General features: G+C 68.4%; 99 protein-coding genes and 3 pseudogenes (1 of these 102 running past the window's edge). 56 read left to right on the top strand and 46 right to left on the bottom strand.

From position 1 onward, the window contains the following. The 12 genes from NVU01S_RS11785 to NVU01S_RS11730 all read right to left on the bottom strand — a co-directional run. Window positions 1-98, bottom strand: the 5' portion of a protein-coding gene (locus NVU01S_RS11785; RefSeq protein WP_373864193.1) for an alpha/beta hydrolase. The gene continues 922 nt to the left of window position 1, outside the view; the window shows 98 of its 1020 coding nt (coding positions 1-98); its start codon is at window positions 96-98; its stop codon lies beyond the left edge, outside the window. Between the two features lie 323 nt (window positions 99-421). Continuing rightward, entirely contained in the window at window positions 422-1483 is a 1062-nt protein-coding gene (locus NVU01S_RS11780) for an alpha/beta hydrolase (RefSeq protein WP_052281304.1), read from the bottom strand. A gap of 302 nt (window positions 1484-1785) precedes the next feature. Further along, a complete protein-coding gene (locus NVU01S_RS11775) occupies window positions 1786-2883 on the bottom strand; it encodes an alpha/beta hydrolase (protein ID WP_156161930.1) in 1098 nt (365 codons plus the stop codon). Window positions 2884-3121: 238 nt separating this feature from the next. Beyond that, window positions 3122-5080: an arabinofuranosyltransferase AftB family protein gene (locus NVU01S_RS11770; protein ID WP_082032401.1), complete on the bottom strand. Its 1959-nt coding sequence runs from the start codon at window positions 5078-5080 to the stop codon at window positions 3122-3124. A gap of 4 nt (window positions 5081-5084) precedes the next feature. Then, a complete protein-coding gene (locus NVU01S_RS11765) occupies window positions 5085-6011 on the bottom strand; it encodes a decaprenyl-phosphate phosphoribosyltransferase (RefSeq protein WP_014980967.1) in 927 nt (308 codons plus the stop codon). A gap of 79 nt (window positions 6012-6090) precedes the next feature. Further along, on the bottom strand, window positions 6091-6636 hold the full coding sequence (locus NVU01S_RS11760) for a phosphatase PAP2 family protein (protein ID WP_175068888.1): 546 nt from the start codon (window positions 6634-6636) through the stop codon (window positions 6091-6093). Between the two features lie 77 nt (window positions 6637-6713). Beyond that, window positions 6714-8654 (bottom strand): glycosyltransferase, encoded by a 1941-nt coding sequence (locus NVU01S_RS11755; protein ID WP_043680623.1) that lies wholly within the window; start codon window positions 8652-8654, stop codon window positions 6714-6716. Next, a complete protein-coding gene (gene glf / locus NVU01S_RS11750) occupies window positions 8651-9877 on the bottom strand; it encodes a UDP-galactopyranose mutase (protein WP_043680626.1) in 1227 nt (408 codons plus the stop codon). Before glf ends, NVU01S_RS11755 begins: the two co-directional genes overlap by 4 nt. Before the next feature lie 276 nt (window positions 9878-10153). Beyond that, a complete protein-coding gene (locus tag NVU01S_RS11745; protein WP_156161931.1) occupies window positions 10154-10759 on the bottom strand; it encodes a hypothetical protein in 606 nt (201 codons plus the stop codon). An 82-nt stretch (window positions 10760-10841) separates the two neighbouring features. After that, entirely contained in the window at window positions 10842-11414 is a 573-nt protein-coding gene (locus tag NVU01S_RS11740; protein ID WP_043680633.1) for a hypothetical protein, read from the bottom strand. Window positions 11415-11494: 80 nt separating this feature from the next. After that, window positions 11495-12250 carry a MerR family transcriptional regulator gene (locus NVU01S_RS11735; RefSeq protein ID WP_043680636.1) on the bottom strand — a complete coding sequence of 252 codons (756 nt, stop codon included), beginning with the start codon at window positions 12248-12250 and terminating at the stop codon, window positions 11495-11497. Window positions 12251-12332: 82 nt separating this feature from the next. Further along, window positions 12333-13262: an EamA family transporter gene (locus tag NVU01S_RS11730; protein WP_052281305.1), complete on the bottom strand. Its 930-nt coding sequence runs from the start codon at window positions 13260-13262 to the stop codon at window positions 12333-12335. A gap of 107 nt (window positions 13263-13369) precedes the next feature. Between NVU01S_RS11730 and NVU01S_RS11725 the strand changes: the two genes are divergently transcribed. Continuing rightward, window positions 13370-13870 carry a MarR family winged helix-turn-helix transcriptional regulator gene (locus tag NVU01S_RS11725; protein ID WP_043680639.1) on the top strand — a complete coding sequence of 167 codons (501 nt, stop codon included), beginning with the start codon at window positions 13370-13372 and terminating at the stop codon, window positions 13868-13870. Window positions 13871-13902: 32 nt separating this feature from the next. Here the strand turns inward: NVU01S_RS11725 and NVU01S_RS11720 are convergent, their stop codons facing one another. Continuing rightward, window positions 13903-15201 (bottom strand): SpoIID/LytB domain-containing protein, encoded by a 1299-nt coding sequence (locus NVU01S_RS11720; protein ID WP_244896307.1) that lies wholly within the window; start codon window positions 15199-15201, stop codon window positions 13903-13905. Window positions 15202-15526: 325 nt separating this feature from the next. Here NVU01S_RS11720 and NVU01S_RS45220 point away from each other — a divergent pair, with 325 nt between their 5' ends. Continuing rightward, complete coding sequence (locus NVU01S_RS45220) at window positions 15527-18184, top strand: N-acetylmuramoyl-L-alanine amidase (RefSeq protein WP_043679449.1); 2658 nt, start codon at window positions 15527-15529, stop codon at window positions 18182-18184. Window positions 18185-18217: 33 nt separating this feature from the next. On the opposite strand, the gene NVU01S_RS11710 is transcribed toward NVU01S_RS45220, so the two are convergent. The 3 genes from NVU01S_RS11710 to NVU01S_RS11700 all read right to left on the bottom strand — a co-directional run bounded on the left by NVU01S_RS11710 (window position 18218) and on the right by NVU01S_RS11700 (window position 21093). After that, entirely contained in the window at window positions 18218-19018 is an 801-nt protein-coding gene (locus NVU01S_RS11710) for a Cof-type HAD-IIB family hydrolase (RefSeq protein ID WP_041562323.1), read from the bottom strand. Window positions 19019-19230: 212 nt separating this feature from the next. Then, the gene (locus NVU01S_RS11705; protein ID WP_043679446.1) at window positions 19231-19908 is read right to left on the bottom strand and encodes a response regulator; all 678 of its coding nucleotides are present in this window, start codon (window positions 19906-19908) and stop codon (window positions 19231-19233) included. Continuing rightward, window positions 19909-21093, bottom strand: a complete 1185-nt coding sequence (locus NVU01S_RS11700) for a sensor histidine kinase (RefSeq protein ID WP_043679443.1) — start codon at window positions 21091-21093, stop codon at window positions 19909-19911. A 228-nt stretch (window positions 21094-21321) separates the two neighbouring features. Between NVU01S_RS11700 and NVU01S_RS11695 the strand changes: the two genes are divergently transcribed. Continuing rightward, complete coding sequence (locus NVU01S_RS11695; RefSeq protein ID WP_063776054.1) at window positions 21322-22821, top strand: alpha/beta hydrolase; 1500 nt, start codon at window positions 21322-21324, stop codon at window positions 22819-22821. On the opposite strand, the gene NVU01S_RS11690 is transcribed toward NVU01S_RS11695, so the two are convergent. Continuing rightward, entirely contained in the window at window positions 22818-23837 is a 1020-nt protein-coding gene (locus NVU01S_RS11690; RefSeq protein WP_052281234.1) for a hypothetical protein, read from the bottom strand. The genes NVU01S_RS11695 and NVU01S_RS11690 overlap by 4 nt on opposite strands. 157 nt (window positions 23838-23994) lie before the next feature. Here NVU01S_RS11690 and NVU01S_RS11685 point away from each other — a divergent pair, with 157 nt between their 5' ends. The 13 genes and pseudogenes from NVU01S_RS11685 (at window position 23995) to NVU01S_RS11630 (ending at window position 40643) form a co-directional block, all read left to right on the top strand. Then, the gene (locus tag NVU01S_RS11685) at window positions 23995-24972 is read left to right on the top strand and encodes an ABC transporter permease (RefSeq protein WP_043679440.1); all 978 of its coding nucleotides are present in this window, start codon (window positions 23995-23997) and stop codon (window positions 24970-24972) included. Next, entirely contained in the window at window positions 24969-25889 is a 921-nt protein-coding gene (locus NVU01S_RS11680; protein ID WP_043679437.1) for an ABC transporter permease, read from the top strand. The genes NVU01S_RS11685 and NVU01S_RS11680 overlap by 4 nt, the downstream gene beginning before the upstream one ends. Further along, complete coding sequence (locus NVU01S_RS11675) at window positions 25886-27733, top strand: ABC transporter ATP-binding protein (RefSeq protein WP_043679434.1); 1848 nt, start codon at window positions 25886-25888, stop codon at window positions 27731-27733. The genes NVU01S_RS11680 and NVU01S_RS11675 overlap by 4 nt, the downstream gene beginning before the upstream one ends. Window positions 27734-27746: 13 nt before the next feature. Then, window positions 27747-29435 carry an ABC transporter family substrate-binding protein gene (locus tag NVU01S_RS11670; protein WP_043679431.1) on the top strand — a complete coding sequence of 563 codons (1689 nt, stop codon included), beginning with the start codon at window positions 27747-27749 and terminating at the stop codon, window positions 29433-29435. Between the two features lie 65 nt (window positions 29436-29500). Further along, window positions 29501-31150 (top strand): ABC transporter family substrate-binding protein, encoded by a 1650-nt coding sequence (locus tag NVU01S_RS11665; RefSeq protein ID WP_052281233.1) that lies wholly within the window; start codon window positions 29501-29503, stop codon window positions 31148-31150. 37 nt (window positions 31151-31187) lie between these two features. Then, window positions 31188-32856, top strand: a pseudogene (locus tag NVU01S_RS11660) (ABC transporter family substrate-binding protein). Continuing rightward, window positions 32853-33509 carry a hypothetical protein gene (locus NVU01S_RS11655; RefSeq protein WP_052281232.1) on the top strand — a complete coding sequence of 219 codons (657 nt, stop codon included), beginning with the start codon at window positions 32853-32855 and terminating at the stop codon, window positions 33507-33509. Before NVU01S_RS11660 ends, NVU01S_RS11655 begins: the two are co-directional and overlap by 4 nt. 396 nt (window positions 33510-33905) lie before the next feature. Further along, window positions 33906-35132, top strand: a complete 1227-nt coding sequence (locus tag NVU01S_RS11650; RefSeq protein ID WP_043679428.1) for an MFS transporter — start codon at window positions 33906-33908, stop codon at window positions 35130-35132. A 210-nt stretch (window positions 35133-35342) separates the two neighbouring features. Continuing rightward, window positions 35343-35711, top strand: a pseudogene (locus tag NVU01S_RS11645) (FadR/GntR family transcriptional regulator); the annotation flags it as partial. Window positions 35712-36074: 363 nt separating this feature from the next. Then, window positions 36075-36395 (top strand): annotated as a pseudogene (locus NVU01S_RS43315) (FCD domain-containing protein); the annotation flags it as partial. A 24-nt stretch (window positions 36396-36419) separates the two neighbouring features. Beyond that, a complete protein-coding gene (locus NVU01S_RS11640; protein ID WP_244467488.1) occupies window positions 36420-37154 on the top strand; it encodes a sterol desaturase family protein in 735 nt (244 codons plus the stop codon). A 286-nt stretch (window positions 37155-37440) separates the two neighbouring features. Then, a complete protein-coding gene (locus tag NVU01S_RS11635; protein WP_043679425.1) occupies window positions 37441-38358 on the top strand; it encodes a DUF8832 domain-containing protein in 918 nt (305 codons plus the stop codon). A 41-nt stretch (window positions 38359-38399) separates the two neighbouring features. Next, a complete protein-coding gene (locus tag NVU01S_RS11630; protein WP_043679422.1) occupies window positions 38400-40643 on the top strand; it encodes a heavy metal translocating P-type ATPase in 2244 nt (747 codons plus the stop codon). A gap of 409 nt (window positions 40644-41052) precedes the next feature. On the opposite strand, the gene NVU01S_RS11625 is transcribed toward NVU01S_RS11630, so the two are convergent. Next, window positions 41053-41796: a lysophospholipid acyltransferase family protein gene (locus tag NVU01S_RS11625; protein ID WP_043679419.1), complete on the bottom strand. Its 744-nt coding sequence runs from the start codon at window positions 41794-41796 to the stop codon at window positions 41053-41055. 16 nt (window positions 41797-41812) lie between these two features. Then, entirely contained in the window at window positions 41813-42559 is a 747-nt protein-coding gene (locus NVU01S_RS11620; RefSeq protein ID WP_042262543.1) for a lysophospholipid acyltransferase family protein, read from the bottom strand. 222 nt (window positions 42560-42781) lie between these two features. Between NVU01S_RS11620 and NVU01S_RS11615 the strand changes: the two genes are divergently transcribed. The 4 genes from NVU01S_RS11615 (at window position 42782) to NVU01S_RS11600 (ending at window position 46887) form a co-directional block, all read left to right on the top strand. After that, complete coding sequence (locus NVU01S_RS11615; RefSeq protein ID WP_244467487.1) at window positions 42782-43576, top strand: hypothetical protein; 795 nt, start codon at window positions 42782-42784, stop codon at window positions 43574-43576. Between the two features lie 109 nt (window positions 43577-43685). Continuing rightward, entirely contained in the window at window positions 43686-45221 is a 1536-nt protein-coding gene (locus NVU01S_RS11610; protein WP_043679458.1) for a Rieske 2Fe-2S domain-containing protein, read from the top strand. 62 nt (window positions 45222-45283) lie between these two features. Then, window positions 45284-46123: an LLM class flavin-dependent oxidoreductase gene (locus NVU01S_RS11605; protein ID WP_043679413.1), complete on the top strand. Its 840-nt coding sequence runs from the start codon at window positions 45284-45286 to the stop codon at window positions 46121-46123. Then, window positions 46120-46887, top strand: a complete 768-nt coding sequence (locus NVU01S_RS11600) for a class I SAM-dependent methyltransferase (RefSeq protein ID WP_043679410.1) — start codon at window positions 46120-46122, stop codon at window positions 46885-46887. The genes NVU01S_RS11605 and NVU01S_RS11600 overlap by 4 nt, the downstream gene beginning before the upstream one ends. Before the next feature lie 208 nt (window positions 46888-47095). Here NVU01S_RS11600 and NVU01S_RS11595 read toward each other — a convergent pair whose 3' ends face one another. Then, entirely contained in the window at window positions 47096-48346 is a 1251-nt protein-coding gene (locus NVU01S_RS11595; RefSeq protein ID WP_043679407.1) for an oxygenase MpaB family protein, read from the bottom strand. A gap of 106 nt (window positions 48347-48452) precedes the next feature. Here NVU01S_RS11595 and NVU01S_RS11590 point away from each other — a divergent pair, with 106 nt between their 5' ends. After that, on the top strand, window positions 48453-49100 hold the full coding sequence (locus NVU01S_RS11590; RefSeq protein ID WP_043679404.1) for a TetR/AcrR family transcriptional regulator: 648 nt from the start codon (window positions 48453-48455) through the stop codon (window positions 49098-49100). 22 nt (window positions 49101-49122) lie between these two features. Here NVU01S_RS11590 and NVU01S_RS11585 read toward each other — a convergent pair whose 3' ends face one another. Then, the gene (locus tag NVU01S_RS11585) at window positions 49123-49617 is read right to left on the bottom strand and encodes a nitroreductase family deazaflavin-dependent oxidoreductase (RefSeq protein ID WP_043679401.1); all 495 of its coding nucleotides are present in this window, start codon (window positions 49615-49617) and stop codon (window positions 49123-49125) included. Window positions 49618-49706: 89 nt separating this feature from the next. Here NVU01S_RS11585 and NVU01S_RS11580 point away from each other — a divergent pair, with 89 nt between their 5' ends. After that, window positions 49707-50303: a TetR/AcrR family transcriptional regulator gene (locus tag NVU01S_RS11580; RefSeq protein ID WP_043679398.1), complete on the top strand. Its 597-nt coding sequence runs from the start codon at window positions 49707-49709 to the stop codon at window positions 50301-50303. Here the strand turns inward: NVU01S_RS11580 and NVU01S_RS11575 are convergent. From NVU01S_RS11575 to serS, 3 genes are all read right to left on the bottom strand, one after another. After that, on the bottom strand, window positions 50293-51552 hold the full coding sequence (locus tag NVU01S_RS11575; protein WP_043679395.1) for an MFS transporter: 1260 nt from the start codon (window positions 51550-51552) through the stop codon (window positions 50293-50295). The two genes, NVU01S_RS11580 and NVU01S_RS11575, sit on opposite strands and share 11 nt — an antisense overlap. A gap of 237 nt (window positions 51553-51789) precedes the next feature. Continuing rightward, a complete protein-coding gene (locus NVU01S_RS11570) occupies window positions 51790-53580 on the bottom strand; it encodes a putative bifunctional diguanylate cyclase/phosphodiesterase (protein ID WP_244467486.1) in 1791 nt (596 codons plus the stop codon). A gap of 247 nt (window positions 53581-53827) precedes the next feature. Next, the gene (gene serS, locus NVU01S_RS11565) at window positions 53828-55090 is read right to left on the bottom strand and encodes a serine--tRNA ligase (protein ID WP_043679455.1); all 1263 of its coding nucleotides are present in this window, start codon (window positions 55088-55090) and stop codon (window positions 53828-53830) included. A gap of 92 nt (window positions 55091-55182) precedes the next feature. Between serS and NVU01S_RS11560 the strand changes: the two genes are divergently transcribed. The 6 genes from NVU01S_RS11560 to NVU01S_RS11535 all read left to right on the top strand — a co-directional run bounded on the left by NVU01S_RS11560 (window position 55183) and on the right by NVU01S_RS11535 (window position 61048). Next, window positions 55183-56883, top strand: a complete 1701-nt coding sequence (locus NVU01S_RS11560; RefSeq protein ID WP_043679389.1) for an aldehyde dehydrogenase family protein — start codon at window positions 55183-55185, stop codon at window positions 56881-56883. A gap of 134 nt (window positions 56884-57017) precedes the next feature. Next, window positions 57018-58154: a septum formation family protein gene (locus tag NVU01S_RS11555; RefSeq protein ID WP_082032379.1), complete on the top strand. Its 1137-nt coding sequence runs from the start codon at window positions 57018-57020 to the stop codon at window positions 58152-58154. Between the two features lie 9 nt (window positions 58155-58163). Continuing rightward, on the top strand, window positions 58164-58514 hold the full coding sequence (locus NVU01S_RS11550) for a metallopeptidase family protein (RefSeq protein WP_029898780.1): 351 nt from the start codon (window positions 58164-58166) through the stop codon (window positions 58512-58514). Window positions 58515-58673: 159 nt separating this feature from the next. Then, the gene (locus tag NVU01S_RS11545; RefSeq protein ID WP_043679386.1) at window positions 58674-58994 is read left to right on the top strand and encodes a PE domain-containing protein; all 321 of its coding nucleotides are present in this window, start codon (window positions 58674-58676) and stop codon (window positions 58992-58994) included. A gap of 42 nt (window positions 58995-59036) precedes the next feature. Further along, window positions 59037-60221, top strand: a complete 1185-nt coding sequence (locus NVU01S_RS11540) for a PPE domain-containing protein (RefSeq protein WP_043679382.1) — start codon at window positions 59037-59039, stop codon at window positions 60219-60221. Then, the gene (locus tag NVU01S_RS11535; protein ID WP_052281231.1) at window positions 60218-61048 is read left to right on the top strand and encodes an ESX secretion-associated protein EspG; all 831 of its coding nucleotides are present in this window, start codon (window positions 60218-60220) and stop codon (window positions 61046-61048) included. The genes NVU01S_RS11540 and NVU01S_RS11535 overlap by 4 nt, the downstream gene beginning before the upstream one ends. Before the next feature lie 754 nt (window positions 61049-61802). On the opposite strand, the gene NVU01S_RS11530 is transcribed toward NVU01S_RS11535, so the two are convergent. The 3 genes from NVU01S_RS11530 to NVU01S_RS11520 form a co-directional block, all read right to left on the bottom strand. Next, complete coding sequence (locus tag NVU01S_RS11530; RefSeq protein ID WP_082032198.1) at window positions 61803-62498, bottom strand: histidine phosphatase family protein; 696 nt, start codon at window positions 62496-62498, stop codon at window positions 61803-61805. Next, window positions 62495-63409 (bottom strand): prephenate dehydratase, encoded by a 915-nt coding sequence (gene pheA, locus NVU01S_RS11525; RefSeq protein ID WP_029898736.1) that lies wholly within the window; start codon window positions 63407-63409, stop codon window positions 62495-62497. Before pheA ends, NVU01S_RS11530 begins: the two co-directional genes overlap by 4 nt. Before the next feature lie 75 nt (window positions 63410-63484). Further along, window positions 63485-63901, bottom strand: coding sequence for a hypothetical protein (locus NVU01S_RS11520; protein WP_043675616.1), 417 nt, complete (start codon window positions 63899-63901; stop codon window positions 63485-63487). A gap of 158 nt (window positions 63902-64059) precedes the next feature. Here NVU01S_RS11520 and NVU01S_RS11515 point away from each other — a divergent pair, with 158 nt between their 5' ends. Both NVU01S_RS11515 and NVU01S_RS11510 read left to right on the top strand, forming a co-directional pair. After that, window positions 64060-64827, top strand: coding sequence for a DUF2470 domain-containing protein (locus tag NVU01S_RS11515; RefSeq protein ID WP_014980918.1), 768 nt, complete (start codon window positions 64060-64062; stop codon window positions 64825-64827). A gap of 177 nt (window positions 64828-65004) precedes the next feature. After that, window positions 65005-65793, top strand: a complete 789-nt coding sequence (locus tag NVU01S_RS11510) for a CPBP family intramembrane glutamic endopeptidase (protein WP_043675613.1) — start codon at window positions 65005-65007, stop codon at window positions 65791-65793. Between the two features lie 45 nt (window positions 65794-65838). On the opposite strand, the gene NVU01S_RS11505 is transcribed toward NVU01S_RS11510, so the two are convergent. Together NVU01S_RS11505 and NVU01S_RS11500 are read right to left on the bottom strand one after the other, a co-directional pair. Then, window positions 65839-66993 (bottom strand): RNA polymerase sigma factor, encoded by a 1155-nt coding sequence (locus tag NVU01S_RS11505; protein WP_043675653.1) that lies wholly within the window; start codon window positions 66991-66993, stop codon window positions 65839-65841. Window positions 66994-66998: 5 nt separating this feature from the next. Beyond that, window positions 66999-67409, bottom strand: coding sequence for a YciI family protein (locus tag NVU01S_RS11500; RefSeq protein WP_043675610.1), 411 nt, complete (start codon window positions 67407-67409; stop codon window positions 66999-67001). 330 nt (window positions 67410-67739) lie between these two features. On the opposite strand from NVU01S_RS11500, the gene NVU01S_RS11495 reads away from it, so the two are divergent. From NVU01S_RS11495 to NVU01S_RS11485, 3 genes are all read left to right on the top strand, one after another. Continuing rightward, window positions 67740-69056 carry an LCP family protein gene (locus NVU01S_RS11495; protein ID WP_082032197.1) on the top strand — a complete coding sequence of 439 codons (1317 nt, stop codon included), beginning with the start codon at window positions 67740-67742 and terminating at the stop codon, window positions 69054-69056. Window positions 69057-69066: 10 nt separating this feature from the next. Continuing rightward, the gene (locus NVU01S_RS11490; protein ID WP_043675607.1) at window positions 69067-69609 is read left to right on the top strand and encodes a ferritin; all 543 of its coding nucleotides are present in this window, start codon (window positions 69067-69069) and stop codon (window positions 69607-69609) included. Window positions 69610-69680: 71 nt separating this feature from the next. Continuing rightward, window positions 69681-70229 (top strand): ferritin, encoded by a 549-nt coding sequence (locus tag NVU01S_RS11485; RefSeq protein WP_014980911.1) that lies wholly within the window; start codon window positions 69681-69683, stop codon window positions 70227-70229. Between the two features lie 256 nt (window positions 70230-70485). On the opposite strand, the gene NVU01S_RS11480 is transcribed toward NVU01S_RS11485, so the two are convergent. The 4 genes from NVU01S_RS11480 to NVU01S_RS11465 form a co-directional block, all read right to left on the bottom strand. Next, window positions 70486-71406: a DUF5926 family protein gene (locus NVU01S_RS11480; RefSeq protein WP_042262360.1), complete on the bottom strand. Its 921-nt coding sequence runs from the start codon at window positions 71404-71406 to the stop codon at window positions 70486-70488. A gap of 605 nt (window positions 71407-72011) precedes the next feature. Continuing rightward, on the bottom strand, window positions 72012-72779 hold the full coding sequence (locus NVU01S_RS11475; RefSeq protein WP_043675603.1) for a glycerophosphodiester phosphodiesterase: 768 nt from the start codon (window positions 72777-72779) through the stop codon (window positions 72012-72014). Then, window positions 72776-73786 (bottom strand): DUF4328 domain-containing protein, encoded by a 1011-nt coding sequence (locus NVU01S_RS11470; RefSeq protein WP_244896306.1) that lies wholly within the window; start codon window positions 73784-73786, stop codon window positions 72776-72778. The genes NVU01S_RS11475 and NVU01S_RS11470 overlap by 4 nt, the downstream gene beginning before the upstream one ends. A 65-nt stretch (window positions 73787-73851) precedes the next feature. Further along, complete coding sequence (locus NVU01S_RS11465; protein WP_043675597.1) at window positions 73852-74223, bottom strand: rhodanese-like domain-containing protein; 372 nt, start codon at window positions 74221-74223, stop codon at window positions 73852-73854. Window positions 74224-74741: 518 nt separating this feature from the next. Here NVU01S_RS11465 and NVU01S_RS11460 point away from each other — a divergent pair. After that, window positions 74742-75353, top strand: a complete 612-nt coding sequence (locus tag NVU01S_RS11460; RefSeq protein ID WP_043675594.1) for a hypothetical protein — start codon at window positions 74742-74744, stop codon at window positions 75351-75353. A gap of 62 nt (window positions 75354-75415) precedes the next feature. On the opposite strand, the gene msrA is transcribed toward NVU01S_RS11460, so the two are convergent. After that, window positions 75416-76096, bottom strand: coding sequence for a peptide-methionine (S)-S-oxide reductase MsrA (gene msrA / locus NVU01S_RS11455; RefSeq protein ID WP_043675591.1), 681 nt, complete (start codon window positions 76094-76096; stop codon window positions 75416-75418). 189 nt (window positions 76097-76285) lie between these two features. On the opposite strand from msrA, the gene NVU01S_RS11450 reads away from it, so the two are divergent. From NVU01S_RS11450 to NVU01S_RS11440, 3 genes are all read left to right on the top strand, one after another. Beyond that, entirely contained in the window at window positions 76286-76909 is a 624-nt protein-coding gene (locus NVU01S_RS11450; protein WP_014980904.1) for a superoxide dismutase, read from the top strand. A 443-nt stretch (window positions 76910-77352) separates the two neighbouring features. After that, complete coding sequence (locus NVU01S_RS11445) at window positions 77353-77880, top strand: hypothetical protein (RefSeq protein ID WP_043675648.1); 528 nt, start codon at window positions 77353-77355, stop codon at window positions 77878-77880. 294 nt (window positions 77881-78174) lie between these two features. Further along, entirely contained in the window at window positions 78175-78906 is a 732-nt protein-coding gene (locus NVU01S_RS11440; protein WP_043675646.1) for a TMEM165/GDT1 family protein, read from the top strand. A gap of 173 nt (window positions 78907-79079) precedes the next feature. Here the strand turns inward: NVU01S_RS11440 and NVU01S_RS11435 are convergent, their stop codons facing one another. After that, the gene (locus NVU01S_RS11435; RefSeq protein ID WP_043675588.1) at window positions 79080-79742 is read right to left on the bottom strand and encodes a TetR/AcrR family transcriptional regulator; all 663 of its coding nucleotides are present in this window, start codon (window positions 79740-79742) and stop codon (window positions 79080-79082) included. 23 nt (window positions 79743-79765) lie between these two features. Next, entirely contained in the window at window positions 79766-80644 is an 879-nt protein-coding gene (locus tag NVU01S_RS11430) for an SDR family NAD(P)-dependent oxidoreductase (RefSeq protein ID WP_014980900.1), read from the bottom strand. Between the two features lie 372 nt (window positions 80645-81016). Here NVU01S_RS11430 and NVU01S_RS11425 point away from each other — a divergent pair, with 372 nt between their 5' ends. Beyond that, window positions 81017-81583, top strand: coding sequence for a DUF4352 domain-containing protein (locus NVU01S_RS11425; protein ID WP_043675585.1), 567 nt, complete (start codon window positions 81017-81019; stop codon window positions 81581-81583). Between the two features lie 115 nt (window positions 81584-81698). Then, window positions 81699-82466, top strand: a complete 768-nt coding sequence (locus NVU01S_RS11420) for an SDR family NAD(P)-dependent oxidoreductase (RefSeq protein ID WP_014980899.1) — start codon at window positions 81699-81701, stop codon at window positions 82464-82466. 58 nt (window positions 82467-82524) lie between these two features. Here NVU01S_RS11420 and NVU01S_RS11415 read toward each other — a convergent pair whose 3' ends face one another. From NVU01S_RS11415 to NVU01S_RS11405, 3 genes are all read right to left on the bottom strand, one after another. Then, window positions 82525-83343, bottom strand: coding sequence for a class I SAM-dependent methyltransferase (locus NVU01S_RS11415; protein ID WP_043675582.1), 819 nt, complete (start codon window positions 83341-83343; stop codon window positions 82525-82527). A gap of 148 nt (window positions 83344-83491) precedes the next feature. After that, on the bottom strand, window positions 83492-85450 hold the full coding sequence (gene htpG, locus NVU01S_RS11410; protein ID WP_043675579.1) for a molecular chaperone HtpG: 1959 nt from the start codon (window positions 85448-85450) through the stop codon (window positions 83492-83494). After that, window positions 85447-87093: a TM0106 family RecB-like putative nuclease gene (locus tag NVU01S_RS11405; protein WP_052280925.1), complete on the bottom strand. Its 1647-nt coding sequence runs from the start codon at window positions 87091-87093 to the stop codon at window positions 85447-85449. Before NVU01S_RS11405 ends, htpG begins: the two co-directional genes overlap by 4 nt. A gap of 266 nt (window positions 87094-87359) precedes the next feature. On the opposite strand from NVU01S_RS11405, the gene NVU01S_RS11400 reads away from it, so the two are divergent. From NVU01S_RS11400 to rraA, 8 genes are all read left to right on the top strand, one after another. Continuing rightward, window positions 87360-88004 carry a DUF6474 family protein gene (locus NVU01S_RS11400; protein ID WP_043675576.1) on the top strand — a complete coding sequence of 215 codons (645 nt, stop codon included), beginning with the start codon at window positions 87360-87362 and terminating at the stop codon, window positions 88002-88004. A 12-nt stretch (window positions 88005-88016) separates the two neighbouring features. Then, window positions 88017-88541, top strand: coding sequence for a hypothetical protein (locus NVU01S_RS11395; RefSeq protein ID WP_052280923.1), 525 nt, complete (start codon window positions 88017-88019; stop codon window positions 88539-88541). Between the two features lie 38 nt (window positions 88542-88579). After that, window positions 88580-89233 (top strand): YcnI family copper-binding membrane protein, encoded by a 654-nt coding sequence (locus NVU01S_RS11390; RefSeq protein ID WP_043675574.1) that lies wholly within the window; start codon window positions 88580-88582, stop codon window positions 89231-89233. Then, window positions 89230-89772: a copper resistance CopC family protein gene (locus NVU01S_RS11385; RefSeq protein ID WP_175068886.1), complete on the top strand. Its 543-nt coding sequence runs from the start codon at window positions 89230-89232 to the stop codon at window positions 89770-89772. Before NVU01S_RS11390 ends, NVU01S_RS11385 begins: the two co-directional genes overlap by 4 nt. After that, complete coding sequence (locus NVU01S_RS11380; protein WP_052280922.1) at window positions 89769-90722, top strand: CopD family protein; 954 nt, start codon at window positions 89769-89771, stop codon at window positions 90720-90722. The genes NVU01S_RS11385 and NVU01S_RS11380 overlap by 4 nt, the downstream gene beginning before the upstream one ends. 49 nt (window positions 90723-90771) lie before the next feature. Continuing rightward, window positions 90772-91251: an SRPBCC family protein gene (locus NVU01S_RS11375; RefSeq protein WP_042262384.1), complete on the top strand. Its 480-nt coding sequence runs from the start codon at window positions 90772-90774 to the stop codon at window positions 91249-91251. Between the two features lie 69 nt (window positions 91252-91320). Beyond that, entirely contained in the window at window positions 91321-91686 is a 366-nt protein-coding gene (locus NVU01S_RS11370) for a DUF5313 family protein (RefSeq protein ID WP_041562316.1), read from the top strand. A gap of 54 nt (window positions 91687-91740) precedes the next feature. Next, window positions 91741-92229 carry a ribonuclease E activity regulator RraA gene (gene rraA, locus NVU01S_RS11365; RefSeq protein ID WP_014980888.1) on the top strand — a complete coding sequence of 163 codons (489 nt, stop codon included), beginning with the start codon at window positions 91741-91743 and terminating at the stop codon, window positions 92227-92229. Window positions 92230-92238: 9 nt separating this feature from the next. On the opposite strand, the gene NVU01S_RS11360 is transcribed toward rraA, so the two are convergent. After that, complete coding sequence (locus tag NVU01S_RS11360; RefSeq protein ID WP_014980887.1) at window positions 92239-92457, bottom strand: RNA-binding S4 domain-containing protein; 219 nt, start codon at window positions 92455-92457, stop codon at window positions 92239-92241. Between the two features lie 143 nt (window positions 92458-92600). On the opposite strand from NVU01S_RS11360, the gene lysX reads away from it, so the two are divergent. Next, window positions 92601-95921, top strand: coding sequence for a bifunctional lysylphosphatidylglycerol synthetase/lysine--tRNA ligase LysX (gene lysX, locus NVU01S_RS11355; protein ID WP_043675567.1), 3321 nt, complete (start codon window positions 92601-92603; stop codon window positions 95919-95921). A gap of 114 nt (window positions 95922-96035) precedes the next feature. Next, window positions 96036-96233 carry a hypothetical protein gene (locus NVU01S_RS11350; protein WP_043675563.1) on the top strand — a complete coding sequence of 66 codons (198 nt, stop codon included), beginning with the start codon at window positions 96036-96038 and terminating at the stop codon, window positions 96231-96233. Window positions 96234-96301: 68 nt separating this feature from the next. Here the strand turns inward: NVU01S_RS11350 and NVU01S_RS11345 are convergent, their stop codons facing one another. Beyond that, on the bottom strand, window positions 96302-96880 hold the full coding sequence (locus NVU01S_RS11345) for a Uma2 family endonuclease (protein ID WP_043675638.1): 579 nt from the start codon (window positions 96878-96880) through the stop codon (window positions 96302-96304). Between the two features lie 135 nt (window positions 96881-97015). Between NVU01S_RS11345 and NVU01S_RS11340 the strand changes: the two genes are divergently transcribed. Together NVU01S_RS11340 and NVU01S_RS11335 are read left to right on the top strand one after the other, a co-directional pair. After that, window positions 97016-97627 (top strand): histidine phosphatase family protein, encoded by a 612-nt coding sequence (locus NVU01S_RS11340; protein ID WP_043675562.1) that lies wholly within the window; start codon window positions 97016-97018, stop codon window positions 97625-97627. Window positions 97628-97743: 116 nt separating this feature from the next. Further along, window positions 97744-98094, top strand: coding sequence for a hypothetical protein (locus NVU01S_RS11335; RefSeq protein ID WP_156161734.1), 351 nt, complete (start codon window positions 97744-97746; stop codon window positions 98092-98094). A gap of 72 nt (window positions 98095-98166) precedes the next feature. On the opposite strand, the gene NVU01S_RS11330 is transcribed toward NVU01S_RS11335, so the two are convergent. The 4 genes from NVU01S_RS11330 to aroQ form a co-directional block, all read right to left on the bottom strand. Next, window positions 98167-99066: a cutinase family protein gene (locus NVU01S_RS11330; RefSeq protein ID WP_081869240.1), complete on the bottom strand. Its 900-nt coding sequence runs from the start codon at window positions 99064-99066 to the stop codon at window positions 98167-98169. Between the two features lie 594 nt (window positions 99067-99660). After that, a complete protein-coding gene (locus NVU01S_RS11325) occupies window positions 99661-101130 on the bottom strand; it encodes a glutamate synthase subunit beta (RefSeq protein ID WP_043675556.1) in 1470 nt (489 codons plus the stop codon). Between the two features lie 59 nt (window positions 101131-101189). Beyond that, on the bottom strand, window positions 101190-105839 hold the full coding sequence (gltB, locus tag NVU01S_RS11320) for a glutamate synthase large subunit (RefSeq protein WP_043675553.1): 4650 nt from the start codon (window positions 105837-105839) through the stop codon (window positions 101190-101192). Between the two features lie 968 nt (window positions 105840-106807). Then, window positions 106808-107428 carry a gamma subclass chorismate mutase AroQ gene (aroQ, locus tag NVU01S_RS11315; RefSeq protein WP_082032194.1) on the bottom strand — a complete coding sequence of 207 codons (621 nt, stop codon included), beginning with the start codon at window positions 107426-107428 and terminating at the stop codon, window positions 106808-106810. A gap of 233 nt (window positions 107429-107661) precedes the next feature. Here aroQ and NVU01S_RS11310 point away from each other — a divergent pair, with 233 nt between their 5' ends. Further along, window positions 107662-109380: a DUF4407 domain-containing protein gene (locus NVU01S_RS11310; protein WP_043675548.1), complete on the top strand. Its 1719-nt coding sequence runs from the start codon at window positions 107662-107664 to the stop codon at window positions 109378-109380. Between the two features lie 322 nt (window positions 109381-109702). Continuing rightward, window positions 109703-111253 (top strand): adenylate/guanylate cyclase domain-containing protein, encoded by a 1551-nt coding sequence (locus tag NVU01S_RS11305; protein ID WP_043675636.1) that lies wholly within the window; start codon window positions 109703-109705, stop codon window positions 111251-111253. Between the two features lie 97 nt (window positions 111254-111350). Here NVU01S_RS11305 and NVU01S_RS11300 read toward each other — a convergent pair whose 3' ends face one another. Continuing rightward, window positions 111351-112889, bottom strand: a complete 1539-nt coding sequence (locus NVU01S_RS11300; RefSeq protein WP_043675545.1) for an MFS transporter — start codon at window positions 112887-112889, stop codon at window positions 111351-111353. Between the two features lie 88 nt (window positions 112890-112977). On the opposite strand from NVU01S_RS11300, the gene NVU01S_RS11295 reads away from it, so the two are divergent. The 3 genes from NVU01S_RS11295 to NVU01S_RS11285 all read left to right on the top strand — a co-directional run. Next, window positions 112978-113523: a TetR/AcrR family transcriptional regulator gene (locus NVU01S_RS11295; RefSeq protein WP_043675542.1), complete on the top strand. Its 546-nt coding sequence runs from the start codon at window positions 112978-112980 to the stop codon at window positions 113521-113523. Window positions 113524-113553: 30 nt separating this feature from the next. Continuing rightward, window positions 113554-114426 carry a hypothetical protein gene (locus NVU01S_RS11290; protein WP_244467372.1) on the top strand — a complete coding sequence of 291 codons (873 nt, stop codon included), beginning with the start codon at window positions 113554-113556 and terminating at the stop codon, window positions 114424-114426. Beyond that, a partial coding sequence (locus NVU01S_RS11285) for a DUF4129 domain-containing protein (protein WP_063048101.1) occupies window positions 114423-115343 on the top strand: 921 nt, incomplete at its 3' end. The genes NVU01S_RS11290 and NVU01S_RS11285, both read left to right, overlap by 4 nt.

Raw genomic sequence — 115343 nt, 5'->3', positions numbered from 1 at the left:
AGCGCCACGGCGAGGCCGAGCAGCCCCCGCCGCAGCCAGCGCCGATCCGCTCGCGCAGCACGTCCGGCAACCATCCCGCGCACTCCACCTGCTCGCATCGATCCGACCTTTCACCGCGCGCTCGCCATTGACCGCAACTGTTGTGCACAGAGATCGACACTTCTGGACCGAAGACTTCCACCCGAAGCTCTCGATTTTATCGCTCTTCTATATGCAGTTATGTGTGGAATGCGGTTTCGAAAACGCGCCGCGATGCCAGATCGTGACAAAGCCAGATATTTGCCGACGAAGCGAAAGGACAACGGCCACACTGTTTGCTACGCGCAGCATTCTTTCGTCAGCGACCATTCAGACAACAAGTACGTAAACGACGGACCGCCCGGCGCTGCGTAGCGCCGGGCGGTCCGTCGGGTCGAGTGTGTCAGCCGATGTTGGCGGACATGTCCGGGATCATGCGATTGGCCTCGTCGATCCAGTTGTTCCACGCGTGGATACCGAACGCCGGGTAGGAGTAGACGGCATTGCCGCCACCCAGGGTGGCCATCCGGACCTCGAAGGCGCGCGTGTTTGCCAGTGCCAGCGCCTCCAGGCCCATACCGTTCAAGGTGTTGAAGCTCGGTCCGTCCTGCGCCGTGGGCAGGCCGCTCGCCGCCGCGATCCACAGCCTGGTGCCGTTGCGGACGAGGTTGGGCGCGAACACGAACGGGTCCATCCGCAGCCACTGCGGGCCCCACGGCGGTGCCATGGAGTCGACGTTGTAGCCGCCTGCGTCGAGCATCGCGATGCGGATCGCCTCGCGCATACCGGGCGCGGAGATGTTCAGGTAACCCGAGTACGAACCCGCGAAGCTGAACTGGTCCGGGTGGTACGCGGCCAGGGTGAGCGCGGCACTGCCGCCCATGGACAGCCCGAACACCCCGTTGCGGTTCGGGTTGAAGCCGAGCCGGTCGCGCAGCGCGTTGCGCAGGTCGCGGGTCAGGAAGGTCTCCCACTGGTACCGGTAGCTCTTACCGGGCCCCGCGGCCAGGATGTTCAGCGCGCCGGAGCCGGAGGACGAGCCGCTGCCGGCCGGGATGCCGAGCAGCTCGCTCGGCGCGTTCCAGTCGGCGTAGAAGCTGGACATGCCGCCGACCGGCATGACGACGTTGATGTTCCAGTCCGCCAGCTGCTGGGGAACGTTGGTCTCGATCTCCCAGCCGTTCAGGTTCTCCGGCGCCCGCATGCCGTCGAGCACGTAGGCGACCCGGTTGGTGTTGCCGTCACGGGCCGGGATGATGCGGGTCTTGATCGGGCCCATGCCCGAGTCGACCCAGAAGTCGAAGGCCGCGGGGTTGAACGCCGCCGACGCGGTGGCGCCGGTGCCGGCTGCCGCCAGGCCGAAGGGCACCAGCAGTGCCGTAGCTACCCCCAGTGCGGATCGCTTGACCCAGGCACCGGTCGCGCCCGGTTTTCCGGGGCCACGTCTCCAGCGGGCAAATCGCATCAACTCGACCTTTCGTTCAGGCAGCCGGGGTAGCAAATATCCGGCAATCTACACCGACCCCCGTATCGGACACCAAGAGCCCTCGTCCGAACAAATCGGACGAATCGACCTCAGCACATGTTCTCCGTGTATCAATCGGTACTGGATGCTTCTATGTTGCTGGAAAGTGACCCAAGCCACAACTTTCGCACCCGTACCCTTCTCATTCGTTACCAAACAAGCGTTGGACGACCGCCCTGCACAAAGAAACCGCCCGGTGCGGGTGCACCGGGCGGTTCGCGTCGAAGCGACCTATCGGAAGATCATCCGATATTGGCGGACATGTCCGGAATCATCCGGTAAACCTCATCGGCCCAGTAGGTCCAGTTGTGCACACCGACGGCCGGGAAGTCGTAGGTGGCGTTGTCGGCGCCCAGTGTGAGCATCCGGACCTGGAACGCACGGGTGTTGGCGAGCGCGAGCGCCTCGAGTCCCATCGCGTTGAGGGTGTTGAAGCTCAGCCCGTCGGCACCGCTGGGCAGGCCGCTGCCCGCGGAGATCCACAGCCGGGTGTTGTTGGCCTTCAACCGCGGCGCGAACACGAACGGATCCATCCGCAGCCACTGCGGGCCCCACGGCGGCGCCATCGCGTCGATGTTGAAGCCGCCCGCGTCCAGCATGGCCACCCGCAGCGCCTCGCGCATACCCGGCGCCGAGATGTTCAGGTAGCCGGAATACGAACCGGCGTAACGGAACTGGTCCGGGTGGTAGGCCGCCAGGGTGAGCGCGGCACTGCCGCCCATGGACAGCCCGAAGACCGCGTTGTTGTTCGGGTTGAAGCCGAGCCGGTCACGCAGCGCGTTGCGCAGGTTCTGGGTGAGGAAGGTCTCCCACTTGTAGGTGTTCGACTTGCCCATCCCCGCGGAACCGGAGAGCAGACCGGAGCCGGAGTTACCCGAACCCGAGTTGGCCGAACCGGTGGAGGAGGAACCCGCGCTGCCGAGGCCGAAGAAGTTGCTCGGCCCGTTCCAGTCGGCGTAGAAGCTCGACGGCCCGCCGACCGGCATGACGACGTTCATGTTCCATTTGGTCAGCTCGCGCACGACCTCGGTATCGACTTCCCAACCACTCAGGTCGGGGCGCGCCCGCATACCGTCGAGCGCGTAGACCACGCGCCCGGTGTTGCCGTCGGCGGCGCGGAAGACCCGGCTCTTGATCGGCCCCATCTCGGAGTCGACCCAGAAATCGAAGCCGTCCGGATTGAAGGCGGCCGACGCGGTTCCGGCGGGCCCTGCCACCGACACCCCGAGCGGGAGCAGAATCGCCATCGACACCAGCACCGAACGCTTCAGCCACGATCCGGCTCTTCGAGTATTCAGACGCCCGAACACGCCTCGCATCAGTTTCGACCTCTCGTTCATGCAACGGCATCGGCCGTGTCTCACGATGACCCGCCGATGCCCACAACAAGTTGACGTCATGACGGGCGTACTTTCGCAGCGTAGCGCTTCATCGTTGCGGGGGCGTTATCGAAACGAGACTAAGCGGTGGACGCCACGTTGTAGGGCCCCGCCAATGCGACCACTGGGCCCCCTGTGAAAGGTGGGCCCAGTGGGTACGCGCGGGGTGGCCGCAATGTGCCACCGTGGCGGAATTGCGTCAGCGCGGCGGCTGCGGCGGCCTGGGGAACGGATCGACCAGACCACAGCGCTCGATCTCGTACTTCGGCACGCGATCGATCCGGTACTCGGCGAAGCGCAGCGCGTTCTTCAGGTTGTGCCGGAAGCGCTCGAAGGTGAGCGGTTCCCGGGAGGAGATGAGCAGCGCCTGGGTGTCCGGGCAGGACATCGCGGTGCGCGCCTGGGTCACCCACTTCTCGTCCATGTACCAGGGCATCCACGGGTGCCGGTCGACCATGCCGGTGTCCACGACCACCCAGTCCGAATACAGGTTCTTGTCGTGCCCGATCCGGCCGTCGACGAGCCGTTCGGTATGCGCGGCAAGCGGATACGCCAGGCCCATCTGGTCGATGACGCGCACGTTCAGCGGCACGTTCATGCTGGTCATGCCCAGGTTCAGGAAGTAGACCGTGTGCCCGGCGCCGCCCGCGGGGATCGGCTGCGGCGGCGGCGCGATGTACCAGAACATGAACGACGGCGAGTTCAGCAGCAGGCCGCCGTTCGGGGTGTCGGCGATGCCGTTGACCATCGGCCGGATGCGCGGGTAGTCGAGGTAGTCCTCGGCCAGGATCGGGTGATCGTGCCCGGTGTTGAGCACGTAGTAGACCCGTTCGTCCACGATGCCGGACGAGCTGATCTTGGTGCCGGTCTTGATGGCCGTGGTGTTGGCCGCGAACAGTGCCCAGCCCGCGGTGCCGAGCAGCGCGAACAGCACCACGACGAAGGACCAGTCGGCCACGGTCGCCGCGCGCAGGCCGCCCTGCGGCAGCCGGACCGGCACCACCGCGACCGGCAGCAGCAGCAAGAACAACTGCGCCAACAGCATTCGGCCGTGCATGAAGTCACCGCCGACGCGCAGCGCGTACACGGTGAGGACGAATCCGCTGAACAGCACCAGGGTCACCACGGCGGCAGGCGAACGCAGCCACTCGCGCACCCGGCGCACGCTGCGGCGCTTCGGTTCGTCGGGAGTGGCGTGCCGCCCGGCGGGCGCGGCCGCGGGACGGGAGCGCGCCGCCACGACACCGGCGGCGAGCAGCACCAGCAGCGGCACCCACAGGTAGTACGGGCCGACCAGGTCCCAGAGGTAGGTGAAGCCCTGCCCCCACTTGGCGCCACCAGCATCCTTGGCCACCGCGGTGTTCGGGTAGGGCAGTCCGTAATAGCCCATCCGCCAGATCTGGTAACCCAGCGGCAGTACGCCCGCGGCGGCGATGATCAAGGCGCGCAACACGATCGGGCGCAGCTTCGACTCGGGCATCGGGGCGAAAAAGATCATCAGCAGCGCCAGGCCGCCGACCACGGCCATCTCGGGCCGGATCAGCGGCGCGAGTCCGGCGAGGAACACCAGGCCGAAGAGCCCGGGCAGGCGCACCCGCTCGGCCTGACTCCAGCGCACCAGTTGCCACCACAGCAGGCCGAGCCAGCAGATGACCAGGCAGCTCTCCAGGCCCGAGGTGACGTAGTCGCGCGCGGGCGGCACCGCGATGTAGACGAGCGCGCCCGCGGGCAGCAGCAGCCCCGACTTCGTACCGCCCCACAGACGGCCGGTGCCGAGCATGGCGAACACCATCGCCGCGAGCGAGAGCGTCAAAGCCACACCGAGCACGACGTATTCGAGCCTGGCCTGCGTGAGCCAGCTGAAGAACCAGACGATGTAGGTCCACGCGGTGCTGGTGTTGGTCTCGACCCGCTCGTCCATGTTGAAGACGGGGCCGTTGCCTGCCAGCAGATTGCGTACCGTGCGCAGCACGATGAGTCCGTCGTCGGCGATCCAGCGACGCTGCCAGCCGCCGACGGCGAAAAGGACGACGGTGAGCACGATCCCACCGACGAACGTGGCTCGGGATAGCCGGGCGAACCGCGACGCCGAGCGGGCCGGCTGCGCAGCCGGCCCGTCGTTCGCGTTCTCCGAACGCTGCACTCCCGCTACCAACATCTCGTCAGGTGAGATAGACAGCGACACCTACCGCTCCGATCAAGGCGATTGCGAGGAGCTGGAGGACGCGGTCCCCCAGCGCGATCTCTTCAGGTTCACCGGCCTGGCCACCATCGACGTCGACCGCGTAACGCAGAATTGCGATGGTAAACGGAATCATAGAGATTGCGTACCAATTGGTGTCTTTCAGGCTGTCCTGTTGGAAGGCCCACAGACCGTAGAACACCACGACGGCGGTCGCCGCGAGGGTCCAGACGAATCGCAGGTAGGTCGGCGTGTAGTACTCCAGCGACCGGCGGATCTTGGCACCCGTGGCCAACGCGATCTGCAGTTCGGCGTAGCGCTTACCGGCCGCCATGAACAGCGAGCCGAACGCCATGACCAGCAAGAACCATTGCGACAGATCGATATTCGCGGCCGCGCCGCCGGCGACCGCGCGCAGCAGGAAGCCCGAGGACACGATGCAGATGTCCAGCACCGCCTGGTGCTTGAGGCCGAAGCAGTAGGCCAGCTGGATGCCGATGTAGACCGCCATCACCACGGCGAGATGCCAAGAGGCGAGGAACGATCCGGCGATCGAGCCGACGAGCAGCACCAGCGACAGCGCGTAGGCGAGGTTGACCGGGACCACGCCGGCCGCGATCGGCCGGAACCGCTTGGTCGGATGCGCCCGGTCGGCTTCCACATCGAGCGCGTCGTTGACCAGGTAGATGCCCGAGGCCGCCATGCAGAACACCACGAACGCGATGCCGACATGCGCGAGCACATCGATCTCGTTCGCCGTACCCGCGGCCAGCGGGGCCGCGAGCACCAGGACGTTCTTGACCCACTGCCGCGGCCGGATCGCCTTGAACAGCCCACCGGCCAACGTCTTCGGCGGACCCTTGACGACCGCTTCCGCTAGGTCGGCTCCGGTTGGCTCTTCACTCATGACGCCACCTCGCTGACGCTCGGCTTCGTCATGCGCGACGCGCGCTGTGTCATGATTCGCTCGCTGCGCTCCCTCATGGTCACCTACCAGTGCTCTTTCTTGTGCGGTCATCGAGTCTCTTTTCGGCGGCAAGCACAACGGCGGCGGACGCGGCACCGAGTGCGGAACCGGCGAGCACATCGGAGGGATAGTGCACCCCGAGGACAACCCGGGAGAGCAGCATCGGCGGCACGAGCACCGCAGGCAAGGGTAGCCCGGTCAATCTGCCGAGCAACACGGCCGCCGCGGTGGTCGAGGTGGCATGCGAGGACGGGAAGCTCAGTTTGCTCGGCGTCGACACGTTGACCTGCACCGACGGATCGTTCGGCCGCGGGCGGCGGACCACCCGCTTGATCACGATCGAGGCCGCGTGCGCGCCGACGGCGCCTACCGCGACCCCGGCCCACTGCCTGCGCCGCGGCTTGTCCACGACCCAGCCCGCGGCCGCGATGCCGACCCAGCCGAGCGCGTGCTCACCGAAGTGCGACATCCCGCGCGCGGCCTTGATCACCTCGGGGGTGGCGATCGTGGCCTGCACCGCGTTGAGAATCTTCACCTCGGCCGGGACCTGCGGGCTCGACGGCACCGCAGAGACCGGTCCGCCGTGCCCGTTCGAACTCTGCAGCGGCTGACTCACCGCCGTGTTGTCGGCTGTACCCGAACTCAAGACTTCTCGCCCTTCGTCTGCGCACCGAGGCCGAAGGCGTTCTCCCAGGCCGCGGTGCTGGTCAGCTGCGGATGCGCGGCGCGGTAGCGCTGCTGCATCTCGGGGAAGCGCGCGGCCAGTTCCTTGCGCAGGCGCATCGCTTCTTTGAACAGGCCGAGGGCCTGGCGCGGGTCACGCTTGCGGTAGACCACGCCACGTCCGTCGGCGGTGGTGACGGTAACCCCGTCGACCTGCGACAGCAAGAACCACCGCGCGTCCAGTGTCGGGACGTTCAGCTGCGGGGTCTCGTGATGCTGGGCATGCGCCGGACGCAGGTTGTGCAGTACGCCCTTGGCCAGCCGGACCACCTTGGCGATCGGGTTGGCCGGTTCGGCGACCGCGCCCACCTCGAGGTGGCTGGCCAGCGGCAGCTCGGTGGACGAGGGCAGGATCACCGCGTCCGGGTACTGCTTGCGCAGCGCGTGCACCGCGCCGAGCGCGCTCGGCAGCAACTGGAACAGCCGCTCCGGCCCGGCGAGGAAATCGCGGATGGCCAGGTTCTGGATAGCCACCGTCGAATACTCCAGGCAGAGCAGGTGTTTCAGGGTCGCCTTGATCGTGTTGACCACCATCGCCTGGCCGTTGCCCGGCAGGTGCAGCGAGGCGACGACCAGGCGATTGCGCAGGTGGAAGTACGCCTGCCAGTCGATGGCGTCGTCCTTGTCGCTCCACGCCATATGCCAGACCGCGGCACCGGGCAGGGTGACCGTCGGGTAGCCGTGGTCGCGCGCGCGCAGACCGTATTCGACGTCGTCCCACTTCAGGAACAGCGGCAGCGGCTGCCCGATCTGCTCGGCGACCTGCCGCGGGATCACGCAGGTCCACCAGCCGTTGAAATCGACGTCGATGCGCCGATGCAGCAGCTTGGAGTTGTCGCGATCCTTGAGCGGGTACTTGGCGAAGTCGTGGTCGTATTCGACGTTGGGCGCCGAGGTCCACATGAAGATGCCGCGGTCCACCACCTCGCCCATGCTGTGCAGGTGCGAACGCTCCTGCAGGTTCAGCATCTGACCGCCGACCAGCATCGGCGACTTGGCGAACCGGGCGAAGGCCAGCGCGCGCAGGATCGAATCGGGCTCGATCTCGATGTCGTCGTCCATGTAGACGATGTACTCGGCGTCGGTGGTCTGCAGCGCCTCGTACATCACCCGGCTGTACCCGCCGGAGCCGCCGAGGTTCGGCTGGTCGCGGATCACCAGACGGTCCCCGAGCACGGCGGCCGCCTCGTCGAAACCGGGTTCGTCGACCACCTTGCGGTTGCCCTGGTCGGCCACGATCACCGCGGCGACCTGCTCGAGCACCAGCGGGTCGGAGCCGAGCGCGCCCAGCGTTTTCACCAGGTCCGTCGGCCGGTTGAAGGTCGGCATGCCGCACGCGATGGTGCCCGCGCCGGGCGCCTCGATCGGCGCGTACCAGCCGCCGGCCAGCAGGGTGACCGCGGTGTCGGAGGTGATGTCGAACCAGATCCAGCCGCCGTCCTCGAACGGACCGAGATCGGTCTCGAACTCCACGGACACCGATTCGGCACCGGGCGCGACCGCGAACTCCTTGCCCTGCACGTGGATTCGCGAGCCGTCCGCCTTCGAGCGGTACACGTCGACCCGGCCGTGCCCGGCCAGCTCCAGCCGCAGCACCACCGCGGACAGGACGCTCCAGCGCCGCCAGTAACTGGCGGGCAGCGCGTTGAAGTAGGTGCAGAACGACACCTCGGACTCCGCGCCGATGGACAGCGAGGTCCGGGTGGCGGCGTGCGCGCGCCGGGCGTTGGTCGCGGCTTCCTCGACGTACAGGGTGCGCACGTCCAGCGGCTCACCCGGCCGGGGCAGGATGATCCGTTGCAGCAGCGACTTCGCGCGGGTCTCGGTGGCCATATCGTCCAAAAGGGATTGGGAGGTCATTCTGCACTTTCAGCGGTCAGCGGGGCGCCGGTCTCCAGGTGCGGCCGCAGCACATTGTCGAACATGCTCAGCGCGCTACCGATCGCCATATGCATGTCCAGGTACTGGTAGGTGCCCAGGCGGCCGCCGAAAAGGACCTTCTCCGTTGCGGTTTCCTTCTTCGCGAGCGCGCGGTAGGCAGCCAGCTTGGCGCGGTCCTCCGGCGTGTTGATCGGGTAGTACGGCTCGTCGCCGGTCTGCGCGAAGCGGGAGAACTCGCGCATGATCACCGTCTTGTCGTTCGGGTAGTCGCGCTCCGGGTGGAAGTGGCGCGGCTCGATGATCCGGGTGAACGGCACGTCCGCGTCGTTGTAGTTCATCACCGAGGTGCCCTGGTAGTCACCGGTCTCGAGCACCTCGGTCTCGAAATCGATGGTGCGCCAGCCGAGTTCGCCCTCCTGGTAGTCGAAGTAGCGATCCAGCGGGCCGGTGTAGACGACCGGCGCGTCCGGGTTCGCCGCGCGCAGTTCCGCGCGCACCTCGAACCAATCGGTGTTCACCCGCACCTCGATGAGCTCCGAGGCGGCCATGTTCTCCAGCCACTTCGTGTAGCCCTCTTTGGGCAGGCCCTCATAGGTGTCGTTGAAGTAGCGGTTGTCGAAGGTGTAGCGCACCGGCAGCCGGGTGATGTTGCCCGCGGGCAGTTCCTTCGGGTCGGTCTGCCACTGCTTGGCGGTGTAGTCGCGGATGAACGCCTCGTACAGCGGGCGCCCGATCAGCGAGATCGCCTTCTCCTCCAGGTTCTGCGCGTCCTTGGTCTCGATCTCCGAGGACTGCTCGGCGATGAGCTTGCGCGCCTCCTCCGGCGTGAAGTAGCGGCCGAAGAACTGCGAGATCAGGCCCAGACCCATCGGGAACTGGAAAGCCTGGCCCTTGTGCATCGCGAAGACCCGGTGCTGGTAGCCGGTGAACTCGGTGAACTGGGTGACGTAGTCCCACACACGCTTGTTGGAGGTGTGGAACAGGTGCGCGCCGTACTTGTGGATTTCGATGCCGGTATCCGGATCCGGTTCCGAATAGGCATTACCGCCCATGTGGTAGCGACGGTCGAGCACTAGAACGCGTTTGCCGAGCACCGAGGCGGCGCGTTCGGCGACGGTCAGGCCGAAGAAGCCGGAGCCGACGACGATCAGGTCGTACTGTGCGGAGTTGGCGGAGGTACCCGGGGACGATGCGACGGTCACGGGAGCCCAGAGTATCCGAAGTCCGCGCGGGCTCCGGGTGGAGTCACGAGGAGCACGGAACCGGCCCCTGTCCCGGCCTGCTCGCATGTCCGCGCCATCCGAATTTCGCCCGGAATTCGCCGCTCGTGACGCCACCGGTAAGACGCCGCCGATTGACTGATCGATCGCCCGTTGCCGCGCACGTTTCGGCACGCCGCGCGGGTGTCGTTCGAATGACACGCGCGCGGGACGACAGAAGTAGCGCGGCGATCATGGATCGTCCGTACCCGTCCTCGATCAGGGGCGGATCGGCTGCGGGGGGTGCCCGCCTTGGGGATTCGGGTACGGAGGGGGCGCAGGGAAGGGTTGCGGGGCGAGGTGAGGAGTGGGGACCGGGGCGGTCGGCGGCGCGGCGAGCGCGAGGACCGTCGCGGTCAGGGCGACGGTCGCGCCGCAGACGAGCGCCAGGAAGGAGGTTTCCGCGTCGATGGCCAAGCCGCGCTCGTTGCCGTAGACCGCACAGACCAGGCCGCCGACGAAGGTCCAGGTACCCCCGATGAGCAGCATCGGGCGGCCGAGCGGTTTGCCGCCGAGGTACAACAGGCCGCCGAGCGCGAGGATCCCGGCCATGAACGCCGAAACGACCAGCAGGATTTCCAGCCCGAAATGGACGTCCGCGGTGAGTTTCCAGGCGTCGTAGGTCTTCAGGAACTCGCGGTCGCCGACTTTCGGTTCCTTGATCCTGTCTACCGTCCGCAACAGGTGGACGCCGAGGAGCGAACCGCCGCAGACACCCACACCACCGACGCACGCGGTCAGGCCGGCCAGCACCTCGGAAGGCGGACGCGGTGGCGGTGGCGGTGGCGGAAAGTGATTGCCGGGCCGGCCATGTGGATCGTTCATCGAACCCCCCTCGTGATACGCGGGAACCCTACCGGGAACAGGGCTGTCGATCGAGCCCTGGTTACGGGGGGCGCGGCACGGATCAGACGTCGAGAGTGGCGTAGCTCGTTCGCTCGGCGTGACGGCGGGCCGGGGTGAACTCGAGCCAGCGGGCGGTATAGCGGGACGAAGCCAGGATGAACACGGCGAGCGGGAAGACCGCGGAGGCGAGAGCCGCCAGCCAGTCGCGGTGCAGCAGCGCGGTCAAGCTGCCGATGAGCCCGCCGAACAAGCCGTTGACGGTTTCGAGCACCCGGCCTTCCTCCGGAATCCAATCGATGCCGTAGTCGGGCTGGTATCCGGTGAGCGAAACCACCAGGGCGGCAAGGGCTGTCACGGTCAGCACGCCCGAGGTGACGATCAGGAGATAACGACCCGTCTCGTTGCGGCGCAACAGCAGGACAGCGCCGTAGCCGAGGCCGACCGCGGCGAGCAACGCACCCACGATCGAGAATGCGGCGAGCGATTTGTCGATATGCGGTGGCTGATGACGCAGGGCGTTCAACACCGCCCGCTCGCCCCACAGTTCGAACAGGGCGGCACAGATCGCGAGCACCCCTGCGACGGTCGCGACCACGCCACCGGGTTCCGCGGTGCGCGGCTCGGCCTCTGCCATGTCTGGCCCCCTTTCGGTCGACCGCACCGAAAACGGCCGGCACGCATCATTACGCGCACCGGCCGTCGGTAGAGCTCGAGCTACAGCTGTGTCTCCGCGTAGACCCGCATGGCGTCACGGACGAACTCCGCCGTCCCCGCGCCGTGCACGTCGTAGTTCGCGCCGAAGCGCGGATCCGCGACATACATCTCGCCGAGTCCGATGAAGGCCTCCTTCACCACGGCCCGGCCCTGCCAGCCGTCGCCGATCCAGGCGCGGTGGCGGGCGGTGATCGCCTGGGCCTCGGGGCTGTCGGGGGTGAGCCCGGCAGCGTGTGCCCTGCCGTAATCCGCGGCGATGTCCTTGGCCGCCTGCATGTGCGCCTGCTTCTGCTCCGCAGTGAGCCCGCGCCACCATTTGTCACCGCTGTCGTAGGCCTCCCTACCCCAGCGTTCGATCACCTCGTCCTTGTACTGCGTGTGGTCGAAGCCGTCGAAAACCTCTGCTGCCATGAGTTGTTCACCTCTTTCCGTCTTGTGCAGCGTTGTTTGCACCGACTCGATCTGGCGCCGGATCCGATCCTGTTCCTGCCGGAGCAGTTCCAGGTGCGTGCGCAGTGCGGCACCGGTGTCCTGTTCGCCCGCAAGTACTTCGGCGATGACCGGCAGGCCCAAGCCGAGTTCACGCAGCAGCAGGATGCGTTGCAACCGCACCAGGGAGTCCTGGTCGTAGAAGCGATAACCGTTGGTGCCGATCCGGCTCGGCGGCAACAGCCCGAGCTGGCCGTAGTGGCGCAGCGTGCGGCTGGTGGTACCGGCCGCCTTGGCCAGATCCTGGATGGACCATTCGGTGTGCACGACCTTCTCCCTTCTTTCTCGTCGGTGTATCCAGCATGCAAGTTGACGTTACGTCAAGGTCAACCCTGTTTACTCGGCGCGTTCAGCGGGTCTCGACCAGCGCGGGGGCCGGAGCCGGGACGACCGCCGCGGGGCGTCCGGCGAGCTGGCCGTACACGGTCGCGGCCAGCGCGATGACCAGCCCCGCCACCTGCAGCGGGCCGAGCGCCTGACCCAACGCGATCCACCCGATCACCGCGGCCGACACCGGGCTCAGCAGCCCGAGGAAGGCGACCGAGGTGGCGGGCACCTTGGAGATGCCGCGCACCCAGAGCCAGTAGGCCACGGCGGTGCCGATCACGGCGAGGTACAGGTAGCCACCGATGGCACGCCCGTCGAGTGCGGGCGGCGCGCCCTCGATGAGCACGGCCAGCGGCAGGATGAACAGGCCACCGGCGGTCAGTTGCCAGCCGGTCAGCACCAGCGGGCCGACCCCCTCGGGCCGCCCCCAGCGCTGGGTGAACACGGTGCCCGCCGCCATGGACGCGGCTCCGGCCAGTCCGGCGATGACGCCGACGGTGTCCAGCTGCGCGTTGGCCTTCAAGACCACGAGCGCGACGCCGAAGACGCCGATCACACCGGCAATCACCTTGCGCCCGTTGGGCTTTTCCGCGAGCACTACGGTCGCGAAGGCGAGGGCGAACATCGGTGCGACCGCGCCGAGGACGCCGGCCACACCGCCGGGCAGCCGGTACGCAGCCAGGAACAGCAGCGGGAAGAACGCGCCGATATTGAGGATGCCGAGGGCGACGGCCCGGCCGATCCAGATGCCGCGGGGCAGCATTCGAGCGAAGGCGAGCAGCACCAGTCCGGCGGGCAGCGCCCGCATGAGCGCGGTGAACAGCGGGCGGTCCGGCGGCAGGAATTCGGTGGTGACGGCGTAGGTGGAACCCCAGACGATGGGGGTGAGGGCGGTCAGCGCCAGGGTGCCCGCGTACGAGGTGCCGGTGCGCGGGGTTGGGCTTATGGTCATGTCGTTCGCTCCTCATTGATAATCTCAACGTTGAAATATCTACTCGTACAGGTATCTCAACGTCAAGTTGTTTAACATTAAGATTCTTGAAGGTGAGAGGAGTCACTATGGCGGACGCGGTAGACCTGTTCACCCAGCACTGGAACCGGGAACGACCCGAGGTCGATGTCTCGCCGATGGCCGTGATCGGCCGGGTTCAGCGGCTGTCGCGGCTCTTCGAGCACGAGCTGAAGCGCTTCTTCGGCGGCTTCGACATGGAGTTCTGGGAGTTCGACGTACTCGCCACGCTGCGCCGCTCCGGCAGCGAAGAAGGACTCACCGCGGGCGCGCTGCTCAAGGTGGCGATGGTGACCTCGGGCGCGATCACCAATCGGATCGACCGCCTGGCCACCAAGGGCTGGGTGGAACGCATCCCGTGCCCGGAGGACCGCAGGGTGATCCGAGTCCGGCTCACCCCGGCGGGCCGCCGGACGATCGATGAGCTATTGCCCCAGCACATGGCGAACGAGCAGCGCATGCTCGCCGCGCTGGACGCGGACGCGCGCGAGCAACTCGCGGGACTGCTCCGCACGCTCACCGAGGCACTCGGCGACGGCGTCCCGGAGTGATGGCCGCGCAACAACACTCGCGGTAGCGCTGGTCAGCGACCCCCGTCCGCGGGGGTGGCCGGCAGCGGCAGACCCGGCGTCGGCCGCGGGGTCGGCGTCGATGCGGTGGTCGGCGCGGCGGTGCTGCCCGGCCAGGTCGCGGACGCCGTGGGCGGGATGCCGCCGGTCGGCGCGGATTCGTGCGCGACCGGATCCGGCACCAGCTGCAGCAGCGTGGTGAAGTCGACGACCTGCGCGCCGAGCGTCTCGGTCGAGATGATGACGCCGTTGGTGAACATGCGGTAGGTGCCCGCGTTCTCGGGCAGGACCATCTCCGGGCCGAGTGGTGTGCCCACCGCGCTCGCCGCACCGCCGATCCGCCGGTACTCGACATCGATCGCCGATTCCCCGACGGCCGTCTGCGTGCGTGGATCTATCGGCGGCGCAACCACATTCGGTGCGAGATCGGTCAGCGCGGGCCCGACCTCGAAGGTGTAGATGTCGGCGGGTTCGCCACCGCCGGGCGCGGAGGAGTACTCCGACCGCAGAATTCGCCCGTCCCGCACCATGACCGTGCCCGCCGTCGTGGCGATCGCGGCGGCCGCGCGCGGATCCTCTTTGTCCGTACCGGGATACACCTGGCAGTCGGTGGTGTCACAGCTCTGCGCGTACGGATAACGGTGCTCCGCAAGCACATACGAGCGCGCCGCGATCGCCTGCGCGCGCAGTGCCTCGTTCGCGCCCTTGTCCGCCCAGTTGGCCTGCACCTCGGCCGGGACGACCCCGAGCAGGTAGTCCTCCACATCGACCCGGTTGACCGTGCGCGCCGCCCCGTTCTCCTCCGCCAAACCGAGCGCACCTCGGTAGGCCGAGCCGCCGCACAGCGTGAGATGTTCGGCGGCAGGACGATTCGGGCCGGGATCGACGGGATGGATCCACGGATCCTCGGTCGCGGCCTGCCACAGCACTTCGCCATCACAGCCGACGGTCACCACGACGTTCGCACCGCCACCCGGCAGCAATGTGAGGTGCGCGGCCTGCCCCGGCTCGACGAGTTGCCCGGCGACGCGCAGACCGGCGCCCGAGAAGGCGTCGAGCGTGGAGTCGTCCTGGGCGGTGAGCCGGATGCCGACGGTGGTTGCCGCAATGGTGCCGAGCTTCGCGCCCGGGTAGTAGTAGTCGAGGATGCGTTCGGCCGTCCAGCCCTCCTGGGCGTTCGCCAGCGCGCCGAGCTGGCTCATGCCACGGCCGTGACCGGGCCCGGCCACCGTGCGATACGGCAACTCCCCCGGCGCGGACCAGAGCAGCAGCAGTGTGGCGGCAGCCGTGCCCGCCACCCCTGTCACGAGCACTCTGCGCAGGGTTATCGCAGGTGACAAGCCCGGTCGTCGCCGGACGAAGCCACCTCGCGGGCTACGCGCGAATTTCACCCGCGTTTGTGCTCCCCCCGTGCGCTGTGCCGTTTCGCGTCGCATCCGTTCACTCCCACGGTTTTCCAGGGCCGGGCGGATTCGATACCTGTCGGCATGTCGTTCCATCCGGCCACAATCCGAGAGCTACATTCGAGCAATCACATAATCCTCAACAAGAGGTTTAGATATGTGACAGTTGTGACTATTGTGATCGTTGATACATCAGGAAGCAACCCTGTTCGACACGATCACTGGTTCGACCTGAATGGAGAAGCTCGTGCCGTACCGCAAACCGAAACGTTCCTACGTCCTCCCGGTTGTCACCACCCTTGCGGTAGCGGCCCCGCTCGCGGTGCTCACGATGAGCGACTCGTCCGAATATCGGCAGACCACCGACACCGAACTCGCGGCGGTACCGGCGCAACTCGCCGAGGTGGTGCTGAATTCGGCGCCCGATATCGTGTTGCCGCTGCGCGAACTGACCGGACTGGACCTGCCCGACCTGCGCCTGTCCGACCTGCGGATGCTGCCCTTGCCCGCGTCCATTCGAATCCCCGAGGGCCTACCGCTGCCGCCGGGCGTGCAGCTACCCAAGGAGATCCCCCTACCCAAGCTGAACGGGCCCGCCGCTCCCGGACAGGCGACCGCCCCGGGCCAGCCCGCCGCTCCCCGCCCCGGACAGGCCGCCACACCTGGTCAGACACAGGTCCCAGGACAGGCCGCCACGCCCGGCCGGACTCCGCTTCCCGCGCAAGCCGCGACCCCGGGGCAAACACCACCTCCCGGACCGGCCGCAGCGCCCGGGCCAGTGCCGCAAGCCACCGCACCGGGACAAACACCACTTCCAGCGCAGGCCGCAGCTCCCGGACAGACACCGCAAGTCACCGCGCCGGGCCAAACACCGCTTCCTGCGCAGGCCGCTGCCCCCGGACCAGCGCCGCAGGCCACAGTTCCGGGGCAAACACCGCTTCCGGCACAGAGTTCAGCGCCAGGCCAGATCGCGCAAACTCCCGCGCAGGCCGATACTCCCGGACAGACGCCGCTGCCCGGACCGGACGTCGCAGATCAGAGCCCGGTTCCGGCCCCCGCACCGGGTGCGGCCGCGGGCACGCAGTTCATCGCCGATCCCAGCCATCTGCCGCCGGGCACCACGCCCGACACGCCCGCGCTGGCTCCCGGCGCCGTCCCGCCCGAGCTGACCGATCAGGTCGGTGCGCAGGTGAAGGAGGTGTCGCGGGACACGCCGTTCAGCGTCGTCGCCCTCACCTCGAAGGATCTGGCGCACACCAAGGCGCTGATCCGGGCCCGCCAGGCCGACGGCAGCTGGGGTCCGTGGTTCGACACCGAAGAGGTCGACACCCGCCGCACCGATCGCACCGCCCCCGGCGGCAAGACCGGCACCGAACCGCTCTACGTCGGCACCACCAACGCGGTGCAGATGCTGGTCACCCGTAAGCCCGCCGCGGCGACGACACCGGACGACACGGTCGCCCCCGTGACGCCCGCGCGCTCGGATGATCCCGCGCAGATGTCCGCGCTCGACCTCACCGCCGTGCTCATCGATCCGGGCCGCGGCGCCATCGACGGTGCGCTGCACAAGGTCGCCGAGGTGCTGCCCAGCGGTGGTCCCGCCGTGATCAGCCGCGCCGGCTGGGGTGCGGACGAGAACATCCGCTGCGAAGAACCCACCTACGACGACGGCCCCGGCGGTGACGGCCTCGGCGGCATCACCGTGCACCACACCGCGGGTCGCAACGACTACTCCCCCGAGGAATCCGCGGGCATCGTCCGCGCGATCTACACCTATCACGCACAGACTTTGGGCTGGTGCGATATCGGCTACAACGCGCTGGTCGACAAGTACGGCCAGATCTTCGAGGGCCGCGCGGGCGGACTCACCCGCGCGGTGCAGGGCGCGCACGCGGGCGGGTTCAACGAGAACACCGCGGGTGTCGCGCTGATGGGCAACCACGAATCCGAGCCGCCGAGCGAGGCGGCGATCAATGCCATCGGCAACTTCATCGGCTGGCGCTCGAAGATCGCGCACCTCGACCCGACCGGCTACACCACGATGTACTCCGAAGGCACCGAATACACCTCCTACGCCATGGGTCAGGCGGTGCAACTGCCCATCGTGTTCGCCCATCGCGACGTCGGCAACACCTCGTGCCCCGGCGACGCCGCCTACGACCTGATGGATCGGATCCGGGGCATCGCCGCGAGTGTCGCGGGTGGCGCCGGGCTCGCCGACAGCGGGAACAGCACCGACAGCTACGCGAACAACGGGACCGGCACCGAGCAGAGCCAGGCGGCGCCGGCCGCACCCCAGGCCGCGCCACGCAACAAACCCGACCTCGCCGCGCTGGCCGCGCTCACCAAGAAGCTGCTCGCCATGGTCGACCAGAACCCCATCGCCAAACACTGGGCCGCCAAGGGTGGCGCGGACGGGCCGCTCGGCGCGCCGCAAACCGAGCCGATGACCGCCGCGCAAGGACGGCAGTACGCCAAGTTCGCCAACGGCTACGTCTACGCCGGGCCGGACGGCAAGGTCATCGAGGTGCTCGGCAAGATTCTCGACCGTTTCCTGCAACTCGGCGGCGACGCAGGCGTTCTCGGCATCCCGCAGAGTGACGCCTACACCGTGCCCAACGGCCTGCGCTCGGACTTCGAACACGGCTCGCTGATCCTGAACCAGGCGACCGGGATCGTCACCACGGTGTGGAAGACGTTCAACGACACCTACCAGCAGGAGGCGGGTCGCCAGGCTCCGGGACAGGGCGCTGCCCCCGCACCTGCACCTGCACCTGCACCTGCACCTGCACCTGCACCTGCACCTGCACCTGCCGAGGCTCCGGCCCCCGAGGGACTGCAATTCCCGTCCCCGGCCGACTTCCTCCCGCCGGAGCCCGCCCCCGCAGGCTGACACGACTCGACGCACGGCGGGCGCGGAACGGACTCAGACCCACCAGCGTTCGAGGACGCGGGCGACGCCGTCGTCCCGGTTGGATTGGGCGACTTCGTTTGCGGCGGCGAGGGTTTCGGGGTGGGCGTTGGCCATGGCGACACCGTGACCGGCCATGGTGAGCATCGGGACATCGTTGGGCATGTCGCCGAACGCGATGATGTTGGCGGATTCGACGCCGAGGCGCTGCGCGACGACCGCCAGACCGGAAGCCTTCGTGACGCCCGGCGCGGAGAGTTCGATCAGACCGTGTTCGGTGGAGTAGGTGATGTCGGCGCGCTCACCGATCAGCGGGGCGAGCACCGTGCGCATGTCCGAGCTGCGCGCCCCGGGTAGTCGGATCAGCATCTTGATCGCCGGCGCATCGATGACCTCGTCCCGGGCCACCGACGTGTCGTCCGGGTTCAGCCAGGCGTGCTCGTACAGCGGCGAGCTGACGAATTGCGGGGTGACCGCGTCGTGCGCGCTCGCCCCGACCCGTTCGGCCGCCAGACCGCAGCCGGGCAGTGCCTCCTCGGCCAGGTCCGCGATCCAGGACAGCGTGTCCACGTCCAGCGTCATGCTGGTCAGCACCCGGTCGGTCGCGCTGTCGTAGATCACCGCCCCGTTGCCGCACACGCACAGCGGCGCGTAGCCGAGCCCGTCCACCACCGGGTCGATCCAGCGCGGCGGGCGTCCGGTGGCGAGCACGAACGGCACACCGTCGCCGATCAGCGCGTCCACCGCGGCCTTGGTGCGCGCGGTGACCCGCTCGTCGTGATCGATGAGGGTGCCGTCCACATCGGTGGCCACCATCTTCGGCTTGGGCAGGTGCAAGTGGGTCACCTATTCCATCCTGCCGGACAACCGTCCCCCAGGTGACCCGGTACCACCGGTTGATACCCACCAGTAGGCCGCGCACCCTCCACACCGGCCTCAGCGACCCGAACTCCACGAACCGGTCCCGACCTGTCCAGCCGGGCCGGGCGGCTTGCCTTGTGGGGCGGCACCGCTGAGCGGCTGCCTGGTCACTGTTCTGCGTCGCGGACCAACAGCGCGATCTGTACTCGATTAGCGACGCCCAGTTTGGTGAACAGGTTGCCGGTGTGTGCCTTGACGGTGGCGACGGTGACCTTCAGCCGGGCGGCGATCTCCGGGTTGCCCAGCCCGTCGGCGATGGCGCGCGCGGTGTCGAGTTCGCGTTCGGACAGGGCAGCCAGTCGCTTCCGCGCGACGTCGCGGGCGGCGCTGCGGGCTTCGGCGGACCCCGGTCCGGTGGCCGCGGCGATCACCCGCGCCGTGACCGTGGGAGACAGCACGGGGTTGCCCGCCGCGACGGTGCGCACCGCGTCGGCGATCCGGGCGGGCGGAGTGTCCTTGAGCACGAAGCCGAGCGCCCCGGCGCGTAGGGCACCGAGTACCAGCTCGTCGGAGTCGAAGGTGGTCAGCATCAGGACCGCCGGCGCATCCGGCACGTCGCGCAGGTACCGGGTGGTGTCGACACCGTCGCGGCCGGGCATCCGCACATCCATCAGCACGACGTCCGGTCGCTGTTCGGCCACCACCTCGATCGCGGTGTCCCCGTCGGCGGCCTCCGCGACGACGGTCAGGTCCGGCTCGCCGTCGATGACGAGTCGTAGGGCCATCCGCACCAGCTGGTCGTCGTCGACGATGACGACGCGCACCGTCTCCTGTTCACTGCGCACTCATGCTCGTTTCTCGTGGTCGTGCCCCGGCCAGGGAAGTTGCGCGGTGAGAACGTACCCGTTGTCGCAGGTGCGGCGGTGGTCGAGTGTTCCGCCGGCGAGGGTGATTCGTTCGGCGAGGCCGAGGAGACCGAAGCCCGAGGCCGGTGGCCGGGCGACGGCGGTCGCGGCCGCGGAATTGCGCACGCTGACGTGCAGTTCACCGCCGGGCGCCCCAGCTACGGTGATGTGCACCTGTGCGGCCGGGGCATGTTTCGCGGCGTTGGTCAGCCCTTCCTGGATTACCCGATAGCCGGTCCGTCCCACGGTCTCGGGTGGGGTGGCGCTGACCGTGCTGGTGAGCGTGACGTCCAGGCCCGATGATCGGGCGTCGGCCACCAGCTCCGAGATCCGGTCCAGGGTGGGTTGCGGTGGTTCGGGGCGGTCGGGGTCGGCGCGCAGGACGCCGAGGACGTCGCGGAGTTCTTCCAGTGCTTGGCGGGAACCGTCGGCGATCCCGCGGATCAGTGTGCGCTTCTCCTCGGCTGCGAGATCGTCACGGTGATCCAGCACGCCGGCTTGCATGGCGACCAGCGAAATCCGGTGCGCGAGCACATCGTGCATCTCGCGGGCGATCCGATTGCGTTCGGTGGCCTGTGCCTGCGCCGCCCGGGCGGCCTGTTCGCGTTCCGCGCTGTCGGCACGATCGCGCAGCGATCGCACTTCGACGCGACGCGCGTCGATGGCCACACCGGTTGCCACCGCGATCCCCGCGCTGGCCAGTGGCAGCGCGAGTTCCAGCCAGATCGGGACGGCCGGCGTACCGAGCGGATAGAGCTCTTCGGTGAACTGAGCCGCGGTCACATACGCCACGACGACTACCCCGATCTCGACCGGACGACGGCGAGTGGACAGCGAACACAGTGCCAGCAACGCGGCCCCGGTGGCGAGCGCCGACGCCGCCGAGGCGATCACGACCACCAACGCGACGGTGAACGGGAACCGCCGCCGCCACAGCAGCACCGTCAAGCAGCCGAGCGCGAGCAGCGGATCACCGGTGACGAACCAGGAACACGTATCGGCCGCGCAGCCCACCGGCAGCGCCGTGGCGACGGCGAACCAGAAGGCCGTGCCGATTACCGCGGCCGCGGTCAGCCGCCAGATCTGCTGCCATGCCCCGAGTCGTGCGGCGCCGTCGGTGTCCACCCGGTCATTATCGCGACACCGACCGGCCGGAAGCAGCAGCCCAGCGGCTGAGAGGGGGCTCGACCCGGGGCGAATCGCCGCCTCGACTTTCGTCGAACACGATTGCCGCCCCCGGAGCGATGTGCCGACCGGGGCGGGCTCGACAGACTCGTTCAGATACCAGCCGGACACGAGCCCAGCGGACGGGTTTGTCGTGGTAGGCGCCATTTCGTCAGGGAGTAGCAGCGTATGAATCGACAACGGACCCGGAGCCTGCTGGCCGTTCTCGGTCTCACCGCGGTGATGGTCGGAGCGCTCATCGTGGTCGCGAGGCCGGACGAAGACCCCGTAGCGCAGGTGCAGTGGGGCGCATGCCCGGAGGGCGTCGAAGATCCCGCGGCCGGGCCGGCTCAGTTGCAGTGCGCCACTGTGCCGGCACCATTGAATTACCGCGAGCCCGCGGGCGCGCAGATCGAGATCATGATCTCGCGGCTGGCGAGTAAGCATCCGGACAAGCGTCGCGGAGTGTTGCTACTCAACCCCGGTGGTCCGGGTGGAACAGGGTTGGACCAGCCCAAGTTCCTGGCTGCGCACGGGCTGCCCGCCGCGGTGCTGGACAGCTATGACGTGATCGGTATGGATACCCGCGGGGTCGGCCATTCGGCACCGGTGAGCTGCGGGTTCACCGATGATCAGGCGTACTTCGGCAATATCCCGCCGTATGCGGTGCACGAGGCGGCGGTCACCGAGCGGGCCACGGTCGCCCAGGGGGTCGCCGAACAGTGCGCGGCCAACGACCACGAGGGCCGGTTGCGGTCTGTGTCGACCGCGAATATGGCCCGCGACCTGGACCGGATCCGGGAGGCGCTGGGTGCGGACAAAGCCAGCTTCCTCGGTTACTCGTACGGCACCGCGCTGGGCGCCGCCTACGCCTCGATGTTCCCGCAGCAGGCCGACCGCATCGTGCTCGACAGCAATATCGGCGACACCTACCTCGACCACGACGGGATGCGCCGGTACGGCCGCGGCATGGATGATACGTTCCCCGACTTCGCGGCATGGGCCGCCGACCACCACGACACCTACGGTCTGGGCCGCACACCGGAAGAGGTGCGGCGGACGTACTTCACTCTCGCCGAGCGACTCGACGCGCACCCGGTGGACGGGATGGACGGCGGCCTCTTCCGGTTCGGCACCTTCTTCACGCTCTATCGCCCGGCGTTGTACGCGCCGGCGGCCGAGAGCTGGAAATCGCTGCTCGAAACCGGACATCCCGGATCTGCGGGCGGCCGTCCACCGGGTACCGGCGCGGCGTCGCCGAACGATAACGCCTGGTCCGTCTTTCTCGCTGTGACCTGCAACGATGTCGAATGGCCCGCGGACGTCCAGACCTACCAGCGGGCCGTCGCCGAGGACCGGGAACGGTATCCGCTCTACGGCGCGGCCGCCGCGAACGTCATGCCCTGCGCCTACTGGACACTCGGGCCGTCCGAGCCGCCGGTGCGGATCGACAACAGCGGCCCGGCCGATGTGCTGATCGTGCAGAACCAGCGCGACCCGGTCACCCCGCTACATGGCGGCGAGCTCCTCGACGAGAAGTTCGGTGCACGGTCCCGGTTGGTCACTGTCGACGGGAGTGGGCACGGGGTCTATGTTCTCGGCGCCAACCGTTGCGCGTCCGACGTCGTCACCAGCTACCTGGTGGACGGCACCATGCCCGAACACGACATGACCTGTCCAAGGGGCTAGGGCGAGGGTGGGTGCTCGACCGTGACGTCCGGGTCCGGGGCGGGCGATGCAGGTTTTGCGGACGACGGCGGCTGCCAGACCGAATCATCGTGGTGCGCAGGGGAATCGGATCGGGCTTGCGCAGACGCGGCGGGTTGGATGTCTTGCGAGGCAGGGCCCCATGTCGCGGGCGCGGGTTGGTCGGTCGAGGCTTCGCCACCGGATGTGGCCCACGAGCGGGCGGGTTGGGCTGGGGCTTCCGGTGCTGCCCAGTTCGGTTGAGGGTGAGCGGGCTGTGCGCCGATCGGGGGCGGCGTTTGGGTGTTCGGCGTGGGTGCGCCCCAAGGAGCGTGCGGGGCTTGGCTTCCCGGCGCGCCCCAGGTGGGTTGGTCGCCTGAGGCTGGTATCGCGGGTGTGGCCTGCCAATTGACTTGGGGTTGATCGGGGAAGGGCGGCTGCCACGGCTGTGCGGTCCAAGGGGCGCCTTGGGGTGGAGCGTACGGATAGGCGGCCGGGGTGTGGGCGAGCCAGCGGGTGGTGGCGGGGACCAGGGCGAGGGCGGCGGTGCCGACCGGGAACAGCAAGCCGACGAGTCCGCTGATGCCGGTGCTCACGCCGAGGGAACTGTCCCACGAGCCGCCCGCGGATTGGACGAGGGCGAACGAGACGATGCCGAGGACGATCACCGCCGCGCAGCCGACCACGACGAGCATCCGGCCGAACTGTTTGCGGCGCAACAGGCCGATCGCGCCGACGCCGAGCAGCACCGCGGTCAGTAGCGCCGCCGCCCCGCTGGTGAGGGCGAAAGTCCGGTACCAACTCTGCCCCAGCAGCCCGGTGGCATCGTATTCGCCGAGTTCATGGCCGATATCGACGATCCCGAACACCAGGTTGACCGCGCCGCCGAGTAATTGCCCGACCGCGCCGACACACGCGAGCACCCCCGCGGTGATCGCGGTCGCGCCACTGGGCGCAGGCACAACGCCCGGATAGCCGGGATACGGGTGGTAGCCGCTGGGATATTGCGGTGACACCATGACTCCCCCTCAGCGGAAAAACCCGCACATGTCTGTGCCGCACAGAATAAAGGACATGCCCGAACGCCACGTGCCACGCGCGTTCGGGTCGACGTCCTTATGATCAGGGGCTAATACTCGTCGCTGGTCCGTCCAGCCGAAAGACACACGAGGACTGATGACCGGCTTCCTGCTACGACGCGCGCTTCACTATGTCGTGCTGTTGCTGCTGGCGTCGTTCCTGACCTTCAGCCTGGCGTCATTGACGTTCCGGCCGCTGGACAGTCTGGAACAACGCAATCCGCGCCCGCCGCAGGCGGTGATCGACGCCAAGGCCGAGGAGTTACATCTCAACGACCCGATCCCGCAGCGCTATCTCACCTGGCTCAAAGGGATTCCGCAAGGCGATTTCGGGAAGACCCTGGCCGGTCAGCCGGTGAGCGCGGAGTTGCCGCGCCGGGTGGCGGTGAGTCTGCGGTTGCTGATCATCGGTTCGCTGGTCGGCACGGTGCTCGGTGTCCTGATCGGTGCGGCCGGCGCGATCCGGCAATACAAATTCAGCGACTACTTCACCACGATCATCTCGCTACTGGTCCTCAGCACGCCGGTGTTCTTGCTCGCGACTCTGCTGAAATACGGTGCGCTGGAAATAAATTCGCTCACCGGTGCGCAGATTTTCCTCTATACCGGGGAAACGTCGGCGAACCGGATCGACGGATTCTGGCCGCAGTTGCTCGACCGGTTGCAGCATCTCGTGCTGCCGACGGCGGGCCTGGCACTCGGCGGCATGGCGGGCTACAGCCGCTATCAGCGCAACGCCATGCTCGACGTGCTGCAGAGCGATTTCATCCGCACCGCCCGCGCGAAGGGCCTCACCCGCAGCAAGGCGCTGTACAAGCACGGATTGCGAACGGCGCTGATCCCGATGGCGACGCTGTTCGCCTACAGCCTGCTCGGCCTGATCACCGGTGCGACGTTCACCGAGAAGATCTTCGGCTGGCACGGGGTCGGCGAGTGGCTCGTCGATTCGATCAACGCCCAGGACCTGTACCCGGTGGTCACGGTGACCGCGTTCGCCGGATTGGTGGTGCTGGTCTCGGGCCTGCTCTCCGATATCGTGCTGGCCCTGTTGGATCCGAGGGTGCGAGTCTCATGACCGAAGCGGAAATCATCGTTCAAGGGGCACCAGAGCCTGCTGCGGCCGGTCGGCGCAAACTGGTGTGGCGCCGGTTCCTGCGCAACAAGCCGGCCGTGGTCGGCGGCGTGATCCTGATCCTGCTGTTCATCGCGAGTTTCGCGCTGCCGCCGCTGCTGAAGTACGACTACCAGCAGCTGGACTACACCGCGCTGCTCAAGCCGCCGAGCGCGAAGCACCCGTTCGGCACCACGCAGATCGGGCAGGACGTGCTCGCCCAGACGCTGCGCGGTATGCAGAAATCGCTGGTGATCGGCCTGTGTGTCGCCGTGATCTCCACCGTCATCGCCGCGACGGCGGGCGCGATGGCCGGGCTGCTCGGCGGCTGGACCGATCGCGCGATCATGTGGCTGGTCGATTTGCTGCTCGTGGTGCCCAGCTTCATCATCGTCGCGCTGTTCGCGCCGCGGACGAAGGGCAGCGGGTCGATCCTGCTGCTCATCCTGTTGCTCAGCGTGTTCGGCTGGATGATCAGCGCGCGCATCGTGCGCGGTCTCACGTTGAGTCTGCGCGACCGCGAATTCGTCAGAGCCGCACGATATATGGGCGCGCCGACGCGCACGGTCATCGTCAGCCACATCCTGCCGAACATCGCCTCGATCCTGATCATCGACACCACGCTGGCGGTGGGCGCGGCGATCATGGCCGAAACCGGGCTCAGCTTCCTCGGTTTCGGTGTGCAGCCGCCGGATGTCTCGCTTGGCTCGCTCATCGCGGCGGGCACCAAATCGGCGCTGACCTATCCGTGGCTGTTCCTGTTCGCCGGTGGCCTGTTGATCACCATCGTGTTGTGCGCCAACCTGGTCGGCGACGGACTGCGTGACGCGTTCGATCCCGGTGCCAAGCGGGCGCGCTCGAAGAAGAAGGCAAAACCATGACCGGGAACTTCACCGCGCCGCTGCTGGAGGTGACCGATCTGCGCGTCTCCTTCCCCAGCGAAGAGGGCCGCATCGAGGCGGTGCGCGGGGTCAATTACACGGTGTCCGACGGCGAAGTGCTCGCCATCGTGGGCGAATCCGGCTCCGGCAAGTCGGTGTCCTCGCTCGCGGTGATGGGGCTGCTGCCGGAGCAGGCCCGCATCGGCGGCTCGATCCGGTTGCGCGGCCGGGAACTGCTCGGCCTGGGCGATCGCGAATTGTCCAGGCTGCGTGGCAGTTCCATCAGCATGGTGTTCCAGGATCCGCTGTCGGCGCTGACCCCGGTGTACCGGGTCGGTGAGCAGATCGCCGAAGCCCTGCTGGCACACGGCAACCTGAGCAAGTCCGAGGCCGCGGCCAAAGCGGTGGAACTGCTCGGCCTGGTCGGCATCAGCGAACCCGAGGTGCGCGCCAAGGCGTTTCCGCACGAGTTCTCCGGCGGTATGCGCCAGCGCGTGGTCATCGCGATGGCGATCGCGAACGATCCGGCGCTGATCATCTGCGACGAACCGACCACGGCGCTGGACGTCACGGTGCAGAAGCAGATCCTGAATCTGCTGCGTAAAGCGCGCGATATCACCGGCGCGGGCGTCGTCATGATCACCCACGACATGGGCATCGCGGCGACCCTGGCCGATCGGGTCGCGGTGATGTACGCCGGGAAGATCGTCGAAACCGCCTCCACCGCTGCGCTTTTCAGTGCGCCGCGGATGCCGTACACGGTGGGCCTGCTCGGTTCCATCCCGCGGATGGACGGCCCCGCGAGGTCGCCGCTCATCCCGATCGTCGGCTCGCCGCCCGCCATGCACGATCTGCCGCCGGGCTGCTCGTTCGCGCCGCGCTGCCCGATCGCGATCGACGAGTGCCGGGTCGCCGAACCGCCGCTGGAGAAGACCAACCCCGGCCACGCCGCGGCCTGCATCCGTACCGCGGAGGTCGGCAGCGACGCGTTGTTCGAGGCCTACCGGCAGGAGGTGTCCGCGCCGGAGGTCGAGGCCGAGGTGAGCGACCGGGTGGTGCTGCGGGTCTCGGATCTGGTGAAGACCTTCCCGATCACCGCCGGCATCGTGTTCCGCCGCCGCAAGGGCGAGATCCGCGCGGTCGACGGGATCAGCTTCGAGATCCGCCAGGGTCGCACGCTCGCGCTGGTCGGTGAGTCCGGTTCCGGCAAATCGACCACGCTCACCCAGATTCTCGACCTGATCAGCCCGGAATCGGGCACGATCGAGATCATGGGCAGCGATGTCGCGTCCCTGAACAAGGCGCAGCGACGCGAGATCCGGCGAAAGATGCAGATCGTCTTCCAGGATCCGACCGCGTCGCTGGACCCGCGCCTGCCGATCTTCGACGCGCTGGCCGAGCCGATGCGCATCGACGGACGACCCCGCGCCGAGATCGAGCGGCGTGTGCCGGAACTGCTCGAACAGGTCGGGCTGCGGCGCGAACATGCCGAGCGCTACCCCGCCGACTTCTCCGGCGGCCAGAAGCAGCGCATCAGCATCGCCCGCGCGCTGGCGCTGGACCCGGAGATCCTGGTGCTGGACGAGCCGGTGTCCTCGCTGGACGTCTCCATTCAGGCCGGTGTGCTGAACCTGTTGCGCGACTTGCAGATCGAACGCGGCCTCTCCTACCTGTTCGTCTCGCACGACCTGTCCGTGGTGCGCAATCTGGCGCACGACATCGCGGTGATGTACCGCGGCAAGATCGTCGAATCCGGTACCGCGGAACAGATTTTCGCGGCACCGCGGCACGAGTACACCCGCGAGCTGATCGATGCGGTGCCCGTGCCGGCCGTCAGCCGATAGTCAGGGGAGTGCGATGAGGGTCCGATCGAGCCGAACACTGGCACCGCGCTGTGCGATCGCGTTGGTCGCGCTGTCCCTCATCGCGGCGGGCTGCGCCGCGGACGACGGCGGCTCGGTCAGCGGGGTGACCAGCGCGCTGGGCAGCACCAGCGATATCAACCCGAAGGACCCCGCCGAGCTACGGGACGGCGGCAATCTGCGGCTGCCGACCACGGCGTTCCCGGCGAACTGGAACACGCTGTCCATCGACGGCAACGACGGTGAGATCGCCGATATCGAACGGCCGTTGATGCCACGCGCGTTCCACACGAACGCGGCCGGCGAGCTCACCATCAACAAGGACTACTTCACCGACGTCCAGCTCACCAGCACCGAGCCGCAGGTGGTCACGTACACGATCAACCCGAAAGCCGTGTGGTCCGACGGTAATCCGATCACCTGGGAGGACATCGCGGCGCAGGCGAAGGCGCTGGACGGCACCGACAAGCGCTATCTGATCGCCATCACCGTCGGCTTCGACCGGGTGGCGAAGGTGGAGCGCGGCGTCGACGACCGGCAGGCGGTCATCACCTTCAAACAGCCGTTCACCGAGTGGCGGGGGCAGTTCGCCGGGAACATGTCGCTGTTCCCCAAGTCGGTCACGGCCGACCCGGAGACCTTCAACAAGGGCCTGGTCGACAACATGGGGCCGACCGCGGGTCCGTTCCTGGTCCAGTCGACCGATCGCGGCCAGGGCCGGATCGTCTTGGGCCGCAACCCGAACTGGTGGGGCGACAAGCCCAAACTCGACACCATCACCTACAGCGTGCTCGACAGCACCGCCTGGGTGCAGGCCGTGCAGAACAACGAACTCGACGCCGCGCTGCTGCGCACCCTCGACGACGTGACCACGCTGCGGCGGTCCTCGGATGTCGCCATCCGGCGCGCGCCCGGTAATCGCTGGCGCCACATCACCTTCAACGGCGCACCCGGCTCCATCCTCGCCGATCCCGCACTGCGCGTGGCGATCTCGAAGGCGATCGACCGGCAGGGCATCGCGAACGCCGTCCAGAACGGGCTGGTAGAGCAGCCGAAACCGCTGAACAGCCACGTCTTCCTGGAAGGCCAGGCGGGCTACCGGGACAACAGCCTCGGCTTCGACCCGGCCGCCGCCGCAAAGGAACTCGACGCGCTCGGCTGGAAACTCAACGGCGACACCAGGGAAAAGGACGGCCGCAAGCTAGAGATCCGCGACGTCATGTACAAAGACGACGTCTGGGTGCAGATCGCGCAGATCATCCAGCAGAACCTGGCCCAGATCGGCGTCAAGCTGGTGATCGACACCAAGCCCGGCGCAGGCTATTTCACCGATGTCATCATCCCGGGCAACTTCGACGCCGCGCAGTTCATCTTCGTCGGTGACGCGTTCCCGTTCAGCAGCATTCCGCAGACCTACGGGTTCCATCCCGGCGACTGGCAGAACAACTTCGGCCAGATCGGCTCGCCGGAGCTCAACGACCTCATCGATCGCACCCTGTCCGAACTGGACCCGAAGAAGGCGATCGAACTCGCCAACGAGGTGGACCGCAAGGTGTTCGAGGAGGGACATTCGCTGCCGCTGACCCAGTCCGAAGGCAACTGGGGCGTGCGCGCCGATATCGCCAACTTCGGGTCACCGGGGCTGGCGTCGTACGACTACACCAAGATCGGATTTGTGAAGTGAGCCAAGCCGCACCCGGCCGGACCTCCCTGTGGAGACGTTCGGCCGCAACCAGATTCGCTGTTCCGATGGTCGCGCTCGGCCTGCTCGTCAGTGCTTGCGCGAGCTCCGACGACGACGGCCACGCACAAGGTGAGACGGGCGCGCTGAGCACGACCAACGACATCAACCCCAAGGGGCGCGACGAATTACGCGACGGCGGCAACCTGCGACTGGCGACATCGGCGATTCCGGAGAACTGGAACACGCTGTCCATCGACGGCAACGATGCCTCGATCAGCAGCATCCTGCGGCCCACCATGCCGCGCGCCTACCGGACCGATGCGGCGGGCAAGCTGACGATCGATACCGACTACTTCACCGATATCCAGCTCACCAGCACCAACCCGCAGGTCGTGACCTACACGATCAACCCGAAAGCAGTGTGGTCGGACGGATCGCCGATCACCTGGGAGGACATGCGCGCTCAGGGCGCCGCGCTGAACGGTGCCGACAAGCAGTTCCTGGTCGCGCAGTCGTTCGGCTTCGACCGGGTGGCGAAGATCGAACGCGGTGCCGACGACCGGCAAGCCGTCATCACCTTCAAACAGCCCTACGCGGAATGGCAGGGGCAATTCGCCGGTGAGGCGTTCCTGTTCCACCGGTCGGTGACCGCGAACCCGGAAGCGTTCAACAAGAGCCTGATCGACGGCATCAAGCTCACCGCCGGGCCGTTCATCGTGCAGTCGGTCGATCGCACCCAGCGCCGCGTGGTGCTCGGCCACAACCCGAACTGGTGGGGTGAGAAGCCGAAGCTCGACACCATCACCTTCAGCGTGCTCGACTCCGCCGCCATGATTCCCGCGTTGCAGAACAACGAGATCGACGCCGTCGGGCTCGGCACCATCGACGACGTGCGCACCGCGAAGAACACCCCCGGCATCGCGATCCGCCGGGCGACCAGCAACTTCTGGGGTCACCTGCGCTTCAACGGGGCACCCGGCGCCATCCTCGCCGATCGGCAACTGCGCATTGCGGTGTCGAAGGCGATCGACCGGCAGGGCATCGTCACCGCCATCCACAACGGGATGGTGGAGAATCCGAAACCGTTGAACAGTCACGTCTTCCTCGCCGGACAGGTCGGCTACCAGGATAATTCGGCGCCGATCGCGTATGACCCCGCCGCAGCCGCGCGGATGCTCGACGAGCTCGGCTGGAAGCTCAACGGCGATGTCCGGGAGAAAGACGGCCGCAAACTCGAGATCCGCGACGTCATGCTCAACAGCCAGGGCTGGGTTCAGATGGCGCAGATCATGCAGCAGAATCTGGCCCAGGTCGGCGTCAAACTGATCATCGACACCCGGCCCGCCCAGGGCCTGTTCACCGATGTCATCCGTCCGGGCAACTTCGACGTCGCCCAGTTCTCCCTGGTCGGCGACGCGTTCCCGATCGGTGACCTCGCCCAGCTGTTCGCGTACAACCCCGATGACCTGCAAGGCAATTACGGCCGCATCGGTTCGCCGGAACTCAACGCGCTCATCGAACGCACCGTCTCCGAACTCGATCCGCAGCAGGTGATCGAACTGGCCAACGAGGTCGACCGGAAGATCTTCGAAGAAGGGCATTCCCTGCCGCTCTACCAAACCCCCGGCAACGTCGGCGTCCGCGCCGAACTCGCCAACTACGGTGCGGCTGGACTGGCGTCTTACGACTACACCAAGATCGGTTTCGTCAAGTGAACTGCCCCTACGACTGCTCGGAGATCGGATTCGTGAAATGAACTCACCCGCACGGAAGTCCCGCAGTATCCGTTGGATCGGCGTGCGATGCGCCGCGCCTGCCGTCGCCTTGGCGCTGATCGTGGCCGGATGTGGTTCGGGCGACGAGCCGGAGACGAGCTCGGTCGGTATCGGCGCGGTCAACGACGTCAATCCGAAGGACGCAAGCGAGCTGCGCGACGGTGGCAATCTGCGGCTTACCCTCACTAATTTTCCGGCGACATTCAACGCTCATCACGTCGACTCCGATGGCGAGGCCTCGGATCTGATTTCGTGGGCGATGCCGGGCACCATCACCTCGAACGCGGCCGGCGAAATCTCGGTCGACCACAACTTCTTCACCGACGTGAAGCTGACCAGCACAGAGCCGCAGCAGATCACCTACACCATCAATCCCAAAGCGATCTGGTCGGACGGGTCCCCGATCACGTGGGAGGACATGCGGGCGCAACACCGAATTCCAGGTAGCGGCGACGCAGGGCTACAGCCGCGTCGACAAGGTGGAACGCGGAGTCGACGATCGGCAAGCGATCGTCACCTTCGGAAAGCACTACGCGGAATGGGAGGGCCTGTTCAATCCGCTCTACCCGAAGGCGTCGATGGCGACGCCACAGGCCTTCAACGACGTCGACCGTAACAACCTGCCGGTGTCCTCCGGGCCGTTCACGATCACCTCGATCGATAAGGCGCAGCAGCGGATCGTGCTGAGCCGCAATCCGAAATGGTGGGGTGACACACCCAAACTCGACACCGTTACCTTCAGCGTGCTCGATTACTCGGCCAGGATCAGCGCGTTGCAGAACAATGAACTCGACTACGCCACCGTGTCCGGCATCGATGAGGTGAAGACCGCGACAAACTCGCCGGGGATCAAGGTGCGTCGCGCTCCGCGTCCGACGTTCTCGCACTTCACCTTCAACGGTGCGCCCGGCTCGATTCTCGCGGATCCGAAACTGCGCGTGGCGATCTCGAAGGCCATCGACCGGCAGGGTATCGCGACCGCGACGCAGAACGGGGTGGTGCAGGATCCGAAACCCCTGAACAACCACATCTTCATGGAAGGTCAGAAGGGCTACCAGGACAACTCCGCCGTAGTCGGCTATGACCCCGATGCCGCCGCGCGCATGCTCGACGAATTGGGCTGGAAACTCAACGGGGATGTCCGGGAAAAAGACGGCCGCAAACTCGTGATTCGCGACGTGATGTACCAGCAGGATGCCTGGGTGCAGATCGCGCAGATCGCGCAACAGAACCTTGCGAAAGTCGGCGTCAAACTCGAGATCCAGACGGTTCCCGGCAACGGCTTGTTCACCGACGTCGTCGACCCGGGCAACTTCGATGTCGTCCAGTTCACCTGGTCCGGAAGCATCTTCCCGCTCGGCGCGCTGCCGCAGATCTACGCATACGATCCCGCGGTTCCCCAAAGCAACAAGGGCAAGATCGGCACGCCGGAACTGAATGCGCTGATCGAAGAGGTCATTTCGGAACTCGATCCGCAGAAAGCGGTAGAGCTGGCGAACAAGGCTGACCGGATGATCTTCGAAGAAGGCTTCTCGCTGCCGATCGTGCAGTCGCCGGGTGCCGTAGCGGTCCGCGACAACCTCGCCAACTACGGCGCTTTCGGCCTCGCCTCGGTCGACTACACGAAAGTCGGTTTCGTGAAGTGACTTTCGGATCAGGCCACCCCCTGGCCTATCCGATCGGTGTGACGATCGGCGCCCTGGCGGTTTGTTTCGCCTGGGCGCCGTTCGGCGATCCGGACCAGGTGGCGGCGCTCGCCACGGTGGGGCTGGGGATCGCCGGGTATTCCGGCTACCGGATCGGCGTCGCGCGGGGGCTTTTCGCCTGCTGGCCGGGGGGAACGGCACGCGAGGTCGGTGTTTCGCGGATTCGGCAGCAGTATCGGCTGGTCAGCCGATCCTGGTTGGAGGTCAGTGGAACCGGCAGGCCGCGTTGGCTTCCCGTCTACTTCGACCCGGTCCTGTTGACGCTCACCGAAGACCGCGCCGAACTCACCGACCACACCATCCACCTCGCGGGTCACCGCCTCTATCCCTCGGGCCGCATCCGCGCCACCGAACCCCCGGGCCGCCTCGTGGACAATCCGTCCCGCCCCGACCCCGCCGCCCCGGTCCACACCGCCACCCGCCTGCGCCGCCGCCTGCTCTTCGACGCCCAGCCCACCGTCGCAGCCCCTTTCGCTGCCCTGCTCTGGATCTACATAGACGGCGGCGACCTCATCACCTTCTTCGCCGCCACCACGGTCGCCGCAGCCGCCGCCCTCTGGCTGGCCGCCATCCGCGGTTCCGACCCCAGCTGAAACCGCGACGGACTCGCAACACTCCTGCATTGCCGCACGCGCCCTGACGCGCGGAATGTGGTTGTGCGACAACTGCCCTCTGACCGGCCGCCATCTGTGGATCCCCCCCAGCTGAAACGGCGATGGACTCGCAACGCTTCTGCCCAGCTGCACGCGTCCTGAGGCACGGAATGTGGTTGTGGGACAACTGCTCTCTGGCCGGCCGCCATCTGCGGTTCCGGCCTCAGGTTGAATCCGCGACTCGCAACGCTGTTGCCCAGCCGCACGTGTCCTGGCGTGCGGAATAGGTTATGCGACAGCAGAAGAGGTTCGGGCGATCCGAGGCAGCGCGTCGGCTCAGGTCATCGAGTGTCGACGTGGATACTTGGCATTTCGTCGCGGGGAGAAGGGGACTCGATGACGCGGACGGGCGAGGTGGCGCAGGACCGGCTGCCCAAGGACTTTCCTCGGCTGTGGGGAGCGTTCGCGGTCAGTCAGCTCGGGAGTTCGCTGAGCATGGGGGCTTTGCCGCTGATCGCGATCGTGGTGCTGGAGGTGTCGGATCTTCGGGTTGCCCTGCTCGCAGCGTTGTCGGCGGTGGTCGGGGCGGTGGTCGCGGTGCCGCTCGGGCCGTTCGTCGAGTTCCATCGGAAGCGGCCGATCATGATCGGCGCGGACCTGCTGTGTTTCGGCGCGCTCGCGACCGTGCCCGCGACGATGGTGTTCGGCGGATTGAGTTACGGGCAGCTGTGTTTCGTGGCCACGGCGCAGGTGCTCGGCACCATGGTGTTCAGTGCGGCCAGTGGAGCGCATCTCAAAGCGCTGGTGCCCCCAGCGCTGTTGACCGCGGCGAACAGCAGGTTCGAGTCGACCTTCTGGACCGTCGGAGGGCTCGGCGCGCCGGTCGGCGGTGTGCTGATCGGGGTGTTCGGGGCAGGGGTCGCCGTGCTGCTCGATGCGGTCAGTTTTCTGGTGTCCGCGTTGGGGATTCGCTCGATGCGGACGCCGGAGCCCGCACCGCCGGAGGCGTCGGGTGAGCAGCGGTGGGCCGCCGAACTCCGTGGTGGCTGGTCCTACATTTTCCGGCACCGCACGCTGCACGCGCTGTTCTGGAACGCCATGGTTTTCGGTGGTGCGATCCGGCTCAGCGGTCCGCTGCTGGCGCTGCTGATGCTGCGCGAACTGCGGCTCGCACCATGGCAGTACGGTCTGGCCCTCGGACTGCCCACCTTCGGTGGGGTGATCGGGTCCTTGCTGGCCAACCGGTTGGTGACCCGTCTCGGGGAACGCTCGGTGCTGCTGGGGTTCGGTGTGCTGCGCACCTGCTGGATGGGTCTGCTGTTGCTCGCCCAGCCCGGCGTCGCGGGACTCGTCGTCATCGTCGGCGCGGAAACGATGCTGCTGTTCAGCGCGGGCGTCTTCAACCCGGTGTTCACCACCTTCCGCATGCGTGCGACCGCCGACCAGTATCTGTCCCGGGTCGGGCTCGCCTGGTCGATCAGTGCCCGCGCCTGCCAACCCCTCTTCATCGCCCTCGGCGGACTGCTCGCCACCTGCACCAGCGTCCGCACCGCACTGTTCTGCGCCGCCTTGGCCCTCCTGTCCAGCGCGGTACTTCTTCCCTGGAGAACCGAGCACGTTTGAGCGGAGTTCACAGACTCTCCATCACGCACGCACCCCTTCGTGTTCCCGCACCTGCTCCGGCCTGCTTAAACGGGTGCGCGGCGTCAGAAAGGGGGCGCGGAGTTGTCGGCGTGCTGGGCGACCTCAGCCATTGGCCGGTGTTCGCGCTGGCGATGCGCGAATTGGTCTGACCACTTGACCTCCTTACCTCTGTGGGTGCAGAGTGGGGGTATGGCGTTGCAACCTGTGGTCAAGCGGTCGGTGTCGGGGGATGTCTTCGAGCAGATCGTGGCGGATGTGCTGAGTGGGGAGTTGGCGCCGGGGGCGACACTGCCGAGTGAGCGGCAGCTGGCCGAGGCGCTGGGGGTGTCGCGACCCGCGGTGCGAGAGGCGTTGCAGCGGCTGGCGGCGGCGGGACTGGTGTCGGTGCGGCAAGGGGATGCGACGACCGTGCTGGACTATCGGCGCGGCGCCGGACTCGAGGTGCTACCCCGCCTGCTCGTACAGGCCGGTGAACTCGACCCCGCCGTAGCGCGCAGCATCCTGGAGGCGCGCCTGCACAACGGCCCCAAAGTCGCCGAACTCGCCGCCGCCCGCTCCGCCCGCACCCACACCGAACCCGACGCCGCCCCATACGCCGACGGCACAGCTACCACCACTCCGTCAGCCGACGGCTCGGGTAGCACCATCTCCACCTCGACATCGAGCGCGACAGACGAGGGCGCCACCTCGCACACGGAGAGCGCCGAGACAACGCCTCCCGCGGGCACAACCGCCTCCTCCACCACCACCCCGGGCGCAACCACCCCTGGCGCAACCACCCCTGGCGCGACCACCCCTGGCGCGACCACCTCGGACAGATCCACCTCCGGCACGACCACCTCCGGCGCAGCTGCTTCGAGCACGAGGCCCTCCGGTGCAACCGCCACCACCGCGGACACCGGCCCCGCCATCGTCGACGCGCTGCTCGCAAGCGTGGAAGCGCTTGCGGCGGAGGGGGATCCGGTGCAGCGGCAGCGGTTGGCGTTGGATTTTTGGGATCACGTGGTGGATGCGGCGGATTCCATCGTGTTCCGGTTGATGTTCAACATGTTGCGGGCCGCTTATGAACCGGCGCTCGTGGCGCTGGCTCCGATCATGTCCGCCGAGGTGGGCAATATCGGGGCGTACCGCGAACTGGCCGCCGCCATTGTGGCGGGCCGGCCGCAAGAGGCCGCCGAGATCGCTCGGGCGCTGCTCGAGCCGGCGACCACCGCTCTGATCGAGGTCCTCGGCGGCCACTGATCACGCTTCATTCGAGGAAGTACCATGACGAAACCCGCAGCTGGGAAACAGGATTCAGCCGCCGGACGCGATCCGGTCGAGGCGAGCGCGCGCGAGCGAGTACGCAAGGACGAGCGGTCGCTGCGCCGGGGACTGACACTCGGAGCGGCGGCGCGGGAGTTCCTGCGCCATCCGTCGCCGTGGCTCATCGGCGGCACGCTGGTCGCGGCGCTGATCGGCCGCATCCTGGTCGGCGACTGGCAGGTGACCGACGCCATGGTGCCCGCGGTGATGCTGGCGGTGTTCCCGGCTTTCGAATGGATCGTGCACGTCACCGTCTTGCATTGGCGGCCACGGCAGCTCGGCCCGATCGCGATCGACAGCGAGCTGGCGCGTAAACACCGCGAGCACCATGTGGATCCGCGCGATATTCCGTTGATCTTCATCCCGACCAAGACCCTCTCGGTGCTGGTGGTCGTTCTGATCGCGTTGGCGCTGTTCGCGTTTCCGCGCCTCGGGCTCGGCCTGACCTTCCTGCTGACGATCACGGTGCTCGGCCTCGGCTACGAGTGGACCCACTACCTGATCCACACCGACTACAAGCCGAAAGGCGCGCTCTACCGAGCGGTTTGGCGCAATCATCGGCACCACCACTACAAGAACGAGCACTACTGGTTCACCGTCACCACCTCCGGCACCGCGGATCGCCTCTTCGGCACCCACCCCGACCCCGCGACCACCGAAACCTCCCCCACCGCCCGCCACCTTCACGCCTCGTAGTCGTCGAGGGGGAATTGGTGGCGGCGTCGGCCGAGTAGGCCCCGCCACCAGTTCCCCCTCGACGGACCAGACCGCCGCGCAGCGCTGCGCGGCGGTCTTTCTCGTTGTGTGACGTGGCGCATTCGGGGATTCGCCGCCACCGGCTTGACTTAGTACCCTAGGGGGGTATGGTAATCACCGAGAGCGAGCCGACAGCGCAGGAGGAGACCGATGAGCACCGTGACGATTCCCGGACCGAGCTGCCGTCCCCACTGCCGCACTGCCTGACCCGGAAACGGAGCATCCGATGAACACGTCCACCAAGTTCGCCGGTTTCGCCCTGGGCCTGGCCGCCGTCTTCGGGATCGCACTCGCGACCGGCGCGGCACTCGGCCCCGACGGAGCCACTGATTCGACACACGAGGCCGGGCCCGCGCCCGCCGACCAAGCACCTGGAGGAATGATGAGCACCGAAAGCGGATACACGCTGCGGCTCGATACCCCGATCACCACTGCGGCGCAATCGGTTCCGCTGCGGTTCCGCATCCTGGACCAGGACGGCACGCCGCTCACCCGCTACACCCGCGCACACGACAAAGACCTGCACCTGATCGTGGTCCGCCGCGACCTGGCCGGTTTCCAGCATGTGCACCCGGTGCTCGGCGCGGACGGCACCTGGAGCGTCCCGGTGAATCTGACTCGCGCGGGCGACTATCGGGTCTTCGCCGATTTCACCCCGGCAGGCGGCGCGAACCTGACCCTCGGCACCGACCTGCGCGTCGCCGGCGCCTACGACCCGCAGCCGCTGCCCGCACCCGCGCCCACCAGCACGGTCGATGGTTACGCCGTCACGCTCGACGGCACGGTCGCGCCCGGCCAGGCCTCGAAGGTGACGCTGACGGTACGCAAAGACGGTACGCCCGTCACCGACCTGCAGCCCTACCTCGGCGCCTACGGCCACCTGGTCGCACTGCGCAGCACCGACCTCGGCTACCTGCACGTACATCCGGACGGCGCACCCGGCGACGGCGTCACCCCGGCCGGACCGGGTATCACGTTCTACGTGACCGCACCGACCGCGGGCGATTACCGGCTGTTCCTGGACTTCCAGCACGACGGCGTGGTCCGTACCGCGGAATTCACGTTGACCGTCGCGCCGGGCGTCGCCGCCGACCCCGCGCCGGACGGCCACGGCACCCACGCCACCGCCGGCCACGGCCACTGACCTGCCGATCCACCACTGTGCCGCAGAGAATGGAGCACACAATGACCACCGCGACGCAACCACCCGGCACCGGGCAGGTCGAACTGGTGATCGGCGGCATGACCTGCGCATCCTGCGCCAACCGCATCGAGAAGAAGCTGAACAAACTCGACGGTGTCACGGCGGCGGTGAACTACGCGACCGAGAAGGCGCGGGTCGACGTCACCGGCGATGTCTCGCCCGCCGAGCTGATCGCCACGGTCGAGCAGGCGGGGTACAGCGCGACCCTGCCCACCCCCGCCCCTACGGAAACCGCTGCCGCGGAACCTGATCCGACCGCCTCGTTGCGAACCAGGCTGCTGGTCTCGCTGGTGCTCACCGTGCCGGTGATCGCGATGGCGATGATCCCCGCCTTGCAGTTCACCAACTGGCAGTGGCTCTCGCTCACGCTGGCCGCGCCGGTCGTGGTGTGGGGCGCGCTGCCGTTCCATCGGGCGGCATGGGCCAACCTGCGCCACGGCACGGCGACCATGGACACGCTGGTGTCGATGGGCACCCTCGCCGCCTTCGGCTGGTCGCTGTACGCGCTGTTCTGGGGCACCGCCGGGACGGCGGGCATGACGCACCCGTTCGAGTTCACCATCTCCCGGATGGACGGTTCGGGCAGCATCTACCTAGAAGCCGCGGCGGGCGTCACCACCTTTATCCTGGCCGGCCGCTACTTCGAGGCCCGGTCCAAGCGACAGGCCGGCGCCGCGCTGCGCGCGCTGCTCGAGCTCGGCGCCAAAGAGGTCTCGGTGCTTCGCGACGGTGCGGAGCAGCGAATTCCGGTGGAGCAGTTGGTCGTCGGCGATCGGTTCGTAGTCCGGCCCGGCGAGAAGATCGCCACCGACGGCGTGGTGCTGGAGGGGTCCTCGGCGGTCGACGCCTCGATGCTGACCGGCGAATCGGTGCCGGTCGAGGTGGGCCCAGAGGACACCGTGGTCGGTGCGACGGTGAACGTCGGCGGGCGAATCGTGGTGCGCGCCACCCGGATCGGCTCGGACACCCAGCTGGCGCAGATGGCGAGACTGGTCGAGGACGCGCAGACCGGCAAGGCGCAGGCGCAGCGACTGGCCGACCGGATCTCCGGGATCTTCGTGCCGATCGTGCTGGCGCTCGCGGTCGCGACGCTCGGATTCTGGCTCGGCACCGGCGGTTCCGTCGCGGCGGCCTTCACCGCGGCGGTCGCGGTGCTGATCATCGCCTGCCCGTGCGCGCTCGGCCTGGCCACGCCGACCGCGTTGCTGGTGGGCACCGGTCGCGGCGCGCAGCTCGGCATCCTGATCAAGGGCCCCGAGGTGCTGGAGTCGACCAAGCGCGTGGACACCATCGTGCTGGACAAGACCGGAACCGTCACCACCGGCCGGATGACCCTGCTCGACGTGGTCGCGGCCGACGGCGAAGACGCCGACGAGGTGCTCGCGCTCGCCGGGGCGCTGGAGGATTCGTCCGAGCACCCGATCGCGCAGGCGATCGCCAAGGGCGCCAGGGAACGTGGCGATCTGGCCGCGGTCGAAGGCTTCGAGAACATCGAAGGGCTCGGTGTGCAGGGCGTGGTCGACGGACACGCGGTGATCGTCGGCCGGGCCCGGCTGCTCGCGGACTGGTCCCAGCAGTTGGGCGCCGATCTGGAACAGGCCATGCAGGCTGCCGAGACGGACGGTAAGACCGCGGTCGCGGTGGGCTGGGACGGACGCGCGCGCGGCGTGCTGGTCGTCGCCGACGCCGTGAAACCGACTTCGGCCGAAGCGATTTCGCAGCTGCGTGCGCTCGGTCTGGCCCCGATCATGCTGACCGGCGACAACAAGGCGGCCGCGGCGGCGATCGCCGCCCAGGTCGGGATCGACGAAGTGATCGCGGAGGTGCTGCCGCAGGACAAGGTCGACACCGTCAAGCGATTGCAGGCCGCAGGCAAGGTGGTCGCGATGGTCGGTGACGGCGTGAACGACGCCGCGGCCCTGGCGCAGGCCGATCTGGGCCTGGCCATGGGCACCGGCACCGACGTCGCGATCGAGGCGAGCGACCTGACCCTCGTCCGCGGCGACCTGCGCGCCGCCGCCGACGCGATCCGGTTGTCCCGCAGGACCCTCGGCACCATCAAGGGCAACCTGTTCTGGGCCTTCGCCTACAACGTCGCCGCGATCCCGTTGGCCATGGCCGGGCTGCTGAACCCGATGCTGGCCGGTGCGGCGATGGCGTTCTCGTCGGTGTTCGTCGTCAGCAACAGCCTGCGGCTGCGCGGATTCCGTTCCACCGCAGCGTGATACCCCGGATGGGACGGCACCCAGAACGTGCCGTCCCATCCGGGGTCTACTGCAGAATGCCGCTGTTTCCCAGCACCATCGCGGCACTTCCGGTGGCCCATGCCGCGGCGGCACTTCCCGTCGCGGCCAGCAGCGAGAGCAGAATCATGAGGTCGACCCTTCCGTAGAGCGATGTCCGTACCCGAAAAGTACTGTCGCGCAACGGCTCTCTACAACGATCAGGGTCGAACTCTCGGCAACCTCCCGTCCACCTGCCAGCCAACTCACAGGACCGGGTCGCACTAGGTGATGGTCACGCGCGCAGCCGCCACGCCGGGGTCCGAGCTCTGCCTCTCGGTCTCCGCCTACCTGAACCTTTGCACTACGCATTCGGAACTGCGAACGCGTCCGGACGGGAACACGCGATGGATCAGTGGTCGCGGGCGGCGCGGCGGCGGGCGAGTTCTTCCTGTTCGAGGATGGCGGCCTGGTCGAGGGTGGGGGCGGTGCCGCCGAGGCGGGCGGGGACCCAGCGGGCGCCGGGCTCCATCGGATAGTCGTGCTGGGCCTGGGTGAGCAGGGTGGACATCGCGGTGCGCAGGGTGGCGGTGAGGGTTTCGGCGGGTTCTGCGGCGGGGATGGGCGAGCCGACCCGGATGTTGATCGGAAAGTTGTGGCGGCCCAGCTTTTTCGGGATGTCCTTGGTCCACACCCGGTGGGCGCCCCAGATCACCACCGGGACGATCGGCACGTCCGCCTCGATCGCCATGCGCGCGGCCCCGGACTTGAATTCCTTCAACTCGAAGCTGCGGCTGATGGTGGCCTCGGGATAGACCACGACCAGTTCGCCGTCGCGCAGCGCCTGCACCGCGCGGCCATAGGATTCGGCGCCCGCGGTGCGGTCCACCCCGATGGCCTTGCAGTGCTTCATCAGAAAGCCGACGATGCCGTGTTCCAGCTCGGCCTTCATCATGTATCGGACGTTGCGGCCGGACTTGCGGCCGACCAGCCCCACCTCCATGAAGTCCAGGTACGCGGTGTGGTTCACGGCCAGCACGGCCCCGCCGGCCTGCGGGATGTGCTCCTGGCCGGCGATATCGATCCGCAGGCCCTGCACCAGGAATATGGTGCGGACCAGGCCGGTGAGTAGGTCGTAAACCGGTTCCCGCGCCATCCGAAACTCTCCGCTGCTACGAGGCCGACTTCTTGCGTGCGGCCTTTTCCGCGGCCTCGGCGGCGTCGAGCGCGTCGGCCTCTTCCAGGGTAGGAGCGCTACCGCCGAGCCGGGCCGGGACCCAGTACGCGCCCGGCTCGTGCACGTAGTCCTTTTGCAGGTCGAGCAGCATTTCCTGCATGGTCGCACGCAGTTTCGCGGTCAGTTCCGCGGCGGGCTCGAACGGCGCGATGGGTGCGCCGACCGCGATGGAGATCGGGGTGTTGGTGCGACCCAGACGCTTCGGGAAGCCCTTGGTCCACACCCGCTGCGCGCCCCAGATGACGATCGGGATGATCGGCACGTCCGCCTCCAGCGCCATGCGCGCGGCACCGGACTTGAACTCCTTGATCTCGAAGCTGCGGCTGATCGTCGCCTCCGGATAGACCCCGACGAGTTCACCACGTTGCAGGTACTCGACCGCGGCCTTGTAGGAGTCGGCGCCCGCGCCCCGGTCCACCGGAATGTGCTTGAGCGCGCGCATGATCGGGCCGGAGATCTTGTCGTCGAAGACCTCTTTCTTGGCCATGAACCGGATGTAGCGCTTGGGCGTGCGCACCGGCAGCCCCGCGTAGGTGAAGTCCATATAGCCGGTGTGGTTGACCGCGAGCACGGCACCACCCTGCGCGGGGATATGTTCATCGCCCTTGACGGTGAACTTCAGCCCCTCGACGAAGAAGACGGTTCGGGCCAGGCCGATGATCGTGCGGTAGACGGGTTCCACAATTCCGCTAGCGTAGTCGCAGACTGTCCCATCCGGCAGTGCGCCATCACGATGTGGGCCGCACCCGGTGTGGCACAGACCCCGAACGGCCCGCCGCCGGAGGCAGAGAAGAGGATCGTCGAAGTGGACAGCGCCCTACCGAAACTGTGTGGACGCGAACAGGAATCAGCGCAGCAGGTAGTGCGGCGGGCAGCCCGCCGTGCCGTGCTCGGCGGATTAGCCGTGACCAGCGCCTTCGCCCTCGCGGGCTGTGACTCCACGGTCGGCATCCCGCAGGATGACGCGCCGAGCGCGGTCGCCGCGGCCGGCACCCCGGCGGCCGCGGTGCCGACCACTGCGCCGGCGACGACCACCCCGGCGGTGGTCGCCCCCACCTCGGGCACGGTGCGCGAACTGCCGCAAGCCGTGCAGCGCTGGGCCGACGACCTGCCGACCAGCACCGTCGAGCAGCTGAAAGCCAAATGCTGGACGATCGCGCCGCGCAATGTCGCCGACATGTACGGCAACGAGCAGGCCGTTCTCGCCGCGCTCGCGCAGCCGGGCACCGCGACCCCGGACGGCATCACCTGGCAGAACCGGAGCACCACGGTCACCGTCGAACGCGCCGCACTGGACACCGAGTACGCCTGCCCGCGGGTGGCCACCGGCGGGCAGGAGATCGAGTACAACGACGCCGACGCCAGGCACACCGTGCGGCGCTACCTGGCCCGATTCGTCGGCAAGCCGCTGGATCCGGCCGACCAGGAAGGCACCTATCCGCTGGTGTGCAAGGCCACGCCCGCCGCCTGGGATCCCAGCGGCACCGGTAAGCCGGTCGCCGCACCGCTGGCGAACAACCCGGGCAAACTGACCGGGGCGACCAAGTTCGCGGATCAGGAGATCAGCTCCAAGGCGCTACGCGGGGACTACCTCGCCGTCGACGTACCCGTGACGAATTCGTCCGGTGTGACCCAGACACGTACCTTCACGGTGCTGGCGGGACCGCAGGGCTACTGCATCGGCGACGTTTCGTCGTAGCGCGCGCACCGCCGTGGTCACGCGTCGCGGGACCACGGCGGCCGCCGACCGGGCCGCTCGGCGCAGCCATTACCCTGGATGGCTGGCAACGCTTCAGGAGGAGCAGCTCGTGCAGATCACCAGCGTCGGACACGCCGGATTCCACATCCGCACCGCGGCCGGGTCGATCCTTTGCGATCCGTGGGTCAATCCGGCCTACTTCGGTTCGTGGTTCCCCTTCCCCGACAACACCCAGCTGGACTGGGACGAGCTGGGCAACTGCGATTTCCTCTACGTCTCGCATCTGCACCGCGACCACTTCGACGCGAAGAACCTGGCCGAGCACGTCAACAAGGACGCGACCGTACTGCTGCCGGACTACCCGGTGCCGGATCTGAAGCGCGAGTTGGAGAAGCTGGGCTTCACCAAGTTCTTCGAGACCGAGGATTCGGTCAAGCACACGGTCACCGGGCCGGGCGGTGCTATCGACATCATGATCATCGCGCTGCGCGCACCCGCCGACGGCCCGATCGGCGATTCCGGACTGGTCGTCTCCGACGGCGAGACCACCTGTTTCAACATGAACGACGCCCGCCCCGTGGACATGGACGTGCTGCACGACGCGTTCGGGCACATCGATATCCACCTGCTGCAGTACTCGGGCGCGATCTGGTACCCGATGGTCTACGACATCCCGAACCGCACCAAGGCGAATTTCGGCAAGCAGAAGCGTCAGCGCGGCATGGATCGCTGCCGCAGCTACATCGAGCAGGTCGGCGCGACCTGGGTGGTGCCGTCCGCCGGTCCGCCGGTGTTCCTCGACGACGAACTGCGCTACCTGAACGACGACCGTGGCGACGAAGGCAACATCTTTCCGGACCAGATGGTGTTCCTGGAGCAGATGCGCATCCACGGCAACGAGGGCGGGATCCTGATGATCCCCGGCTCGGTCGCCGACGTGCGCGGGCGCGAGCTCGAGCTCACCCATCCGTTCGAGCCGGGCCTGATCTACGACAACAAGGCCGAGTACATCGAGCTGATGGCGCAGCGCCTCGCGCCGGTGCTGGCGGCCGAAAAGGCTTCCTGGGCAACGAATAACGAGCCGCTGCTGGAGCCGCTGCGGGCGCTGTTCGAGCCGATCATGGCGCAGAGCGATCTGATCTGCGACGGCATCGGTTACCCCGTCGGGCTGGTGCTCGGCGACGAGACGGTGGTGCTGGACTTCCCCAAGCGGGTGGTGCGCGGGCCGATCGAGGGAGAAGGCAAGTACCGCTACGGTTTCCGGATCGCGCCGGACCTGGTGCGCACCGTGCTGCGGGACCGGGAACCGGACTGGGTGAACACGATCTTCCTGTCCACCCGCTTCCAGGCGTGGCGGATCGGCGGCTACAACGAATTCCTCTACACCTTCTTCAAATGCCTCACCGACGAGCGCATCGCCTACGCCGACGGCTGGTTCTCCGAGGCGCATGACGATTCCGCATCCACCGAGCTGGACGGCTGGGAAGTGCAACGGCGGTGCCCGCACCTGAAGGCCGATCTCTCGAAATTCGGTGTGGTGGAAGGCAATACCCTCACCTGCAATCTGCACGGCTGGCAGTGGGACCTGGAATCGGGACGGTGCAAGACGTCCAAGGGGCACGAATTGCGTTCGCGCAAGCTCTGACCGCCGGGCTGCCCGGAAAACTACTGCTTTCAGGGCCGACGTCCCCGGTCTAGCGTTGCGTCATGCACGACGACGACGTCTTCCGGTCCGCCCTCTGGCTGCCGCTGTTCGATGAACTCGCGGACCCGGTCGTGGTCGCGCGACTGGCTGCCGAGGCCGAGGAAGCCGGCTGGCACGGCGTGTTCGTGTGGGACCATCTGCGCTGGCAGGCACCGGTCCAGCAGGCGGCCGACCCGTGGATCACCCTGGCCGCGATCGCCACCGCCACCGAACGCCTGCGGTTCGGGCCGATGGTCACCCCGCTCGCCCGCCGCCGCCCGGCCAAGGTCGCCAAGGAGACCGCGACACTGGACCAGCTCGGCGGCGGTCGTCTCACGCTCGGCGTCGGCCTCGGCAGTAATCGGTTCGGCGACGAATTGCGCGCGACCGGCGAGGAACTCGACGATCGGCGGCGCGCGCAGATGCTCGACGAGTCGCTGGCGATTCTCGCCGCGGCCTGGTCGGGCGAGCCGGTGCGACACCATGGACCGCACTACACCGTCGATGACGTCTCGTTCCTGCCCAGGCCGGTGCAGCGGCCCGGTGTGCCGGTGTGGGCCGCGGGATTCCCGGGGAAGGTCGCGCCGCTGCGGCGCGCCGCCCGGCTCGACGGATTCTTCCCGGTCAACCTCGGACACCCGGATCAGGTCGCCGAGATCGTCGGCACGCTCACCGGTCTGCGTGCCGATCCGGCGACGCCGTACGACATCGCGGTCGCGCTCCCGGCCGGCACCGACTCGGCGCCCTATGCCGCGGCGGGCGCCACGTGGTGGCTGGCGGAATTCGAGCCGGACACAGTGACACTCGACCAGGTGCGGGGCGTACTGCGCGACGGGCCGGTGGATCCGGAAAGGGGTCGATGATGCCGGAGTTGTTCGACTACGACGCGGAATTGCGGCGGCACAACGAACACTTCCGTGCCGCCGCCCGCGTCGGCGCGGGCGAGCGCGTCCTCGATATCGGTTGCGGGACAGGACAGTCCACGCGGGAAGCCGCGCGTGCCGCCGACAGCGTGCTGGGTGTCGATCTCTCCGCGCCGATGCTCGAACAAGCCCGTCGGATCAGCGACGAGCAGGGCTGCACCAACGTCACCTACCAATTGGCCGACGCCCAGGTGCATCCCTTCCCTCCAGCGCATTTCGACGTGTGTATCAGCAGATTCGGCACGATGTTCTTTCCCGACCCGGTCGCCGCGTTCACCAATATCGGACGCGCCCTACGTCCCGGCGCGCGGATGGTGCTGCTCGTCTGGCAGCAGCGGGCGCGCAATGAATGGGCCACCGCGATCCGCGAATCCCTCACCAGCACACCGGCTCCGCCCGGCGGTCCGGACGCGTTCGCCCTCGGCGATCCGACCGTGACCGAAGGCATTCTGCAGGCCGCCGGATACACCGACCTCACCTTCACCGACGTGCACGAACCCGTCTACTACGGTCCCGACACCACCACCGCCTTGGACACTGTGCTCCGCCTGTGGGAAGTCAAAGACCTGCTCGCCGCCCTGGAACCCGACGCCGCCGAACAAGCCCGCGCCCGACTGACCGCCACCCTCGACGCCCACCACACCGAAACCGGCGTCTACTTCGACTCCCGTGCCTGGATCGTGCAGGCTCGCCGCAGTCGGTGAGCGCGCGAAGTCCTGTTGACCTGCCGCGCACATTTCGTCGTCCCGCGCGCGTGTCCGTCGGCTGACACGCGCGCGGGAAGACGAAATGTGCGCGGGAAGGTTAGACGTGGCCGCGGGTGCGGCTCGGGGCCAGCCGGAATCGGCCTGGCGTGGCAGCAAGCGGGCTCGTCCGCCTCTGCGGTATCGCCGAAGTCCGTCGGGGCGATCCTTACCCGGCGCGGAGTGCGGGGCGGGCGTAGGTGTCGTGGCGGGCGTAGGTGCGGTCGCCGCCGTTGCGGGCGATGGAACCGCGGACGAGGCGGGTGCGGACGCGGGCGCCGAGGTTTTCGCTGAAGCGGGTGGCGCCGGGCAGGAATCGGCGGGGCACCTCCAGCGCGCCGTTCACGACGGCGGTTGCCAGCACCGCGCTCTGGAAGAAGCGGCTGTCGGGGAGACCGAGGAAATCGGCGTTGCTGCGGCCCAGGATGATCCGGCTGTAGGCCACCATGTAGCTGGTCAGCACGGCACGGACCGCCCGGCGCGGCGCGGTGGTGTTGTCGATGAACAGACCGCCCGCCGCGGGAATCAGCGCCTGGGCCAGGCGCTGGGAATCGGCGTCGGGGATGAATTCGGTGTCGGCGAGAATCCAGAACGCGCGCCAGGTATCGGTCTCACAGGTCGGCAGGATTTCCTGATCGATACCGAGCAGGAACCCGACGTAGCGCCACAGCTGGAAGACCGCGTCCTTCTCCCTGGGCGAGAAACGCAGGCCGAGTGCCTGTGCGCCGACCAGATTCGCCATCGAGAACAGGCCGAGGGTGCCGACGGTGAGCACCTGGTTGACCGGGTGATCCCACGCGTCGTAGTCCCAGTCGGGCCTGCGGTTCATGCCCGCCCGCACCAGCGCGTGCATCAATCGGACCCGCAGCACGCTCTTGTAGCCGACGGCGTTGCGCGCCAGCCCGCCCGGCGTCGTCACGTCCAGCCACCACTGGGTGGTTTCGGCGAGCCGGCGCGGCGCCATCGCATCGAGATCGCCGGTGCCGACGAGGGTCTTGTCCGCGCGCGACGCGAGATAGCCGCCCATCAGCGCGAACATGCCCATCGCGATGCCACCCCAGACGCTGGTGCGCCCGACCACCCGGGCCCCGCGGTCGATCTTGTCCCGGTCCAGCCAGTACGGGTCCGCTTCCACCTGCGCAAAGAAGGCGGCCAGTTCCGCGGGCGCGTCCGGCACCGCGTCGATACCGCGTTCCACCGCGATCTCGAACATCCGGCGCCCTTCACCGACGGGCAGCCGTTTGAACATCGCGACCACGTCGTCCGCGAGCGAATCACCGGCCTGCGCGAAGCGACGGAACGAATCACGTTGGGCGGCGGTGCAGCTCAGATCGCCGGGCGCCAGCACCGGCACCGCGTATTTGAACGGGAACTCCGTGAACAACTGCGGAGTCGGCAGCTTCTGGTTGTCATGCGCCATTGCACTTCACTCGTCGGATCGAGGTTCGGCTCGGGGTCGAGCACATTCTGACAAGACCGTCCCACAAAATCGAATATCTGGCAAGGATGTATGCCAGAATGGTGCGGTGGCTACCACCTCGCGGTCTTACGGCGGCGTGCCGATCGAACAGCGGCGCGCGCGGCGTCGCGCGGCCCTGCTCGACGCCGCGCAGGACATCATCGGCACCTCGGGTTTCGCCAAACTGACCGTCTCCGGGCTGTGCACCCGGGCCAAGCTGTCCGAGCGGTACTACTACGAGAACTTCACCGACCTCGACACCGTGTTCAGCGAGCTGTTCGAGCGCATCGTCGACGAGATCGGCCAGGCTGTGGTCGCCGGGTTCGTCACCACCCCGGCCGATATCCGCGCCAAGACCCGGGCCGCCATCGGCGCCGCCGTCGACCTGATCGCCGACAACCCACGCAAGGCGCGCATCGTCACGGTCGAAGCCCAGCTGAACCCGGCGCTACTGCAGCGCCGCGCCGAGGTGATGCGTTCCTTCGCGGGCATCATGCTGGCGGTGTGCGCCGCCGAGGTCGGCGCGGAGATCGTCGAAAACGCCGGAGACCAAGCCGAATTCGCGGCCACCCACCTGCTCGGCGGCCTCTGGGAAACCACCAACAGCTGGCTGTCGGGCACGCTCCCCATCTCCCGCGCCGACCTCATCGACCGCTCCACCGACCAATTCCTGCTCACCGCAGAGCATTTGATCGGCGCACCGCTCACACAGTGAGGATTGCTCGCCCTGAACTGCTCTAACCGGTGGCGCGTTCCAGCAGGACGACCGGAATCTGTCTGCCAGAGGCGATCTCGAAATCGGCGAACTTCGGCACGAGCGCTGTCTGTTCGGCCCAGATCTGCGCGCGCTCATCCCCTTCGGCAAGCCGGGCAACGGCGGACACCGTTTCCGTGCCCGCTTCGACAGTGACCTGCGGAGCGGCCATGAGGTTGCGGTACCAGGCCGGGTGGTGCGGGCTGCCGCCGTGCGTGCCGAAGACGGCCCAGCTGTCGCCGACCGGCAGATAGAACAGCGGGCTGATCCGGGCACGTCCGGTCTTGGCGCCGGTGTGGTGGACCAGGATGAGCGGCATGCCGCGGTGGTCACCGAAGCCCGGGATGCGGGGCGGGACCGGGCGGCCCGCGGCGAATTCGGCCTCGCTACTCCACATGGCAAACCCGCCGCTCGCCCGGACCTCGGCGATTATTCGGGCGTTCCAGTCGTTGATATCGGGGGTGGACTGATCGGACATGACATCTCACTTCGCTATCCGGAGCACTTGCTCCGCTAAGCTAGCACGTACCGGAGCAGATGCTCCACATAAGGCGATATGCTGACCGGATGGCAGCACCGGACAGCGTCAGCCGACGCCGCGCACCCCGGGTGGACGCGATCCGTAACCGGGAGGCGATCGTCGAGACGGCTTCGGCGGTGCTGGCCGAACACGGCACGGCGGTGGACGTCCGCGAGATCGCCCGCCGCAGCGGGGTGGGCATGGGCACGCTCTACCGGCACTTCCCGAAAAAGGAAGACCTCGTGCACGCGGTACTGCGCCGGGACTTCACCACATGGGCGGAATCCGCTCGGCAAACGGCGATCGACGCCACGGACCCCTGGACCGCACTGACCGACTTCTATCAGCAGGCCCTCACCGGCTACGCCCGGCACCGCGCGATCGTGGAGAACTTCGCGCTCACGTGGACGGACCCCGACCTCGAGGGCATCGAGCAGCTTCGTCTCGTCATCGAGCAACTCCGCGCCCGGGCCACCGAGGTGCTGCGACCCGGCGTGACCACCGATGATCTGCTGCTCCTGCTGGTTTCGCTGGGACACGCCGTCCAGATCACCGGCGAAGACAACCCGGACAGGTGGCAGCGGCTGCTGCGCATCTCCCTCGACGGGCTGCGGGCCGAGCACCGGGAACCTCTCATTCAGTGAGTGCGGGCTTCGGCGGGAGCCAGGCGGGGGTGGCGAGGGCCATGGGCAGGAGGGTCGCACCCAGGAGGGCGACGGCTACCGGGAGGGAGCACACGGTGGTGGCCAGGGCGGCGAAGGCGAAGACCGCGAGGGCGACGACCTCACCGAGCAGACCGGAGACCGAGGTGACGGTGGCGCGTGCCGGCCCCTCGATGGCGTCCTGGAGCCGGGCCGCGGCGACGATGCCCGCGTTGTACACGAGGCCGTAGGACAGGCCGATGGCCGTGAACCCAAGGCCGGCAAGTAGATACACGGCACCCGGATGCTGCTCGGCCAGGCCGGTGACCAGGGCACCACCGACGAACAAGAATCCCCCGGCGCCGACTGCGTAAGCCATCGTGCGCGCCGACATCCCTTCGGTGCGCCCGGCCAGCAGCGAGCCGACCAACGAGCCGACGACCGTGAGACCCACCAGCAACGGCACCACCGCCGTGGTGACGCCGACCGCCTCGGCCAGCAACGCGAAATACTCGTCGAACGCCGTCACGCCGAACAGCAGCGCCCCGAGGAACACGCCGTTGCGCACCGCCCGCACCCGAACGGACTCCCCCACACCGGTTTTCAGCATGTCGAGGTAACGCGCGAACGGGCTCGTGGCGTGGTCCACCGATCTGGGTGGGCACGAAACCTCCTCGCCCGCCTCGTCTTCCAGTTCCTCGATGTCCGCGGCGGAGACGGATTTGGGGGCGCTGGGGAGAGCGAAGGCGAGCAGGGTGTGCAGGGCGGCGAAACCTACGCTGGACCAACCGATCAGGGCATAACCACCCCAGAGATAGAGCGGGGTGGCGGCGACGATGCCGATGACGATGGCGGTTTCCGACGCGGCACGGGTGTAGCCGAGCAGGCGCGGATAAGCCGACTGCGCGCCGCGCACGACCAGGTCGTCGTACAGCAGCGCTTCGAAGGTGCCGGACGCCAAAGCGCCTGCCGCGCCCCACAATACGAATCCCGAGGCGAAGCCGAAGTAGGTCGGGACCAGGGTCCAGAGAGCGAAGCCGGCGGTCAGCAGGACACCGCTGAGGACGAGCAGCGCCCGGCGCGAGACGGTATCGGCCCACGCGCCCGAGGGCACCTCGAGCAGGAACGCGGTGACCGACCAGATCGCGAACAGCGACGAGATCTGCCCCGTGCTCAGCCCGTGCTCGGCGAACAGCAGGGCGTACACCGCATAGAACGGAATCAGCTCACCGATGCCCTTGAAGAGCACCACGCGAACCGCGAGGGAACGAACTGTTCCGGTGCTACCCGTCAGCCGGGCCAGCACCGTCCGGACAGATCAACAGCCATAGACGAGCAAACGCATGCCCCCAGCATGGGCATCCGCTCGAGCCGGGTCAACCGGATTATCCACACTCCGACGCGGCGTAGACCCGGCGCCTGCTACGGATCTGGGCGGCCTCGCGTCGGTTCAGCCGTGGCCGACCTCCAGCGGCAACCCGACCGCTGCTCAGCCGAGCGGCAACCATCCGTTGGCGGCGTGCATGGAATCCCCGTTGCCGAGTTCGCGATCATGCGTACCGGGACCGACCCGCCCCTGGTTCTCGTTGAGGTCGCTGATCAGTTCGGCGACCGGATGCGAGTCGCTGTAGTGGTAGCCCTGGGCGAGCGCGAAGCCGAGTTCGGTGAGCACCGCGGCCTGGTACTCGGTTTCCACGCCTTCGGCGATGACCTGCAGATCGAGGGCGCTGCTCAGCGCGGCGATCACGCCGAGCAGCGGCGGCGCGGGCGAGTCGGAGCGGATCGCGGCGACGAAGGACTGGTCGACCTTGAGGATGTCGCTGGGCAGCGTGGCGAGCCGGCTGAGCGAGGAATAGCCGGTGCCGAAATCGTCGATGGCGATGCGCACGCCCCGCTCGCGCAGGGTGTGCAGGTTCGCGATGGCGGTCTGCGATTCGGCGGCGAGTTCGCTCTCGGTCACCTCGAGCACGAGCTGGTGGGCGGGCCAGCCGGTACCCGCGAGGATGCCGGCGACCCGGTCGGCGTAGCCGGCTTCGGCCAGTTCGAGCCCGCTCACGTTGACGTTCAGCGTGAGGTCGAGTTGCGCGAAGGTGTCCTGCAACCGGGCGGCATCGGCGCACGCGCGGCGCAACACCAGCTCGTCCAGATCGGAGATGAGGTCGTATTCCTCGGCGACGCGGATCAGGCCCTCGGTGGTGACGTCGGGTTGCGCGCTCGACGACCAGCGCAGCAAGGCCTCGACGCCGACCGCTTTGCCGCCGCCCTCGGTGAGGCTGACGATCGGCTGGTAGTGCACGTCGAGGGCGCCGCGGTCGATCGCCTCGCGCAATTCCACCGCGAGCGGCAGTTGCCGCGACGATTCGAGCACGGTCCGGTTGCGGCCCGCCTGCTTGGCCCGGTACAGGCCGACATCCGCGCGACTGACCAGCAGCGAGCCGGATTCGCCCGGCTGCCAGGAGGTCACGCCCGCCGAGCACCCGGTGGTCACCGCGGCGCGCAGCTGCTCGGTGAGCAGGATGGCCGCCTGCTCGGTGGTGTTCGGCAACAGCAACGCGAACGCGTCGCCGCCGTAGCGGGCCAGACGCTGTTCCGGCGCAAGCAGTTTCGACCACGTGTCGGCGACGCGCTGCAGCACGGCGTCGCCCGCGCGATGGCCGAGGTGATCGTTGATCTTCTGAAACCGGTCCAGGTCGACGAGCACGAGGGCCAGGCCCTGACCGGTGCGCGAGGCCTGCTCGATCGCGGAGTTGAGCGCCCGATCGAAACCGCGGCGGTTCAAAAGTCCGGTGAGCACGTCGATATCGGCTTCCGACGCCATCCGGGTGAGGATCCCGACGACGATGCCGACACCGAGCGTCACGCCCGCCGGGATGAGCCCGGACCACCACGGCAGGCCCGGCTCGACGGGGCGCGCCGGCAGCACCCACAGACATAGGACCAGCGCGAAGGCGATGTGCGAGGCGGCATACGACCACGCGAAGAACAGCGCGGCGTCGCAGGCGATGAAGACGTAGAACGCGGCGAGACTGATGGCGCCGACGGTGTTCGGGAAGGCATAGACCGCGATCGTCACCAGCACGGTCGCGATCGCGACGTACATGTGATGGATCGAGTGCGGCAGCCGCGGGCCCCAGGCGAGCAGGGTGAGTCCGAGCGCCAGCGCGATCGCCGCAGCCGTGCCCACCAACGGCCGATTACCCTCGTCGCCCGGGGCGATCGCAGTAATCAGCAGACCCAGCACACCACCCATGACGTAGAACGCCCCGGTGGTCCGAGCCATGACCATAGCTGTCGCCAGCGCCGATGCCGCCCGCACCCGGGTTCGGGTATCGCCGCGCGCCCCGATTCCTCGCACGGGGAACAGCCTAGACACAACGAATCCCGACGGTTGCCACATCCCGTGAATCCGGCATGGCGAACAGGTAGCTATTCACGGAGACGAAACATATTCGGACCGTGCACGGGGTTCCAGACCGGACCCGGCCGGTCCGGTCAAACCCGGTGTGCGCAGCGAACGTTGGGCGTCGTCACCGCGGCGGGGTCAGCACCTCGGTGCCGACGAACGGGATCAGCGCGGCGGGCACCCGCACCGAACCGTCGGCCTGCTGATGGTTCTCCAGGATCGCCACGATCCAGCGTGTCGTCGCCAGCGTGCCGTTCAAAGTGGCTGCGATCTGCGGCTTTCCGTTCTCGTCGCGGTAGCGCACGGCGAGGCGGCGGGCCTGGAAGGTGGTGCAGTTCGAGGTCGAGGTGAGTTCCCGGTAGGTCTGCTGGGTCGGCACCCAGGCCTCACAGTCGAACTTCCGCGCGGCCGAGCTGCCGAGATCGCCTGCGGCGACGTCGATGACCCGGTAAGGCACCTCGACAGCGGCGAGCATGTCCTGCTCCCAGGCGAGCAACCGCTTGTGCTCGGCATCGGCCTGCTCGGGCGTGGTGAAGACGAACATCTCGATTTTGTCGAACTGATGCACCCGGATGATGCCGCGGGTGTCCTTGCCGTAGCTCCCCGCCTCCCGCCGGAAACAGGTCGACCAACCCGCGTACCGCTTCGGCCCGCCGCTCAGATCGAGGATCTCGTCCGAGTGGTAGCCGGCCAGCGGTACCTCCGAGGTGCCGACCAGGTACAGGTCGTCCTCTTCGAGGTGATAGACCTCGGCCGAGTGCTGACCGAGGAACCCGGTGCCCGCCATGATCTCGGGCCGCACCAGCACCGGCGGGATCATCATGGTGAAGCCGTTGGCGACCGCGCGCTGGGCCGCCAGCTGCAACAGGCCGAGCTGGAGCAGCGCGCCGTAACCGGTCATGAAGTAGAACCGCGCGCCCGACACCTTCGCGCCGCGTTCCATGTCGAAGAGCCCGAGCGAATCGCCGAGCTCCACATGGTCCTTCGGCTCGAAGTCGAATTCCCGTGGCGTGCCGATGGTTTCCAGGACGACGTAGTCGTCCTCGCCGCCGGCCGGCGCGCCCTCCTGCACGACGTTCGAGATCGCGCGCTGAGCGGCGTCCAGGTCGGCGTCGGCCGCGTTCTGCGCGACCTCGGCGTCCTTGACCTGCTGCGACATCTCCTGCGCCTGCGCGAGCAGGGCGGGCCGTTCCTCTTTACTCGCCTTGCCGATCACCTTGCCCATCGCCTTGTGCTCGGCACGCAGGTTGTCGGCGATGGCGACGGCGGCACGGCGCGCCGCGTCGGCCTCGAGCAGGGCATCGACGAGGGCGGGGTCTTCGCCGCGGGCGCGCTGCGAGGCACGGACCGCGTCGGGGTTGTCCCGCAGGAATCGGAGGTCGATCATGGGCATTGAGCCTAATGGTCTGGGGATTGTTGTTTCACGCCGATATCCCAGGATGTAAGCCACCGGCCGAATCGCCCGGGCATAGTTGCCGGATGGGCACAACTTTCGACGAAGCCGCGATCGATGAGGCGTTGACCGAGCTGACCGCGGGCGAGAAGGCCTGGGCCCAGACCTCGCTGCGCCGGCGCCGCGAACTGCTCGACGACATCAACACCAGAACCGGCCGCTTCGCCGACGACTGGGTGCGTGCCGCACGGACCATCAAAGGCTTGGCCGAGGATTCGCCGCTGGTCGGCGAGGAGTGGATGTCCGGTCCGCTCACCCTGCTGCAGGCCACCGCCGCCCTGTCCGCGACGCTGGCCGCGCTGGAAGAAGGGCGTAGCCCGCTCGACGGCGTCGCGGTGCGGACCGCGCCCGGCGATCGCGTCGCGGTGCCGATCCTGCCGCACAGCGCCTACGACCGGTTGCTGCTCAACGGTTTCGAGGGCGAGGTGTGGCTGCGTCCCGGCGTCGACGCCGACACCGCGCGCCGGCGTGCCGGACTCGCCCAACTCGACCCGAGCGCGACCGCGGGCATCGGGGTGGTGCTCGGCGCGGGCAACATCACCTCGATTCCGCCACTGGACGCGCTGTACGAGCTGTACGCACACAACCGCGTCGTCCTGTTGAAGCTGAACCCGATCACCGACCCGCTGTTCACGGTGTTCGAGATGATCTTCGCGCCGCTGTGCGAGCTGGGGGTGCTGCGCATCGTCACCGGCGGCGCCGAGACCGGCCGCTACCTGGTGCACCACGGCGATGTCGCGCACGTGCACATGACCGGCAGCGCGCACACGCACGACGCGATCGTGTGGGGGCCCGGGCCGGAGGGACTGGAACGGAAGAAGGACCGCAGGCCGCTGCTGGACAAGCCGATCACCAGCGAACTCGGCGGAGTATCACCGACCATCGTGGTGCCCGGCGCATGGTCCGACGCGGACCTGCGCTACCAGGCCGAGCACGTGGCCACCCAGCGGCTGCACAACGGCGGCTACAACTGCGTCGCCGCGCAGGCGCTCGTGCTGAGCAAGGACTGGCACCTCAAGGACAAGTTCCTGGCCGAACTGCGCACGGCGCTCGCGCAGGCGCCGCAGCGCACCCCGTACTACCCCGGCAGCGACACCCGGGTGGCCGACGCGCTGACCGCCTATCCCGCGGCCGCGCAGGTCGAGGGCGGGCGGGTGCTGGTCGAACAGGTACCGCTCACCGACACCCCGCTGCTGCGCACGGAATACTTCTCGCCGGTGCTCGGCGTGGTCGAGCTGCCGTACGCGGGCACCGAGTTCCTCTCGCGCGCGGTCGAATTCGCGAACACCGAACTCACCGGCACGCTCGGCGCCAACGTGCTCGCGCACCCCGCGACGATCCGCGACCTCGGCGCGGGCTTCGACCGCGCGCTCGAGCAGCTGCGCTACGGCGCGATCGCGGTGAACGCGTGGACCGGGCTCGCCTTCCTGGCGCCGCGCGCCTCGTGGGGCGCGTTCCCCGGGCACACGCTCGACGACGTACAGAGCGGGATCGGCGTGGTGCACAACGCGTTCCTGCTCGACGACGTGGAACGCACGGTGGTGCGCGGGCCGTTCCGCCCCGCGCCGCGCTCGGTGCTGCACGGCGAACTGGCGCTCTCGCCGAAGCCGCCGTGGTTCGTCGGCAATACGACCGCGGCGGCGACCGGGCGCAAGCTGACCGAGTTCTACGCCACCGGCAACCCGGCCCGGATCCCCGGCATCTTCTGGTCCGCGCTGCGCGGGTGAGCGTGTGCGCTGCGGGGCCGAGCCGGTCCGTGCAGCGCGGCGGAGGTGGTCCGGGCAGCGGGGGTTCAGCGCGGAAAGGTCTGATCGGACCAGGTCGTGGCACCGCGGGCCGGAGACTGCCATGATGGATCGCGATGTCCCCTTCCGATCATGTGCCCCAGTCCGACCCGTCGAGTCGGTTCCCCACGCGCGGCAAGCCGTCCCGCACCGCCGGGGTGCGGCGCGTGTTCGACTCGGTGCGTGGCGTGTTCACCGGCGAGACCGCGCTGCCCGCGCCCACCCTGCGCTGGGGCCTGCTGCTGGTCGCCGCGGGTGCGGTCGTCGCGGCGCTGGTGACGCTGTTCGTCACCGGCTTCGACAACAAGGGGCTCGAGGCGCACACGCCGGGCTCGCCGGCCGAGCCGGTGGTCGACAAGGAGTTCGGCACCGCGGTCAAGGGTGATTGCCTGAGCTGGTCCAAGCCGGACCACTCCGATCTGGTCAAGGTGCGCTGCGACGCGAAGCACATGTTCGAGGTCGCGGCCGATGTCGACATGAGCAAGTACCCGGGCAAGGAATTCGCGACCGGCGCCCGCTTCCCCGACTCGCTGCGGCTCACCGAACTGAAGGAAGAGCACTGCGTGCCCGCGGTGCAGGAGTATCTGGGCGGGCGGTTCGATCCGCGCGGGCGCTACATCGTCGGGCTGATGTACCCGAGCCCGGACGGCTGGCAGCACGGGGACCGCACGCTGCGCTGCGGCTTGCAGTACGCGGCGAGCGCGGGCACTCCGGCCTCGACCGGCAGCGCCACCCAGCACGATCAGTCGAAGGTCTACGGACCCGGCGTCTGCCTGGGCATCAACCAGAGCCTGCCCACCGATCCGGTGGACTGCTCGCAGGTGCACGCGGTCGAGGTGGTCTCCACCATCGACCTCGGCCAGCGCTTCCAGGGCGGTCCGCCCGCCAAGGAGGAACAGGACCGGTTCGTCGAGGACGAGTGCGCGCGCACGTCCTCGGACTATCTCGGCGGACCCGACGTGATCCGCAACAAGACCCTCACGCTGTTCTTCGACTATCTGGACGCCCGCAGCTGGCTGGCCGGCAGTCGCAAGCTGGACTGCATGGTCGGCAAGGGGGCCGACCGGGAAGGGTTCGCGCCGATCACCGGTTCGGCCAAGGGCGACATCCTGATCAACGGCCAGGCGCCGGAACCGCCGCCGAACACCGGCCGGTCCACGCCGACGCCGCTGCCCGGCGCCGCGCCGCTGCCGCCGCAACCGCAGCCGCGGTAGTCCACGACGATGTCGGTCTCCATGTCCGAGGACCGGTTCGAGGAATTGGTCGGCGACGCGCTCGATCGGATCCCGCCGGAGCTGGCTCGCGCCATCGATAATGTGGTTGTGCTGATCGAACCTCGCAATTCGGAGGATCCACATCTGCTCGGTTTGTATCAAGGCATCGCGCTGACCGAACGAGACAGCCATTACGGCGGCTCGTTACCCGACACGGTGACCATCTATCGCGACTCCATCCTGGCGATCTGTGCGGATGAGAACGAGGTGGTCGAGGAGGTGGCGATCACGGTGATCCATGAGATAGCGCACTATTTCGGCATTGACGAAGACCGCCTGCATGAGCTGGGATGGGGCTAGTCTTTACCCCAGCTGTATGAGTGCGGTTGCAGTTGGGGTGAGCAGGGAAGAAACTTTAGGGGATTCGATGGAACCGATTGCCTGGCTGTCGCGTCCTATCACTCGAAGGGGGAATTCTCGTGGTTCCGCCCCATAGCCGCCACTAGAAGGAGTCGAGTCATGGTTGGCCACGTACTAGTCGCACCCGAAGTCGTCCTCGCCGCCGCCGCCGAGCTGGATCTGCTCGCCGACCGGTTGGCCGCCGCCGCCGCGCTCACCGCGCCCGCGACGCACGTCATCCCCTCCGGAATGGACGAGGTCTCGCTGCACGCCGCGAACCACCTCAACAAGGGCGCAGTCACGCACGACCAGGCCGTCGCCCAGGGCATCCTCGAGCTGCACCACGCGGCCGCGACGCTGCGTTCCCAGCTCGTCACGCATATCGGTGAGGACGTCGTCCGGGCCGGCACGATCGGTGCCGTCAGCGCCACTATCGCCTAAGCCTGCGGGCACAGCACAAAGAACAAGCAAGGGGAGAAACGCATGACCGCAGGAATCACCGGGGTGTTCTGGCTGCCCCGTATGGCAGAAGGAAACTCGATCGCGCTCAACGCGGGCGCGCATGCCGTGCCGATCTCGGCCGCCGCCACCGCGTGGGGTGGCCTGACCGCCGCCTGGATCGACGCCACCGCGACCGTCGCCCGCGTGATGGCCGAGCTCGGTGTCGGCATGCAGGGCCTCAACGGCATCTCGGCGCTGTCCAAGCTGACCGGCTTCGTCGGCTGGGCCGAACAGCAGGGCGTCATGGCGGCCACCATGAGCTCGAAGGCGGCCTCGAACGCGATCGCCTACACCGTCGCGTCGATCGCCATGCCGAGCATCCCGGAGATCGCGGCCGTCGACGCGGCCCGCGTCGCCGCCTACTCGACCGGCGGCGTGCTCAACGGCACCGCCGAGGCGGCCGAAGCCGCGAAGGCCGCGCTGGACCTGCGCGCCGCGCTGACCATGGAAACCTACGAGGCGGCCACCACCGCGATGGTCGTGACGCCGGGTGAGTTCATCAACCCACCCGCGATCGCGCACGGCGCAGGCCAGGCGAACGCGGGCGGCGCCGAACAGGCCGCGCAGAGCACCACCAACGCCGACCCGGTGCAGACCGCGATCTCCGCGGCCGGCGCACTGGTCAACAACCCGGCCGTGGTGAGCGCCGCGACGCAGGTGGCGAACGTCGCGGGTTCGGTGGCGACCACCGGTGTGTCCACCGTGGGCACCATCGGTTCGCAGGCGGTCTCGGCCGTCACCAGCGCGGTCGCCGCGCCCGGAATCACCGCCGCGGCACCGGCTTCGATGGTCGGCGGGGCAGGCCTGGCGGCTGCCGCCGCGTCGTCCGCGACCCGGTCCGCGTCCCTCGGCGGCAGCACGGTGTCGTTCGGCAACGGTTCGCTGAAGCTCCCCGAAGGCTGGGGCGCGGGCAGCGCGGCAGGCGGCGCACCCGCCACGGCCGCCGTCGTCGAGAACACCGCGGTGGCGCAGCCCACCGGCGCGCCGGTGCGCAACAACAACGGCGCCCACGGCAGCCCGCTGCTGGGCAACCAGGTGCGCGACGAGGACGACGAGTCCGAGCACAAGGGCCAGGACTACCTGCGCTCGACCGAGCACTTCAACGACGGCCGCTACGCCGCGGACGGAGTGATCGGCGCCGAACCCGCCGGAACGGCGGCTAAGTGACCGTACTGGGTGCGGGCCGCGGCCCGTCACTGCTGAAGTCGGTTGTGCTGTCGCTCGACGAGATGCAGTTCCTCCTGGAGAAACTGGAGATCGACGAGGTGCCCGTCGTGCTGGACGCGCGCGGGCAATACGACAACGTGGCCGACCACGACGCAGCGATGGCCGTGGCCGCTCAGTCGCTCACCGATCGGGAACTGCTGATCGGTGATGCGGTGCATCACGAACTCGAAGACCGGCTGCAGGCGCTGTACCGACCGCACTGGGTGGTCGCGCTACGGCTGCACGTGGACGGCGCGATGAGTCGCATGTGTCTCGCGAAGGGCGACGATGTGGTCACCGTCGCCCTGCGCGGGCCGCAGTCCTATGTGATCGACGAGGTCGAAGACGACCTGCCCGGCCCGGTGATCGCGGCACTCGGCCCGGCCGAACCGCTCGACCTGACCGGCATGAACGCGCCGACCGAACAGCTCGTCCCGATCTTCGACGACACCGGCGATGCGGCCGCCACCGCCAACCGGCTCGCGAAAGTCGGCACCCCGCCGCGCGATGCGCAGACCCTCGCCTCCGCGATGGTGCAGATCCATTCGCACGCCGAAATCGTCGGCGTCGTCTACGGCGACGGCACCCGCGACGTCACCGACAACCACATCGCCGTATTCAACACCCGCTCCGGGCGTTTCCTCGCCACAGCCAGCAAATCCGACGACGGCGTGAAATGGACGTCGCTGAGCCCGGGCACCCCGGGCCGGTTACGAACGGCGTTGCAGGACTTGATCAGTGGGCTGCCGGAGCGAGAAGAGTTCCCGGCCAAGCCGCAGCAGGGGTGAGGCGGGGGGTTGTCGCTTGCCGCGCAGCTGACGGTTGTGACTCTGGGCGGGTTCCACAGATAGTCCATACAGTTCACCGGGCATACAGCCCCTGTGCACGGTGTGCACGCCCTGTGGGTCCTGCACCTGTCTGTCGATTGGGTGCGACTAGCAGCGGGCCGTGCGCGGTGTGCGCCCCGCCGCGCCCTACATGCCGTGCTGCGCACGGACCGTCGCGGGGCGGGTTCCACAGACAGTCCACACTGTTCACAGGGCATACAACCGCTGTGAATAGTGTGCACGCTCTGTGGGTCCTGCACCTATCTGTCGCTTGGGTGCGGCTAGCAGCGGGGCGTGCACGTTTGCGCCCCCGCCGCGCCCTAAGTGCCGTGCTGCGCACGGACCGTCACGGGGTGGGTTCCACAGACAGTCCACACTGTTCACAGGGCATACAACCCCTGTGAACGGTGTGCACGCTCTGTGGGTCCGCACCTATCTGTCGCTTGGGTGCGGCTGGCAGCGGGCTGTGCACGGTGCGGGTCCGCTGCGCCCTGAATGCCACGCTGCGCACGAACCCGTCGCGGGCGACAAAGTTGCGCAGCGGCGAGTTCGTGCGTCGGTGCGTGCCGAACGCTTCGGGGCGGTCCGGCGAGTGGCCGCGCGACGCGCGCGTTTTAGTTCGCTGCTCGCGGAATGGTCAGCGATTTTGCGCGCGGGACGCGAAACGGTGCGCGGGACGCGAAACGGTGCGCGGGAGGGGAATTCGGGGGCGGGGTCAGCCCATCGGGTCGTCGGGGGTGGGTGAGACGTCGTAGCCGAAGGGTGGGGTGAAGCGGCCCCAGCGGATGCAACTCCAACCGCCGTCGGGGAGCGGGACCAGTTCGATGGTTTCGGTGTTGTCGAGATGGTTGTTGGTGGTGAACGGCGGGCGGACGTCGGCCAGGTAGCGGGAGACCAGGCGCATGGCGGCACCGTGGTTCACCAGCAGGACATCGCCCTCGCCGGAGCCGGACAGGTAGCGCTCGCGCAGGTCTTCGAGCACGGGGAAGAACCTGGCCAGGATGTCGTTGCCGGATTCCCCGCCGGGGATGCGTTCATCCAGGTCGCCCTCGTGCCAGGCGCGGTAGATGCGCTGGAAGAACAGGTGCGCTTCCTCGCTGTGCAAGCCCTCCAGGTCACCGGCCTGCACCTCCTGCAGGTTGTCCAGGACGGTGGCGGGCACCCCGGTCGCGGCCTCGATGTAGCCCGCGGTCTGCCGGGCACGCAGCGCGGCCGAGCAGAACAGCACGCGCGGCGGCGTCAGCAGGGTCTCGCCGAACGTCTTCGCCTGTGCCGCACCGCGTTCGGTGAGCGGCAGGCCGGGCACCTTGGTGTCGAGCAACTTCGCCACGTTGCCCTCGGTCTCGCCGTGCCGGACCAGCACCAACTTGGCCGGGCCGATCGTGCGGCCGGAATCCGGTGCGGTACTCACAGATCCGCCACCCCCTTTCGCAGCTGGGTCAGCCACGCCGCCGCGGGCTCGTCGGACGGCGGCGGCGTGCCGGTCGCCGAGGTCGCGGGCCAGGAACCGAGGAACCGGATCCGGGCCGTGCGATGCAAAGCCTTGAGGGCCTCGGCGACCGCGATGTCATCGATATGCCCGACACAGTCGAGATAGAAGCGGTAGGTGCCCATCCCGGTCCGCGTCGGCCGGGATTCGATCCTGGTCAAATCGATACCGCGCGTGGCGAATTCGGCGAAGGCGCGCATCAGCGAACCGGGTTCGTTCGGCAGTTCGAGCACGATCGAGGTCCGGTCGGCACCGGTGGCCGGCGGTGCCACCCGAGGCGGCGTCACCAGCACGAAGCGGGTGATCGCCTGCTCGACATCGGCGACACCGGTGGCCAGCGCGATCAAACCGAGCCGTTGCCCGGCCAGCGCGGTGGACACGGCGGCATCGGCCTTACCCGCCGCGACGTCCTCGGCGGCCGCGGCGTTGGATGCCGAGGTGTAGGGCTGCGCCTGCGGCAACTCGCGGGCGACCCATTCGCGGACCTGCGCGGCAGCCACCGGATAGGCGGCCAGCGTGCGCACCTCGGCGAGGGTGGCGCCGGGGCGGCCCAGGATCGTGAAGGTCACCTCCAGCTCGGTTTCCGCGACGATCTGTAACCGCGGACCGATCGCCAGGGAATCGAGGGTCGCGGAGATCGAACCCTCCACGGAACTCTCGATCGGCACCACCGCGCCGTCGACGTCTCCGCTCCGGATCAGCTCCAGCGCGGCACCCTGACTGGGCGCGGCGACACGCTCGACAGCCCCTTCGAAGGCTCCCGAGATCTCGAGGTCGGCGAGGGCCATCTCGGTGAAGGTTCCGGAGGGCCCGAAGTACGCGATACGCGGCACGGTTACGACCTTACTTGCGTCCGCGGCCGACCCTCCCGAGATTCACCGCGTCCCCACCCTCCGGTCACCCCCGGTTCAGGAGGTGGCGAGGGGTGTCAGGGCTGCGGTGAGGGTGTCCGGGTCGTCGGTTTCGATGGCGAGCAGCACGGAGCGGAGTGCTTCTACCGCAGGGGGTTTCAGGCCGGTCAGGAAAGGGAGATCGGGGTGGGCGAGCGCGGCCGGGATGTCCTCACCGCAGAGCGCGGCGGCGGTGGCGGCGATGATGGCCAGGGCGCGGTCGCCGGAGCCGGTGCGGGCGACGAAACCGGAATCGGTGTGCACGATGCCCGCCAGGAATTCGGCGATCTCGGCGTCGGGCGCGTCCGCGTCGAGCACGGGCGCCGGCACCTCGGCCCGCGGGGTGCGGACCAGACCTTCGACCAGGCTGCGCCGTGCGGGCACGGTCAGTGCCACGAGTACCGGTTCGCTCGCTGATTCCGATCCGTGCGCCACCGACCCACCGTAACAACCGGGTTCGCGTCCGGGTTCGCGGGTGAATTCTCAGGATCAGGGTGGCGGGAACGCTTGCGGATGTCCCGCACGTCACTTAGCTTAGGGTAACCTAATTGAGCGCCGAGCGAGGCGAGCAGAGCCCGACCACGGAGGTTTGTATGCCGCGTCCGACACCGACCGTCGCGCCGTCCACGGCCGAGCGGGTGCGCAGTGCCTGCGCGCATGCCGAACACGCCGTGCTGGCCATGCCCGGCATCGATCCGACGCCGATCTCGGTCCATCACGTGCGCGAATGCGGCGACGCCGTGATCGCGGTGCCGACCACGTCGGTGGCCGCGGTGCTGGCCGGGAATTCGCCGGACGCGGGCGCCCCCGCGGTGCTGGAGCTCACCGATCACGCGCCGCTGCCGCTGCGCGAGCCGGTGCGCGCGCTGGTGTGGTTGCGCGGCTGGGTGCGTGCGGTGCCGACGCAGGCGCAGCGCGCGCTGGCCACCGAGGTCGCCAAGGAGAACCCTGATCCGGGTCTGCTCGATGTCGGCCACACCGCGACGCTGCTGCGCCTGGTGATCAACTCCGCGGTGGTCGCCGACTCGACCGGCGCCGAGTCGGTCAGCGTCGACGAACTGCGGCTGGCCCAGCCGGATCCGTTCTGCACCTTGGAATCCGCGTGGTTGCAGCACATGGACGCCGACCATGCCGATGTGGTCGCGCAGCTGGCCAGGCACCTGCCGCCGCGCCTGCAGCACGGCATCGTGCACCCGCTCGCGATCGACCGCTACGGCCTCACCCTGCGCGTCGAAGGACGCGACGGCGACCACGACTTCCGGCTCCCCTTCACCTCCCCCGCCGACGACATCGAGGCGCTCAGCCGCGCGGTCCGCACCCTCGCAGGCTGCCCCTTCCTCAACGGCCTGCGCCGCATCTGAGCATCTGAACCACCTGGCGCCGCACGCCAGGCACTGCACCCGGGGGCGGTGGGCTCGTCGCGTTTCGGCAGCGGCCAGGGCCGCTTCGACCGCATCAGGTGTAGCGCTGTCGAGCGCCGCGTAGTCCGCGGCGGTGCGTGGCGCGACGCGGGCCGGGGCGGGCAATAGATTCGAGGGATGCGTGGTGCGGTTGGTGACGAGTCGGCGGAGCTGACCGGGCGGGAGCGGCTCGGGATCAAGCTCGAGATCGCGGTCGTGCTCGTGGTCACCTTCGGGTTGAGCGGGCTCAATGCGGCGTTGTCGCTGGTGGAGAGCGCGCTCGCGCCGGGCGGCGTGGGTGGGCGCACGGTCGCGTTGAATCCGTCGCGCTCGGCTCAGTCGATCATCGACCTGCTGTTCCAGCTGCTGAGCGTGGCGCGGCTGCTGGGGTGGGCGGCGCTCGGCCTGTATCTGTTGTGGCGCAGCGGAATCGGGCCGCGACTGATCGGGCTGGCGGCACGCGTGCGGTGGCGCGCCGATGTGCTGCCGGGACTGGTGCTGGCCGCCGTGATCGGCCTGCCGGGCCTGGGCCTGTATCTGACCGCGCACGCACTGGGGCTGAGCGTGACGATCGTGCCCGCCTCGATCGGCGACCACTGGTGGCGGTTGCCCGCGTTGATCCTGTCCGCGTGCGCGAATTCGCTGGCCGAAGAGATCATCGTGGTCGCGTTCCTGATCACCCGGTTGCGCAGGCTCGGCTGGTCGGAGAATTCGGCGCTGTTCGCCTCGGCGCTGCTGCGCGGCAGCTACCACCTGTACCAGGGCCTCGGCGGCGGCATCGGAAACGTGGTGATGGGCTTGGTGTTCGGCCGCTACTGGCAGCGCACGAACAAACTGTGGCCGCTCGTGCTCGCGCACGCCACCATCGACGCGGTCGCCTACCTCGGCTACACCGCCCTGCGCGGCCACGTCTCCTGGTTGCCGTAGCCCGCGAGACCGGCTGTGCGGCAACGGAACAGCAGAAAACGCTGCTCAGCTCGACCCGTCCCGCAGTTCGCCGTTGAGCCGGGCGGCCTGGCGGGTGAGGTGCACGCGTTCGGGGAGGGACGTGGCGGCGAGGGCGGCTTCGCGGTAGAGCCGGGCGGCGGTTTCCGGGTCGCCGTCGCGTTCGCGCAGGTAGGCCTCGACGGCGGAGTACCTGGGGAGGGCGGGGTCGAGGTCGGCCAGGGCGGCCAGGCCGGCGCGTGGGCCGTCGGCCGCACCGACCGCGACGGCCCGGTTGAGGCGCGCGACCGGACTGTCGGTGAGCGCGACCAATTCGTCGTACCACTCGACGATCTGCACCCAGTCGGTCTCCTCGGCGGTCCGGGCGTCGGCGTGCAGCGCGGCGATGGCGGCTTGGGCCTGGAACTCGCCGAGCCGATCGCGGGCCAGTGCGGTCTGGAGGATGTCGACGCCTTCGGCGATCAGACGGGTATCCCACCGGGTGCGGTCCTGTTCGGCGAGCGGCACGAGACTGCCGTCGGCGCTGGTCCGGGCGGGGCGACGCGCGTGATGCAGCAGCATGAGCGCGAGCAGACCGGCGACCTCCTCGTGCGCGGTCACGGCCGCCAGCTGGCGGGTGAGCCGGATCGCCTCGGCCGCGAGATCGACGTCGCCGGAGTAGCCCTCGTTGAACACCAGGTAGAGCACGCGCAGCACGGTCGCGACATCCCCGGCCCGGTTCAGCCGGACGCTCGACACGGTCCGTTTGGCCCGGCTGATCCGTTGCGCCATGGTCGCTTCCGGCACGAGGTAGGCCTCCGCGATCTGGCGCGTGGTGAGGCCGCCGACCGCGCGCAAGGTGAGCGCGACGGCCGAAGCCGGTGTCAGAGACGGATGCGCGCACAGGAAATACAGCTGCAGCGTGTCGTCCGCGGTCTCGGCCGGGCCGGGCGGGGGCTCGACCTCGACGAGTTCCTCCCGTCTGCGCCGCGACGTCTCGGCGCGGGCGGCATCGAGGAATTTGCGCCAGGCCACCGCGACCAACCAGCCCTTGGGATCCCGCGGCGGCTCGTCCGGCCAGGCGCGCAGCGTTTCGATCAGCGCCTCCTGCACGGCATCCTCGGCCGCCGCGAAGTCTGCGCCGCGGCGGACGAGGATCCCGAGGACAGCAGGCGTGAGCGTACGCAGCAACGCCTCGTCCACCGCCGTCACTCCGTGATGGTCGCCGGCACACCGTAGAACGGCCGCACCTCCAGCCATTCGCAGATCGGCTCGCCGCCGGGGCCGGGCGCCGCGGACAGCTCGCGCGCCAGTTCCACCGCGCGGTCCCACGAGTCGACATCGATGATCAACCAGCCGGCGATCAGGTCCTTGGTCTCGGCGAACGGCCCGTCGGTCACCGGCGGCCGCCCCTCTCCGTCGTACCGCACGAACGTGCCCTCGGGGGACAGCGCCTGGGTGTCGACGAACTCGCCCGTCTGCTCCAACCGGGCCGCGAAATCACGCATGAACCCGAGGTGCGCGTCGACCTCCGCCGGGGTCCACTGGTCCATCGGCGGGTAATCCACGGCCCGGTCCGGGCCGCCGCGGTAGTGCTTGAGCAGCAAGTACTTCGCCATCTTGATCTCCTCGATGTGGTTCGGCCCATTCTGGCCGCTGTGCCCCTGGGACGGAGCCGTCTACGCGTTCTCGACATCCACGGCCCACGAATTCCGAAAAAACTTTCCCGGTCCGGCAGGCGAACCGGGCCCGAGCGGCCGACCTGCGCCGATCCAGTCGTGACCCAACTGTTTCCGGCCAGGCGATAACAGTGAATCAGCCCAGGCGAATTCATAGAGAGTGCTCCGACGGAAGGGCACTGGCTTCGGCGCGCCGGGCAGTCGCGCCGGACCGAGATCGATCCGTCGCACGACCACCCCGAACGACGAGCGATAAGTAGAGTCTTTGTGATGAATGGCGACGACCCCCAGTACCGCGCACCGATGCGCCGGGTGCCGCCGCCCGGCCGGCCGCCGCTGCCGCGGCCCGGGCCGCACCGGGCGGGCCCGCCCCCCGGCGACCCGCGTGCGCCGTACGTCGAACCGACGCAGGTGATGCGGCGCGGCGGCCCGCACGCCCAACCGCTCGCCTATTCGCAGGTGCCGCCGGAGCAGGCCGCGACGCGGATGCCGCCACCGATGGACAAGCGACGCCCGCCGACCCACGCGCCGACGCAGCAGCCGGTCCCCTACCGCGAGGATCCGCCGCCGCGGCAGTTCCGTGGCGCGCCGCCCCCACCGCCGCCGTCGGCACCGCCGCGGCGGGAGCGGGCTCCGCGGCCGCGCCGCAAGCGCCACTATTTCCGCTGGTTCCTGGTGTTGCTGCTGGTGCTCGTGCTGGCCGCGATCGGTGCCGTGATCCAACTCGACCGATCCCTGACCCGTATCCCCGCCTTGGCGAACTACGCCGAACGCGTCGGGGACACGCCGGGCACCAACTGGCTGCTCGTCGGTTCCGACGGCCGCGCGGGTTTGTCCCCCGAGCAGGAGCAGGAGCTCGCCACCGGCGGCGAGGTCGGCCCGGAACGCACCGACACGATCATGCTCGTGCACGTCCCGAAGTCGGGGAAGGCGACGTTGGTCAGCCTGCCGCGCGACTCGTACGTCAGCATCCCCGGCAACGGCAAGGACAAGCTGAACGCCGCCTTCGCGATCGGCGGCGCGCCGCTGCTCGTGCAGACCGTCGAGATCGCCACCGGCCTGCGCATCGACCACTACGCGCAGATCGGTTTCAGCGGTTTCGCTGGCGTGGTCGACGCGCTCGGCGGCATCGACGTGTGCCTGCCCACCGCCATCGACGACCCGCTGGCCGGAATCAACCTGCCCGCGGGCTGCCAGAAACTGACCGGACCGGAGGCACTCGGTTTCGTGCGCAGCCGCGCGACCGCGCTGGCCGACCTGGACCGGATGAACAACCAGCGCATCTTCATGTCCGCCTTGCTGAAGAAGGCGACAAGCGCTGCGACACTGGCCAATCCGTTCAAGCTCTGGCCGTTGGCCTCGGACACGGTCAAGTCGCTGAAGGTCGACAACGGGGACCACATCTGGAACCTGGGTCAGCTCGGCTGGGCGCTGCGCGGCGATACCGTGGCCACGACGGTGCCGATCGGCGGCTTCGACGACACCGCCAGCGGCAATGTGCTGCTCTGGGACAAGAGCAAGGCGAGCGGGTTCTTCGAGGCGCTCGCGAAGGACCAACCGATCCCGGAGGATCTGCTCACCAGGTAACGTCGATCACATGGCCGACATCGATGAGTCGTTCCCTGGTCTGCTGCGCGAGCAACTGCACCGCGGCTTCACCGCCGCCCAGCAGTATCTGGCCGCCGCCGTGTACTTCGATTCGAATCGGTTGCCGCAGTTGGCCAAACACTGCTACGCGAAGTCCGCCGAGCAGCGCGCACACGCGCTGCGGATGGTCCAGTATCTGCTCGATCGCGATCTGGAGATCCGGATCGGCGGGCTGCGCGAGGTCCGGTCCAGCTTCGAATCTCCGCGTGCCGCAATAGCTTTCCTGCTGGACGACGAGCAGAACCGGAGCACCCAGATCACCGGGCTGGCGCGGGCGGCCCGCGAATCGGGCGACTATCTCGGCGAGCGGTTCATCCAGTGGTTCCTCAAGGAGCAGGTGGAAGACGTCGCCCGGATGACCACCCTGCTGGCCGTGATCGATCGCGCGGCGGGCGACCTGTTCGATGTCGAACAGTTCATTGCGCGCGAGTTAAGGGCACCCCAACGTGTCGATACCACGACGCCGAAAATGGCAGGCGCAGCAAAGAATTAATTAGGCAATACTAGCCTCAATAAGGTTGCACTTGGATGACACGCGCCTTGACCAGCGCTAATGTCACCTCTATGTCCAGCCATCCGGAGTCCCCGCGCAGCAAATTCCACGGCCTGCTTCACGATCAGATCAGGCATGAATTCAATGCCGAACATCAATACATCGCTATCGCGGTGTGGTTCGACAATGCTGATCTGCCCCAGTTGGCCAAGCGGTTCTACGCGCAGGCGGTCGAAGAGCGCAATCACGCGATGATGATCGTGCAGTACTTCCTCGATCGCGATATCAGTGTCGACCTCGCCGGGATCGACGCCGCGAAATCCAAGTTCGAGAATGTGCGCGAACCGATCGCGCTGGCCCTCGCCCAGGAGAAGACGGTCACCGACCAGATCATCCAGCTGGCGAGCACGGCCCGCGAAGAGGGCGACTACCTCGGCGAGCAGTTCATGCAGTGGTTCCTGAAGGAGCAGGTCGAGGAGGTCGCCAATATGACCACCCTGCTCAATATCGCCGATCGCGCCGGGTCGAACCTGTTCGATCTGGAAGAGTTCATCGCGCGCGAAATGAGTGGTCCGAGCGATGCTTCCGGCGCGCCGTCGGCCGCGGGCGGCACCGTCTGATCGGCTCGCTGCGATAAGCGACAAGGCCCAGCTCTTCGCGACGAGCTGGGCCTTTTGCCATTCCCTGCGCTAGCTGGCGCTCAGCGTGCTGATCAAGGACGTGATGATCTTCAGGATCTGCTCCATTGGTGTGCCTCATTCCTCATCGTTTCGGTGAGACTGCCCTCACCTGCACCAGCCTTCGGTGTCAGAGGAGAACCTAACGGAGCAGCGATCATTCAGTTGGATTTTGACTGAATTCAATCCGCTTAATTTGTCAGCGCAGGGTGACCTGGCGCGAGCGCAGGCCGTCGCGCGAACGACGCTCGTCGGCGGTCAGCGGCGCGTCCGTGGCCAGCGCCTCGGCCAGCCGGGCGCCGAATTCCTCGGCGGGCTTGGTCCATTCGTCCGCATGCCGTTCCCGATCCAGGTCGAACACCGGGACGAGCACGCCGTGCGTGCGGAACGAACCGGCGAACCGGGAACCCTCGCCGAGGTGCAGTCCGCCCGCGGCGTGCAGCCGGGCCAGCGCCAGCATCAGGTCGTCCTCGTGCTCCGGGCGGACCCAGCGGATATGCGCCTTCTCGCCGGCATCCACCCACCACGCGGCACCGGCGGTGTCCGGCGCGAGCGCGATCCGCGCCGACGGCATGATCGCCTGCTTGGCCTGCTCGATGGTCGCGGCCACCTGCGCGTCGGGCTGCACGCCCTCGGGCACCCACCAGTCGAAGTCCTGGTGCACCGTGAGATCCAGGGCAGCGCCCGGATCGATCACGTCGGCCAGCCGCGGGCCGCCCGCCACGCTCTCCACCGAGGACAGCGAGTCGCCGGGCTCGGCGGACTGCGTCCACAGGATGGCGGCGGCCAGGTCGGCGCCCGCGTCGGCGCTCTGGAACTGCGTCTGCGCGCCGACGAATCCGGTCGGCGGCTCACCCGCGCGCGCCAGCGCGGCGACCGCACCGGGGAGCACGGTGGCGAGCACGACCGGGCGCTCGGCCGCGACGCTCGACGCCAGCTTCAGCTCGGCGGTCGCCGACGGCACGAACTCGCGCAGCGCGACCAGATCGCACTCCGCGGCCAGCCCCTCGAAGGGACGCGTGACGGTCTGCGCCGCCTGCTCCTGCGCGGCCTTCCGCTCGGCGAGACGCTGGGCCCGGTTCCCGCCGGGCTTAGGACTGTTGCGCTTGCTCTTACCCACGGGGGGTCAACCTACAGGGTGTGCCCGCCGCCACCCCGCGCGCCACGTCGGCGAATCCCACCCGGCCGCGCCGCCGCGCCACCGGCCTCCGAATAACCAACGCACCCAATCACGTTCGCCATCCTGCCCACCCCGCCCGCCCCGACCCGCCCGCCGATACCCGACAACCGCCGTTCACCGGGGTATACAACCCACCCGGATGCCGCTCGGCTCACCGGCTGTCGCGTCCAACGGGACCGCCCCCTCGACCCGGTCATCGCCCGCTCGACGATTCTGCCGCGCACCCCAGCATTCGAGTCCGAGCCCACGGGACCAGCGTGGCACCACCGGTTGTCGCCACCCCGAATCCCGTTGAGCGCGCGGCGCTTCCGAGCGTGCCGTCACACGCCGCTGCGCAGGGTTGCGTGCGGCCAGGTCTGAGCACGCAGCACTTTCCGCCGAGCAGTCACACCCCTGCCGCGGAAGGTTGCATGCGACCGCGCCCACTCGCGCGGCACTTTCCGGTGAGCGGTCACCTCCCGCCGCAAAAGGGTTTGGTGCGGCCGGGCCCAAGCTCTCAGCGCGAGCAGTCACGCTGCCGAGCGCGCGGCGATTCCCGCATGCGGTCAGGCGCTGCCGAGGAGGGTTTTGGTGCGGCCGGGGTGGTTGGTGGCGACCCAGCTGACGCCGAGGTCGGCGCAGAGGCGGACGTCGTCGGGGTCGTCCACGGTCCAGCAGTAGGTGGCGCGGCCCGCGGCGGCGGCCTTGTCGACCAGTTCGGGGTGTTCGCGCAACGTCTTCACCGACGGTCCGACCGCGGTCGCGCCGACCGTCGTCGCGGCGCTGCCGCCGAGGTAGCGGGAGGATTCGCCGAGCAGCACGGTCGGCAGCAGCGGCGCGGCGCGGCGGATCCGCCAGACCGCGGTCGCGGCGAACGACATCACCACCGCGCGGGAGTGATCGGCGGACGCGGGCGTCGCGATGCCGAACCGCTGCAGCTCGGCGAGCAGCTTGTTCTCCACCAGCGCGCCGTAGCGCACGGGATGTTTGGTCTCGATGAACAGCTTGGTCGGCCTGCTGCGCCAGTCCAGCACGAGGGTGATCAGCTCGCTGAGCGTGAGCACCGGCGACGGTGCGCCGTCCGCGCCGAAATCGAGCTCCTTCAGTTCGTCCAGCGTCATCTCGCTGACCAGGCCGGTGCCGGAGGAGGTCCGGTCGACGGTGCGGTCGTGCACGCACACCAGGTGCCCGTCCCTGGTCAGCCGGACGTCGCATTCGACGCCGTCCGCGCCTTCCTGCAGCGCCAATTCGTATGCGGCGAGCGTGTGTTCGGGACGCGCCGCCGAGGCACCCCGATGCGCCACGACGAACGGTGCGCGACTGCCCTGGCTCACTTGGCCATAACCTCCTCGTGCTCACGGTCCACTGCACCGTCGGGCGGGTTCTGCGGTTCGGCATCCGCGGCGACGGGCTGCTCGACGGTAGCGGGTGCGCCGCGGCCGCCGGGCTGCACGGGTTCGATCACCGGTACGGGCGGGTCGACGGCGATCACCCAGCGGCGCGCGATCCGGCTGTGGCCGAACGCGTCTCGCTCCTCGATCGCGCGCAGCATGGTGAGGGTGAGCAGCGCGACCGCGGCGGCGACCAGGTCGGTGAACGCGGTGAACAGCACGCCGTCGGCTTTGACCTGCAACGAGTCCGCGGTCCGCCAGTACAGCGCGGCCACCGCGACGAGGCCGCCGACTACCCAGGCCGCCCACCAGAGCCGGATCGCCCGCACCGCCCGCGGATCGTCGCGCTCGGCGACGATCTCGGTCAGGAAGATGCCCGGCCACACCAGGTTGACCACCGGGACGACGCAGCCGAGCACGAGCATGCGCACCGACCGTGGCTCGCCGCGACCGGCCTGCTCGAAGACGGTTCGCCGGGTCCGGATCAGCCAGCCGACCATCGCGAGCGCACTGATCAGCGCGAGCAGCAGGGCCAGCAGCGCGGCGCCGACGACGAACGCGTCGGAGGCGAACAGCAGCGCGGGGTGGATCAGCCGGGTCCGGTTGCGCAGCAGCAACAGATAGCGCAGCAGCTCGGCGAGCGCCGCAAGGCCGAACACGACCGCGGTGGTGATCAGCAGGGTCGGCACCTTGCGGGTCAGCTTGGCGAACGGCAGCGCCGGGGCGGCCGACTCCCGCGGCGGCTGGTCGAGCAGACCCCAGCGCGGGATCTGGGTGTAGCGCGGGGTGGCAGTGGCGGCGGGCGGGGCGCCGGAACTCTTGCGCAGACGATGATCGGGTCGGCGCGCCACCCACCGGTAGTTACGGCGTGCGGCGGGCGCGTCGATCGGCGCGGGCGACAGCAGCACGCCCCGGCAGCGCGGGCACCAGTGCATCGGAGTCGACTGCACGGCCCACCGCGCACCGCAACGCGCACAAGGTTGGACAACCGTACTCATCGCACCTCAGCTCTCCCTCAGTAGATCTTCGCCTGGTGGTCGCCGTCCGCGATCAGCGGGCGTCCCGCCTGCTGCCACGCCACCATGCCACCGCGGACCTGAATCGCTTCGTAGCCGATGTGCGTGAGGTATTCGACCACCTGGAGAGAACGGCCGCCTTGCCGGCAGATGACGTAGAGGTCGACGTCGAACTCCAGCTCGTCCACCCGGGCAGGCACGTCGACCATCGGGATGTGGATCGCGCCGGGCGCGTGTCCGAGCTGCCATTCGTCCTCTTCGCGCACGTCGAGCAGGATCGCCCGGGTGGGGTCCGGCGTGGTCGGCGCGGCGCGGTCGAATTCGCTCGGCAGCGCGTCCACCGGGACCGAGGGAACATGGGGACTCGTCACGGTTTCGATCCTGCCATGGGCGCGCGGGGACCGCGCAGTTCCGGCCCGGCCGGGGACCTCGACAGCAAGCCGATACTTCAGGTATGTTCTCCGTCCCGGAACCCTGAACGAGGCCCGCTCCGGGGCGGCATGTGCATATCTCCGACAGAGTTATCCACATAATCCACAACCTCATCCACAGGCTGTGGCTATCAGACAGCGCATCAATCCAGGGTTCGGCTATCAAAGCAACCGTTTGGCTAACCTGCTCGCCGTCTCGCACACTCGAATTCGGTCGCTGCGTGTTGCGCTCGGTACCCGCTGGCGTGTCACGCGGCCGCGAACGACCGATCCGGGACTCCCCTCCACCAAGTACATCCCGGAGCGGTCATCCGCCGCTGACCTCGGAACTTGTGGCGCAGCATGTTCCGACATCTACTTGGACGACGCAGCGTGCGGTTCGGTTCCATAAAAAACGAGAACGCTAGCGAAAAACTTAAATATTGGGCTGCACCGGTAGCTGTCGGTAGCCTGTGCGCATGAACGTGAGCAGGGGGCTACTCGACGGAATGGACACGGCCGGACTCAATGTCGCCCTGTCCGAGGCCACGTGCCTCGGCCTGCAGGTCGACGCGGCGGCCGGACAACTACGACTCGATCTAGAGGTGCTGACGCTTCCGGAGAACGGAACGCCCACCGAGGACTACCGGGTGCAGGTGACGTTCACCGGAGTCGGCCGCGTCGCCGCTTCGTTGCGCATGCAGAACTGGGACGCCGTCGAACCGCAGGTGCTGCCGCTGCAGCTGGACGGCCTGGACGAGGCGATCCGCAGCTTCGGCGGCGGTCGGCTGCACGGCTGGGAGTTCATCGACCTCGACGACAGCGGGTGGACGCTGTGGGGCGAGCTGCTCAGCTTCGATACCCGCATCGATGATCACGACTCCGCGCATGTGCTGGAGTTCTCCCAGGAAGAGGGTATCGACCCGCGCGAACTCGACGTGCGCGTGTGGTTCGACAACGTGCTGATCCAGGACGCGAAGGGCCAGGAGATCCCGCTGACCCAGTTCATCGCGGGCGCCACCCGCTGGTGGGCGGCGCACGACGCGGGCGATCCGCGAGCGACCCGGCCCGGTGTCGCGCCGCCGCTCTGAACCTCCGCACCCCTACCGCACATCCGGACCGACCGGGTGTGCGGTTTTCGTTCATGTGACCTTCAGGCGCCGAGGCCGGCCGGGCAGCTCACCCCGGTCGCGTGCACCGGACAGTAACCGCCGGGATTCTTGGCCAGGTACTGCTGGTGATAGCCCTCGGCGTAGTAGAACGCCGAAAGATCGGGCAGCGCCGCGATTTCGGTGGTGATCTCGCCGAAGCCGGCCGCGGCCAGCCGCGCCCCGAAGGTGCGCGCACTGCTGCGCGCCAGCTCGGCTTGACCGGCATCGATCGTGAGCAGCGCCGATCGATACTGCGTGCCGCGATCGTTGCCCTGGCGCATGCCCTGGGTCGGATCGTGGTTCTCCCAGAAGCACCGCAGCACGGCCGCGTAGTCGAGCACCGCGGGATCGAACACGATCAGCACCGATTCGGTGTGCCCGGTCTGGCCGCTGCAGACCTCTTCATAGGTGGGATTCGGGGTGTATCCGCCCGCGTAGCCGACCGCGGTCGTATACACGCCGTCGAGCTGCCAGTACTGCCTCTCCGCACCCCAGAAACAACCCATCGCGACCACCGCGACCTGCAGTTCTGCCGGAAACGGCGGATGCAGCGGATGACCGTTGACGTAGTGGGTATCCGGCACGAGGATCGGTTCCGCACGGCCGGGCAGCGCATTGTCCGGCGCGACCATGACGGGCGTGGGGAGGCGCAACCGCCCCACTAGTTCGTCGTACCACGACATGGTTCGATGCTACGCGTGAGGTTTCGACCCGGTGCCCGGACCGCGGACACGACGGCGCACAGCCCGCGCGCTGGACGTCAGCGCTGGAATGCGCAGGCCTCGGGCCCGGTTGGAACCGATCGGGTGTACGAATGATGGTTGGGTGTGCCCGCGAAACGGCGCGCCCAGCCCGACATAGGAAGGGACATCGTGGCTGAGTACACGCTGCCAGATCTGGATTACGACTACAGCGCCCTGGAGCCCCACATCTCCGGGCAGATCAACGAGCTGCATCATTCCAAGCACCACGCCGCTTACGTCGCAGGCGCGAACACCGCGCTGGAGAAGCTGGAAGCCGCCCGCGAAAGCGGCGATCACGGCGCCATTTTCCTCTACGAGAAGAACCTGGCCTTCCACCTCGGCGGCCACGTCAACCACTCCATCTGGTGGAAGAACCTTTCCCCCAACGGTGGCGACAAGCCGGTCGGCGAGCTCGCCGCCGCGATCGACGACCAGTTCGGTTCGTTCGACAAGTTCCGTGGTCAGTTCACCGCGGCCGCCAACGGCCTGCAGGGCTCGGGCTGGGCGGTGCTCGGCTACGACACCCTCGGCCAGAAGCTGCTGACCTTCCAGCTCTACGACCAGCAGGCCAACGTCCCGCTGGGCATCATCCCGCTGCTCCAGGTCGACATGTGGGAGCACGCCTTCTACCTGCAGTACAAGAACGTCAAGGCGGACTACGTCACCGCGTTCTGGAACGTCGTCAACTGGGAAGACGTGCAGGAGCGCTTCGCCCGCGCCGTCTCCCAGGGCAAGGGCCTGTTCTTCGGCTGAGTCTGATCGCCGCGCCTTCGCGCGGCGGGTTCGCGGCCCTTCCAGGGTTCGGATCCGAGCGACCGCTGCTCGCGACTGTGTCGCCATCGCATCGGCCACTCGGATCCGAACCGGGCCGCGAACAGCAATCGCTTGATCTCGCTCCGCTCGAAACCCGCGGTCCTACCGGTGTTGTTGCGTGGGGAGCCGAATCGAACCCGCAGGCAGTTGCTGTCGGCGGGTTCGGTCGTTTCCTGGGGTCCGGGATGGACACGCCCGGGGCGCGGGGCGGTATCGGTTCGACCGACGGCGACATCTGCCCAGCGAGAACAGCTGGTCAGGCGGTTTCTACTGGCCGACTGGCACTCTTTGGTACTTGTGTGCCAGGTGTTTCTTAGGTCATCCTCGGAATCCACAGTTCGAGGACGGGCAAGGCCGCCCCCGGTTTCATGACGGGAGGCACGATGCGTACGAATGAACCGATCGGCATCACGCCGTTCCAAGCCCGCGGCGCGCTGCGGGGTTTCGTCATCTCCGGTCGCTGGCCGGACACCACCAAAGAGTGGGCGCAGGTGCTGGTGCTCGCGGTCCGGGTGGCCTCCATGCCGGGTCTGCTGGCCACCTCGACCGTGTTCGGGGTGCGCGAGGACCTGCCCGACGATCCGGCGCCCGGCACGGTCGGGTTGGTGATGGCCGAGGGCACGGTGCTCGGCGAAGAGGCGCTGACCCCCGGCCGGTTTGCCGGTCATGTGCCGACCGCGCTACTGATGCTGCATCCGCCCTCGGAGACCAAACCGACGCTGCCGGAATGCGCGGGCGCCGCGTCCGGGTGCGTGCTGCTACCGGGCGTACCGCATCTGGGGCTGGAACACCGCGCGGCGTGGGCCGAGGCGGAGTCCGACGGCACGGTGACCTCGCTGGTCAGCCGGGTCGGGCTGGACCCGATCAGCGATCCCGACACCGCGGTTCTGGCTATGCTGCTGGCCGCGTAAGGGTACCCGAAACTCGCGGCACGGATCACCAAACTTATTGTGCGCATTGCGATTTCGATTACAGCGGGTTGGCATGCCCGGCGTTCGGCGGGTAAAGTCGGCGGCAGCGAAGGGGAGTAGCCCCCAATCACATAGTCGACATACTGACCCGCCACCCCACAAGGGATCGGGTCCGGCTGTGTGAACCGGTTCGTTCCGGTGGGCGAGACCTTCGGCCAGGACAACATTCGTTGTCGGCCGGAGGCGTATCCAGACTCCGGCCGGCAGGCCGGAGACCCAGGAGCCGCACACATCATGATCGCCACCGTTTTGCTGAGTATCGGCATCGTCTTCCTCGCCGAGCTGGGCGACAAATCCCAGCTGATGGCGTTGACGTTCGCCCTGCGCTACCGCTGGTGGGTCGTGCTCGGCGGGATCGCGACCGCCTCCGCCGCGGTGCATCTGCTCTCGGTCGGCGTCGGCTACTTCCTCGGCTCGGCACTGCCCACCCGGGCCATCGCCCTGGTCGCCGCGCTCACCTTCCTGGCCGTCGGTGTATGGACCCTGCGCGAACACTTCGGTACCGCCGGCGAAGACGACCCGGCCCCGAAATCGTTGCGCGCGAGCACCGCCCCGTTCTTCGTGGTGCTGTCCGCGTTCCTGCTCGCCGAACTCGGCGACCGCACCATGTTCGCGACCGCCGCCCTGGCCACCGACTACGACTGGATCGGCGTGTGGGTCGGCTCGACCATCGGCATGGTCGCCGCCGACGCCCTGGCCATCGCCATCGGCATCCTGGTCGGCAAGCACCTGCCCGAACGCGCCATCGGCATCGGCTCCGGGCTCCTGTTCCTGTACTTCGGTGCGCTGACCCTGATCTCGACCGCCGCGCCGGATCTCGGCGGCCTCACCGTCGCCCTGCTCGCCGCGACCGCCCCCGCCCTCGGCGGTGCCGCCCTCCTCGCCACCCGCCGCCTGCGCCGCGCCACACCGGCCGAGCCCGCCGACCAACCCGCGATCCCCGCCGACCCGCCCACCCACCGCTAGCCGGACCAAGAGCGACCGACGCTGCCGCGCACATTTCGCCACCCCCGCGCGCGTGTCCTTCAACCGACACGCGCGCGGGACGCCAAAACCCGCGCGGCACAGGACGAGCACTACGGAGCGCGCGCTCAACCAAACGGCGCGCGCCATACCGCGACTGGTAGGCGGGGCTGCGGTCAGGCGAGGGCTTCGCCGTACAGTCGTCCGCCGCGGCGGACGAGGTCCAGGAGGGGGGCGCGGAGGGCGAGGAGGCCGTCCAGGTCTTCGGCAGCGATTCGGCCGGTGACCATGGCGCTGATCGCGGCGGCCAGGGTGATGCAGGCGAAGCGTTGGTCGTCGGTGCGGGCGTCGAGGACGTCGGCGATCAGGCCGACGAACAGCTCCTGCAGTTGGGCGCGGCGCGCGATGGCGGCCGAACCGACCGCGTAGACCTCGACCAGGAACAGGCGGGCGCTGGCCGGGTCGTCGACCAGGTGCTGGAGGTAGGCGGCGAAGATCTTGTCCATCCGGGTCACCGGGTCCAGCTCGGTGGCCGCGGCCGGTGCTCCGTCGGCTTCCAGCGACGCACCGGCGATGCGCTCGAGCAGATTCTGCGCGGCCCGCTCGTACGCAGCCTCGAAACAGGCCTCCTTGGAACGGAATTGCTCGTAGAAGGTTTCCCGGGAGACCCCGGCCCGCTTCAGGATCGCGGCGACGGAGGTCCCGACGTAACCGTTCTCGACCATCGCCTCGGCCATCGCGATCAGGATGCGCTCGCGCTGCGAGGCGACCACCTGCTCCCGCGGCAGGCCGTGCCTGCCCCGCGGGAGTTGCCGTGCGCTGGTTGCCGATTCGGTCATTCGGGAACTCCGGTGTTGTCGGTCTAGACGGGCCGCTCCATTTTGCGTGGTCTGTCTGGTTGGTCTGTTGTGAAGGGTGCCGCTTCCTTCCGGGCGATCTCCAGCGCGCGCGGTACGCCGCGCCGCAGAGCGAGGTCGATGACCCGCTGAGCGACCGGGCGGGCAGGCAGCACGTAGGCCACCCACCACGGTGACACGACCTGGCGGCTCCGGCGCGCGATGGCTTTTTCCACCGCGTCGATGGCGGGGCCGAGCGGCGCGACACCGGACACCGTGGCGCGCCCGATGATGGCGCGCGCCGCGTCGGTGCCGAATCCGCGCGAGGTCATATCGGTGTCCAGTTCGGCGAAATACGCGACGCCTACCTTCGCGCCGGTGTGCTTGACCTCGATGCGCAACGTATTGCCCAGGGCCTCCACCGCCGCCTTCGCCGCGCTGTACGCGCCGACCAGCGGCAGGTTGACCGCCGCGGCGAGCGAGGACACCAGCAGCGCATAGCCGTTCGCGTGACTGATGTGCGGTCCGGCCGCGCGCAACGTGTAGTAGACGCCGAGGACGTTGACCGCGAGCGTCTGCTCCATCACCGCGGTGTCGCCGCCGAGCAACGGCAGCTGCCGCGCGATGCCCGCGTTGGCGACCACCACGTCCAACCCGCCGAGCTCACCGACCAGCGTCTGCACCACCCGGTCGACCTGTTCGGCGTCGCCGACATCGCAGTATCGCCACGGGGCGTCCCCGCAGTCGGCCGCGACTTCGGCGAGCAGTTCCGGCTCCAACCCCAGCAGCGCGACCCGGGCGCCGTGGGCGTGCAGTTGCCGGGCCAGCGCGGCCCCGATCCCCCGCGCCGCCCCGGTGATCAATACCTTGCGACCGGCCACGGACGTCGCGGAGAACAGCTTCATGCCAGCGACGGTACCACCCAAGAACACATCTGTTCGCAAATAATCCCACGCGGCGATGAAGGCGACACAAACTCTGGAAATAGGCAGCCGACTGCAGGAAATTCAGTTATTCCTTTGACAAAGCAAATGTAACGCAGATCACAAGTCCTCGATAGAGCCCTCGCAATCCGTTCATTTCTCACAGAGGGCAAAACGATGACGACTCCGCAGGGGGACTATCCACCCCAGCAACCGCAGAATCCGCCTTGGAGCAGCCAAACACCTCCGGGTGTCGGGCAACAGTTTCCGCTCCAACCGGGGCAGTATCCGCCGCCCCCGGGACCCGGCTACGGACCGCCACCCCAGAAAAAATCCAGTGCAGGCAAAGTCGTTTTGATCGTCGTCGCCGTCATAGTCGGGCTTTGCGGTTTCGGTGCCGTCATCGGCGCCCTGACCGGCGGAAACGACAACAAAGACGAAGCGGCGCCGAGCAGCGCGGCCGCGGTCCCAGCCGGCTCGGCACCGGCGGCAGCACCCGAGCCGTCAAAACCCTCTGCAGCCTTGCCGGGCCTCAATACGCCGGTACGTGACGGCAAATTCGAGTTCGTTGTCACCAGCGTGCAGAGCGGCTTGGCCGTGGTGGGCGATAACCCTTATCTACAGCGAAAAGCCCAGGGCGCCTACACGATCGTGTCCATGACAGTGAAGAACACGTCGAACAAACCGCAGGGTTTCAGCCCGAGCGCTCAGTACTTGTTCGATGCGCAGAACCGCAAGTTCGAGAACGACGCCGCGGCCGCGATCAATCTACAGCCGGACACGAGCCTTTACGCCGGCGTGAACCCAGGCAACACGGTCACCGCCCAGGTTGTCTTCGATCTGCCACCCGACGCAGTTCCGAACCACATCGTGCTGCACGATTCGATGTTTTCCGGCGGCACCAAAGTGACCCTCCAGTAGCCTCGACGATGGTCCTCTCCGACGTGAGAGGGAGGTCTCACCTGCCCGGTCCGGCACACCCGTTAGGGTGCAATTGACGAAGGGCCAACTGGCTGTCACGAACGAGAGGACCATCGTGGAGATTTCGGGTTCCGCCGCCATTGTCACCGGAGGCGCATCCGGCCTCGGCGCCGCCACTGCCAAGCGTTTCGCCGAGCTGGGGGCCACCGTTTTCGGCCTGGATGTGCCGCAGTCCATCGAGCGCGCGGGCGATAACGTGCCCGCCGGGGTCACCCTCATTCCGGCCGACGTCACCAGCAACGACGAGGTCGGCGCCGCGGTCGCGAAGGTCGTCGAGTCCGGTGCGCCGCTGCGCATCGTGGTGAACTGCGCGGGCGTCGGCTGGGCGGGGCGCATCCTGTCCAAGAACGGCCCGCACGACCTCGAGCTGTTCCGCACGGTCATCACCGTGAACCTGCTCGGCACCTTCAACGTCATGCGCCTGGCCGCCGACGCGATCTCCAAGACCGACACCGTCGACGAATACGGTCAGCGTGGCGTCATCATCAACACCGCCTCCGTGGCCGCGTTCGAGGGCCAGATCGGCCAGATCGCGTACTCCGCCTCCAAGGGTGGCGTGCACGGCATGACCGTGCCGGCCGCGCGCGACCTGGCCCAGTTCGGCATCCGGGTGAACACCATCGCCCCCGGCATCATCGACACCCCGATGCTGGCCGGCGTCACCGAGGAGTACCGCAAGGGCCTCGAGGCCGGCGTGCCGTTCCCGTCGCGCCTGGGCCGCCCGGACGAGTACGCGCAGCTCTCGCAGTACATCGTCGAGCACGACTACCTCAACGGTGAGACCATCCGCATGGACGGCGCGCTGCGCATGGCCCCGCGCTAGGCCCTCCCTGCGGGAAAGCCGCTGTCGACCGACTCGGTCGACGGCGGCTTTTCGATTTTCAGAGCGCGGGCTTGTGCCCGATCCCGAGAAACGCGGTGGTCGACAGCGGCTGGTTCGGCCGGTAGTTGGCGGCCAGGTAGGACTTCATCAGCGATACCCGCTCGGCCCACACCTGCTCGCCGACGTTGCGCCGCATGAGCGTCAGCGGCGCGCTGCTGCGCACCATGGTGTCCCACAGCTGGTCGGCGCCGGCGCAGGCCAGTGCGGTCGAATGGCGTTGGATGGACACGGCTTCGAAGCCGGCCCGGCGCATCTCGGTCTCGAAGATCTCCGGATTCTCCAGACTGAGGTAATTGGGCTGCGGCTCCTGGATGCTCGGGTCGGCGGCCGCGATCGCGCCGAACATCAAGCGCATCAACGGTGATTCGACCACCGGCGCCCAACTGGACACCACCGCCGTCCCGCCCGGGCGCAGCACCCGGAACAGCTCGCCGAAACCCTTGACCCGCTCCGGGAAGAACATCAACCCGAACATGGAGAACCCCGCGTCGAACCGGTCGCTCTCGTACGGCAGGTCCTGTCCGTCGCCCACCCGCGTCTCGATGTTGGTCAGCCCGGCGGCCCGCGCGGCGGTGCTCAGCCGCGCCAGCATCGGCGCGGAGAAGTCGATCGCGTGTACCCGCGCCACCTGCGGCGCGGCCAGCAGGCTCAACAGTCCCGTACCCGCCGCGACATCGATGACCTGCGAAGCCGTTGTCAGCGAGGCGAATTCGAGGGCGCGATCGGAGAACGGTTGCATGAGCGCGGGCGCGAATTCCGCGTAGCCGTCGGCGACGAGATCCCACGGCTCGGCGACGGCGAGAGGGTTTCCGGACATGAGCTGGCGATCCTTTCGAATGTCCAAATTTAACCGCCTCGGACCGCGCCGGACCACCAACTCGAACGAAAATCGCTGTGCGCGAAGCAAAGACCGAAGGCCACCGGATCCGCGGATCCGGTGGCCTTCGGGTGTGCGCGAAGTGAACTCAGAGGGTGCGGGTGAGCCGATCGGTGAGGATGTGCGCGAACCGCGCCGGATCCTTCAGCTCGCCGCCCTCGGCCAGCACGGCGGTGCCGTACAGCAATTCGGCGGTTTCGGTCAGCTCGGGCACCTTGCCCGCGTCCGCGTCCTCCTTGCGCGTGTCGTACGCGTCGCGCAGGCCGGTGACCAGCGGATGCGTCGGGTTGAGTTCCAGAATCCGCTTGGACTCCGGCAGTGCCTGCCCGGACGCGCGATACATCCGCTCCAACATCGGGGTGAAGTCGAAGACATCACCGACGAGGCAGGCGGGCGAGGTGGTGAGCCGGTTGGTGAGGCGCACCTCCTTGATGTTCTCGTCCAGGGTCTTGCCGAGCCAGGTGAGCACCTCGGCGAAGTCCTTGTCCTGCTGTTCGCGCAGCGCCTCGGAGGCCTTCTTCTCCTCCTCGGACTCCAGGTCGACCTCGCCCTTGGCGATCGAGGTGAACGGCTTGCCGTCGAAGTCCGGCACCGAGCCGACCCACATCTCGTCGACCGGGTCGGTCAGGATCAGGACCTCGCGGCCCTTGGCCTGGAAAGCCTCCATGTGCGGGGAGCTTTCGATCTGCTGCCGGGATTCGCCGGTCATGTAGTAGATCGCGTCCTGGCCCTCGGGCATCCGCTCGACGTACTGGGCGAGCGTGGTCAGCTCGGACTCGGAATTCGTCGAGGCGAACGAGGACACCTGCAGGATGGTCTCGCGGTTGTCGAAATCGCCGAGCAGACCCTCCTTGAGCACCCGGCCGAATTCGCGCCAGAAGGTCTGGTACTTGCCCTGGTCCTCGGCGCCCTGCAGCTCCTTGACCGTGGACAGCACCTTCTTGACCAGCCGCTTGCGGATCATCTGGATCTGGCGGTCCTGCTGCAGGATCTCGCGGGACACGTTGAGCGACAAGTCCTGCGCGTCCACCACACCCTTGACGAAGCGCAGATACTCCGGCATCAGCTCTTCGCAGTTGTCCATGATGAACACCCGCTTGACGTAGAGCTGCACGCCGCGCTTGTGCTCGCGGGTGAACAGGTCGAACGGCGCCTGCGAGGGTAGGAACAGCAGCGCCTGGTATTCGAAGGTGCCCTCCGCCTTCATCGGGATGATCTCCAGCGGATCGTCCCAGGCGTGGCTGACGTGCTTGTAGAACTCCTTGTACTCCTCGTCGCTGACCTCGCTCTTCGGGCGGGTCCACAACGCCTTCATGGAATTGAGGGTTTGGTCCTCGAGGATGGTCTTTTCGGACTTCTCCTCGCCCTCTCCCTCGGTGACGGTCCGCTCGACCTGCATGCGGATCGGCCACGCGATGAAGTCGGAGTACTTCTTGACGATCTCCCGGAGCTTCCACTCCTGGGTGTAGTCGAAAAGGTGGTCTTCCTCGTCGGCGGGCTTCAGGTGCAGCGATACCGCGGTGCCCTGCGGGGCCTCGTCGAGGGTTTCGATGGTGTAGGTCGAGCTGCCGGCGGCGGATTCCCACCGGGTGCCCTCGGTCTCCCCGGCGCGCCGGGTGGTCAGCGTGACCTTGTCGGCGACCATGAAGGTCGAGTAGAAGCCGATGCCGAATTGGCCGATCAGCTCCTCGGCCGCGGCCTCGGACTTCGCCTCGTTGAGCTTCTTGCGCAGCTCGGCGGTGCCGGACTTGGCCAGGGTGCCGATCAGGTCGACCACCTCGGCGCGGGACATGCCGATGCCGTTGTCCCGAACGGTGAGGATCCGGTCGTCCTTGTCCACCGCCAGCTCGATGTGGAGGTCGGACGTGTCGACGTGCAGATCCTTGTCCCGGAAGGACTCCAGCCGCAGCTTGTCCAGCGCGTCGGAGGAGTTCGAGATCAGCTCCCGCAGGAAGGTGTCCTTGTTGGAGTAGACCGAATGGATCATCAGCTCGAGCAGCTGATGGGTTTCTGCCTGGAACTCGAGTTGTTCGACGTGCTCTGTCACGTCGCGATAGTACGTCTCCCGAAATCCTCGAGGCCAGGAACCTCCAGGTCGGCCCGATCCGACATCCATTCGCGCAGCACCTGGGTGGCGCGCACGTCGTCCTCGTTGTATTCCAGCAAACGGGTGCGCTGGGACAGGTCCGGTGCGTCCTCGTAGCCGACGGCCAGCCGATACCAGCTCATCGACGCCTCGCCGCCCGCCTCGGCGTCGCGCCAGGCGAAGCCCGCGACCGGCGCGATCTTCTTGAGCCCCTTGCCGTTCGGGCAGATGAATTGGTCGGATACGGCCTGGAACATGTCCACCCATTCCGGCCCGTCCACGAACGCGCGCACCTGGTCCACCGTCGGCACGCCGGGCCTGCCCGCGAACCGGCGCGCCGACTCGTACAGCCACTTGTCCTCGGCGGTGCGCGAATAGCAGTAGGCGGCAAAGGTTTTCCCGTGCGCCCTGGTTTCCGCGCGCACCGTCATCAGCCAGGTCCAGAATTCGCCGAAGGAGCGGCCCTCGTCCTCGGTGGGCAGCGGGTCCCAGGTGACGAACGGGCGGTACACCCCATCGAGCAGCGTGCCCCACAGATACGCGCCGTACTCCTGGAAGCTCTCCAGATCCACGTCCACCTCGACGTCGGCCCGCTGCACCCGCACCGGTTGCACCCGGCGCACCAGCGGCGCGCCCGCGATCCAGGCCCGGGCGGTGACCACCGCCTCGTCGAACGGGCCGTGCTGCCAGTCGTCCGGGTCCTCGCCGGTCCAGCTCGCCAGATCGTCGATGGTCTGCACGTCGTGCCTGCGCAGCACCTCGGCGCGGGATCCGGGCGCGACCAGGCTGACGTCGCGGTGTTCGATGAGCCAGCCCTCGCAGCTCGGCCCCTCGATGCTGCGCGTCCACCAGGGGCACTGCCGGCACTCGGGCACCTTGGACGGCACCGTCGGCAGCTCGCCGCGGACCACCGCGACCCGGTCGGCATAGCGTTGGTCATAGTCGGCCAGGATGGGCCCGAGGTCGTGCACGAGGATGCGATCGAAGTGATACCCGATCACGCCGCCGACCAGGGCGGGGCTGGCCAGGCCGTGCCGCTGCAACATCCGGTAGAGGTGCGCGAGGCGCTGCTGATCCCGGGGCTGCTGGCGTAGTTTGCGGTGCCGATCCGGTTGCGGATCCCAGTGATACGGGTCCGAGGTGGTCGGGTGGAAATCGGCGGGCTCGGGCTGGCGCGGGTCGGTCACCTTGTGGTTCACCACGATCACCGGGATATAACCGCCGCGGTCGGCGTCGTGCAGCAGGATCTCCGAGCCGCCGCGCCGGCCGGTCTCCGGTTCCTGCGGTAGCAGGGCGCCCCAGATGTGGCGCACTCCGTCGGCACACGCCTGCATGGTGGCCGCGGCCCGTTCGGACGCCCGCAGCGTCGGATCGATGACCACCCAGCCGTCCGGGTCCGCCGCGATCAACGCGTCCCGCACGCGTAGCCGATGGGCGGTGGCGGCCTCGCGGCGCTGCCGCACGCCCGGGTCCTCGCTGACGCCGGTCAGCGCCCCCGGGTGGGCCGCGTCCAGATGCAGCCGGTGCCGGCAACCGATCAGCGCTCGCGCGTCGATGAAGGGGGTCGGCGCATCCGCGACACCGGCCGGCCGTTCCACGGCCATGCCGTTGTGCTTGCGACCTTCCCGGTCACCGATGCCCGAATCCACGTAATGCAGTATGGTCCCTCCCCCCGACAAACCCACGAACCCCGTGCGCACGGGCACGTTTCGAGCCGATCCCCACTTGCCTCCGGGAGCGGGAGCGAGGCCCTACGCTCTCAACTGTCGCAGTTGAACCGATAGGGTATGGACAAACCGTGTGACATGGGCGGACGGGCTTTCCCCGGCGTCGTACTGCCATGGCAAACCAGCATGACGGAGGGCCTTCGATGGGGTTGTTCACGAAGCGCAAGCGGCGGCCGAGCCGCAGGGCCGAGGCGAAAGCTCTCAAGCACAAGGCCGGTCTGGAGGCCAAACTGGTCGCGAAGAACGACCGGAAGGCCCGCCGCGCGGAGGCCCGCACCCAGCGCAAGGTGGCCAAGGCCCAGATCTCCACGCTGCAGGCAGAGGAAAAGGCCGCGCTCAAGGTGGCGGCCCGGGCCGAGCGCGAACTGTTCAGCGCGAGCCAGGTGAAGAAGTACCTCGGCGTGGCCCGGGTGCTGATTCCGGTGCTCGCGCCGCTGGCCTACCGGGCCGCGACCTTCGTGCGCGGCCAGCTCGACATCCGCAAGGCCCAGCAGCTCGGGATCGGCATCGAGCAGCTCGGCGACTTCGCCGGCCACGGCGCCCGGTTGCAGGCCCGGATCGCGAATACCGAAGCGGCCCTTGGCAAGGTCGGCGCGCAGGACGGCAAGGACAAGGGCGACACGCAGAAGTTCGTCGTCTCGACCCAGGCCCGCCTGGACAGCCTGGCCACCGCGGTGCAGACCGCCGAGCAGATGCCGGCGCCGCGCCGCCGCACGGTGCACGCCTCCATCTCCGAGGAGCTGTCCCAGGTCGAGTCCGACGTACTGGCCCGCCTCGGCGTGCGCTGACCCCCTTTCGCGATGTCCGAGTCACCGACCAGCGGCCACCTCCGCGGTGGTCTGGTCGGTGTGCTGGTCGCCGTGCTCGCGATCGCCGCGCACGGCGTCGCCGGTGGCGGCCTGCCGGGTTCGGCGGAGTCGGCGCTGGTGCTGCTGGCGGCCGCGGTAGCCGGTTGCGCGGCAGCGAGACTCGCGGCCGGGCCCACCGCCATGCTCACGCTGCTCGGCCTCGGGCAGCTCGTGAGTCATCTCGCGTTGTCCGGCCTGATCGGCCACGAACACACCACCGCGCCGACCGCGGTCCCCGTGCTGCCCACCGGGTGGATGCTCGGCGCGCACGCGGTGGCCACCGTCGGCTGCGCCGCGCTGATCACGACGGCAGAGCGGCTCTACGCCGCGGTCTCCGGCGCGGTGCGCACGGTGCTCGCCACACCGCGCCCGGTGCGTGTCGCGGGCCCGGCGCACTGGTCCAATCCTGGTCTCCCGCACTATCACTGCACTCCGAACGGGGCGATCGGCCCGCGCGCGCCACCGGTGCCCGCCTGACCCGCCGCACCACTCCCCCTCGGACAGAAAGACCTCCCATGTACCGTTCGATTTCGCGCGCCACCGGCACCGCCGCTGCCGCCGCCACGTTCGCGCTGCTGGCCTGCGGTAGCGCCGCCGCGCACGTCACCGTCGACGCGCCGGGCGCCCAGCAGGGCTCCTACGCGGTGGCCACCTTCCGGGTGCCCACCGAATCCGAGACCGCGAGCACCACCGCGCTCACCGTCACCGTGCCCAACCTGAAAAGCGCACGCACCGAACCGATTCCGGGCTGGTCGGCCAAGGTCGAGAAGAACGAGAAGGCCGAGATCACCGCGATCACCTGGACCGCGGAGCCGGGTAACCCGGGCGTCGGCCCCGGCCAGTTCCAGCGTTTCGCCGTCTCGGTCGGGCCGCTGCCGAAGCAGGAGACCGTCAGCTTCCCGACCAAGCAGACCTACAGCGACGGCAAGGTCGTCGCGTGGGATCAGCCCGCGGGCAAAGACGGTGCCGAACCCGAACATCCGGCGCCGTCGCTCACCCTGGCCAAGGGCAAGGCGACCGATGATCACAGCGTCGACACCGCCGGCGCGGACCGTCCCGCCGACGACACCGACAACACCGCGCGCTGGCTCGGCGGCATCGGGCTGGCGCTGGGCCTGCTCGGCGTCGCGCTCGGCCTCGGCAACGTGATCCGGGCACGGCAGTCGTGACCCGCCGGCTGCTCACCGCGCTCGTCGCGGGACTGTTCCTGCTCGGATTCGGCCTGGCCGCAACGGGAACCGCGGCCGCGCATTCCGCCCCGACCGGCAGCGTGCCGGAGGACGGCGCGACGATCGAGGTGGGTCCCGCGCGGGCCAGCATCACCTTCAACGAGGCGTTGCAGCCCAACTATCCGTCGCTCACCGTGGTCGGGCCGGACGGCAACCTGTGGTCCAAGGGCGAGCCGACGGTCGAGGGCAACACCGTCAGCGTGCCGGTGGGCGAACTCGGCCCGGCCGGGGTGTACACCGTCGCCTACCGGGTGACCTCCGCCGACGGCCATCCGGTCAGCGGCAAGCGGCAGTTCACGCTCAGCAAGGCGGGCAACGGTGTCCCCGGGCCCAAACCCGGTGCCAAGAACGGTAATTCGGACGAGGAGGATTCCGGCGGCGTACCGCTGTGGGTCTTCATCGTCGGCGCCGTCGTGCTGTTCGGCGGCGGGCTCGCGTTCGCCCTGTTCGGCGGCAGGAGCCGGAAAACACGACAGTGACCGGTAAGACGATCGGCGGCGGCGCCCGGCGGGACACCGCGGGCGCGCCGTGGCCGGTGCTGTTGATCGTCCCGGCCGGGCTGCTCGGCGTGCTGCTCGCCTGGGCGCTGAGCCTGCCCGCCGGGTTCGCCGCGCAATCGGTGGCCCGGGTGCTCGCCGACGGCGCGGGCGCGGTGGTGCTCGGCCTCGCGGCGCTGCCCCGGGTGCACGCGAAGTTGTCGCCGCCGTGGCGCCTGCTCGCCGTGCTCGCCGGATTCTGGTGCGGCACCGAGTTCGCGGTGCTGGTGGCCGAGGCGGCCGAGGTGCTCGGCGTGCCGGTCGACGGGCTCGGCGCGGGGCCGTTCGGCGACTACCTGCTCGACGTGAGCGGCGGCCAGGTCGGCATCGCGATCCTGATCGGCGCGGGCGCGATCGCCGGCTACGCGGCGCTGGCCTTCCGGCGGACCGATATCGCCGCGCCGGACCTGGTGCTCGTCTTCGCGGCGGTCACGCTGGCGCTGCGCCCGATCACCGGGCACATGTCCCAGCACGCGTTCGGTTCGGTACTCGCCGCGGTGCACGCACTGGCCGCGGCGGCCTGGTTCGGGCTGCTGGTCGCGCTCGCGCTGGTGGTGCGTACCCGCGGCACGTGGGCCGTTGCGCTGCCCCGGTATTCGGCCATGGCACTGCCGCTGGTCGTGCTCGTCGCGGTGACCGGGCTGTTGAACGGGCTGCTCAAGGTCGGTGGGATCACGCCGTTCTTCGACACCGGCTACGGCCGCATTCTGCTCGCGAAAACCGTGGTGCTGCTCGGTCTGCTCGGCCTGGGCTGGTGGTGGCGGCGCAGCTGGGTGGGCCGGGCCGCCGACCACCGGGTGACCGCCGATGCCTCGCTGCGCCGGGCGGTCCTCGAGGTCGTCGTGATGGCCCTCGCCTTCGGCCTCGCCGCCACCCTCGCGGTCACCGCCTGACCCCGGTCCTGACCGGACGACCGAGAGCAGAACCGGTTACTGTTCGGGCATGACCGAAGTGAAGATCGTCGAGGACTGTGCCGCGTCGGCGGAATCCGCGTTCGCGTACATCGACGACTACCAGAACCTGCCGCGCTTTCTGCACGGCATCCAGTCCTTCACCCCGGTCGGCACGCAGACGACCGGGGTCGGCGCGGCCTTCGACGGGCACATCAAACTCGGCCCCGCCTCGCTGAAATCGCGGATCGAGGTGGTGCGCTGGGAGGAGAACAAGGTCATCGCGGTGAAGTCGATCAAGGGCTTCGAGATCGAATCGACCTTCCTGTTCCATCCCCAGGGCGACGCACGGTGCACCGTCGACGCGATCGTCGACTACCGGGTGCCCGGCGGACTGGCCGGACGCGCGCTCGGCAAGACCATCGAACCGTTCGTGAAGATCGCGGTGCAGCACACCACGCACAACCTGATCACCCAGATCGCCGCCTTCCACGCCGCCCGCGCCGGCGAATCGGATCAGCCGGTGCGTTGAGCGCGCCTGCCCGAATCCGGCGACCCAGCAACCTAGCGGTGACCAAGGCCACAGGCATAGCCTGAAGGTATGAAAACCCCCACGATGCGGCAGCGGATCGCCTACGATCTCGGCCGCGAGCTCCCCGGGGAGCTGCACGAGTGGGTCATCCACGACCTCGTCGGACACGGGGCCATGGAGCGCTATCTCGTCCGGTTTCTCGGCCCCGTTATCCCGTTCTTCGCGCTGGTCCTGCTCTTTCCGGGACCGATGGCGCTCAAGCTCGGGTTGATCGTGATGATGATCGTGCCGCTGGTCATCTTCACCGTCGCGCTCAGCTACGTCTGGCGCCGCTTCCGCCTCGTCCAGCACGGACTGAACCCCGAACTGGCCGATCGCGCCAAATTCTCCGAACACGATCGCGAGATGTACGAATTGCACTACGGACACCGTTAGCGCCCCCGGCACACCGGGAGCGAATCCCGCTGCGGCCGCCTTTAAGCTGAGCGCGTGACCGAATCCCAGGACTTTGTTGCCACTGCCGACCTGGCCGACGAGATCGGCCCCGAGATCCGCAGCTGCGACACGCAGTTCATCCAGTTCGGTGGCCGCGCGGCCTTCGCAGGCCGGATCACCACCATCCGCTGCTTCCAGGACAACCTGTTGGTCAAGCAGACCCTCGGCGAACCCGGGCAGGGCAAGGTGCTGGTGGTCGACGGCGGCGCGAGCGTGCACACCGCGCTGGTCGGCGACATCATCGCCGGGCGCGGCGTGGACAACGGCTGGGCAGGCGTGATCGTCAACGGCGCGGTGCGCGACTCGGCGATCCTGCGCACCCTCGACATCGGGGTGAAGGCGCTCGGCACCAACCCGCGCAAGAGCACCCAGACCGGCACGGGCGATCGCGACGTCCCCGTCGAATTCGGCGGAGTCACTTTCGTTCCCGGTGACATGCTCTACAGCGATCACGACGGCGTCGTCGTGCGCGCCGAAGACTGAACGAGCAGCTCAGACCGATACGCGCGCCTTGTGCCCGGCGAGGGCGACGACGTCGCCGATCTGTAGCTGGCGACCGCGGCGCAGTTCCACCTCGTCGTTGACCCGGACCAGGCCGGAGGCGATCACCGTCTTCGCCTCGGAGCCGGATTCGATCAGGTTGGCCAGCTTGAGGAACTGACCTAGCCGAATAACTTCGTCATCGATCGGTACGTCGACTGGTTCTGACATGGGTTACATCCTTACCTTGCACCCGAAATCGGTAAACGCCAGCCCCCGTGCCGGCCGTGGACACGCGTGTGCGACTCGCCGATAACCGACATGCCCGGTAGGTCTTCGAGCACCCGGACGGCGGCACCGTACACACTGGTTCCGTGACCACCACGCAAGCCCGGCAACACCTGATCGAACCGCCAGCCGACAGACCGACCCCACCCGTGCCGCATCGCGGGCACGGCAGGCTGGCCGAGGTCCCGCATATCGCGGGTCTAGTGCTCGGGGTGTTCGCGGTCGCGTGTTTCCTCTGGAGCCTCTCGCCCACCCTGCGCTATCTCACGCAGGTGCCCCGGCACTACATCGACAACTACTACTTCGATGCGCCGGACACGAACCTGATGTGGGCGCTGATCGTCGGCCTGCTCGCCGGGGCGCTGGCCAGCCGGAAGCGGATCGCGTGGTGGCTGCTGCTCGGTTACGTGTCGCTGTACGCCTTGGCCGAGGGCCTGGATTTCGCGGACACCGGCGACGTCAACGCGCTGGTGGCGATGATCGTGCACCTCGCGGTGATCGGCATGCTGGTCGCGGCGTGGCGCGAGTTCTACACGAAGGTGCGCCGCGGCGCGGGCTGGAAGGCGCTGGGTGTGCTCGCCGGCGGCCTGACGGTCGGCTTCCTGCTCGGCTGGGGTCTGGTCGAGTTGTTCCCGGGATCGCTGCCGCAGGGCGCGCAGCGGCCCGGCTGGGCGCTGTACCGGGTGACCGCCGCGGTGCTGGTGGACAACGAACGCTTCGACGGGCATCCGCGCCCGTTCGTGAACTTCCTGCTCGGTCTGTTCGGCGCGATCGCGCTGCTGGCCGCGGTGATCATCCTGCTGCGCTCCCAGCGCGCGGCGAACGCGATGACCGGCACCGACGAATCCGCGATCCGCGGCCTGCTGGAACGCTCCGACGTCGAGGATTCGCTCGGCTACTTCGCGACCCGCCGGGACAAGGCAGTGGTGTTCGCGCCCAGCGGCAAGGCGGCCCTCACCTATCGGGTCGAGCTGGGCGTCTGCCTGGCCAGCGGCGACCCGGTCGGCATCCGCGAGGCCTGGCCGCAGGCGATCGACGCCTGGCTGCGGCTGGCCGACCAATTCGGCTGGGCGCCCGCGGTGATGGGCGCGAGCGAACTCGGCGCGACGGCCTACCAGCGCGCGGGCCTCTCGGTCATCCGGCTCGGCGACGAAGCCATCCTGGACACCAGGACGTTCTCGCTGGCGGGCCCGGAAATGAAACCGGTGCGCCAGGCCGCGAATCGATTGCGCAAGCACGGCATCACCGTGCGCATCCGGCGGCACCGCGATATTCCGGCCGAGGAGTTCCGCGCCGTGATCGCGCGCGCCGACGCCTGGCGCGACACCGAGACCGAGCGTGGTTTCTCGATGGCGCTCGGCCGGCTCGGCGATCCACTGGACGCCGACTGCCTTTTGGTCGAAGCGGTGAACGGACAGGATCGCGTGCTGGGCATGCTGTCGCTGGTCCCGTGGGGTCGCACCGGCGTCTCGCTGGAGCTGATGCGCCGCGACCCGAACGGCCCGAACGGCGTGATGGAGCTGATGATCTCGCAGCTCGCACTGAACTCCGAACAGCACGGCGTCACCAAGATCTCGTTGAACTTCGCCGTGTTCCGCTCGGTGTTCGAAGAGGGCGGGCGGATCGGCGCCGGACCGGTACTGCGCATGTGGCGCGGTGTGCTGCTGTTCTTTTCGCGCTGGTGGCAGTTGGAGGCGCTGTACCGCTCCAACGTGAAATACCAACCGCATTGGGTACCAAGGTTTTTCCTGTTCGAGGAGCGCAGGCAACTGCCGCGGGTCGCGGTGGCCAGCGCGCTCGCCGAAGGCTTCCTGCCGCGGTTCGGGAAAGAACCGGACACGATCACCCACACCGGCTCGCACAGCGCGGCCCCCGCGAGCATGACCGGCCTGCACGCCGACGGCAGCCCGCCCGACCTCGACCAGGTCCAGGGGCAGGAACTGCTGCCGCGCCGGCCCGAACAGGTGCGGGTGCGGATGGACAAGCTGGACCGGCTCACCGCCTCCGGCGTCGAGGCGTACCCGGTCGCCTACCCGCCGACCCACAGCGTCGCGGGCGCCCGGCAGTCGCCGCGCGGCACCACGGTCCGGGTGTGCGGCAGGCTGCTGCGCATCCGCGACTACGGCGGCGTGATCTTCGCCGTGCTGCGCGACTGGACCGACGACATCCAACTGGTGATCGATCGGGACCGGGTCGGCGCCGAACGCAGCGCCGAATTCACCGAATACTTCGACCTCGGTGACCTGATCGAGGTCAGCGGGCAGATCGGCCGCAGCCGCCGCGGCGAGCTCTCGCTGCTCGCGGCGGACTGGCGGATGCTCGGCAAATGCCTGCATCCGTTGCCGGACAAGTGGAAAGGCCTGTCCGATCCCGAAGCGCGGGTCCGGCAGCGCTACGTCGACATGGCGATCAACGCCGAGACCCGCGAGGTGCTCGCCAAACGCAGCGCGGTGGTCCGTTCACTGCGTGACACGTTCAACGGCTGGGGTTACCTCGAGGTGGAGACCCCGATCCTGCAGCAGGTGCACGGCGGAGCCAACGCCACCCCGTTCCTCACCCACATCAACGCCTACGACCTCGATCTGTACCTGCGGATCGCGCCCGAGCTGTACCTGAAGCGGCTCTGCGTCGGCGGCATGGAGAAGGTCTTCGAGATCGGGCGCACCTTCCGCAACGAGGGCGTCGACTTCAGCCACAATCCCGAGTTCACCATCCTCGAGGCCTACGAGGCGCACAGCGACTACGAGCGGATGATGCACGCCGCCCGCGAACTCATCCAGAACGCCGCGGTCGCGGCCAACGGTGCGATGGTGGCGTTGCGGCCGCAGGACGACGGCTCGTTCGAACAGGTCGACATCTCCGGCGACTGGGCGGTCAAGACGGTGCACGGCGCGGTATCCGAGGCGCTCGGCACCGAGATCACCCCGGCCACCGAGGTCGAGCTGCTGCGCGAACTGTGCGACAAGGCCGAGGTGCCGTATCAGCACGGCTGGGACGCGGGCCAGGTGGTGCTGGAAATGTACGAGCACCTGGTCGAGGCGCGCACCGAGGCGCCGACCTTCTACATCGACTTCCCCACCTCGGTGTCCCCGCTGACCCGCGCGCACCGCAGCATCGCGGGCGTCACCGAACGCTGGGACCTGGTCGCCTGGGGCGTCGAACTCGGCACCGCCTACAGCGAACTCACCGATCCGGTGGAGCAGCGGCGCCGGCTCACCGAGCAATCCATGCTCGCCGCCAATGGCGATCCGGAGGCGATGGAACTCGACGAGGACTTCCTGCAGGCGCTCGAGCACGCGATGCCGCCGACCGGCGGGCTCGGGCTCGGCGTCGACCGGGTGGTCATGCTGATCACGGGACGCAGCATCCGCGAGACACTCCCGTTCCCGCTGGTGAAACCGCGCTGATTCGGCGAACGGAACCCAGCGGACGAATCGGACAGCTACCCTTGAGAATTCGAACCGGAGCGGCCGAGAACCTTCGGCCCGGGAGGGGACCGTGACACGAAATGGGGTTCAGATATGTACCTTGACCTGCTGACCAATATGGCTCTGGTGGACCACAGCGTCTGGGCGAGCCCGGAGGTGCTCGAGCTCGCGGCCCGCAAGAAGAAGCGCAGCAGCGGCGGCCTGATCTTCGGCGGCATCTGCTGCCTGCTCGTGGTCGCCCTCATCGTCCTCGGCATCTACCTGCTGATGAAGCGCAAGAAGCAACAGTAGTTCCAGACCGCCGAACGGCCCGGTTCGTGGGGTGCGAACCGGGCCGTTCGCCGTCTACCGGCGTTCCCCTAGAACCGTTCGATATCCGACAGATCAATGTCGATGTCGAAGGGGACGGTGAGCTTCAGGCGGTCGTGATGAATGCCGGTGAGCGCGTACGCCTTTGTCGCAGGATCGACTTCGTAGACGTACACCACTGGGCGATCGTCGATGTTCTCGACTCTCCAGAAGTGGGCAATCCCGGCTTGCGCGTAGAGCTGAGGCTTGCGTTCCCGATCGCGGGTGCGCGATTCCGCCGAGACCACTTCGATTGCCAGCACTACGTCTTCGGCTCTGTAGGTGGTCAGATCGGGGCCTCCGTCACGATCAGCGCGAACCACGATCACGTCCGGCTCAGGACGTTGATCTGGCCCCAGCGTGACTGTCATCTCACGACGAATCCGAAAGTGCGCAGGTACTTGGGCGTACAGGGCAAAGTTGAGCATGTTGATGACAAGCATGTGGAACTTGGCCTGCGGACTCACGAAGATCAGACTCCCGTCGATCAACTCTGTGTGTGGTGGAAGGTTGGGCAGGCGGTCCAGATCTTCGGCAACGAACCCGCCAGGCGGCGGGAACAGCCACTGCGGAATCCGCTCGTCGGTCATGACACCGAGTATGGCACCGGTCATGACGGCGAGTATGGCACCAGCAGTGATGTCCGGGATGCATCATCGACTGCCACGACACTGCCAAGCCCGGCCAGGGCGGCGGGTGTGGGTCCGATGGGGCAGAGTGGGGCTGTGCAGTTGATTCTTGTTCGTCATGGGCAGCCGGTGCGGGTCGTGAATGCGGTGGGGGCGGCTGATCCTGAGCTGGCGGCGGTCGGGGTGGAGCAGGCGGAGCGGGTGCCGGCGGCGCTGAGTCAGCATCGGGTGGCGCGGGTGGTGAGCAGTCCGCAACGGCGGGCGCGCGACACCGCGGGGCCGACGGCGGCGAAGCTGGGGCTCGACGTCGAGGTGATCGACGATCTGGCCGAATACGATCGGGATCTGCCCGCCTACATTCCGATCGAGGACGCCAAGGTCGAGTTCCGCGCGGTCTACGAGCAGATCAAGGCCGGGCACTTTCCGCCGCAGATCGACGGGACCGCGTTCAAGTCCCGGGTGCTGGACACGGTCGCCGAGATCGCGGCCGCCACCGACCCGGCCGACACCGTGCTCGCCTTCACCCACGGCGGCGTGATCAACGTGCTGCTGCAGCAGATACTCGGCCTGGAACGGCCGTTGACCTTCCCGATCGACTACTGCTCGATCACCCGAATCCTGTTCTCCCGCAATGGCCGTCGCACCGCAGCGACGATCAACGAGAACGGGCACGTGTGGGATCTGCTGCCGCGCAACATCAAGTCCTGATTGTCGGGTTCACAGCCGATTGGCAGGGACGTCACACTCGCACCCCAGCGACGGAACCTTGGATGGGACCAGTGAGCCGCCACCAGCGGCTCATGGTCCGAGAGAAAGGAATTCCGTTGCTCAGCAGAACATCGACGCCGCTGCGCCGCCGGGTCACCCGGGTCGCGGTGGCAGGGGTACTGATCGCCCTACCGCTCGGCGCGCTCGCCGCGACCGCTTCGGCCGAAACGCCGGACCCCGCGGCCATCCAGCTGACCCAGGCCGACCCGGAAGGCACCGATATCAGCGCGCATCCGCGCGGCGGACCCGGGTGGCTGCCCGGCGGCGATCAGGGCGGGCCGCGGGTGGAACACCGGGACGGGCCGGGACGGCACGGCCCCGGTGCCGGTCCGCGCAGCTACCAGGACGATCCCGGTCCGCGGATCCTGCATGTCCGCCCACCGAGCGGTTCCGCGGGCAGCAGCTGATCTGCGCGTAGTCCCGCGACGACGAAGGCCCACCTCCGCGACGGAGGTGGGCCTTCGTTCAGCTGCCGTGGTTCAGGCCATGCCCGCGATCCAGTTGTGCATCCAGGACGTGGCGGTCTGCCCGCCGCCGACCGGGTAGCTGCCGTACAGCGTGTGCGCCTGCGACTTGTAGAACCGCTCCAGGTCTTTGGCGCGCTGCTCGTTCGCCGATTCGGTGAGCTGGGCTTGCAGCGCGGGCACGCCGCCGTGCGCGAACAGGTCGGTCATGATGTTGCCCGCCTCGATCTGGTACCGCCACATGTTGGCCGGGTTCATATCCGAGGCCTGCGCCATGAAGCCCGCGAACCGGGTGACGAAATCGTCCGGCGCGGTCGCGCAGTACAGGTCGTCGAGCGCGCAGATGGTGCGGGTGCGATCGCTCAGCCAGCCGAAGCCGCCGACCCGGGGGCCGCCGGCGCCTGCGCCGGGCGCGGGCGCGCCGACCTGGACGTCGGTGGGCGAGCGGCGCGGATCGGAGATCAGGCCGACGCCCGCGATCCGGTCGGCCGGCACGGGGCCGAGCCCGGTACCGATCTCGGCGGCGAGGTCGCCCGCCGCGTCCGCGCCCTGGCTGTAGCCGACGAGCGCGATCTTGGTGGCGCCGCAGGACTTCGCCATATCGGTGATCAGGCCGCGCGCGCGGTCGGTGGCTTCCTTCTTCGAATTGCCGTAAACCTCACCCTCCCAAGGGAAGGCGGTCGCGGCGTAGGTCACGTAGTCGACGTCGGCGGAGCTCGGCAGGTTCCGCGTGACACCGGCGAGCATGCCGGGCTGCGGCTTCTTGTCCTTGCCGGTTTCCCAGGTGCCGGGGATCGCCACCACGTACAGGCTGGGGCAACCCGGGTCGGCACTCACCGATCCGCTGCCGAACACCAAGCCGGACAATACCGTCGCGGATGCACCGAGAGCCGCGACAACCTTCTTCACCTGCATACCGCTCCAGTCCAAACCAATGCCCGCCCTGGGCATCCCGACAAGTTGCGCACCAATGCTGGACCGCAGGAGTGACTTTCCAGTGCACGCTGGGTTAACTCGAGCCACCCGGCGATCCGAACGCTGCTGTCCGGCCAAACCCACATCCCAAGATCAGCAACGTGCCGGGATCACAATAAAGGTCGCGAGCGCCCGGCGCCATCCCGACCCGCGTCCGATGTCCGATTTCCGTCCGATGCCCAAACCCGCAGCTCCGCACCACATCCCGGCACCAAACGCCCTGATCAGCCGGTAATCCCTTACTGGCACATGTCTGCAACCGGTCAGCAATCAGCAGACCGACCGCACCGACCACCGATGTGAACGCACACAGACCGGTGTCGATCACGCGCGTTCGAAGGCCCGGGAACCGCAGGCGAGCTACCTCCCAGAGAATCATCGCGCGGTGCGTTGCGCGGCGACGCCGAACGTCCGGCGTCGAATTCCGCAAATGCGTGTGTCGCGGCACAGTACCGCGACGACGCAAAGAACAAAGGCGTCTGCGGACCGAAGTCCACAGACGCCTTTTCCGCTCCGGTAAGAGAGGGGTTCAGATCATCGCTGGGCGACCATGGTGGGGGTGATCGGGGCGGGAAGCGCCGTCTCACCCTCCAGGAAGCGGTCCACCGCGGCGGCCGCGGCGCGACCCTCCGCGATGGCCCAGACGATGAGGGACTGGCCGCGGCCCATATCGCCAGCGACGAACACGCCGGGGATGTTGGTCGACCAGCCCTTGTCGCGCTGGACGTTGCCGCGCTGGTCGTAGCCGACGCCGAGTTCTTCGAGCAGGCCGCGCTTTTCGGGTCCGGTGAAGCCCATGGCGAGCAGCACGAGATCGGCCTCGAGGGTGAAGTCGGTGCCGTCGACCTTCTCGAACCGGCCGTTGACCATCGTCACTTCGTGCGCCTGCAGGCCGGTGACCTTGCCGTCTTCGCCGACGAAACGCTCGGTGTTGACGGAGAACACCCGCTCGCCGCCCTCCTCGTGCGCCGAGGACACCCGGTACATGAGCGGGTAGGTCGGCCACGGGGTGGAGGAGGCTCGCTCCTCCGGCGGGCGCGGCATGATCTCGAACTGGTGGATGCTCTCGGCGCCCTGCCGGTGCGAGGTGCCGAGGCAGTCGGCACCGGTGTCACCGCCACCGATGATGACGACCTTCTTGCCCTTCGCGTGGATGGGCGGCAGGCCGTCGGCATCGGTGACGTCGTCGCCCAGCTGCACCCGATTGGCCCACGGCAGGAATTCCATGGCCTGATGGATGCCGTCCAGCTCGCGTCCGGGGATCGGCAGGTCGCGCGCGATGGTCGCGCCGCCGGCCAGCACGATCGAGTCGAACTGCTCGCGCAGCTGCTCGGCGGTGATGTCGACGCCGACGTTCACGCCGGTCTTGAAGATGGTGCCCTCGGCCTCCATCTGCGCCATCCGGCGGTCGATGAAGCGCTTCTCCATCTTGAATTCCGGGATGCCGTAGCGCAGCAGGCCGCCGATGCGGTCGGCCCGCTCGAACACGGTCACGGTGTGGCCGGCACGGGTGAGCTGCTGGGCCGCGGCGAGTCCCGCGGGACCGGAGCCGACGACCGCGATCCGCTTACCGGTCAACCGGGTCGGGTAGACCGGGGTCACCCAGCCCTCGTCGAAGGCGTTCTCGATCAGGTCGACCTCGACCTGCTTGATGGTGACCGGATCCTGGTTGATGCCGAGGACGCAGGACGCCTCACACGGCGCCGGGCACAGCCGCCCGGTGAACTCGGGGAAGTTGTTGGTGGCGTGCAGCCGATCGATACCCTCGCGCCACTGCCCCTTGTAGACCAGGTCGTTCCACTCGGGAATCAGGTTGCCGAGCGGGCAACCGTTGTGGCAGAACGGGATACCGCAGTCCATGCACCGGCTGGCCTGACGCTGCAGGGTCTCCTTCGGATAACCCTCCTCGTAGACCTCTTTCCAGTCCATCAACCGCAGCGGCACCGGACGACGCGTCGGCAGTTCCCGCTTGGTGTGCTTCAAAAAACCTTGTGCGTCAGCCACGTTCGGCCTCCGTAATCTTGCCTGTGGACAGGGGACTCAGCGTTCGGGTGCGTCGCGTGTCAGCCACGTGCCGCCTCCATGATCGCCTCGTCCACGTCCTTACCGGCTTTCTCGGCCTCGGAGATGGCGAGCAGTACCTTCTTGTATTCGCGCGGCATGACCTTCACGAAGTGGTTCACCTGCTGCGACCAGTCGCCCAGGATGCGTTCGGCGACAGCCGATCCGGTCTGGTCGCGGTGCTCGGTGATGACGTCGCGCAGCCAGGTGAAGTCGTCGCCGGAGAGCTGCTCGACGGCGTCGGCCTGCTCGGGGTTGAGCTTGTCCTCGAAGGTGCCGTCCGGGTTGTAGACGAACGCGACACCGCCGGACATGCCCGCACCGAAGTTGCGGCCGGTCTCGCCGAGGATGACCACGCGGCCACCGGTCATGTACTCGCAGCCGTGATCGCCGACGCCCTCGACCACCGCGGTGGCACCGGAGTTGCGCACGGCGAACCGCTCGCCGACCACACCGCTGATGAACGCGTGCCCGTTGGTGGCGCCGAACAGGATCACGTTGCCCGCGATGATGTTCTCTTCCGGCTGGAAGCCCTCCGGCGCGTCGAGCGACGGGCGCACCACCAGGTGGCCACCGGAAAGTCCCTTGCCGACATAGTCGTTCGCGTCACCCTGCACGCGCAGCGTGATGCCCGCGGGCACGAAGGCGCCGAAGCTGTTGCCCGCCGAGCCGGTGAAGGTGATGTCGATGGTGTCGTCGGGCAGGCCCGCGCCACCGTAGAGCTTGGTCACCTCGTGGCCGAGCATGGTGCCGACGGTGCGGTTCACGTTCGTGATCTTGGTTTCGAACTTCACCGCCTGGCCGCGCTCGAGCGCGTCCCGGCTCTGCGTGATCAGCTGCTGGTCCAGCGCCTTGTCCAGGCCGTGGTCCTGGGTCTTGGTGCAGCGCCGGTCCTGGTACATGAACGCGGTCTCGACATTGTCCAGGATCGGCGACAGGTCCAGCTTGTTGGCCTTGAAGTGCTGCTTGGCCTTGGCGGTATCGAGCAGGTCGACCCGGCCGATGGCCTCGTCCAGCGTGCGGAAGCCCAACTGCGCCAGCAGTTCCCGGACCTCTTCGGCGATGAACAGCATGAAGTTCTCGACGAATTCCGGCTTGCCGGTGAAGCGTTCGCGCAGCACGGGGTTCTGCGTGGCGACACCCACGGGGCAGGTGTCGAGGTGGCAGACCCGCATCATGATGCAGCCCGACACCACCAAAGGCGCTGTGGCGAAACCGTATTCCTCGGCACCGAGCAGCGCGGCGATCATCACGTCGCGGCCGGTCTTCATCTGCCCGTCCACCTGCACGACGATGCGGTCGCGAAGTCCGTTGAGCAGCAACGTCTGCTGGGTCTCGGCCAAGCCGAGTTCCCAGGGACCGCCCGCGTGCTTGAGCGAGGTGAGCGGCGAGGCGCCGGTGCCACCGTCGTGCCCGGAGATCAGCACGACGTCCGCGTGCGCCTTGGACACACCGGCCGCGACCGTGCCGACACCGGGCTCGGCAACAAGTTTCACGTGAATCCGCGCCTGCGGGTTCGCGTTCTTCAGGTCGTGGATCAGCTGCGCCAGATCCTCGATCGAGTAGATGTCGTGGTGCGGCGGCGGCGAGATCAGGCCGACGCCCGGCGTGGAGTGCCGCACCTCGGCGACCCACGGGTACACCTTGTGCGCGGGCAGCTGGCCGCCCTCACCGGGCTTGGCGCCCTGCGCCATCTTGATCTGGATATCGGTGCAGTTGGTCAGGTAGTGCGCGGTCACGCCGAAACGGCCGGAGGCCACCTGCTTGATCGCGCTGCGCCGCCAGTCGCCGTTCTCCTCCGGCTCGAAGCGCGCGGGCGACTCGCCGCCCTCACCCGAGTTCGACCGGCCGCCGAGGCGGTTCATCGCGATCGCGAGGGTCTCGTGCGCCTCGGCCGAAATGGAGCCGTAGCTCATCGCGCCGGTGGAGAACCGCTTCACGATCTCCGAGGCGGGCTCGACCTCGTCGATCGAGATCGACGCGCGCTCCTTCTTGAACTTGAACAGGCCGCGCAGCGAGGCGAGCCGCTCGGACTGGTCGTCGACCAGCTTGGTGTACTCCTTGAAGATCGAGTACTGGCCGGAGCGGGTCGCGTGCTGCAGCTTGAACACGGTGTCCGGGTTGAACAGGTGGTACTCACCCTCGCGCCGCCACTGGTATTCGCCGCCGACCTCGAGCTCGCGGTGCGCGCGCTCGTTGCGGTTCTCCAGGAACGCGAGCCGGTGCCGCTGGGCGACGTCGGCCGCGATGTCCTCGAGCCCGATGCCGTCCAGGTGCGAGCGCAGACCGGTGAAGTATTCGTCGGCCAGGTCCTGGGACAGGCCGATCACCTGGAACAGCTGCGCGCCGGTGTAGGACGCCAGCGTGGAGATGCCCATCTTGGACATCACCTTCAGCACGCCCTTGCTCGCGGCCTTGTTGTAGTTGGCGACCGCCTTGGCGTAATCGGCGGCCAGATCACCGGTGCTGCCCGGCATGTCGAGCGCGCCGCGCTCGAGCATGTCCTCGATGGTCTCGAAGGCCATGTACGGGTTGATCGCGGCCGCACCGAAGCCGACCAGCATGGCCATGTGGTGCACCTCGCGGGCGTCGCCGGCCTCGACGACCAGGCCGACCATGGTGCGGGTGCGCTCGCGCACCAGGTGGTGGTGCACCGACGAGGTGAGCAGCAGCGACGGGATCGGCGCCAGCTTCTCGTTGGACTCGCGGTCGGACAGCACGACGATCCGGGCGCCGCCGTCGATCGCGGCCGACACCTGGGTGTTGATCGCCTTGAGCGCCTTGCGAAGTCCCTTGCCGCCCTTGGCGACCGGGTACAGACCGCGCACGATCACCGAACGCAGCTCGGGCTGGGAGCCGTCGTCGTTGATGTGCACCAGCTTGGCCAGCTGATCGTTGTCGATGATCGGCGATTCGATCGCGATCTGCTTGCAGGATTCCGGGCCGGGGTGCATCAGGTCGGCCTCGGGGCCGATCGCGCGGCGCAGGCTGGTCACCACCTCTTCCCGGATCGCGTCCAGCGGCGGGTTGGTCACCTGCGCGAACAGCTGGGAGAAGTAGTCGAACAGCAGCCGGGGCCGCGCCGAGAGCACGGCGATCGGGGTATCGGTGCCCATCGAGCCGAGCGCCTCGCCGCCGGTCTTGGCCATCGGCGAGATCAGCAGGTTCAGCTCTTCGGTGCTGTATCCGAAGATCTGCTGGCGGATCAGCACGCGATCGTGCGACATGTGCACGTGCGGGCGGTCGGGCAGGTCCTCGAGCTTGGTCACACCCGCGTCCAGCCATTCCTGGTACGGGTGCTCGGCCGCAAGCTGGTCCTTGAGCTCCTCGTCGCCGACGATGCGGCCCTGCGAGGTGTCGACCAGGAACATGCGGCCGGGTTGTAGTCGGACCTTGCGGACCACCTTGGACGGATCGATATCGAGCACGCCGACCTCGGAGGCCATCACGACCAGGCCGTCGTCGGTGACCCAGATGCGGCTGGGGCGCAGGCCGTTGCGGTCGAGCACGGCGCCGACCACGGTGCCGTCGGAGAAGCACACCGAGGCCGGGCCGTCCCACGGCTCCATCAGCATCGAGTGGTACTCGTAGAACGCGCGGCGGCGCTGATCCATCTTCTCGTTGCGTTCCCACGCCTCGGGGATCATCATCAGCACTGCGTGGGGCAGGCTGCGGCCGCCGAGGTGCAGCAGTTCCAGCACCTCGTCGAAGCGCGCGGTATCGCTCGCCCCCGGGGTACAGACCGGGAAGATCTTCTCCAGCCGGTTGTTGCCCGCCGAGTCGATGCCGAAGATGTCCGAACGCAGCAGCGCCTCGCGGGCCCGCATCCAGTTCTCGTTGCCGGTGACGGTGTTGATCTCACCGTTGTGCGCGACCCGGCGGAACGGATGCGCCAGCGGCCAGGAGGGGAAAGTGTTGGTGGAGAAGCGCGAGTGCACGATGCCGAGCGCCGATTCCACCCGGCCGTCCTGCAGGTCCAGGTAGAAGGCGCGCAGCTGCGGCGTGGTGAACATGCCCTTGTAGACGAAGGTCTGCCCGGACAGGCTCGGGAAGTACACCGACTCCTTGCCGACCGTGCCCTCGCCGGAACCCGACTTGCCGAGTTCGTGCTCGACCCGCTTGCGAATGACGTACGCGCGCCGCTCCAGGTCCATGCCGGACAGCTGCTCGGCCGCGCCGCGCGGCGAGCCGATGAAGATCTGCCGGAAGGTGGGCATCGCGTCGCGGGAGAGCGCACCGAGCGACGACTCGTCGATCGGCACCTCACGCCAGCCGAGAACCTCGAGGCCCTCTTCCTTGACGATCTTCTCCACGCCGTACGCGGCGCGCGCGGCCTCGCGACGGGCCTGCGGCAGGAAGGCGATACCGGAGGCGTAGGAGCCCTCCGGCGGCAACTCGAAGTCCACGATCGCGCGGAAGAAGCGGTCCGGAAGCTGGATCAGGATGCCTGCGCCGTCACCACTGTTGGGTTCCGCGCCTGCGGCACCACGGTGCTCCAGGTTCAACAGAGCCGTAATAGCCTTGTCGACGATGTCGCGGCTGCGGCGGCCGTGCATGTCGACGACGAACGCGACACCGCAGGCGTCGTGTTCGTTCGCCGGGTCGTAGAGCCCGACGGGTCCAGGTGACCTGTGGCCAGGAAGTTGCATCATGCCTCTGCCTTCAAGAAGGGCGTTCGACGAAAACGAAATGGGCTATTTCGTCGGAATGCCTCCGTACAAGACTGCGCCCGTACGTTCCGAAACCAGCCGCGCTGATGGTCTTCGGCGTGCAGTCACGTCTCCAGTTGTTTCACCCGCTTCAGTGACGTAGTGGGTGCTCGTCGGTAACGGATCCCTAACAAGATCCTTACCTCCGCGCGGGTTCCGGCCCGCTACGCTGAGCACCGGTCAGGAGCTGCCCCGAGCGGGCGAGTGGGCCGAGCATTCTGTGTTCGGCGTAAGAGCAAACGATAAGTCAGGTCCGAGGCCCAACCAACTTAGGCTGTACTAATAACTGGGTCTAGCTGGGCTTCTTCATTCGGTCCTCCACGTGTGCGCGTCGTCCAGTGTAAAGCAGCAGGCACCGCATGATCGATCCCGCGGCGTCCGGTGCCGACTACCGACGGTCGGCGCGGGAGAGCGGCCGCGAACCTCACAAAACGGTCAGGAAAACGCTCTCACCTGCATCGCAGATGATTTCCCCGGCGAAGCATCCGGCAAACCACCGAAGCGCGGCTAACTCGGAAGCCGGGTGAATGAGATATTTCCGACAGGCTCCTGACGAGCCACGCATGTGATCCGACCGTCCGGCCTCTTTTGCGCACTGTGGGCTTCAGCACATATTCAGCTAACGCGGGTCAGTGGTGTTCGACACATTTCTACGGCCGAAAGCTATCCACTCTTACGCCGTAATCGACGTGACTTATTGCGGAATAGGCGGCCCTTTACCGAATATTCGCCAGCCGATCCGGCTTTCGTCGTTGAGTTCAACTTAAGAGAGCGTCTTACGGCGTCAGCCAGCAGCGTCGCGAAGGCGCGTACCAGCGTTGCGCGGGACCGCAAAGTTTCGGATGGAAGGGTGCGGCCGGCGCACAGTTGAACGGCGTCGTGTTCGCCGAACAAGCACAAATAGGGGCCGCTCAGCGTGGTGCGCAGAGCACCACCGCGGCGCGCACCAGCGCCGCCTGATGCAGCGCGTCCGTGCGGCCCGCCGTGAACACGCCGAAGACGCTGCGCGCCACCCGTTCCGCACAGTCCGGCGCGGTCAGCTCGCCCCGTTCGGCCGCCAGCTGGTCGACGATCTCGACGTTCACCCGATCGATCACCGGCCGCACCGACAGCAGATCCGGCGGCGCGGTGGGCGCGGACCCGGCATCGAAACGCCAGCCGGTGATCAGACCGCGCTGCACGATCTTGTTGGCCTCGATCTGCCCGGAGAACACCTGCCGCACCCAGTTCTCCGGCAGGTCACGACCCGCCCCGAGCTGGGTCATCGCGTCATAGACCGCGGCCTCCCGGGCCGGATCGTCGATGGTGGGCTCGGTGCCGGTGCGCGCGGCGCCGGCCCATTTCGCCGCGGCCACGGCATCGGCGGTCTGCAACCGCTCGAGCACCAGGCCCACCAGACGGTCCAGGGACTCGGGCGTGTCGGCTCCCGCTCTAAGTGGAGACACGATCAGCGCAGCCGAAACCACCAGCAAGGTGGCCAACCGCGGCGTCGCGCGTCGCGTGGTCGTGCGTCGAACGGAACGAATACGCATGAGCTGACCTCCCGAGACGGCACGCCTGGCAACGGATCATCGATCGAGAGTAGAACCCGCAGGTGAATCGGCGGTGGCACCGCCTCGGGCCGTTTGTGAGCCTGGCCACATACGCCCGCTCGTACTCGGTGTGTCGGGGACGGTCCTGTCACGCTGTGACCACGAAACCGTGACGGTTTCGCTCGCTAGCGGTGTCCGCGAAATCGACTGGGACGAAGAGGATGTGAGTTCCCATGACCGTCACCGGCTTGTTCACCTGGCTCGGCGGGGGTCAGCCCAACGATGTCGCCTACCGCCACGAACGCACCGGATACGCCGTCACCGGCGCGGTGGTGCTGCTCTTCGCGACCGTGTCCGCGCTGGTCACGGCATTCGCCCTGGGTTCGGTCGGTACCTGGCCGGTGCTCGGTGTGCTCGCGGTCGCGCTGCTCGTCGGGGCGCTGGCCTGCGCGATCGCGCGGGCCCTGGCCACGCCGCGGCCGGATCGGATGCCGGACAAGCTCGGCCTGCTCGCGCGCGTCGCCCTGGCCGTGCTGACCGGCGGGCTGATCGCCGAACTCGCGGCGATCGTGGTCTTCGGCGGCAGCGTCGACCGCACGATGGACGAACGGGCCCAGCGCGACACCGTCTCCGCGCCCCAGGTCGTCGCCGCGCGCACCCAGCTCGACCGGGCACGCGAGGACCGGACCGCGCTGGATCGAGCCATCGCCAAGGCGCAGGACGACATCGATCGCACCATGACGATCGCGCGCTGTGAACTGAACCCGGGCCCGGAATGCCCGCAGCAGCTGATCACCCGGGTGCCCGGCCGCGGCCCGGAAGCACAGGTCGCCACCGACATGCTCGACGACGCCCGCAAGCAGCTCGCCGTGGCGCAGGCCCGGGTCGAGCCGGCCGACCAGCGCGTCGCGGAGGCCGAAAAGGCCGTCACGGCAGCCGAATCCGCCGCCTTCACCGCGGCCGACCGCGGTTTGGGCGCGCGCTGGCAGGCGATGAACGACTACACCACCCACCACGCGGGCGCCATGCCGCTGCGCATCCTGACGATCCTCGCAGTGATCGCGCTCGCCCTGTTGCCGCTGCTGCTGCGCTGGTGGCGCGGGGACACCTCGTTCGACCGGGCCACCGCCGCGCTCGCCGTGCGGGACAAAGCCGAGCAGGACGCCGAGGCCGCCATCGCGGTGAAGCAGGCCGAGGTCCGCGCCGCGGCCGAGCAGCTGCGCGCCGAACAGCGCCTGACCTCCGCCCGGCTCGCCGTCGAGGCGGACACCGCGATCGACCGGGAGCGCCAGCGCACCCGGATCATCGCGGCCGTCGGCGGCGTGGAATTCGGCATCACCGAACCGGCCCGCCGACCCGAACTCCCAGCCGCACCGGCTGACGAACGAAAGGACAGCTCCGTGTCTGCCGAAGGATTCGTGACACCGAACCTGCCCGCCCCCGTCGCCTCGGGTGCCCTCGCGCCGCAGGGCGCCCGGCCGCCGCTCGCCCCTAAAACCGGTGGTGGCCTGGAACTTCCGTTGATCGGCACGGTGCCGTTCACCGACACCGCCGCCCGCCTGATCCGGCCGCTGGTCCCCGCGTTCGTGGCCAACGCGATCGACAACGCGACGCACCCGCTGCGCACCGCCAGGCAGGCGTTCGAGGAGGTCGAGGAGATCACCTTCACGCTGCGCCGCACCCGCAAGGTCACCGTGGACACCCAGGATTCGCACGGGACGAGCGGCTATCAGCTCGCGCCGGGTTCGCCCGAAGCGGCGCACGCGCAGCGCATCGCCGCCACCGTGGTGGACGCGGATTACGGGCAGCAGGATCCGCGCTATTCGGCGCTGCCCGCGCACTCGGGCGCGCAACCCTACGGACTGTCGAACGCCCGACACGACGAGCTGACCGGCCGCGATACGCCCGCGCTGCCCGGTCGCGGCCAACGCGAGCTGCCGCGCGGTCACTGATGTGCCTACCGTGGGGGCTATGCGACGCGTTCGAGCGAACCTGGCCCGCACGGTGTCGGCGCGAGACGGCGCCGCGTTCGAGCGCTGCCCGATCCGGCAGGAGATCCGGCAGCGGCACGCGCACCTGCGCACCCGCGCCAGACCGCGCACGCCGCCCGGCACATCGGCCGCGACGTCGGTCAGTACCCGCCCACCCCGATCTGCGCGGCCGACCCACTGCGCCCGCCTCGAGGCCCGGGCACAGCCTTTCGTCGACGTACTCGGCCGCTCGTGGACCTCGGGTCCTGCACTGCGCGGCTGGCCCGGAATAGGCTTTTCCCTCATGACCCGCACTGACGTCTCCCCGGCCGCGTTCGGGTCGCGGCTGCTCGGGCCCGTGGACGAATCCTCGGGGATGCGCCGGCTCCGGGTGCAGTTGCTGCTGACCGTGCCGACGGTGGCCGCGAACCTGGCCGGGATGGCGGTCACGTTCGCGCTGATCGGCTTCGTGCTGCCCGGGCCGACGGTGTTCACCCGGGAACTGCTGCTGCTGAACGTGGTCGCGACGCCGCTGTACACGGCGCTGGCGCTGTTGATCGGGATCTGGTGGGGCACCGTCGGCGGGCTGCGCGCGCTGCGCTGGGCCACCGATCCCGACCAGGTACCCACCGAGGCCGAGCAGATCGCGGCGTCCGCCGTCCCGCGCCGCCTCGTGGTGCGGCAAGCGGTGCTCTGGTTCGCCGGAGCCGCCGTGCTCACCCCGCTCTATGGGGTGGCCGAGCCCGCGCTCATTCCGAAGATCCTGCTCGGCATCGGCTTCAGCGCCGTGGTGGTGTGCGCCAACAGCTACCTGATCGCGGAGTTCGCGCTGCGCGTGGTGACGGCTCGGGTGCTGGACGCGGCGCCGTCGCGCCGGCGCCGCGGCATGGGCGTGTTCGTGCGCTCGCTGATCGCCTGGATGCTCGGCGCGGGCGTGCCGGTGACCCTGTCGATGATCGTCGCGGTGTGGGCGCTGGCCGACTCCTCGGTCAGCACGGCCCGGCTCGCGGTCTGCATGCTCTCGCTCGGCGGCGCCACGCTGGTGTTCGGCCTGCTGCTGATGATGCAGACCGTGTCGGCGACCATCGCCCCGATCCGCGGGGTGCGGCGCGCCCTGCGCCAGGTGGAGGACGGCGACCTGCGGGTGACGATCACCGTGTACGACGGCACCGAACTCGGCGAGCTGCAAAGCGGTTTCAACCACATGGTGGAGGGCCTGCGCGAACGCGAACAGATCAGGGATCTGTTCGGCAAGCACGTCGGGCGCGAGGTGGCCGATGCCGCGCTGGCGGGCAATCCGACCCTCGGCGGCGTGGAATGCGAAGCGGCCGCGCTGTTCGTCGATATCGTCGGCTCGACCACGATGGCCGCGACCGTGCCCGCCCCCGAGATGGTCGCCATCCTCAATCGCTTCTTCGACATCGTGGTGGACGAGGTCGAGGCGCACGGCGGCCTGCTCAACAAATTCGAGGGCGATGCCGCGCTCGCCGTCTTCGGCACGCCCGCAGTGCTTTCCGACGCCCCCGGCGCCGCCCTGGCCTGCGCCCGCGCGATTCGCCGCCGCCTCGACGCCACCGCCAACGACTTCATCGCCGCGATCGGAGTGGCCGCGGGTCGCGTGGTCGCAGGCAATGTCGGGGCCAGGCAACGCTATGAGTTCACCGTGATCGGCGACGCGGTCAACGAGGCCGCCCGGCTTTGCGAACTCGCCAAACAGGACGACCTGCTGCTCGCCTCCGCGAACACGGTGAACGCCGCGGACGCGGCCGAAGCGGCGCACTGGCAGCTCGGCGACTCCGTCACGCTGCGCGGCCGGCTCACCCCCACTCAGCTGGCCCGCCCGGCGTCCACGTAGTTCCGCACCCGCTTCTGGCTTCGCACACTCGCTTTCGCAACGTGGCCCACAACGGCAACGCACCCGCCCCGGAAAACCGGAGCGGGTGCGAAGGGGATCACGACCGGGCCGTGCGCAACCGGAACGCCACCCAGGCGGCGACCAGCAGGATCGACGCCGTGCCGACGGCGGCGAAGTGGATGCCGGAGACGAACGCCTCGTGCACCGAGGCGAGGAAGACCCCGCCCACCGATTCCGGTAGCTGCTGGGCGAAAGCCGTAGCAGCGCCCAGGGATTCGGACGCGACACCGACCTGGTCGCTCGGCACGTGGCTCAGGTCGAGCCCGTTGCGGAAGATCGCCATCACCACGCTGCCGAGGATGGCCACGCCCAGCGCGATACCGGTCTCGTACGCCGTTTCCGACACCGCCGCCGCGGCACCGGCCCGCTCGGCCGGCGCCGAGCTGACCACCAGGTCCGCCGAAACCGTCAGCGCGACACCGACACCCGCGCCGATGAACAGGAACCCGAGGATGAACGGCGTCGTGCTGGTCGCCGCGTCCGGACCCAGCCACAGGAACAGCGCCGAACCGATCGCGGCCACCGTCAACGCGCCACCGAGCACCCGGCCCGGCGCCATCCGGCGCACCAGCCAGGCCGCGGCGAGCGAGGCGACCACGCTCACCGCGAGCCCGGGCAGCAACAGCAAGCCGGCTTGCAGCGGCGTCCGGCCGAGCACCAGTTGCAGGTACTGCGAGCCGAAGAACAGCACGCCGGCCAGCGCGAACACCGCGAGCAGGTTGGTGAGCACCGCGGTGCGGAACCTGGGCAGCGCGAACAACTTCAGGTCCAGCATCGGCTGCGCCAACGTCCGCTGCCTGCGCACGAACAGCACGCCTGCGACCGCGCCGACGACCGCGACCAGGGTGGTGGTCACCGCGAAACCGTGCGCCGCCGTCTCCTTCACCGCGTAGACGATCGGCACCAGCGCGAGCATGGACAGCCCCGCGCTCACCAGATCGAAGCGACCCGGGTTCGGGTCCCGCGATTCCGGAATCAGGAACGGGCCCAAGCCGATCAGCACCAGCATCACCGGCAGGTTCACCAGGAACACCGACCCCCACCAGAAGTGCTCGAGCAGCCAGCCGCCGAGCAGCGGACCCGCCGCCGCGCCGCCGCCCGCCATCGCGCTCCACACCGCGATGGCCACCGTCCGCTGCCGCGGATCGAGGAACATCGACCGGATCAGGCCCAGGGTCGCGGGCATGAGCGTCGCACCGGCGACACCCTGCAGGACCCGGGCGCCGATCAGCATCTCGGGCGATACCGCCCAGGCGGCGAGCAGCGAGGCGACACCGAAACCCGCGGCGCCGATCAGCAGCAGCCTGCGGCGCCCGATCCGGTCGCCCAGGTTGCCCATCATCACCAGCAGGCCGGCCAGCACGAACGAGTACACGTCGATGATCCACAGCAGCTGCGGCGTGGTGGGCGCCAGGTCGGCGCTGATCGCGGGCACCGCCAGGTCCAGCACCGTCGCGTCGACCGCGAGCAGCAGCAGGGCCAGCGCGAGTACGGACAGCCCGGCCCATTCGCGCGCGCCGGCGCGGGGTGGCGTCTCGGACCCGGTCGGCCGGGTGGTCTTGGTCTGGGTGGTCATTGACTTTCTCGACTTCCGTCGCATGTTTTCTTACCGTCCAGACGGTACAGTAACAGACCTTACCGTCCAGCCGGTATAGTTCCGCGGTGTGACGGCCAATACCCGCGACCGGATTCTGGACGCGCTCGAATCACTGCTCCTGGAAAAGGGCATGTCGCACGTGACGTTGGAGAACGTCGCGGCGACCGCAGGCGTCTCCAAGGGCGGCCTGCTGTATCACTTCAAGAGCAAGGACGCGCTGCTCGCCGGCCTGGTGCGGCGGCTCACCGAACGCGCGACCCAGCAGCTGACCAGCGCCACCGACCGGGGACAGTCGGTGGTCGAGTGGTACCTGCAGACCCCGAACCCGGACAACGCCGACGAAGCGGTGGAGCTCGAGGTCTACCGCTCGATGCTGGCGACCATGCGCACCATCGACGCCGCGAACGGCACCGAGGTCGACGAGGTGCAGCAGGCCCTGATCGAGATGATGAATTCCTGGTCCGACGATCTGGACCAGGAGATCGAGGACCCGGTGCAGGCCGATATCGTCCGGCTGGTCGGCGACGGCGTGTACCTGCGGGCCCTGCTCGGCCTGCCGCCGATCGACCCCGCCCGCTACCGCCGCGTGGTGGAGCGGCTGCTGCAGAGCTGACCGCGCGGCCGCGCCGGTTACACTCGGCCCGTGCTACCAGCTGCCGACCCGGCCGGTGCCGTCGGGGCGGGAGACGATCCGGCACCAGGGTCACCTGGAACGACGGTGCCGATCCGTCCGATGACCTTCCGCGAACTCCTGGACGTGCCGTTCGCGCTCATCCAGGCGAACCTGCCCGCGCTGCTGCGGGTGAGCCTGCCCGGCATCGTGGTCGCCGAGCTCGTGGTCGTCGCGCTCACCGCGGTTTTCTCATCCCGCACCGAAGGCTCGGACGCGGGTACCGCGTGGGCGGCGATCCTGTCCACGGCCGCATGCGTGTGGGTGCTCCGTTTCGTGCTGCGCGGCACCACCGTGGCGATCGGGCTGGGGAGTATCGCGGGCGCCCCGATCGGCGCGGCCACCGCGCTCGGGCGGCTGAGCGCGGTCGCCGGCGCACTCCTCGTGTTCCAGGTGCTGTACACGCTGGTCGGAGTGAGCGTGCTCGCGCTGACCGGCGTACTGATCATCACGCTGCCGTTCGGCGTGCTCTGGCTGGGCCGGCTGCGCGCCAAACGCTTCGTCGCGGTGCCGGTGCTGTTCGTCGAGCAGACCCCGCACCGCGGCGCCGTGGCCCGGTCGAAACTGCTTGTCGCCGGGGCGGACTGGCAGTTCACCTGGCTGTGGGTCGCGCACCGCTGCCTGCTCGCGCTGCTCTGCGTGCCGCTGCTGGGTATTCCGTTCTATCTGTCGGACTTCTCCGGCACCCGGCGCTGGGCGGTCATCGTGCTGCTCACCTCGGGTGTGCTGCTGATCGCCGCGTTCGGCGAGATCGTCGAGTCGGCCACCCGGGTGGTCGGCTACGTCGACCGACGCTGCCGCCGTGAGGGTTTGGACATCCACGTGCCCGGTACCGAGGCCCGATGAACGACTTCCACGACACCGGTACGCCGCACGCCACCGGCCCGGACCAGCCGCCCGGTCCCCCGCGCCTCGGCGCCGCCGCCGACCATCGCGCGGCCGCCGAACAGGCCGCACAGCGCCGCGATTTCGATGCCGCGCTGCGGGAACGTTTCCGCGCCGTGCTGCGGGGTCTGGAGCAGCGCGGCGTGCTCGAGGTCCGCCGCTCGCGCACCGCCCGGGAGACCGCCGACGATGTCACGACCGCGCTGCCCAGCGACGGCGCGACCGAATTGCACCCCGCCGCACAGAGTTTCGATGAGGTGGTCTACGGCGGCCGCCGGGCGACCGAGGACGAATACCGCAGGCTCGAATACGCCGACCGGTTCTCCGAAGCCGCCCCGCCGCCGGTGCTGGCGCCCACCGAAGTCGAGGTCAGCGAAAAGGCGCCGCGCACCCGCAGGCGAGTGCCGCCGCTGCCCGCGCTGCTGCGCGACCCGCGGTTCTGGGCCGGTCTCGCCGGTCTCGCCGCGCTCCTGCTGCTGCTCTACGCCGCACTGCAATCGTGCGGTGCGCCGACCGCTCCGGACCCGCCGACACCCTCGAAGCCGCCGACACCGCCGCGGCACGGCGGGTCCGGCTCCGGGTTCGGCGCGGGCGACGACCCGATCTGGGAGCGGCTCCCCGCACCGGTGTTCTTCGGCGCGGTGCAATTCCTGATCGCCGCCGCGGTGGTGGTCTGGTGGCGGGCGCGCAGGCGCGGCGCCCTGGTGCGCGAACCGCGCCCGGTCGAGGTCGCCGCGAACGAACTGCTGGCCGGGCAGGCCGCGCTGTACCGGCGCTCGAAGGACTACGAGCACGTCGCCGCGAAACTGCGCGGGGCCACCCTGCGCCGGATCCGCCCGACGCTCGGTCTGAGCGCCGATACCCCGCCGGACCGGCTC

The sequence above is a fragment of the Nocardia vulneris genome (assembly GCF_001613425.1).
In the GTDB taxonomy this organism is placed as follows: domain Bacteria; phylum Actinomycetota; class Actinomycetes; order Mycobacteriales; family Mycobacteriaceae; genus Nocardia; species Nocardia vulneris.
Note: the sequence above shows the minus strand (reverse complement) of the source record. Positions and strands in the feature narration are given on the sequence as shown.

What these genes read in the sequence shown, in the direction of transcription:
- NVU01S_RS11780 (WP_052281304.1), bottom strand. Translation starts at nt 1,483, where the DNA reads ATGCGATTTGCCCGCTGGAGACGTGGCCCCGGAAAACCGGGCGCGACC.
- NVU01S_RS11775 (WP_156161930.1), bottom strand. Translation starts at nt 2,883, where the DNA reads ATGAACGAGAGGTCGAAACTGATGCGAGGCGTGTTCGGGCGTCTGAAT.
- NVU01S_RS11770 (WP_082032401.1), bottom strand. Translation starts at nt 5,080, where the DNA reads ATGTTGGTAGCGGGAGTGCAGCGTTCGGAGAACGCGAACGACGGGCCG.
- NVU01S_RS11765 (WP_014980967.1), bottom strand. Translation starts at nt 6,011, where the DNA reads ATGAGTGAAGAGCCAACCGGAGCCGACCTAGCGGAAGCGGTCGTCAAG.
- NVU01S_RS11755 (WP_043680623.1), bottom strand. Translation starts at nt 8,654, where the DNA reads ATGACCTCCCAATCCCTTTTGGACGATATGGCCACCGAGACCCGCGCG.
- NVU01S_RS11745 (WP_156161931.1), bottom strand. Translation starts at nt 10,759, where the DNA reads ATGAACGATCCACATGGCCGGCCCGGCAATCACTTTCCGCCACCGCCA.
- NVU01S_RS11740 (WP_043680633.1), bottom strand. Translation starts at nt 11,414, where the DNA reads ATGGCAGAGGCCGAGCCGCGCACCGCGGAACCCGGTGGCGTGGTCGCG.
- NVU01S_RS11730 (WP_052281305.1), bottom strand. Translation starts at nt 13,262, where the DNA reads ATGACCATAAGCCCAACCCCGCGCACCGGCACCTCGTACGCGGGCACC.
- NVU01S_RS11725 (WP_043680639.1), top strand. Translation starts at nt 13,370, where the DNA reads ATGGCGGACGCGGTAGACCTGTTCACCCAGCACTGGAACCGGGAACGA.
- NVU01S_RS45220 (WP_043679449.1), top strand. Translation starts at nt 15,527, where the DNA reads ATGGAGAAGCTCGTGCCGTACCGCAAACCGAAACGTTCCTACGTCCTC.
- NVU01S_RS11710 (WP_041562323.1), bottom strand. Translation starts at nt 19,018, where the DNA reads ATGGTGGCCACCGATGTGGACGGCACCCTCATCGATCACGACGAGCGG.
- NVU01S_RS11695 (WP_063776054.1), top strand. Translation starts at nt 21,322, where the DNA reads ATGAATCGACAACGGACCCGGAGCCTGCTGGCCGTTCTCGGTCTCACC.
- NVU01S_RS11690 (WP_052281234.1), bottom strand. Translation starts at nt 23,837, where the DNA reads ATGGTGTCACCGCAATATCCCAGCGGCTACCACCCGTATCCCGGCTAT.
- NVU01S_RS11685 (WP_043679440.1), top strand. Translation starts at nt 23,995, where the DNA reads ATGACCGGCTTCCTGCTACGACGCGCGCTTCACTATGTCGTGCTGTTG.
- NVU01S_RS11680 (WP_043679437.1), top strand. Translation starts at nt 24,969, where the DNA reads ATGACCGAAGCGGAAATCATCGTTCAAGGGGCACCAGAGCCTGCTGCG.
- NVU01S_RS11675 (WP_043679434.1), top strand. Translation starts at nt 25,886, where the DNA reads ATGACCGGGAACTTCACCGCGCCGCTGCTGGAGGTGACCGATCTGCGC.
- NVU01S_RS11670 (WP_043679431.1), top strand. Translation starts at nt 27,747, where the DNA reads ATGAGGGTCCGATCGAGCCGAACACTGGCACCGCGCTGTGCGATCGCG.
- NVU01S_RS11665 (WP_052281233.1), top strand. Translation starts at nt 29,501, where the DNA reads ATGGTCGCGCTCGGCCTGCTCGTCAGTGCTTGCGCGAGCTCCGACGAC.
- NVU01S_RS11650 (WP_043679428.1), top strand. Translation starts at nt 33,906, where the DNA reads ATGACGCGGACGGGCGAGGTGGCGCAGGACCGGCTGCCCAAGGACTTT.
- NVU01S_RS11640 (WP_244467488.1), top strand. Translation starts at nt 36,420, where the DNA reads ATGACGAAACCCGCAGCTGGGAAACAGGATTCAGCCGCCGGACGCGAT.
- NVU01S_RS11635 (WP_043679425.1), top strand. Translation starts at nt 37,441, where the DNA reads ATGAACACGTCCACCAAGTTCGCCGGTTTCGCCCTGGGCCTGGCCGCC.
- NVU01S_RS11630 (WP_043679422.1), top strand. Translation starts at nt 38,400, where the DNA reads ATGACCACCGCGACGCAACCACCCGGCACCGGGCAGGTCGAACTGGTG.
- NVU01S_RS11625 (WP_043679419.1), bottom strand. Translation starts at nt 41,796, where the DNA reads ATGGCGCGGGAACCGGTTTACGACCTACTCACCGGCCTGGTCCGCACC.
- NVU01S_RS11605 (WP_043679413.1), top strand. Translation starts at nt 45,284, where the DNA reads ATGCACGACGACGACGTCTTCCGGTCCGCCCTCTGGCTGCCGCTGTTC.
- NVU01S_RS11600 (WP_043679410.1), top strand. Translation starts at nt 46,120, where the DNA reads ATGATGCCGGAGTTGTTCGACTACGACGCGGAATTGCGGCGGCACAAC.
- NVU01S_RS11595 (WP_043679407.1), bottom strand. Translation starts at nt 48,346, where the DNA reads ATGGCGCATGACAACCAGAAGCTGCCGACTCCGCAGTTGTTCACGGAG.
- NVU01S_RS11585 (WP_043679401.1), bottom strand. Translation starts at nt 49,617, where the DNA reads ATGTCCGATCAGTCCACCCCCGATATCAACGACTGGAACGCCCGAATA.
- NVU01S_RS11580 (WP_043679398.1), top strand. Translation starts at nt 49,707, where the DNA reads ATGGCAGCACCGGACAGCGTCAGCCGACGCCGCGCACCCCGGGTGGAC.
- NVU01S_RS11570 (WP_244467486.1), bottom strand. Translation starts at nt 53,580, where the DNA reads ATGGCTCGGACCACCGGGGCGTTCTACGTCATGGGTGGTGTGCTGGGT.
- serS (WP_043679455.1), bottom strand. Translation starts at nt 55,090, where the DNA reads ATGATCGACCTCCGATTCCTGCGGGACAACCCCGACGCGGTCCGTGCC.
- NVU01S_RS11560 (WP_043679389.1), top strand. Translation starts at nt 55,183, where the DNA reads ATGGGCACAACTTTCGACGAAGCCGCGATCGATGAGGCGTTGACCGAG.
- NVU01S_RS11555 (WP_082032379.1), top strand. Translation starts at nt 57,018, where the DNA reads ATGTCCCCTTCCGATCATGTGCCCCAGTCCGACCCGTCGAGTCGGTTC.
- NVU01S_RS11550 (WP_029898780.1), top strand. Translation starts at nt 58,164, where the DNA reads ATGTCGGTCTCCATGTCCGAGGACCGGTTCGAGGAATTGGTCGGCGAC.
- NVU01S_RS11545 (WP_043679386.1), top strand. Translation starts at nt 58,674, where the DNA reads ATGGTTGGCCACGTACTAGTCGCACCCGAAGTCGTCCTCGCCGCCGCC.
- NVU01S_RS11540 (WP_043679382.1), top strand. Translation starts at nt 59,037, where the DNA reads ATGACCGCAGGAATCACCGGGGTGTTCTGGCTGCCCCGTATGGCAGAA.
- NVU01S_RS11515 (WP_014980918.1), top strand. Translation starts at nt 64,060, where the DNA reads ATGCCGCGTCCGACACCGACCGTCGCGCCGTCCACGGCCGAGCGGGTG.
- NVU01S_RS11510 (WP_043675613.1), top strand. Translation starts at nt 65,005, where the DNA reads ATGCGTGGTGCGGTTGGTGACGAGTCGGCGGAGCTGACCGGGCGGGAG.
- NVU01S_RS11500 (WP_043675610.1), bottom strand. Translation starts at nt 67,409, where the DNA reads ATGGCGAAGTACTTGCTGCTCAAGCACTACCGCGGCGGCCCGGACCGG.
- NVU01S_RS11495 (WP_082032197.1), top strand. Translation starts at nt 67,740, where the DNA reads ATGAATGGCGACGACCCCCAGTACCGCGCACCGATGCGCCGGGTGCCG.
- NVU01S_RS11490 (WP_043675607.1), top strand. Translation starts at nt 69,067, where the DNA reads ATGGCCGACATCGATGAGTCGTTCCCTGGTCTGCTGCGCGAGCAACTG.
- NVU01S_RS11485 (WP_014980911.1), top strand. Translation starts at nt 69,681, where the DNA reads ATGTCCAGCCATCCGGAGTCCCCGCGCAGCAAATTCCACGGCCTGCTT.
- NVU01S_RS11460 (WP_043675594.1), top strand. Translation starts at nt 74,742, where the DNA reads ATGAACGTGAGCAGGGGGCTACTCGACGGAATGGACACGGCCGGACTC.
- msrA (WP_043675591.1), bottom strand. Translation starts at nt 76,096, where the DNA reads ATGTCGTGGTACGACGAACTAGTGGGGCGGTTGCGCCTCCCCACGCCC.
- NVU01S_RS11445 (WP_043675648.1), top strand. Translation starts at nt 77,353, where the DNA reads ATGCGTACGAATGAACCGATCGGCATCACGCCGTTCCAAGCCCGCGGC.
- NVU01S_RS11440 (WP_043675646.1), top strand. Translation starts at nt 78,175, where the DNA reads ATGATCGCCACCGTTTTGCTGAGTATCGGCATCGTCTTCCTCGCCGAG.
- NVU01S_RS11435 (WP_043675588.1), bottom strand. Translation starts at nt 79,742, where the DNA reads ATGACCGAATCGGCAACCAGCGCACGGCAACTCCCGCGGGGCAGGCAC.
- NVU01S_RS11430 (WP_014980900.1), bottom strand. Translation starts at nt 80,644, where the DNA reads ATGAAGCTGTTCTCCGCGACGTCCGTGGCCGGTCGCAAGGTATTGATC.
- NVU01S_RS11415 (WP_043675582.1), bottom strand. Translation starts at nt 83,343, where the DNA reads ATGTCCGGAAACCCTCTCGCCGTCGCCGAGCCGTGGGATCTCGTCGCC.
- NVU01S_RS11405 (WP_052280925.1), bottom strand. Translation starts at nt 87,093, where the DNA reads ATGGCCGTGGAACGGCCGGCCGGTGTCGCGGATGCGCCGACCCCCTTC.
- NVU01S_RS11400 (WP_043675576.1), top strand. Translation starts at nt 87,360, where the DNA reads ATGGGGTTGTTCACGAAGCGCAAGCGGCGGCCGAGCCGCAGGGCCGAG.
- NVU01S_RS11395 (WP_052280923.1), top strand. Translation starts at nt 88,017, where the DNA reads ATGTCCGAGTCACCGACCAGCGGCCACCTCCGCGGTGGTCTGGTCGGT.
- NVU01S_RS11390 (WP_043675574.1), top strand. Translation starts at nt 88,580, where the DNA reads ATGTACCGTTCGATTTCGCGCGCCACCGGCACCGCCGCTGCCGCCGCC.
- NVU01S_RS11375 (WP_042262384.1), top strand. Translation starts at nt 90,772, where the DNA reads ATGACCGAAGTGAAGATCGTCGAGGACTGTGCCGCGTCGGCGGAATCC.
- NVU01S_RS11370 (WP_041562316.1), top strand. Translation starts at nt 91,321, where the DNA reads ATGAAAACCCCCACGATGCGGCAGCGGATCGCCTACGATCTCGGCCGC.
- NVU01S_RS11360 (WP_014980887.1), bottom strand. Translation starts at nt 92,457, where the DNA reads ATGTCAGAACCAGTCGACGTACCGATCGATGACGAAGTTATTCGGCTA.
- NVU01S_RS11350 (WP_043675563.1), top strand. Translation starts at nt 96,036, where the DNA reads ATGTACCTTGACCTGCTGACCAATATGGCTCTGGTGGACCACAGCGTC.
- NVU01S_RS11345 (WP_043675638.1), bottom strand. Translation starts at nt 96,880, where the DNA reads ATGACCGACGAGCGGATTCCGCAGTGGCTGTTCCCGCCGCCTGGCGGG.
- NVU01S_RS11330 (WP_081869240.1), bottom strand. Translation starts at nt 99,066, where the DNA reads ATGCAGGTGAAGAAGGTTGTCGCGGCTCTCGGTGCATCCGCGACGGTA.
- gltB (WP_043675553.1), bottom strand. Translation starts at nt 105,839, where the DNA reads ATGATGCAACTTCCTGGCCACAGGTCACCTGGACCCGTCGGGCTCTAC.
- aroQ (WP_082032194.1), bottom strand. Translation starts at nt 107,428, where the DNA reads ATGCGTATTCGTTCCGTTCGACGCACGACCACGCGACGCGCGACGCCG.
- NVU01S_RS11310 (WP_043675548.1), top strand. Translation starts at nt 107,662, where the DNA reads ATGACCGTCACCGGCTTGTTCACCTGGCTCGGCGGGGGTCAGCCCAAC.
- NVU01S_RS11305 (WP_043675636.1), top strand. Translation starts at nt 109,703, where the DNA reads ATGACCCGCACTGACGTCTCCCCGGCCGCGTTCGGGTCGCGGCTGCTC.
- NVU01S_RS11300 (WP_043675545.1), bottom strand. Translation starts at nt 112,889, where the DNA reads ATGACCACCCAGACCAAGACCACCCGGCCGACCGGGTCCGAGACGCCA.